Here is a 115,343-nt window from a genome sequence, read left to right on the forward strand (position 1 = left end):
GTATATGTAAAAAAAGCTGCTTCATTCGATAAAGCTGCAGCTGCTGTGCTAGCAGAGTATCAAGCGAAAGGCGGAAAATAAATGAATTTAGTATCGATTAGTTTCTTTTTAGCAATTGTTGGTTTAACGCTTGTTGTTACATATATTGCAGCAAAGCGCACATCCTCTGCGGCTGATTTTTATACGGCTGGCGGTGGTTTAAAGGGCTGGCAAAATGGATTTGCCATTGCAGGTGACTATTTATCTGCAGCAGCATTTCTTGGGGTGTCTGGCGCTATTGCTTTAACAGGCTTTGATGGTTTCTTCTTCTCTGTTGGTTATGTAGTAGCCAATTTAGTGCTGCTTTATGTGATTGCTGAGCCTATGCGTAATTTAGGTCGCTATACATTAGCTGATATGCTGACAGCACGCTTTAATGAAAAGCGCATTCGTGGTGTGGCAGCATCAGGCACAATTATTATTGTGATTCTTTATATGATTGCACAGCTAGTAGGTGCTGGTGCGCTTATTAAGCTACTATTTGACATTGAATATTGGATTGCGGTATTAATTGTCGGTGTGATGATGACAACCTATGTATTATTTGGTGGCATGACAGCTACGTCTTGGGTACAAATTATTAAAGCAAGTCTTCTATTATTTGGGACAGGCTTATTAGCAACATTAGTGTTAGTAAAATTTGATTTTTCACTCATGAAAATGTTCGATACGATTGCGGTCGATCATGGTGAGGAATTCCTTGTACCAGGCATTAAATATACAAGTACAATTGACTCTGTTTCGATGATGATGGCTTTAGTTTTAGGGACATCAGGTTTACCACATATTTTAATGCGTTTCTTTACAGTAAAAGATGCCAAAACAGCACGTGCTTCTATTTCTTGGACAACTTGGATTACAGCTATTTTCTTCTCATTAACAATTTTCTTAGGCTTCGGTGCATTAAACTTTGTAGGGCTTGATCAAATTCTTGCCGAAAGTAAAGCTGGCAATACGGCTGCCCCACTGCTTGCACATTACTTAGGTGGAGATGTATTGATGGCATTTATTGGTGCTGTAGCCTTTGCGACAATTTTAGCGGTTGTATCTGGCTTAGTATTAACAGGAGCTTCTGCTATTTCTCATGATATTTATGGGGAAATTATTAAAAATGGACAATTAACAGAAAAGCAGCAAGTAATCGCTGCTCGTACAGGCTCTATTTCGATTGCGATTGTGTCGATTATTTTAGCTTTATTTGCGCAAAGCTTAAATGTTTCATTCCTTGTATCCTTTGCATTTTGTATTGGTGCTTCAGCGAATTTGCCTGTCATTCTTTATACAATTTATTGGAAAAAGTTCAATTCAACAGGTGCTGTAACAGCAATGGTTACAGGTTTAGTATCATGTTTAGTTTTAGGGGCAATGGGACCAAATGTCTGGAGTCCTGTTGAAGGCGCAGCTATTTTTGTGGGTACTCCACTTGTGCCACTTGCTGTACCAGCTATTATTACGATTCCACTAGGCTTTATTGCAGGCTATCTAGGGACAATTTTGTCATCTAACAAAGCAACGGATGCAGAGGCAGAGCGTATTTATAAAGAAATTCGTGTAAAGGCAAATACAGGTGTGTCTGTGTCAGATGTTTCTCATTAATTTAACAGACTGAATTTCTATTCAAAATTTACAGAAAAAGATGCGAAAAAAACGATTTTTTGTCGATTTTTTCGCATTTTTTGTTATTGAATTTCTACTAAATTACTTATCGAACAATATTATTTTACTTCCAAAAAACAGAAAAAAACCAGTATTCACTAGGTAAATAGTGTTTATTTTCGCTTGAAAAAACATTATTATTTTGTAAATTTACCCTTCTGTTTTTCTTGAAAACCTAGATTTCCCTTCGCCTCATTTATTTATCTGAATATTCTAAAACCCTTTGAATGCTAGGTTTCTAAACGCTTTTTCTCTTTTAGGACTATTTTCTGAGAAATTTTTTTTGCATAATTTTTCTGAAATGTATTGCAATTTCGTGAACTGTTTCATAAAATGAAAATGTGAATTCACTAAACTAGCAAAAATAAGTCTTAAGGCAGAAAAAAAACACAAAATGGGGAATGTTAATGGCGAACAATCAAACAAAAAAAGAAGTCGTAATTGATTATGAGGCAATTGCAAAGCAAGAGTCATTCAAGGCACTTGTACGAAAGAAAAATTCTTTCCTGTGGTCTATGACTGTCATATTTTTAGCAGCTTACATGATGTTACCAATTTTGACATCATATACGGAAATTCTACACCAAAAGGCATTTGGGGAGATTACTTGGGTGTGGATTTACTCTGCAGGACTATTCCTTATGACATGGGGGTTATGTCATTTATATGTAGCGAAGGCAAATAGCTATGACAAAGAAGCAAAGGCGATTATTGCCGAATATGAAAACGGAGGTGGCCGCCGATGAGCTTTACAGCTATATTTTTCTTCGTAGCCATTGTTGGTTTAACATTAGTTGTTACATGGTGGGCATCTAAGCGCACATCTTCAGCAAGTGATTTCTACACTGCTGGTGGTGGTTTAACAGGCTGGCAAAATGGACTAGCTATTGCAGGTGACTATTTATCTGCAGCATCTTTCTTAGGGATAGCTGGTGCAGTCGCATTATTCGGATTTGATGGTTTCTTCTTCTCTATTGGTTATTTAGTAGCTTACTTAGTGGTATTATACATCGTAGCGGAGCCATTACGTAACCTTGGGAAATTTACATTAGCTGATATGATTACAGCGCGCTTTAATAATGCAAAAGTTCGCGGAACGGCGGCTTTAAGTACAATTACAATTGTTTTATTCTACATGATTGCACAGCTAGTTGGTGCAGGAGCACTTATTCAATTACTTTTAGGAATTGACTATTGGATCGCCGTATTAATCGTAGGTGTGATGATGACAACCTACGTACTATTCGGTGGTATGACAGCAACATCTTGGGTACAAATTATTAAAGCCTGTCTTTTAATGTTAGGTACTGTGATTATTTCCTTCTTAGTATTACTGAAATTTGATTTCAGTATTGCGACAATGTTTAGAGAAATGGCAACGGCTACGGATAACGGTGCAGCATACTTAAATCCTGGCTTACGCTATACAAACGGTATTGATACAATTTCGATGTTAATTGCCTTAGTAGTAGGTACTGCAGGTCTACCACATATCCTAATGCGCTTCTTTACAGTAAAAGATGCACAAACAGCTCGTTCATCTGTAATTTGGGCTACTTGGATTGTAGGTTTATTCTATATATTAACAATCTTCTTAGGCTTCGGTGCAGCAGCATTCGTTGGAAAAGAAGAGATTATTGCAGCTAACCCTGCTGGTAACATGGCTGCTCCACTTCTTGCAGACGCACTTGGTGGCGATATTCTATTCTCATTCGTTTGTGCGGTAGCATTTGCGACAATTCTAGCGGTAGTAGCAGGTCTTGTACTTTCGGGTGCATCTGCCCTATCTCATGATATTTATGGTCAAATTATTAAAAAGGGTAAAATTTCAGAGAAAGAGCAAGTGCTTGCAGCTCGTATCGGCTCAATCACAATCGCTGTTATTTCTATCCTATTAGCACTTGGTGCACAAACATTAAACGTTGCGTTCCTAGTATCGCTTGCATTCTGTATTGCGGGTTCTGCTAACCTTCCAGTAATTATTTACACAATTTATTGGAAACGCTTTAATACAGCGGGTGCTGTAACAGCGATGTTAACAGGGTTAATTTCAGCATTAGCGATCGTAGCTGTATCACCAAACGTATGGAATCCAGTTGAAGGTGCTGCTATTTTCGTTGGTGAACCGTTAATTATGTTAACGAACCCAGCCCTTATCTCTGTACCACTAGGCTTCCTTGGTGGCTTTATTGGCACATTGCTTTCTAAAGAAAGTGATGAAGCGAAATATCGTGAAGTGGATGTTAAAGCAAACACAGGTATTTCTGTACAGGACGTATCTCACTAATACATGTAAGCACCTCGTAAGTATCATACTTACGAGGTGTTACTTTTTTAGAAAGGAAGGCATAAATATGTCACAATCAAAGGCAAAGAAGAGGCGCAAGCATATAAAGCGCACAAGCGGCAAGGATGTTGAAAAGCATCGTCAATCTACCTCATTTAGCACACATGAACGAATCACCAAAACAAAGCGTGAGCAATTGGAACAGGGGCACACTAAATATAAAAAGCAGTATCAGCACGATTAAATCGTTACCGATACTGCTTTTCAGCGTTAAAGTTGATAGAAATTTTTTGTATTTTGCATCAGTATATATGCCGCTTCCTGTGCAGTTATCCCCTTGATCGCCGCAATCATCCGAATGGTTGAATGCATCATCCATGGCGCTGTACGCTTACCTGCAAAAGGCCCCTCAAACGGCCATGGACCATCTGTTTCCACCATCATCAATTCAATCGGATAAGCTTGAATTAATTGCTGAATCTCTTCCTCATATAAGCAATCAGGCGTGATGGAAATAGCGTAGCCATGCTGAATCAGCCGTTGCACCACTGCCTGATCCCCTTTAAACCAATGAAAATGCGCTCGCTGAACCTGATGCTTTTCAAGTAAATCACAGGCAATCATCGCATCCTCATACACTGCATGTAAAATAATTGGTTTACGAAGCTCCTTTGCCAAGACAATAAAACGCTCTAGCAAAGCGATATAGGGAGCATTGTCAATCGCCTGTTCCTGCCTTAAATAGTACGGTAAGCCTACCTCACCTACTGCGACCATATGATCCTGATAACGACGAATCCACTTAAACAATGCATCCTCATCCATCTGACTAAGTACAGGCTGCTCGGGATGAAAGCCAAATGCTGCCTTTACCTTGCTATACATTTTGGCTAATTGGTGTGTTCTTTGGCAGGAGGATAGCTCCATACTCACAGCAATCACAGCGTCTACCTCATCCAGCAAGGAAGGAATTTCTTCATCCTTATATTGCTCTAAATGAATATGCGCATCAATCAGCATAGATATCCTCCTTTTCTTCCTGTAAGTATGTAAATAGCTGCTGCTTCAATGCTGTAAATGCAGCAGAATGGCGAATCTCTCCTTGCCGTGGTCTAGCAAATGGCACAATAATTTCTTTTTTGATGGAGGCAGGGCGTTTCGTTAATATAAGAATACGATCCGCTAAAAAAAGCGCTTCCTCAATACTATGGGTGACAAATAAAATCGACTTACGATATTGCTCCCAAATAGATAAAAGCCATGCCTGCATTTCAAGTCGTGTAAATTCATCCAACGCTGAAAATGGCTCATCTAAGCATAAAATAGGCTTATCACTCACAATGGCACGGATAAAGGATACACGCTGCTGCATCCCCCCTGATAGTTCATGAGGATATGCATGGATAAAGGAAGCAAGTCCAACCTTTTCTAACCATGCCTTGGCACGCTCTCTATCGGGCTTACCTGTAAGCTCCTCCACAATCGTGACATTCTCTATAATCGTCCGCCATGGCAACAAAGAAGGCTGCTGCGGCATATAGCCAATCGTTCCCCGCTTGTGCTGAATAGCCTCACCATTTAATAAAATTGCCCCTTGATCAATGGACGATACACCACCAATTAATTGAAAAAGTGTGCTTTTGCCACTGCCTGAAGGCCCAATAATCGCCACAAACTCGCCATCCCTCACCTCAAAGGATATATCCTTAAGAACTTGAAGGGTATCAAAGGACTTAACGATGTTTTGAATGCTCAGCATTATAGCCTCTCCCCTTCACCATAAATTTTTCAAGTAAACGAATGCTACTAAATAACAATAAGCTTAGCAAAACAATCGCAAAAATCGCCACAAATACCCGATCTGTGCGGAAGGAGGACTGTGCTAAGGTCATATATACACCAATTCCCTTTTTAGCACCAAGCCACTCAGCAATCACAGCGCCCATCACACTGTAGGTAGCCGCAATTTTAACCCCTGAAAAAATAGCTGGATAGGCATAGGGCCATTCGAGCTTCCAAAAGGTTTGTGCCTTGGATGCACCAATCATTTGAAAATAATGCTTTAGTGCAGCGTCAGTTTGACGAAAGCCATCCATCGTTGCAATCACAATAGGGAAAAAGCAAACCAGACAAATAATAATTAACTTTGGTAATAAGCCAAAGCCAAACCAAATAATAAGCAGTGGTGCTAAGACAAGAATCGGAATATTTTGCGACATAATAAGAATTGGATAAAACAATTCCCGAATAAATGTAAAACGATGCAGAATAATAGCAACGATAAGACCGCAGCCAATCCCAATAACAAGCCCTAATAACGCTAATTGCACCGTTGCTAAAGCATGTGGTATAAAGGTTTGATAGGACTGGAAGCCTTCTCGCACAATGACACTTGGTGCAGGCAGTAGCCATTGAGGAACTTCAGCCACATACACGATTAGTTCCCATATGAATAAGAGGAAGGCGATAAAAAATATCGTCCTTCCCTTGTGTAACGCTTGTTTCATTACTGATATTTCTCCGTTAATGTATGCATCGTAATACCAGATGGCTGATATAAAATTTTCACCTGTGTAATTACATTAATAGCACCAAGTTCAATCATTTTATCATTCATTTTCTCAATAATTTGCAGCAATGTTGATAGCTCCCCCTCCATTGTTGTTTCAAGCGGGTGTACCTCATACTTCACACCTGATGCATCAATAACAGCAATAGCCGCATCAACATAAGGAATAATATCCTCATATTTTTCTGTTTTCGGAATAATTTGTACACTAATTAATGAATTTGCCATATTAGTTTTTCTCCTTTTTCGGTAAGAAATCATTTGTAAAGGCTTGCTCAGCGTTAAAATCGCCCTCTAACACCTGATTGCTTGCCATCCACTTTGCATAGTTTTCCCAAACAGCTAATTTTTGCTCACCCCATTGTACAGCATCATCCTGATACTTATCTGCTAACCATTCTTGACTTTTATGTACCAGCTCTTTATCTAAGTCAGGAGCCGCTTCTAGTAAAATATCAGCCGCCTCGCTAGGATGCTCGATCGCATATTCATAGCCTTTTGCTGCCGCAGCGACAAAAGCCTTCACCGTATCAGGATTGTTTTCAATCATCTTTTCATTTGTTGCCAAGACAGGTGTATAATAATCAAGCTGCTCACTATAATCCGTTAAATACAACATATTAATCTTTTCTCCACGAAGCTCTGCCTCAATGCCTGTCCATGCATAATAAATCCATGCAAAATCAATATCCTTTTGCATCATGGTGAAGAAATCTAAATCGCCTGCATTCACAATATCAAGCTTATTGATATCTGCATCTTCCGTTTGCATTAAGGATTGCAATACCGCTTGCTCAAGTGGCGCACCCCAGCCACCATATGTTTTCCCTTCAAAATCCTTTGGCGACGTAATCCCCTTAGAGGCAAGAGAAGCAAAACCAGATGTATTATGCTGAATAATCGCAGCGATGGAAACAAGTGGCACATCCTGTATACGTGCCTGTGTAATCCCTTCCTGATAGCTTACACCAAATTCCGCCTTCCCAGATGCCACAAGCTGATCAGCTCCTGCCTCACCAGGCATTATAATCTCGACATCTAAGCCCTGTTCCTCAAAATAACCAAGCTTTTCGGCTACATAAAGCCCTGTATGGTTCGTGTTTGGTGTCCAATCAAGCACAACAGAAACCTTTTTCGGTGCATCCTTTGCTTGCTTATCCTCCTTCTTCTCACCACAGCCTACGAGTGCAAGCAGTGCAGCAACTGTCAATACAATAAATGACCATTTCTTCATGCGAAATCCTCCTAGTTTAAAATATAAAAGCGTTCATACAATGAATGTTAGTACCAGAAGAACATTGGCAAAATGCACGTGAAGCCTATTTATAACACCATCTATAACCACACGCTGCACCAAAATAAAAAACGTCTAGGATTTCTCCCAGACGTATCACAATCAGCTTCCAAAAATTTTCTTTTTTGAATAGATGTTCCCTACGCTGGTACGAGCCAAATCAGGTTCAAAGGGTCAGTGCCTATCGGACACAATCTCAGCTAGCAACTACTAGCCCCCCTACATTCTTTCACTATGAACTTTTCGTTGATTATTATACCCATAGATACAACAAGATAACAAGCATATTTTTATTCGTTCTGCTATGAAAGGCTTAAGCTTTTCTTTTTAATTGAAAAATATCACGGTCATGCTGCGAAATTTTAATATCGAAGTAGTCTAAATCTTCCTTTGTTGCTAATGTTGCTAACTTTGTCATCATTTCCGAATGATATTCAGATAATTTCCCCGTTTGCTCATAGACAAGATGCTGTTTTGCCTCTATGCCATCTAAGCGCTCATTTGTTTTCTTCTGCTCCGCTTGTAGACCTTGAATATCTATCTTCATATCCTGCATATCTGTTTTAATATTTAGGATATCTGTTTTTGTATCCTGAATATCCAACTTCATGTCTTGCATATCGGCTTTGATATTTAGAATATCTGTTTTTGTTTCCTGAATATCCGACTTCATGTCTTGCATATCGGCTTTGATATTTAAAATATCCGTCTTTGTTTCCTGAATATCGGCTTTCATGCCTTGCATATCTACTTTGATATTTAGAATATCTGTTTTTGTTTCCTGAATATCGGCTTTGATATTTAAAATATCCGTCTTTGTTTCCTGAATATCAGCTTTCATGCCTTGCATATCTGCTTTAATATTCAAAATATCTGTTTTTGTATCTTGAATATCGGCTTTCATGCCTTGCATATCTGCTTTAATATTCAAAATATCTGTTTTTGTTTCCTGAATATCTACCTTCATATTTTGGATATCCACTTTCATATCCCCGATATTCGTTTCCATACCTGTTACTTTTTGCAGCATTAATTCAAGTAATTGGCGATCTGTCATCCATAAGCTCCTTTCTTAGTTATTTTAAAATTTCCTATATTTTCGATGTATTGCCATAATCCGACACTATTTTATATCTCCCTATGTTTCTATCATATTATAGGCTATTCGGTGAGTAAAGCGAGGAATAGATAATTTTCAAGATAGAAAAAACACCGCCCTGTATCGTGATACTAGGCGGTGAACCTGTAACTAGCTTTCTTCTACGTCTTCTTTTTTGTCAATCACGACATGCGAAATGGCGCCATCTGTTGCAATATCAACCTTAAAGGAGCCGTTGGAATGACGGTCTGCACGTGTTAAAGCCCGTACATCCAAGACCTCCTGTACACCTTTTTCCGTTTCAATAACCACCCGCTCCTGATCGGTAGCCTGCACAACGGCAACAATACGGTGTGGATTTGCTTTTAACTCGGTCAAGACCTTAAGCCCGCGTTTTGCTCGGCTTGCCATCTCAACTTCCGTCACATTCATTTTCTTAACAGCTCCGCGCTGTGTCACAATAACAACATACTGTGTTACATCAGGCTGTAACACAGTGACACCCACTAAGGATTCTCCCTCCTTTAATGTGATCCCTTTTACGCCACCTGTTTTAACACCTGTTACAGGTAATTCTTCCATTGGGAAACGAATAGCATAGGCAGTATCCGTTGTGAGCATCAGCTCTACCTCATCTGTGACAGGTGCGGCATAAATCATTATATCGCCAGCCTTCACATTCATTGTTTTAATGGGCTTTGAATAACGAGTTACAGCATAATCGGCTAATGGTGATCGCTTAATTTGACCATCCTTTGTTGCTGTAAGAATATATGTGTTTGGCCGCTCAAAAGTGGCAAAGCCATACGCAGCAATAATAGATTCATCCTCACCTGTTGGCACAATGCTAGATATATGCTGACCGAGTTCCTTCCAGCGAATATCAGGCAGCTCATGAACAGGCTGATAAATATAATTGCCTCGATTTGTAAAGAGTAATAGATGGTGCTGTGTATTTAACGTTGCCTCATACAATAAATAATCCGAATCCTTCATGGCACAATCTTGCCCATTGGAAGCGGCATGTGAGCGTGTGGATGTACGTTTAATATAGCCATCCTTTGTTACAGTGACCACCACTTCCTCACTTGGCACAAGCACATCTAACGTAATTTTAATTTCTTCAATTTCCTGCTCAATCTTCGAGCGGCGAGGTTCTGTAAAGCGTTTCTTAATATCTAGCAACTCTTGTTTAATAACGCGCACAAGCTTAGCCTCACTTTGCAGAATCCCCTCTAGCTTCGCAATTAACTTATTTAACTCATCCTGTTCCTGACGTAGCTCCGTAATATCCGTATTTGTTAAACGGTATAATTGCAAGCTAACAATTGCCTCTGCCTGCACCTCAGTAAAATCGAACTTCGCTTGTAAATTCTGCTTGGCATCCTTTTTATCATTAGAAGAACGAATCGTTGCAATGACTTCATCTAAAATAGATAGTGCTTTAATTAGCCCATCAACAATATGTGAACGATCCTTTGCTTTTTGTAAATCGTAAATAGAACGATTTGTGACAACTTCCTTTTGATGGGCGATATAAGCATCCAATAACAATGGTAGGGTCATCATCGTTGGACGACGATTATGAATGGCAATCATATTAAAATTGTAAGCAATTTGTAAATCGGTTGTTTTAAATAAATACTGTAAAATGCCTTGCCCTGGCACATCTTTTTTCAGCTCGATGACGATACGTAAGCCTGTACGGTCGGATTCATCGCGAATTTCGGCAATTCCTTCTAGGCGCTTATCGACGCGTTGCTCATCAATTTTTTTCACAAGATTTGCTTTATTGACATCGTATGGCAATTCCGTAATAACAATTTGCTCCTTGCCACCCTTAATCGGCTCCACAACAGCCTGTGCGCGTACAATAATTTTGCCACGACCTGTTTCATAAGCCTTTTTAATGCCTTCAACACCTTGAATAATGCCACCAGTTGGGAAATCAGGTCCCTGAATAACCGTCATTAATTCATCCACTGTAGCAGTTGGCTTGTCTAAGCGCATTAAAACAGCATCTAACACCTCATCTAGTGCATGTGGTGGAATATCTGTGGCATAGCCAGCAGAAATCCCTGTTGAGCCATTGACCAATAAATTTGGGAAGCGTGCAGGTAGCACCGTTGGCTCCATATCCTGATCATCAAAGTTCGGCACAAACTCTACCGTTTTCTTACCGATATCTCGCAGCATTTCCGCCGCAATCGTAGAAAGTCGTGCCTCTGTATAACGCATCGCAGCAGGCGGGTCCCCATCCACTGAGCCATTATTTCCATGCATTTCAATCAGCATATGACGCGCTTTCCAATCCTGACTCATACGTACCATCGCTTCATAGACAGAGCTATCGCCGTGTGGATGGTAATTCCCAATCACATTCCCGACGGTTTTAGCCGATTTACGGAATGGCTTATCATGTGTATTGCCCTCTGTATACATTGCATATAAAATACGGCGCTGTACAGGTTTAAGACCGTCACGTGCATCAGGCAACGCGCGGTCTTGAATAATATATTTACTATAGCGACCAAAACGGTCACCCATTACTTCTTCTAAAGGTAAATCTTGAAACTTTTCCGTACTATTCATGCTTGGCCCTCCTCCTGCTGGATGAATTCATTGTCTAAAATATTGACATCATCCTCCATGCCGAAATCGACATTGGCTTCAATCCATTTACGACGTGGCTCTACTTTATCGCCCATTAATGTTGTGACACGTCTTTCTGCTCGTGCACCATCCTCGATTGTGACACGAATTAATGTACGTGTTTCAGGGTTCATGGTTGTATCCCATAGCTGGTCTGCGTTCATCTCACCAAGCCCTTTGTAGCGCTGTAGTATGTAACCCTTACCCACTTTTTTAATGGCCTTTTGTAAATCGCTTTCTGTCCAAGCATATTCAACCACTTCTTTTTTCCCTGTTCCTTTGGACACTTTATACAATGGTGGTAGTGCAATAAAGACCTTGCCTGCCTCAATAAGTGGGCGCATATAACGATAGAAAAACGTTAATAGCAGCACTTGAATATGAGCCCCATCCGTATCAGCATCGGTCATAATCACAACTTTATTGTACGCTGAATCTTCAACGGAGAAATCTGACCCAACACCTGCGCCAATCGCATGAATAATCGTTGAAATTTCCTCGTTTTTCATAATATCTTGCAGCTTTGCCTTTTCGGTATTAATGACCTTCCCGCGCAATGGTAAAATCGCTTGGAATGTGCGATCACGACCTTGCTTCGCGGAGCCGCCCGCAGAATCGCCCTCGACCAAATACAGCTCGTTTCTAGCAGCGTTGCGTGATTGTGCAGGCGTTAATTTTCCTGATAAAATCGTGCTACCCTTTTTATTTTTCTTGCCATTTCGTGCATCCTCACGCGCTTTTCGAGCCGCCTCACGCACTTGCTGGGCACGAATCGCCTTTCGCACAAGAGATGCCGATAATTCTGCATTTTCCTCCAGCACATATAAAATTTGCTCAGATACAACACTATCTACGGCAGAACGAGCTTCACTTGTACCAAGTTTACCCTTTGTTTGTCCTTCAAATTGCAGTAAATGCTCTGGAATTCGCACAGATACAATGGCTGCTAGACCTTCCCGAATATCCGTTCCTTCTAGGTTTTTATCCTTTTCCTTCAGCAAGCCAATTTTTCTTGCATACTCATTAAATACACGTGTGAGTGCCGCTTTTGCACCTGTTTCATGTGTGCCACCATCACGCGTACGCACATTATTGACAAAGGATAAAATTGTTTCCGAGTAGCCATCGTTATATTGAAAGGCAAATTCTACTTCAATATCATCTTGGATACCTTCTACATATTTTACAGGATGTAGCACATCCTTTTCTTCATTCAAATACGCAACGAAAGCTTCAATGCCGTTCTCATAAAAGAACACATCCTTTTTGCCTTCCTCGCGCTCATCAATTAATTCAATTTTTAAGCCCTTTAATAAAAAGGCTGACTCGCGTAAACGCTCTGCTAATGTATCATAGTTAAATTTCGTCACAGAGAAAATTGTTTCATCTGGCAAAAAACGAACAAGTGTTCCTGTTTGCTTTGTTTGTCCGATGTCTTCAAGCGTTGTCACAGGATGTCCACCATTTTCAAAACGCTGACGATAGATTTTCCCGTCACGATGAATCGTTACCTCTAAAAACGTTGATAGCGCATTCACAACAGAAGAGCCTACACCATGCAAGCCGCCGCTTGTTTTATAGCCGCCTTGCCCAAATTTTCCGCCAGCATGTAACACAGTAAAAATAATTTCAGGCGTTGGCTTTCCCATTTTATGCATCCCTGTCGGCATCCCACGCCCAAAGTCACGCACACTTACACTTTGATCATTGTGAATCGTGACAATAATATGAGCCCCAAAGCCAGCCAGCGCTTCATCCACCGCATTATCTACAATTTCATACACAAGGTGGTGAAGTCCACGGCCATCCGTTGAACCGATATACATGCCAGGTCGTTTGCGTACCGCTTCTAATCCTTCTAATACTTGTATGGCGTCATCATTATAGACGCTCGGTGACTGTTTATTCGTCAAAAAATTCCCCTCCAAAAAACAAACGCATGTTCTATTACTATTCTCATCCTAATCAATCATAGCATTTCCTGTCAAGCACTAGCGACAAGTCGTTGTTATTTTACTTTGTATATAGTAAACATCTGCAACACTTGCTTAAAATTGGGATTTCAACAACACAGCTAGCTACTTATCGTCCGTATCATTTGACGAACCCTTTCATATTTAGTTGCAAACATTTGAACGGACAAACTAGCGTCAGACTACTATTCTATCAAAGGAATGATCGATTGACAAAATGACCATTATCCCTATATTTACCCAATTACTCTCTAGTAGTTGGATTATCTATTGAATTCAAGGCTTGCTACGAATTCTCCTTCCGAACATTGTAGATTCGCAAGAAAAAGTGTAAAATACTTGTGACAAACTATTCGTTATCAAGTGAAGGAAAGGAATCCACCTTATGATCAATGGACTTATTATTTTATGCGCTTATCTAATCGGCTCTATACCTTCTGGATTATGGATAGGCAAACTTTTTTATCATACAGATATTCGTGAGCATGGCAGTGGGAACCTAGGTGCAACCAATACCTTTCGCATCTTAGGGAAAAAGGCAGGCATTGTTGTAACAATCATGGATGTTTTAAAGGGGACAGCCGCTGTTTTATTAGTGGCATTGCCTTTTTTTGCAGATAGCTCCATCCATCCATTAATGCTTGGCTTGGTTGCGGTAATTGGTCATATGTTCCCTATCTTTGCCAATTTCCGTGGCGGCAAAGCAGTGGCAACATCAGCAGGGGTATTGCTTGGTTACTCATGGCCGCTCTTCGTTCTGCTCTTTATTACATTTATTGTGACATTAAAAATCACAAAAATCGTTAGCTTAACATCTATGATAGCCGCATTAGTAGCACTTATTTATGCAATCGTTTATTATTTTGTTACAGGCGATTATGCATTAGGTATCCTAGTAGCCTTTTTATTTACCTTTATTATTTACCGTCACCGTGCTAATATTGCCCGTATTAAAAATGGCACGGAGCCAAAGGTCAAATGGCTTTAGGAAAAGAGAGGAGCATATACGTATGAACATTGCATTAACAGATCAGGCATTACAATGGTTTAAACAGGAGATGGAAGTGGAGCCTGGCGATACGATTCGCTTTTATGCTCGCTATGGTGGCTCTAGCCCATTTCATGAAGGCTTTTCACTTGGGATGACACGTGAAGAACCGATTGCCATTGGTGTGCAAACCGTGGTTGATGATGTAACCTATTACATCGAAGAAAAAGATTTATGGTTCTTTAACGAGCATAGTTTATATGTAGATGTTGATACAAGTAACGATGAATTACAATACGACTATCGTACATAAAGCAGTATATCGCTAAGATATATTGCTTTTTTTAATGTCTACTATCGTTTATCTCCCGCTAAAATTGTCTATTCTATAAATAATGACTGTCCTAGTTGAGGAGGAACACGCATGACGATCTCTCACAATACCGATACCTCCCCATTATATACATCACTATCTAAAAATCTGCAAACAATTAAGCATGCACTCGGTCATAGTAATGACCTTATGATACGTGAAATAATCATTGATAGCGTAGATCACTACACCCTTGCTGTTATTTCGATTGATGGCTTAGCTGATAAAATGATGATTGCAGATGATACTATTGATAAATTAACAGCCCATATCGAAGAAGAACAGCAGATTGATATAGCCACAATTCAGCAATATATTGGGAATGCCTATTTAACAGTTGGTGATATTGCAAATATCGAGCATTTTACAACATTGTATCGAGCGATTTTCAATGGTGAAACTGTCATTCTTTTGGACGGCTTTGCAGCAGGCATTGCTACCAACACGAAAAATGTGAAAGATCGCGCTGTTACAGAGCCATCCACCGAATCTGTTATTCGCGGACCAAAAGAAGCCTTTACAGAAACATTACGGACCAATACAGCATTAATTCGCCGAAAAATTAAAAGCCCTAACCTTTGGATAAAATCTCGTGTTATTGGTGATGTGACACAAACCAATATAGCTATCATGTATATCAATGGCATTGCTAATGACAAAATTGTCGCTGAAGTATTAGCACGTTTAGACCGTATTCAGACAGATAGCATTTTAGAGAGCGGCTATATTGAGGATTATATACAAGATGAGAAAAAATCGATTTTTCCTACTGTCTACAACTCTGAGCGTCCCGACGTTATTGCAGCTGAACTGCTTGAAGGCAAAGTAGCGATATTGGTCGATGGTACACCCTTTGTATTAGTTGTACCTGCATTATTCACATCCTTTCTACAATCAGCAGAGGATTACTATCAGCACTGGTTTATTAGCACGCTCATTCGTATATTACGATTTTTTGGTATTAGCTTAGCCTTAGTTGCCCCTTCACTTTATGTAGCTATTACAACCTTTCACCAAGAAATGCTGCCAACACCCATGCTGATTAGTATCGCCTCCCAACGAGAGGGTGTGCCCTTTCCAGCCGTCGTGGAAGCATTAATTATGGAGGTTGCCTTTGAAATATTACGTGAGGCAGGACTTCGTATGCCAAGGACCATTGGACCTGCTGTATCCATTGTTGGTACGCTTGTTATTGGGCAGGCAGCGGTTGATGCAGGCGTTGTATCAGCAGTAATGGTGATTATTGTAGCCTTAACAGCCATTTGTAGCTTTTTATTTCCAGCATATGGCTTATCGAATACCATTCGTGTGCTACGCTTCCCTTTAATGATTGTGGCAGCCATGTTTGGCTTATTCGGTGTTATGTTTGGCATTATGCTGATCATTCTTCATTTATGTAGCATTCGTACATTTGGCGTGCCTTATTTAAGCCCATTTGCACCGTTTATCACAAAGGATCAAAAAGATGCATTTCTATTGTTCCCACGCAGTCGATTGCTGACACGACCTCGCTTGATTAATCAAAAAAACATCGTTAGAGGACGTTCCTATATCACTCGTAAAGGACGAAAGGAATAAGTAATGACAAAAATAAAAAAAATTGGCTTACTATGCATCCTGACCTTGCTATTAGGTGGATGCTGGAGTAAACATGAATTAAATGAATTAGCGATTGCTATAGCACTTGGTATTGATAAGGTCGGAGATGACTATGAAATCACCGTGCAAATTGTTGACCCTAGTGAAATTTCCGTGCGTCAAGTTTCTGCGCAACGCTCCCCTGTCGTTACATACCATACAAAGGAAAAAAGCATCTTTGAGGCATTGCGAAAAATGACAACACTTGCAGCAAGAAAGCCCTATTTTTCGCACCTGCAAGTCGTTGTGCTAGGAGAAGACCTTGCCAAAGAGGGCATTCAGGAACCGCTCGATTTTATTGCGCGCGATCATGAGTTTCGCAATGATTTCAATGTGATTATGTCTTATGAGGCGACAGCAAAGGAAGTATTAAATGTCCTGACCCCCATTGAAAAAGTACCTGCTAATAAAATTGTCAATTCTCTTCGAACCTCTGAACATGCCTGGGGCTCAATCATGACAATTACTATTGATGAATTAGTCAATACCCTGAATAACAAAGAGAAGGGCACTGTTTTGGCAGCTATTGAAATTCAAGGTGATAAGAAGCTAGGCATGGACCAAACAAATGTACAACGAATCCAAACACCCGTATTATTGCGTTATGCAGGCTTAGCCGTTTTAGAGGAGGGGCGATTTGTAGGCTTGCTGTCAGAGGAAGAAAGCCGAAGCATTGGCTTTTTAAAAGATAGCATTCATAGCACGGCTGAAATCATTGCCTGCCCTGAACAGGGATCATTATCAACAGAAATTATACAATCTGATACGAAGGTAAAGGGATCTTTTGAGCGGGGACAGCCTAAAATAGCTGTGCAAATTCATATTATTCAAAATGTGGCAGAGGTGAAATGTACCATCAATCTTACAGAAGATACAACCATTCAGACCATTAATCAAATAACCGCACAAGATATTCAACAACAAATTGAGCAAGCATTAGCAACTATTCAACAATACTATCAGGTCGATATTGTAGGATTTAGCAATGTTCTACACCGAGCTGATGCAAAGCAATGGAAAAAAATCAAATCCGATTGGGCTACTATTTTCCCAACATTGCAGGTTGATGTAAAGGTCGATGTGCAAACCCAAGGATCGGGCACTATCCAAAATTCAATAACCAACAAGTGAAAGGAGACAGGATAGATGATTTTGGCAAGCGTCGTTTTAATAATTTCTATCATAATTGCCTGCCAATGGATACCCAAGCTAAAGCAGCAGCAAGCACTAAACACCATGATCGTATTTTCCCTTCTTTTACTCATTGGCACTGTTTTAAATATGGGTATTTTCCTAAAAATCAAAATACCTAGCCCATTCGACGGTATTACTTTTATCCTTTCACCCCTTAAAGAATATATTGTTTCATTCACCAAATAAATAGTTGGAGGCATCATAAGATGGAAAAAGAAATCATTAGCACAAGACAATTTACCATTATTACCATACTCTACTCCATCGGGACAGCTATTTTAATTATACCTGGTAGCATTGCTAATGCTGCCAAGCAGGATGCATGGATTGCTGCGATTATTGGTGTCATAATCAGTTTACTAAATGTAAAATTATTTATGACATTAGCCAAGCAAACACCTACACTAACGTTTGTTGAGGCAAATAAGAAAATTTTAGGACGCTTTTTTGGCACAATGACAGCGCTATGCTTTGTCATCGTGACCATTCTTTCAGCAGGCGAATTATTATATTTTATTGGGATTTTTATGCAAACGGAAATCATGCCCGAAACACCTATGATGGCTTTTGCCCTGCTGTTTAGCATTATTATTATGTATGCAGCTTACTTAGGTATTGAAACATTTGTACGTTCGGCAGAAATTCTCTTTCCACTGTTTCTCTTTATTTTTATTTTTTTCGTGATTTGTATTACACCACAGATTACATTGGACAATATACAGCCCGTGCTGGAGGCGTCGAAGACATCCATGCTGTATAGTATTATGCGCTTTTTAAGTATCTTTTCCTTTCCATCAGTGCTGCTATTGATGCTCTATCCCCTGACAGTCAATGTCCAACATTCTGTGCAGAAGGGCTTTTATATTGGTACAATAATTGGTGGCATTGTATTAACAACAATGGTTACACTGTCCATACTTGTCTTAGGGCCAGATAGTACAACCGCTCGAACCTTCCCTAGCTATGCACTTGCCCAAAGAATATCCATTGGTTATTTTTTAGAACGTATTGAGGTATTGATGGCTGTTATGTGGATTATCTCCCTTTATATTCGCTCATTTATGTACTTCTATACAAGTGTTGTCGGGCTTGCGCAAGTGTTGAACATTAAGGATCATCGACCACTCATTTTGCCAATGGGCCTGATAGTCATTGGTCTATCGCAAATTCTTCATCCAAGTATTGTTCATTCCAATAACTACAATAATGAAATTTGGCCCATTTTATCATTTATTGTAATGATTTTACTACCTATTGTAATGCTTATTGTCGCTGTCATACGCAAGTCGAAGTTACAAAAAAAAGAAGAAGTCTAATTTCTGCGTGGAAATTAGACTTTTTAAATGGCTTAAATATGGAATTCAATTTCATCCACAAAGTCCCATTCGTACGGTGTTTCTTGGTAAACATAGTAGTTCAGCCAGTTTGAAAACAATAAATGCGTATGAGCACGCCATGTATTAATCGGTGCTTGTGCTGGGTCATCATTTGGGAAATAGTTGACAGGCACTGCCGTATCAAGCCCCTTCGCTATATCGCGATGATATTCATCCGCCAATGTTGTCGCATCGTACTCTAAATGACCTGTAATCATAATATTTTTATTATCCTTCGATTGGACGATAAAGACACCTGCCTCCTCCGAATAGGATAACAAGCGTAAATCAGGATGATTGCGTACCTCGTCAATGGATACAGAAGTATGGCGTGAATGCGGTGCTGTAAATAAATCGCTAAAGCCACGCACTAAATCAACCGTTAAATCAGTAATAACATGGGAATAAACCCCCGAGCATTTAGCAGGAAGCTCAAATTTCCCAATACCATAATGATGATAGAGTGCCGCCTGTGCCCCCCAACAAATATGAAGAACAGATGTAACATTCGTTTTGGACCAATCCATAATGTCCTTTATTTCTTGCCAATAGTTTACATCCTCAAATTCCATTTTCTCGACTGGCGCTCCTGTAATAATCATGCCATCATAACGGCGATGGCGAATTTGTGAGAACGTTGTGTAAAATAGCTGTAAATGTGATTTACTCACATTTTTCGATTTATGTGTAGCTGTATTTAAAAAGGTAATATTAACCTGTAGCGGCGTATTCCCTAGTAAACGTAATAATTGTAGCTCTGTTTTTTCCTTTTCAGGCATTAAATTTAAAATTAATATACTTAACGGACGAATTTGCTGTGTTCGTGCGCGGTCCTCTTCCATCACGAAGATTTTTTCCTCACGTAAATGTTCTCCAGCTGGTAAGTTTTTCGGAATATTAATTGGCATCTTGCATTCCCCTCTCTCTTTTCAGTAAAGCCTGCTTCAAATTAAAAAATCCCCCTCATTCCATACGAGATAGAATGAGAAGGATTTTTTCACGTCCACTCTTATCTCTCAAAGGAGTACCTTTGCTGGAATTAGCACCTTTCTAACAAATTGTTAGAGGTTGCTGAAGCGTCATCGGGCCAAATCCCTCAGCTTCTCTTGATAAGATTTATTTAACTATATCGAATTGTAGCATGAACTAGTAGGAATAGCAATAATTCATAGAATATTTTGTGATTCATTTGTATGTTCCCTATTTTATTGCCCCATACTAGGCTGTGTATATCACTTTTTCTAGATGAAATTTTATGGTAAGCATACCGTAATTATGTTATCATATAGCTTTAGGGATAGAGAGGAACGTGAAAAACTTGATTAAAATTGAATTTCCAAAACCAGATGTAGTCATTCGTCAGCGTGAGCAAGATGTAAAGCCTGGTGATGTGCCGATTACACCTTACCATGGATTTATTGACTTCCATAAAATCACACGCGAAAAAGGCGGCATTTTCTTATTTTATAATGAAAAAAATGAGCTATTATTTGTCGGGAAAGCTCGCAAAATTCGCCAACGTATTAAAAAGCACTTTGAAGACAATGTATCGCCAATGAAAAATCATCGTGATGAAATTTTTAAAATTGAAGTATATGAAATAGAAGACCCAATGGAACGTGAAATTTACGAAACATATGCCATCAATGTCTTCCGCTCCAAATACAATGTAGACAAAGTATTTTACTAAGAAAAGGTGAAATCTCTTGCAATAAGGGATTTCACTTTTTTTCTTGGCTTATATGCTAGAGCTTTAGTTGAGGAAAAAGGCTTGTCGCTCTTTAGTAATCCATTCCTCCAATGCTTGGTCATCGCGCTTGATTAAGCGATTGACCAGCACATCATGCCAAATATAATCCTCCAGCAAATAAATATGCACAGGGTCCGTTGTAATAAAGGCAATTTCCTGATTGGATGGTACATGCCCATAAATCATTTGCTGTCCATCCACTGACATAATAAACCAATGCGGTGTAGATGTTTTTTTTGTATAGCGTGTCATGCGATGCTGATCCAATGTAGCAATCGGGTTTTCCACATAGAAGGTAATGCCATGGATAGGCACACGCTGTGCTGCCTCTTGAATCGCTTCATCTAACGCCTCATACATATCCTCCCACATTGATAATAGCACCTTCTGCTTAGCATTTTGGAGCAGCGATTGACAATAGTTGATAATCGCCTCCTTGCCCTTTAACATAACGACTTTATGCTCCGCTTCCTGCTCTTTTGCTTCTAGCCTAGCTAACTTTGTACCAATGGATGTAAAATTAGCCTGCCAACGCTGCTGCATTTGCTGTAAAAAAACTGCGACAGGCAGTGCAGCATATATCGTTTGCTCGGCTGTTTCCTCCTTAAGCACAATCCCCTTGTCAACAAGGCTTGTTAAAATATCATAAATTCTAGCACGGGGTATTCCTGAATTTTTACTAACCTGATAGGCATTTACATGGCTATGCTGGACAAGGGCTGTATAAGCCTTTGCTTCATATTCGGTAAAGCCTAGCTCCTTTAATTGGACGATTAATTCCTCCATCAAATCCCTCCATTGCCTTTATTATAAACGAAAAAATGAAGGGTTTACAGCATTCATCAAATTAGTTACTATTCTAGTAGTAACTAATTTAGTGGGGTGTCAGCATGTTTTTCGATATAGATATACATATTCTTCTTTTATTAATTGCCTTTGGTTTTTTAGCAGCCTTTATTGATTCTGTTGTAGGTGGCGGTGGCTTAATTTCATTACCCGCTTTACTATTTGCTGGACTAAATCCAGCCGCTGCTGTTGCAACAAATAAGCTTGCAGGCTCGATGGGTTCACTTACCTCCACTATTTCCTTTTATCGTTCTGGGCAGCTTGAGATTCGCCCTGTTCTTAAATATTTTCCGCTCGCCTTTATTGGCTCATTGTTCGGCGCGTGGACCGTGCATTTAATCAACCCAGCACTCTTAAAGCCATTAATGCTTGTCATGCTGGCAGCGGTGGCAGTTTACACAATCTTTAAAAAGGATTGGGGCGCTGTGGCAGCCGTGAAAACTCTTTCGCGCACGCATTTACTGCTATTTATGGCTTTATTATTTAGCATTGGCTTTTATGATGGATTTCTTGGTCCTGGAACAGGCTCTTTTTTAATTTTTAGCTTTTTACTTGTAGGCTTTGATTTTTTAAAGGCTGCGGGCAATGCAAAGTTTTTAAATTTAGCAAGCAATGTAGCAGGTCTTTGTATGTTTGCCTACTTAGGGCAAATTCATTATGTCTATGGTCTTGTCATGGGGATTGCACAAATTGCGGGGGCTGTGGTTGGTTCACGCCTAGCGATTCAAAAAGGAAGCGGCTTTGTTCGTATACTATTTATTGTTGTTACAATAGCGCTACTTGCTAAAAATGCCTATGATTATCTAAAGTAAAAAAACGCCGCAGAAGCTTATTCTACGGCATTTTTTTATTCAATGATGAGCGCTGTATCTTTCACTTTATGATGTGTCAGCAAACTAACGCTGACAAAAATAAACAAGGATGCCATAATTGGAATCGTCACTGTATGCATGCCGAAAATAGAAGGGTAGTATCGATCAATAACAATATATAAGGTCATTCCTGCAATCATGGAGGCAATTGCTCCATATTTATTTGCCTTTTTCCAATACAGCCCTAGCACAACCGACCATATAAAGACTGCCTCTAGCCCACCAAAGGCAAATAAATTTAGCCAAATTAAAAAGTCTGGTGGATTCAGCGCAAAGAGAATAACCGCTAAGCCAATCACCGTTGTAACGATAAAGCTTACCCGTTTAATCTCTGTATCGTTCGCTGCTGGTTTTATATAATTTAAATAAATATCCTTCACAACTGTTGAGCTCACAAGCATTAATAGCGCATTGACTGTTGACATTGTAGCCGCCATTGGTGCAGCTAGTACAATGCCCGCTAAAAATGGCGGTAGCACCTTTAATGTTAGTAATGGCATCACCTTATCGCCAATTTCAATCCCCGGTAAGACAGGTCTTGCTAAAACACCAATTAAGTGCATCCCAAACATAATTGTCCCTATGGCAACCGTGCCAATGAGAATCGCAAGGTGCATACTTTTTGAATCCTTGTAGCTCATCGCACGTACAGCAATTTGCGGAAGCCCTACAACACCTACGCCAATTAAAATCCAAAATGTTGACACATAGAGCGGTGTTAAATCCCCCTCTGCCCCAAATGGTGATACAAAATTAGGGTTTTCAGCAACGAGTGAAGCCATAATATTGTCGATGCCACCCCCTGCCACAATGGTACCGATTAATAAAATAATTGTCCCAATCACCATAATCGTACCCTGAACAGTGTCTGTTAAGGCAACAGCTCGAAAGCCGCCAATAATGACATAAACTAAAACAGAAATCGCAAAAATAAAAAGTGCCGCTGTGTAGCTTAAGCCTGTTAATGACTCAATTAAACGTGCCCCACCTACCCATTGCGCCATCATTGCGGAAAATAAAAAGACAATAATACTAATAGCCGATACGATCACAATGGTATGGCTTTGATAGCGCTCTCGTAAAAAGTCGATTAATGTAATAGCTTGATAGCGGCGAGCAATAATCGCAAATTTCTTCCCTAGTATCATCAGCACAAAATAACCCGCAGGCAGCTGTGCCATTGCCAGCAATACCCAGCCAAGCCCTTTTGTATAAGCAACCCCAGGGCCTCCAATAAAGCTACTTGCACTGCCATAGGTCGCAATCATCGTCATCGCAAGGATAAAGCCGCCCATTTCACGGCCGCCAAGAAAATACTCCTGCAAAAAGGAATTGGAAGAGCGAATATGCTGATTAGCCCAAATACCAATACCAAAAATAATTATCAAAAATAATACCAATGGAAACACAACTTGCCAATGCATTAGCGATCCTCCTCCCCAAATGGAACCTCTTTAAAAAAGAGCTTCATCACAATCCAGATAAGCAGGATCATAAAGCCTGTCCCCGCAATACAGCTATAGAAAAACCATGCAGGAAATCCTAGGATATACGAATAATTTGCTGGATCACCTGCACCCAGCCCATACGCAAAGCCAAACCAAATGGCAAAATTAATGAGGACAAGTCCTATCCCAATAAGCGCCTCTTTATGCGCTATTCTAAAGCGTTGATCTTTCACACAACAATCCTCCTAACCTCCTCTATTTTACTGATATGTTTGCCTGATGGGAAGCATTGTGTTTTCAGAGCTCCTATTCGGACGGATTGAGTCCTATCCGTCGATTTAGCATGGCTATCCGTCAGTTTCATAGTTCTATCCATCACTTTTGCATTTCTATCCACGCCATAAAAAACCCTAATTATCAAATAAATGATAATCAGGGCTCGTTGAGAGTTATAGTAATTCCTTGCGTAGTTCAGCTGCTGATTTTGGTGATAGCAGACCGAATGGGATATCGAATACTGTTTTCGCGCCCTTATCACCTGCTTGGCTTAGGCGATGTGCTGCACGTGCATAGGCTACTAATACACTAGATGTGAAGTTTGGATTACTTTCAAGCTTTAATGAGAATTCAAGAATTTGTTTATCGTTAGCGCCACTCTCACCGCTGCGAATAACGAAGCCACCATGCGGCATACCTGTATGATTTGCTTTAAACTCTTCTTCAGAAATAAAGTTGACTGTTGTGTTATACTCATCAAAGTAGTTTGGCATTGTCACAATTTCTTGCTCAACTTTTGCTGCATCTGCGCCTTCTTCTAGCACAACCCAGCATTCACGGGCATGTTTTTCACGTGTTGATAGCTCAGGGTTTTCACCGTTACGTACACGCTCTACAGCTTCTTTTATTGGTAATGTGTATTGAACAGCATTTTTAACACCTTCGATACGACGAACTGCATCAGAGTGCCCTTGGCTTAAGCCATCTCCCCAGAACGTATATGTTGTACCAACTGGTAAGACAGATTCTCCTAGTAGGCGATTTAACGAGAATAAACCTGGGTCCCAACCCACTGAGATCACAGATACTTTCCCAGCTTGCTGTGCCGCTGCATCAACAGCCTCGAAAAATTCAGGAATTTTCGCATGTGTATCAAAGCTATCAATTGTATTAAACCATTGTGCAAAATGCGGACCTTGCTCTGGTAAATCTGTTGCAGAGCCACCACATAAAATCATAACATCAATGTCATTTTGGAATTTTTCTGCTTCATCTACTAAATATACACTAGCATTACTTGCTACGTTAACTGTTGAAGGATCACGGCGTGTAAACACCGCTACTAATTCCATATCTGGATTTTGTGAAATGGCATGCTCCACACCACGTCCTAAATTTCCATATCCTACAATACCTACTCGAATTGCACTCATTCAAATTCCTCCTAACGATTTCGTGACTATGTGAAAACCTTCACGTTAAATCTACATACAATAATACTTCGCGTTAGGAAAATTCACAATAGTTTGAGTACACTTTTTTTCAAGAATAGATATCCATTTTCTATGGTTTTCATCCCACAATTATATGAATGCGGTTACATAAAGGTTTTGTTAAAATCTTGTAAATAACGGCTATTTTCACAAGCCTTCTTGTACAATAAAGATAACGACAAAAGGGGGCATGTTGAATGAAAAGTAATGGTTATGTAACAAGCACAGCATTTGTACAAGGAGCACTACTTACATTCCATATGATACAAGCATATGGAGGCTGTTTACCCTTTAACGTTCTAAATCATGAGGCACACTTTTACCGTAGCAACAAGGAAGTTACACGCTGGCTCATTAAAAAAAGTGAATATAATAAAGACCCGAACTATCCTCAAAGTTCGGGTCTTTAACGCTACTGAATATCCTGCGCTAGCTGGGATAAACGCTTTTCGTCAATAATATAGTAACCCGCTTTTCGTTTTTCCAATATTCTTTCTTCGCAAAACTGCGCTAATACATATAATAAATGACGGTAGGAAACACCTAAATATTCACAGATTTCCGTATGCTTTTCTTTATAGATGCCTTGCTCGGCAGATAATTGAATAAAGGCAGCTAAACGATTTTCAAGTGGATAGGCTTGATTTTGTGTATATTTAGCCGTCATATTCGTTGCTTTTTCCCCTAAAAATAAACAAAGTCTACGTAAAAATAAAGCATCTGCAAGTAACTTTTCCTTACATGACTGACGAATAGAGTAACAAATGGTTGTTGCGACCGTTTGAATGCCCTTTGTGTACCTCGCCTCATTCAACAGCTCGATTTCCCCCATAAAAAGAGGTGCCTCTAAATAATCAATCAATGAAACCTTGCCATTTTTATGCGTCATATACAGCTTTGCCTTGCCCTCAACCATATAATACAATGTATCTGGAAAAGAGCCTTCCTGAAAAATCCATTCCCCTTTAGCAAATTGGCAAACCTCAAGGTATGGCTCAATATCAAATGAAAAAAAATCATCAATGGGATACTTTTTTAAATAATCACTACGTGCCTTCCCTGTTAAAATATGCATTTTTTTATGCGCTCCTTCAAAAAATATGAGATATCTCACATTATTGTAGCGATGAACGTGCTATGATTCAACATAGTTACTGGAGGTACGATAATTATATGAATCATCAACGATGGCTTTCTCAAAGTTTCTTTACCTTTTTTATGACATGGGGCATTTTCCTTCCCTATTGGACAGGCTGGCTTGTGGACGCTAAACAGTTAACAGTTTCTCAAGCAAGTGTTGTTATGGGCTGTGGCTTATTGGCACGTGCCATCTCGAATCTATTGCTCTTTCCTATGCTTGCAAAATATGTACATAATAAGCGTCTAATTACGATTTTAGCAATAGGCTCGCTACTAACGGCATTGCTTTATATCCCAAGCACTGGCTTTATCGCCTTATTAATCGTGACGATTTTATTTAGCACATTTTATCCAGCATTATTACCCGCTGTTGAAAGCAGTGCTGCAACGCTTGTCCAGCATAGCAATATTCACTATGGTAAGAGCCGCTCCTATGGCTCACTTGGCTTTGTTATCGCTGTATTAATTATTAGCATGCTAACAGGTGCTTTTGGTAAAAATGCGATTTTTTGGAGCATGATTATTGGGCTAGCTGGTATGCTGTTAATGCAGCAATTGGCAACACCAAAGGAATTACTCACTGTGCCGACAAAGGAGCAGCGTGCTAAATCACTATCCATGAAAACATTATGGCAAATAAAAGGCTTCCCGCTTGTGCTATTGATTGTTATTTTATTGCAGGGAGCACATGCCTCTTACTATAGCTACGGTTATATTTATTTAGAGGATTTACAGGTAGACCCCTTCTATATGGGCATGATTATTAATATCGCTGTTATTTGTGAAATTCTGTACTTTATGAAGGCTGATACAATATTGACAAAATGGCGCTCCTCATCTTTATTACTGCTGGCAGCGAGTGGCTCTTCCCTACGCTGGCTACTAATATTTATGTTTCCAAATGTTTGGGTTTTTATTGCTTCTCAAACATTGCACGCACTATCCTTTGCTCTTGCACACTTTGCCTTTATTCGCTATTTAACGCAAACCTTACCAAAGGAGCAAATTCCAAATGCACAGGGGCTTTACTCGGCATTAGCAATGGGCTTAAGCACAGCCATCTTAACATTTTTAGGCGGCTATTTATATGAATTTTCCCCAGGTCTATCCTTTGCTGCCATGCTGATTTGTACTGTGCCAGCGATCGCCATTTTGCTGATAACACGTCAGAAATACCAATATTAATTAACGGCAGGTGAGTGCTCCTCACCTGCTTTTTACATATGTATACAAAATAGCTAATCCCTCTCGCAATTCCTGATAGCTTGCATACGCATACGATAGTCGAATATGATGATGATCCTGAGGGTCATAAATATAGCCAGGATTGATTAAAACTTGTCGATGCAATAGCTTCATAAAAAATTCTTTATCGACAATCGGCTCATGAAATTTCAGCCAAATATAAAAGCCGCCCTTTGGTGTTTGCCAGCTTGCCATATTCTTAAATTTTTCCTGTAAAATCTGTTCAACGAAGTGGGCGCGTGCCTGTAATTGCTGACGTAAAGCAACGAGATGCTGCTCATATTTGCCTGATTGCAGCCAATGCAGCACAATTTCCTGTGAAATCGCACTAGAGCCATAGTCCGTCTGCATTTTAATATCGGCTAGTCGTTCGATAACAGTTGTTGGTCCAATTAGCCAGCCGATACGCAGCCCAGGGCTTAATGTTTTGGAAACACTGCCAATATATAAAACTTGTCCACTGCTATCCATTGCCTTAATGGGTTGTGCTGTCGCCTCGAACAGCAATTCATCATAAACAGCATCTTCTATAATAGGAATCCGCGCTGCCTGACATGCCTCATAAAGCGTCCTTTTTTCCTGTGCTGTCCAGACAGCGCCTGTTGGGTTATGTAAGGTTGGAATCGTATAAAACACAGCCTGCTTTTTTCGTTTGCGTTGCGATAATGTTTGGGCGAGCTGATGATCACGTTGCACACCCACCATTTGCATACCAACTGATTGAAAGGGATGAATCGAGTTTAAATAAGAGGTCGATTCCTGAAATACAATAGACCCTTGCTCTAACAAACCAACCGCAATTAACTGCAAAGCCTGAAGCGCGCCTGATACAATGCAGACGTTTTGAGGCTCGGCAGTAATACCTCTTTTTTGAACATGCTTACAAATAGCTGCACGAAGCTTGGCATTGCCCTGTGGTGATGAATAGCCGAGTGCTTTTGGCTGAAATAATAGCTCTTGCAGTGATGCTTCCATTTCCTTAATTGGCAGTAAGCTTGGTGCTAGCTCTCCTGTCCCTAAGCGAATCATATCATCACGCTGCTCATAGTCATTGATTAATTGAATCGTATGGTAATTGGGCTTATGGATGCTTGTTTCAATATAGGTTTGCCAATTAGGCTGTGTTTGTTGGATTAATGCATGCCAAGAATTATGTGTAACATAAATACCTGAGCCTACTTTTGCCTCAAGAATGCCCATTGCCTTTAATTCCTCCAAAGCCTGTTGAACCGTGCTGCGATTCACACCAAACTGTAGCGCTAGCTGTCGTTGCGTAGGTAGCTTTGTGCCTGCCACCCAATCGCCTCGTTCCACCTGTGCTGTTACCCATTGGATAATTTGCTGCTGCAATGTAGTATCACTTTGTCGATTTGGCTGCCAGCTCATATGCATCACCCTTCATCTCAAAAAATTGGATGGGTCAAAAGCCATCCAATTGGTCGTTTTCTTTTAGTTATACCATATCTACAATTAACAATGAAAGGAGGGATTGTTGTTGGAAGCATTTTTTCATGGAATGATTTTAGCATTTGGGCTTATTTTGCCATTAGGCGTACAAAATGTATTTGTTTTCTCTCAGGGTGCTACACAGCCCAATTTATTTCGCGCTCTGCCAGCAAGTATTACAGCTGCGATTTGCGATACAGTGCTTATTCTGCTTGCGGTATTCGGTCTGTCATTAATTGTCCTACAATTTGAATGGCTACGTATTTCCTTAATAGTTGTTGGTATTATGTTTTTACTTTATATAGGCTATACGATCTGGCGTGCAAATCCAGCCACAACAGATAACAATGAAGCATTGCCGATGAAAAAGCAAATTATCTTTGCGCTTTCGGTATCGTTATTGAATCCACACGCTATTTTAGATACAGTTGGTGTCATTGGGACAAGCGCATTAAAATATAACGGTGTAGAGCAGCTTATTTTCACTACTGCCTGTGTATTAATTTCTTGGCTATGGTTTTTTGGGCTTACGATTACAGGAGCATCCATTAAAAAATTGGATGGCTCTGGCAAGCTAATGCTTATTTTTAATAAATGCTCAGCCATTTTTATTTGGGCAACAGCACTCTATCTTGCGAGTGGTTTACGATAAAAAAGCTAGACATTCCATAATAGAATGTCTAGTCCACTATTATTTACCTTCTTCCACTATCCTTATCCCCAAGTTATCTTTAAAATCAATAAAAGCCTGAGAGCCATCGCCTGCAATTGTCTTGTTATGTTGCACCTCTACCCGATCACCAATGGATAATGTTTTAGGCGCATTGACCAAAGGAAACCATGTACCATTAGTATGCTTTTCCACAATTTCCTCTACGGACAATTTTGCGATATCACTTGGAAATGCACCTGATACGACTAAAAATTCATGCTCCTTTAACGCTACGACCATACCACTTCTTGTAAAAACCCATTGACCATCCTTCTCAGATATTTTATATTTCTCTCGCAAAGCGGTAATTTCCTGCTGATAATGCTGCTCCAAGTAGTTCATTGCCTCCTGTTCAACAAACCACCTACGAATCGGGTCACTTGTATTGGGATAATCAGCTTTCGTCACATCCCATAATAACTCGCCTGTAGCAATTTTATAGGCAATCGGCTTCAGATAGCTTTCGATAAATTCCTCCTGTGATAATTGCAGCATGGCTAAACGCTCACTCAGTGTCGGTGCACCCTCGTAAAATAGCGCCTTTAATTCTTCTAATTTCGTAGCTATCTGTTCCTGTGTGGGCACTAGCCCTTTTGATTGTGCATAGGCAAAGGAGGATTCGATAGAAAGGAAGCTATCAAAGCTAGTTTTATACAGACGATTTTTGCCATTCATTTCAGCATCGCTTTGTAACGATAGCTCTAATATTTTTTCATCCAGTATAGGTGCCAGCTGTGAAGCCTGCTGCTGGGCATCCCTGTATTGCATATAAATAAATAATCCAATACAAATGCTTATCACTGCTGTTAGTACACGATATTGCCAGCGTTTAGATGGTTTTTTGGCATGTCGTTGCTCCAAATGCTGTACAACATTTGCCATAACACGCTTCTTACTTGCAGATAAATCCCTGATTACCCTGACATCTACTTTACTCATGTATCAGCACCTCCCATTCAATATGCCGAAGCTTTGGCTTTAATAATTCTCGCCCACGACGTAGTCTTGTTTTTACTGTGCTCTCAGGAATTTGTAAGAGCGCTGCAATCTCCAAAACAGACAGTTCTTCAAAATAAAAATGAATAATTACTTCTCGCTGTTTCAATGGCAATGCAACAATGGCATTTTCAATCAATGTCTGTTCATCCTGCTGCACAAGCATATCTCTTCTTATCGTCGCTTGCTTTGAAAAAATTTTTTGCTGCACCTGTATTTTACGATAGGTCCAGCTACGTAAATAATCCTTGCTTTTATTAACAACTAGCTTCGATAAATAAGCTTTTAGCTCACCGCGCTCCTCATAGCTTTGTGCGTTGTTGTAAAACTTAATAAAAACCTCCTGCACAATATCCTCAGCGCTCTGTAAATCCCTGACATAATAAAAGGCTAAGCGAATTAATCTTTCTGTATGCCGCTCCATTATTTGCTCTAATTCATGTATTCGCAACCTTGCGCCCCCTTTCCACCCTATAAACGGTGCTCAGCAACTGGAGGTTTGTTTTTTTGTAAAGAAAAAAATAGGCTTACACCAATTTGGCATAAACCTACTTTTTCGTTATATCTTATTTGTTTGCTGTAACTTCTACTTTTTTGCTTTCTAATGCTGCTGTTGCTTCGCTTAAATCTAATTCTACAGCATTGTCAAGCACATCTTGTGGAATTGTAATTGTTGTAACAGCATTAAAATCATGGTACTTGATTGTTGATTGCTGTCTTGTTTTCATCGTATTGCCTTCTACTTGCATATTGATTGTCATGTCCATTGTGATTTCTTCTACATCAAATGTTTCTTTATTAATCACTAATGTATATGCAAGGTTATCGAAAGACATATTACCTAATTGTGCCTCTAGGTCAGCATCCATACCTAAGTCCATTGCACCAAGCTGCTGCTCCACAAGCTCCATAAATTTATCGCCAGCACCTTTTAATGTTAATTGATAATGGCTTGCTGTTTCCTCTAATGTAAACTCATCAGCAAATGCTTGTAGCATCTCTAATTGCTCCGTTGCATCTGGCTGCATGCCTGTTTGGCTCAGCGCATCCTCAAATAATTGACTTGGGAACTTCACCCAAGCTTGTTGATCTGCCTCATACATATACATGCCATCTTTAGCTGTCATATACATTTTAATTGGTAATTCAAACGCTTCACCACTTGTTGGGTCTGTGATTGCCATTGTACCTTCTGTAAAGAATTGCATTGGCTCTGTCACAATTTCCATGGACATATTGCCTTTAGAATCCATTGTCATTGTTTCCTGACCATCGCTTACTTCCACTGACTGCGATATTGTCATTGTTGCCTTCACGCTTTTTAGCTCTTGCTGCTTCGCTAATGTTTTGGCAAATACGTCTGCTAATACAGCTTCTTCAGTTGATGCCTCAGGTTGCTCCTCTTTTGGCTCCTCTGTTGTTGGCTCTTCTTCTGATTGTTCTTCTGTTGTTTCCTCCACTACAATCTCTTCTTCAGCTAAGCCTAATGCATTCACAATAAATGTTGCTAGTTGGCCGCGCGTTACATTTTTCTCTACACCAAATTCAGTTGCAGTAAGACCTTTTGCAATGCCTGCTTCATATAATGCTGTTACAGCATCTGCATATGGGCTATCTTGTGGTACATCTGCAAATGGACTTTCACCTTCTGCTGTTAAGCCTGTTGCCTGTGCAACCATCACTGCCATTTGACCGCGTGTAATTGTATCATTTGGACGGAATGTATCATCCTCATAACCTTGTACAACGCCAAGATTCACTAATGTAACGATAGCATCATAGTATGCGCTAGATGTAGCTACATCTTTAAAATTCGGGTTTTCTTCAGTTGCATCCGTTGTAAGCCCGAAAGCACCTGCAATCATTTTTGCCGCTTGACCACGTGTTACATCCTGTAATGGCTTAAATGTGCCATCTGGAAAACCGTTAATAATACCAGCTTCGTGTAATGCTGAAATACTACTAAAATGTGCATGGTCTTTGCTTACATCTGAAAATGAGTCAGCCGCTGAAGCAGGTACTACTGCTAAAGCTGTCACAGCCATTGCAGTTGTTGCTGCTGTGTAAAGCTTGTGTTTTTTCTTTGTCATAATTAATCGTCCCCCAATTATGTATATTTAAAAGGCTTACATTTCAATTTTATCTAAATCGCTGGGAAAATGCTATAAGTTTGGTAATTAATTTGAACTTAATATCCAAATAAGTTGATTTTTTGACAATTTGTCATAAAAAACAGCATGCTAGAAAAATCTAACATGCTGTTTGACAATTAATCTTATTCAGCTGCTTTTGCGCGTAGAACCATTTGTAGGATACCGCCATGACGGTAGTAGTCTACTTCTACTTCTGAATCGAAACGAGCTAAAGCTTGGAAAGTTTTCACTGTGCCGTCTTCAGATTTAGCAGTTACTGTTAATACTTCACGTGGTTTCACGTTATCTGTAATGTTAACAGAGATTTCTTCTTTACCAGTTAAGCCTAATGTATCAGCAGATTCACCTGGCATAAATTGTAATGGAAGAACACCCATCATTACTAGGTTAGAACGGTGGATACGCTCGTAAGATTGTGCGATAACAGTTTTCACGCCAAGTAGGAATGTACCTTTCGCAGCCCAGTCACGAGAAGAACCCATACCGTAGTCGTTACCAGCAAGTACCACTAAGCCAGTACCTTGCTCTTGGTATTTCATACATGCGTCATAGATGTACTCTACTTCGCCTGTTGGCCAGTAAGTAGTGAAGCCACCCTCTGTACCAGGAGCAATTTGGTTACGGATACGGATGTTTGCAAATGTACCACGCATCATTACTTCGTGGTTACCACGACGAGAACCATAAGAGTTGAAGTCACGGATTGCAACACCGTTTTCGATTAAATATTTACCTGCAGGTGTATCTTTACCGATTGCACCAGCTGGGGAAATATGGTCAGTTGTAATAGAGTCACCGAACTTCGCTAAAATGCGTAAGCCATCTAAGCCTTGAATTGCTTCTGGCTCTTTTGCAAGACCTTGGAAGAATGGTGGGTTTTGAATGTAAGTTGATTTGTCATCAAATGTATATAAAGATTCAGTTGATGTTTCAATTGCATTCCATTTTTCGTTCGCTGTGAATACTGTTTCGTATTCTTTTTGGAATAGCTCACGGTTAACAACAGTATTTAATACTGCGTTTACTTCGTCAGTTGATGGCCAAATATCAGCGAAGAATACATCGTTACCATCTTTATCTTTACCGAATGAATCTTTTTGTAGATCGATATCCACTGTACCAGCAAGTGCATAAGCAACAACAAGTGGTGGTGAAGCTAAATAGTTCGCTTTTACAAGTGGGTGTACACGACCTTCAAAGTTACGGTTACCAGAAAGTACAGATGTTACGAATAAGTCATTTGCTTTAATAGCATCTTCGATTTCAGGTAATAATGGACCTGAGTTACCGATACATGTTGTACAACCATAACCTACAGTGTTGAAACCAATTTGGTCAAGGTAAGATTGTAAACCTGAATCTTCAAGGTAACCAGTTACAACTTTAGAACCTGGTGCTAAAGAAGTTTTTACCCATTTAGGCACTGTTAGACCTTTTTCTACAGCTTTTTTCGCCACTAAGCCCGCAGCAATTAATACGTAAGGGTTAGATGTATTTGTACAAGAAGTGATCGCAGCGATTGCTACAGCACCTGTTGGGATTTCTACATCACCTTCAGCGAATTTCGCTACAGAAGTTTTTGCAAATTCATCTTCTGTTAAACCGAAACCTTGTGTACCTTGTGGTGCCACTACTGCTTCTTTGTAACGAGAACGCATTTGAGATAGTGGAATTAAGTCTTGTGGACGTTTTGGACCAGAAAGGTTTGGTTCGATTTCAGCTAAGTTTACTTCTAAAACATCTGTGTAAACTGGCTCTAATGTTGGATCAAAGAACATGTGGTTTGCTTTTAAGTAAGCTTCTACAACCGCGATATGCTCTTCATCACGACCAGTTAAACGCATGTAGTTTAATGATTCTTCGTCAATTGCGAAGTAACCACATGTAGCACCATATTCAGGAGCCATGTTTGAAATTGTTGCACGGTCAGCTAGTGGTAATTTAGATACGCCAGGTCCGAAGAACTCAACGAATTTACCAACTACGCCACGTTGACGTAATACTTGTGTTACTTTTAATGCTAAGTCAGTTGCAGTTGTTCCGTTTGGAAGATCGCCTACTAATTTAACACCGATAACTTCTGGGATTGGGAAGTATGAAGGCTGTCCAAGCATACCTGCTTCAGCTTCGATACCACCTACGCCCCATCCAAGAACGCCGATACCATTAATCATTGTTGTATGTGAGTCAGTACCTACTACTGAATCTGGGAATGTTTCAAATGTGCCATCAGCATTTTCGTTCACATGTACAACTGGAGCTAAATACTCTAAGTTTACTTGGTGAACAATACCTGTTGCTGGTGGTACAGCACGGAAGTTATTGTAAGCAGTTTGTGCCCATTTTAAGAAGTTATAACGCTCAGCATTACGTTCAAACTCAAGGTCCATGTTTGCTTGTAGTGCAGATGCATTACCATATTTGTCAACTTGTACTGAGTGGTCAATTACAAGGTCAACTGGAATAGCAGGGTTGATTTTGCTTGGGTCGCCGCCCATTTCCTTCATTGCAGAACGAAGAGATGCAAGGTCAACTACTACTGGTACACCAGTAAAGTCTTGTAATACAACGCGAGAAGGTTTGAATGGTACTTCAGCTTCTGGATCAGCACCATTACCCCATTTTGCTAGTTCATTTACGTGTTCTTCTTTGATTACATATGCATCATATTGACGTAACACAGATTCTAATAATACTTTAATTGAGTAAGGAAGGTTTGAAACTTTTGCAACGCCAGCTTTTTCAATCGCAGCTAAGTCATAGTAATTGTAAGTTTTACCATTCACTTCGAATGATGCACGGCTATTGTGTAAATTACCTTGTGCCATTTGCGGATCCCCCTAATATATCTTTTTGAAAAGGCTTTAAAAATATAGCATCTTTTCTCCAATACCCATCATAACGCATTTATATTCATAAGTAAATTACATTAATATTATCTTTTTTTATAAGTTTCCCTTATGACCAAGCATTCTATCCTGATGTTTTTAATGTTAAGATTGTTGATATAGCAAGGTTTTGTTTTCGTGGTGGTTTCTATACCTATGTATTGAAACGTATTTAAGGGTATCTAACTGTGGTACACTTTGCGGTACGAACTGCGGTACGTGGACTTTGTTAAAAAGTGTACCGCAGTTTGATAAATTAGACTAATTTAATGACCATATTAACAAAATATAGGAATTTTGGTATAGTTAATTATAGATCATACATAAAAAGGAGATTACTTATTATTCGCACTCGCTTTCACATGCGTAGAATCAATAAATAGATGGTCTGCATGGAGGAGTCCCTGATGCATAATTTCATTTAATATACGATAGAATATCTGTTCAAATAGATCGGTGTCTTGAAAGCGACGGGCATAATTTTTACCGAGGGTAGAGAAATGCGGGACTTCTGTATGGAAGCCAAATCCTAAAAACCAGCGATACGCCATATTCGTTTCAATTTCATTGATGGTTTGACGCATGGAGCGAATGCCAAAAACATATTGAATAAATGTCATTTTAAAGAGAACAACAGGATCAATACTAGGACGCCCATGAGGTGAATAGAGATGTTCTACTAAAGGATAGATAAATGAAAAATCAATAGCAGCCTCTAGTTTTCGCACTAAATGATCGTTGGGAACTAATTGATCAATCGTTAACATTTCTAATTGATCACGTTCATTGGTTTGATTCTTCGTCATCATGGTTGATCACCTCAAAAGTTTACTTTTCAACACCCCATGTAGATAGAGTACTTTATGTAGAAGTTGATTGGAACGAAGGGTGGCGACTCCTGCGGGAAAAGCGGGAAAGTCGAGATCCTGGACTGAGCGAAGCGAGGGAAGCAGCTCGACCCCGCCCGCGGAAAGCGTCCGCCCGTAGTGGAAATCAACGGCTTTACTTTATTTTATTGTAAAAGAAAAAAGACTGTAGGCAAACTCAAAATTCATCGAGTTTGTCTACAGTCTGAGCATCCTCTATATGAGAATGCTTACATGAGTTTATTGTCAATCTCTGATGTATCAACATCATCGCCAAACCAATCTGTTAGCTTTGTCTTTGCCTGCTGCTTGACATCTTCATCAATATACATCGCGACTTGTACAATCGCTGCCAAAAGTGCGCCAATATCATCAGCATAGCCTACACCTGCTGCCATATCAGGAATTAAGTCAAAGGGTAAAATAAAATAACCTAATGCGCCAATAATAATCGCTTTATCTTTCTTCGGCACTTCCTCTTTTTGTAGGACAAAATACAAAATTAATACGGCATAGACAACAGAGGAGCCTGCTTTTTTAGCATATTTCTTTATCTTGTGCCAAAGCCCGTCCTCAGAATAGTGCTTACTATGCTGTTGAAGTGCTTCTTCATTTATTGTAGCTAAATGATCTTCTGCGGATGCTTGTTGTTTATTCTTTTTCAATTTTTCTAACATGTATATCACCCCTCGTTACCCTTTATCTTATATTATTTTCAAGCTAGCTTCAAATATCATGGGGTTATACATCAATAGACAAAGTCAACAGTGCGACTTTGCCTATTATTCGTTCATCCAAGTGCATTGCTAGCAGGGTAAAGATAGCTTGGGCGGTTCCAGAAGCGCTGCTGAGCCATTGCATGAATAAAGCTTTTGGCGAAATCTGGACTACTATCATTGATAACCCCTACACTGTTATCAAATGTTAAATTTAACGGTTTTAGTACCGCTTCACCATTCTGCATTGTACCAATTGGTTTAAAGTGATTATAAATATTAACTGTGTATTTTTGAGCTTCATACGTAAAATAAGGCGTAATATTGCCGCTTCCTACAATTAAAACCCCATCATAGGTTAACGAAGAGCCTGTTAAAAAGCTATCATCTACTTCATATTGAACGCCCTCTGTTCCAGTTACTGTGCCTAATCGATCATGCACAATCACAATTTGCAGCTTTGCCTTAACCAATGTGTCTAATAATCTTTTCACGCTTGGGCCGTCAAACCCTTCCGCTAAGAACACCCCTACACGTAATGTATCAGGTACAAATGTAGTATTCATCAGACTTAACGCAGGTGAGGACTTTGTGACAGTGGATTCGGGTACATTCGGAACAGTTGTACCTAATTCCTTGGACACATTCCTTGCTAAATCATGGCTAATATGGGCGAGTACATTAACCATTTCCTGCCGCACAAATGGGCGACATTTGCCAAGCTCAAAGCAAAAAGCACCGATAATATGCTGCTTTTCCACATCGCTCATACTATTCCAAAACATTCTAGCTTGGGAGTAATGATCTTTAAAGGATGGGGCTGTTTTTCTTACCTTACGCCCTTCTACAGTCGATGGATAGGTTACAAAACCGCCCTGTGTACCCGGAACAGGAGAAGGTGTATTATTGGCAAGCCCATTACGATGATAGGAAACCTTTCCGCGATCAATAATTAGCCTTGATGCCCCATCGCGCTGGTTATTGGCAAATGGGCATACAGGTCTATTAATAGGGAGCTGTTGATGATTGGGGCCAAGACGTGCCTGTTGCGTATCTGTGTAGGAAAATAATCTGCCCTGAAGAAGAGGATCATTTGAAAAATCAATCCCTCTCACAATATTACCTGGATGGAATGCACACTTTGCTCCGTTTCTGCAAAGGCATTGTCCACATTACGATTAATGGTAATTTTGCCGATTTTCCGTAGCGGTACTTCTTCCTCTGGCCATAATTTTGTCGCATCTAATATATCAAAATCAAAGGCGAATTCATCTTCTTCCTTAATAATTTGAATCGCCAGCTCATACTCAGGGTAATTGCCATTTGCAATATTTGTCCATAAATCTCGACGATGATAATCTGCATCAGCACCAAGCTGTTGTGCTTCATCCCATATTAATGTATGCACACCTAACATTGGTTTGATATGGAACTTTACAAAGTGAGCAACCCCATCCTTATTGACTAAACGGAACGTATGCACACCAAAGCCTTCCATCGTTCTAAAGCTTTTAGGTATGGCTCGCCCAGTCATAATCCATAACGACATATGTGCCGTTTCTTTATTAGTCGCCATAAAATCCCAAAAAGTATCGTGGGCAGTTTGTCCTTGAGGATATTCATTATCAGGCTCAGGCTTCACAGAATGAATTAAATCGGGAAATTTAATAGCATCTTGGATAAAAAATACAGGCATATTAATAGCAACTAAATCAAAATTTCCTTCATCCGTATAAAACTTAATAGAAAAGCCCCTGACATCACGATTTGTTTCATTACAGCCTCTTGAGCCAACCACTTGTGAAAAACATACAAAAAGGGGTGTTTTTTTATTGGGGTCCTGCAAAAAATCAGCCATTGTGATATCCGATAAAGATTCATATAGCTGAAATTCTCCATGTGCACCATAGCCTCTTGCATGGACAACGCGCTCAGGAATACGCTCACGGTCAAAGTGCGCTAATTTCTCACGTGCAAGGAAGTCTTCAATCAACGTCGGACCGCGATCACCAGCGGTTAAACTATTTTCATCATCGGAAATCGGAATCCCTTCATTGGAGGTCATTTTTTTACCTTCCGTTTCATGAATAAATGGTTCTAATTGCTTACGCTTTTTATTGGAAGAATCAACGTTTTCATTCACGCTATTTCACACCTCATATCATTCATTATTCATTAAAAAGTATATACAAAGATATAAAATTATATTCTCGATACTTAGTAGTGCTCACCGTAGGAGCGCAAAATTTTAGCCAATACTAAAGGCTGTCTAGAAGAATGATTCCTCCAGACAGCCCCGTTTTTTATTCCAAAATTTTATAGAATAACACGCGATCTTGATTTTCCCCGCCATAGTTTGTATAGACGGACATCGTATCATCAATTATTTTATCACCTTTTTCCATTCTAAAGCCCATATTTGTATGAAAGGCAATGGATACCTTATTCGTTGGTGATGTTACACATTTCACAACATTGCGATTATATTGCTTCACGACATGGAAGAAAACATCATACAATCTTTTGGCAATATTCTGTTTTCGATAGTCAGGATGCACGCCTACAAAATGAATAAATGCTTCATTTGACTGTGACTGCGATAAAAACCCAACAAGAAAACCAATAATTTCGCCTTTATCTTCCATAATAAGACTAGTATTTGTGAAATGATCGAAAAATAATTTAGGCAGCTTACCTGACATATTTTGACCGCCCCACCACTCATTAATGAGTGGTGATAAAATTGCATAATCTGAACTTTGTAAACCACGAATATTCATCCTATCCCTCCTTCAATTGATTGGCTACGAAGGGTGAATTGTATCTACTTGCATGTCCCCCCATAAACACACTGCCAATAGCGTATTAACTTAGCTTATAAAATGTTTCTTGATAGCCGCTACATAACATCTCTTTACCCTTCAATTCACTTGCTTAATCATTCTTATTTTTATCGTATCAAGTTTCCTTTGTCATCACCAGTGACTTTAATGTAGCACTTAATGCCTCAATACGATTTGTCGTCGCTGTCATTATCTCTAGTAGCTGATTTTCCTCCTCGACGGAATGAAGAATTTCCTCTGTTGATGTTGCATTTTGCTCCGTCATTTGATTAAGCTTCTCAATTTGCAGTTGTATCGCTTCAAATTGTGAAATGGCACTGCTTAATTCATGCATTCCCCTTGTTAAATCAGTATTTGTTTGTGTAAAGGAATCTTTTAATCGATCAAAGAAATGACTAACCTCCTGCAAAAGACTCTCACCATGCTGTAATGCTTGTTCACCATTACCTGAACGCTGATAAACCTCTGTTGATTTTTCGAATAAATTTTTTGTTACATTGGTAATATTGACTGTAATGGCAGCACTTTCTTCCGCTAGCTTGCGTACCTCATCAGCTACAATCGCAAATCCTTTGCCATGCTCCCCTGCTCGCGCCGCCTCAATGGCTGCATTTAAGGCAAGTAAATTCGTTTGCTCTGCAATATGGGTAATACCCATTAATAAGCTATCAACCGTTTGCAAGCTGCTTTGAAGATTATTGACAGTTTCTGCTGTTGAGCCTATTGCCTGATTCATCACCTTCATCTGTGCCATCACATCCTGCATTTTTTCCCAGCCTGTCAATACCTCCTGCTGAAGATTGGTTGATTTCGCTACAGTATTCTGTGAAATGGTAAATGTTTCATTGATAAAGTGCACAGAATCTCTCATTGTGCTATGAATCATCTGTAGGCTGGAGGATTCCTGCTGAATACTAGCAGCAATATCATCCGTAGCAAGCAAGATTTGTTTACTAGAGCCTGAAATTCGCTGCATTGTTTGCTGGAATTGTGTTACATGCTCGTCCAATGCCTGACTACTTTTTTCAATCTCTTGAAAGGCATTTTGTAATTGATTAAAAGATGCCTGTACATTATTTTGCTGAATTTCTGCATGCTCAATCAGCTCATTGCCCCATTTTGCAAGCAAATAAAAGGCGATAACGACCCCATTCATAATAGCAATAAGCGTAATAAAGACAATGATATCGTCAAATGGCCCTAGCAATGATGAAGAGTTGACCATATATAAAATCACAAAGCTCACGTTTACTAAGATACCAAAAAATATGATTAGCTCTTTTTTGAAATATAGAGCAATAATGGCAACCGTACAGAGCAAAATATAATGCTTATTTAATGAAAAGCTATCAAGCAAGAACAGTGTAAAAACAATGCTAGAAGGAATTAAACCAAAAATAAAGCCTTTTACATAGGTTTTGATGGGTAAAAAATAATTACATACGGCTAGTGCAATCACAATCAGTCCAACAAATAAAAATAGTATTCCTTTTGATAGAATCATTGGTCCACAAATTAACATGGCTAAAATTGAAATAATAGCTAAGTTTACTCGATGAACCTTTTGTGTATCATAGCGAAGTTTTTTCTCCATTGCTATCCCCCTAAAAAATGAATGGACATTCAGTTTAATTTTCTATTATTATATAGTATAACAACTACTTTTTGTAGTTAAATATTGCATAAAAGAGCATTTACACTATGTTTTTGCAATAAAAGGAGGAAATAACATTGACGAATGTCCAACAACTTGCACCAAATTTTTATTGTATTGATACACACGATTTGAATCGCGAGCAGCGCACAAGCTCTTATTTATTAGTGGATGAAAAAATTACCTTAATCGAAACATCTGCAAGCCCATCTGTTCCTTATATTCTGGCAGGGCTAAAGGAATTAAATATTGCTGTAGAGGATATTCATTATGTCATTGTGACACATATTCATTTAGATCATGCTGGGGGTGCGGGTTTATTTTTGCAAAGCTGTCCAAATGCTAAACTTGTGGTCCATCCACGAGGAGCTGCCCATATGATTGATCCTAGTCGTTTGATTGCGAGTGCTAAAGGGGTTTATGGGGCTGAGTTTGATCGTTTATTTGACCCGATTGTGCCAATTGCTGCTGAGCGCATTATTGAGGTTCAGCATAAACAGCAATTACAGTTAGGGCAGCATCATTTAACGTTTTACCATACAGAAGGTCATGCTAAGCATCATGTATCCATACTTTATTCGGCAACAAACGGCTTATTTGTAGGCGATACAACGGGTGTTCGTTATCCAGAGATGGATGGAGAGGCGATTGATTTAATTATTCCTTCAACTTCTCCAAATCAGTATGATCCAGCTACAATGGAGCAATCCATTCAGTTATATGAAACATTACAGGCAAGTGAATTATATTTTGGACACTATGGTGCGTATCAAAATCCAGCAGAAGCCTATCGTCAAGTGCGTTATTGGACACCGCTCTTTTTAGAGGCAGGCAGAAAAGCACAAGCCATCTCAACAAATTTTCATGAACAAGCAAGCTTTTTAGATGCGCGCTTAAAGGAGCTTTTATTTCGTTATTTACAGGAAAATGGCATTGCTGACAATCATCCTGTCTATGAAACCATTCCCTTTGATACTATTGTATCAGCAATGGGGATACTCGATTATTTAGCAAAAGTAAAAGCATCGGTGTAAGACCGATGCTTTTGTGCTTATGAGGAACTGCTTCGATCATCCTCTAGTGGAACAGGTGGCCGTTCGCCCAACGGTATCTTCCAATACCACCATTTGAAAATACGTGCAATCACAAAGCAGGCGATGGCGATTGCAGAAAAGATACCAACAAATGTCCAATGTTGACCACCTAACAGCATAATCGGCCCTGCTGACCAAGCAAATAGCTCCAAGGGGGTATTCAAAGGCCCTACAACAGCTGTATCTGTTAATGTTTTCGACTTATTGTTCGGGTCTACTACTCGTAGCAATGTTAAGCCAATCGCAAATACACCTGTTGAATAGCCGTATACAAAGATCGAACGCTCAAACCAGCTTTCATAGTTCATTGCTGGTCCGACAATCACTAACATTACTACCACAATAACAACACCTGATAGCATTAATAAACCAAGTGGTAGCGCATATTCAAGAATAATTGGTAGTTTAATAGAAGCAACCCCAAAGAATACAAGGAAGTCCGTTGCAGCACTTCCTAAACGATCCACCACTTTACTATCTACATATTTGTAAACGCCCTTTTCACCTTTGCCAAGCAATAAATACATCACTAAAGCGAGTAAAAAGGCAATTGTAAACGTTGGAAATTCAAGTCCCCATGTATTGGCAATATAATTATTTAATAAATAGCCAAACCCTGATGGCACAAGCAATAATGCTATATGGAAAGCAATCGGGTCTAAGGCAATCGGTGAAACGGTTTCCTGCCCAAGCGATGTTCGGTTTTGAGGTTGTACTAATCCTGTTTTTAAGTCATTCGAAATCTCAGAGAAATCTTTCACATAATGTGTGTAGCCTTTTCGTGTTGCCCATTTAATAAAAATAAGTCCGCCAAATATTCCTGCTAAAATACCGCCTGTTGCAGCAGTCATCCCTAAATCTGTCGCTGTTTCCCAGCCCATATTTTCAAAGGTTGTCCCAACTGCCGCCGCTGTCCCATGTCCACCATAGAAGCCAGCAGCTAATAGTAAACCAAAGCCATAATTAATACTTGGGTCTAGCTTTGAAATAACGATAATCGAAAAGATAATGGGGATGGATAATTGCATAGCAATAATCAATACCTTATAAGTGGCATAGGCTCCCATTCGATTAATATCTCGCTTCATATTATTCGGTGAGAAGGAGAAGCCATTAATCCCAACGGCTGCAAATACGAAAATGGTAATAACGCCTGCATATGAGCCGATATCTTCAGAAAACGGCAGAATATTTAAAAAGCTTGGTCCTAATGCCAAGCCTAAAAATCCTGCTAATAAGCTGGCAGGAATAAAGCTTCGTTGAATAAATTTAATTTTGGCACGCAGCAGCATCCCAATTAAGATAAGAATGCTGGCACAAGCAAAATCCGTTAATATCGTATATACTGTCATGTATGTGACTCCTTTAGATTAAAGCTGTAAAAAGTTCGTGGATCTTGTCGATGTAGCAGGCGGTGCTGGGTCAAGCTTTTCATTGGCAATATCCAAAATTTCCTCTGGTCGAATCCACGGTCTATTTTGAATAGCACTTGTTTCTTCATGTGTTAAATAGCCTTGATAAGCTGTTAAACTTCTTCGTAAAAAGCCGTCTTTGATACAAGCTTCTTTTACACCTAAATTTAAAATTGATTGAATATGTGGTAGCACAGATGCGGCATAAGCAACAGAAGTTGAGTTAGCAATCGCACCAGGAATATTACTTACACAATAATGCACAACCCCATTTTCAATATATGTAGGATTTTCATGTGTTGTTTCACGGAAGGATTCAATCGCACCATCCGTATCATTACTAATATCAACAATCACTGAGCCCTTTTCCATTAAGTGCAACATATCACGATCAATTAAATAGTCCTTACGCTCTTTTGGCCATTTAACACAATTAATGACCATATCAATTTCTGGTAATAACTTTTCAATATTTTGCTTTGTCGATAATTGTGTGTTCACTTTTTCATTATACGTTTTGCCAATATCTCGTAAGACACCATAGTTAACATCCATTACCGTACACCATGCACCGAGCGATTGTAGCACCTGCAATGCAGAGCGACCTACTAAACCACCTCCAAGAATAAGCACCTTCATCCCTGGCGCACCTGCTAGTCCGCTTACGAACTTTCCTTTTCCGCCGTTAATTGTCAGCATCGCTTGTAGCCCCATTAAAGCTCCTTGCTTCCCAGCAGCTTCACAGTTTACAGAGCCGTAGCGATGTGAGTCCTCAGCTGTAAAGGCAATACATTTGCTATCAAGAATTGCTTGCACTTGCTCCTTATGTGCGGCTGGATGAATACAAGTATAAACAATTTGATTTTCTCGCAGTAAAGGATACTCATTTTCTTCAATTTCTTTTACTTTCACTAAAAAATCGCATTTTTCATACATTTCCTCAATCGAATCAATGATTTGAGCTCCTGCTTCTTCATATTGCTCATTGCTAAATCCTGCAAGCAGCCCTGCATCTCTTTGCACAAGAACCGTATGATGATCTGCCTTAATTGTCGCAACCTCCAAAGGCGTTATAATCACACGATATTCTCCTACTTTGCTATCTTTTAATACACCAAATACCATTTTGTCCTCTCCTCAATCACTAAAACGTTTTAGATTCGGGCTTTACTTCGATACCCAAAGTAAAGTATATAGCAATAGGTCTGAGAATTCAAAAAATTTTAATAAAAAGGGCAGAAAAGTTAATCAATAATCAACAAAATAACATTGCTTTCCTATCGTTTAGAACAAAGCTATCACTGTATTATCCAAAAAAATTACTCCCCCTACTTTATAGAATGACGATAAAAATTCATCTTTGATTCTTTCCATCTTTCGGAGCATGTACATATAGACAACCATTTGAAACCCTTGATATACAAAGTTTTATAAAAATCTAAAGACAATTAAACACATCTATAATCACACCTAAAGCGTCATTTGAACGGTATGTTACCGACAGATGGCGTTTTTAAGTTTTCTTTGACCAAACAAAATAAATAGGCGCATGATGGCTTTGGGAGAACATGAATTTAAAGCACAAATAATAGAATGGGTGACTGACTATTCCATTTTGTCTGATATAGAGATAGCGAACTTTCCATCCATTTTTCCTTTTTAATAACTGCCCCACTATTTTTATTTGGAGAACAGCTTTGTATGGTTTGAGCTAATATAATCAACGTTTTTCAAATGAATTTTTATTTTTAACCCAATTTTAACTTTTGCTCTGTAGACTTTATCCATGTAGGAATAAAAACAAGAGAAAGGAGGAATAGAAGGGGCAACGAAAAACAAAGCAATCGCTCGCCCTTCTAGCTATTGTCATCTTATAGAAGTGAAAAGTCCATGAATAAACGAATTGGCTCTTTAATTGTGACAATCGTCATGATGTTGACAATGTCTACTGCTTGTTGCAAGCACTTTGTCATAGTTATATCTTCTGGGCTTGGTGTACAATTAGCACTCATATAGTTATGTGCTACGATGACAGATGCCGCATTTTGCATTATTGCTGTTTTAAAGACTTCTCTTGGTGATACAAGGTTCATATCGAGTGTACCTATGTGACAGCGATGCAAAGATAACAGTTCATTTTGAGTAGACAGACAAGCCACTAAAAATATTTCTCTATCCTCATCACCCATAAACTTGATAGCAATACTCGCAAAATCTTCTGGACTTCTTACCGTATGCTGGTTTAACTGCTCAGCAAGGTATTTCTTTGGTAACCTGCGTCTTTCTGCCCTTAATCGAATGATTTCATAGATAGGTTGGAATCATTGTTTTTCTGTCATTTTCTTTCCCTCCTCGAATTTTTTCGATTGCTTGAAGCCGCAATCTCGAAGTCGGAAGGCTGAATTTTTTCCAGTTTCTTGGTAGACCACAGAAATTCGGCATCCACTACATGGCAAGAAATTGTGCAACAATAACTCAAAAATTTTTGTGGCGCTAGCTTGTTGACAAAAGATTTTGATGGTTCTTGCCATGTAGTAGGTGAAACTTAGAAAAGGACGTGTTAGGCAGAATCTGGCACGCTCTTTTCTTAGTTGAACTGCCGAATTTACAGTGGCGAAAGAAATCGAAAAAATTCTCCATATAAAAAGGAATGCGTGGTGCATTTCCTTTATTAATAATAGAGGAAATACACTAAAAAAATTATTGTACTCTAATAAGAGCCTTATAATCTGATGCAACTGTTATGTTGATTTTATATCCATCCTTTTCATATGTTATACCATGACCATCTATTTCGACTTGTTTCCAGCCATTTTTTTTAATTACCATACGATAAGAAATAGGGATGGATGTCCCTGATGAGGATTTCCAACTATAGTTTTTCGCTGTTGAACTCTCTTCTTCTAAAATTACTGAATTAGGGATAGGAAATTCTTGCAACTCTTCCAAATTCTTGTAATTTCTATCCATATTCAAATAGTAAATAAAACCTAAGGAAACAAAAACAACCAATATCAAAATTATAAATCTATTTTTTTCAAATTCATCCCTACTGTTCTTGGCATTTCTGTATCTCTCATACTTTTTTAAAAGAATCCTAAAAATAGATAAAAACGGAATGGTAATCAACTGAAATATCAATTAATAGCCACTCCATTTTATAAAGTATTTATAGAACTTTTATTTGAACTAATAACTACAGATAAAGCTCTACCAGACCAATCATCATAAAAGCCTTCTACTAATCTCTAATTAGGGCTACTATAAGACATATCTGCATACCATCCATTATCAACAGACGAAAAATTCATCTTCTGATTGAGTAATTCCATCCCTAGTAATTCTCCTACTTGTTGTAAATATTGCTTCATTATTCACAAAATGTTTCTATTTCACCCCAACATTGAGGCATTTAACTCATTATTAGAGGACCTGTAATGCCTGCTAAAATAACTAATAACGATATGGAGGCTATAATTACAGGTTTTATTGAAGTTTTTTCATCTTTTACTACAGAGTTAATCGCATAAATTAGTGAAAAGATGAAGACAAACGGCCAAATAAACCAAGTCCAATAATAAAGAACTGAAATATTCTGAATTGATGAAATTAACATATTATTCTCCCCCTAAAGATTTAATTGTGTTAAGCATACTATACAGAAAAGGGGTAATTAAATAACATGAACTAGAATTAATGAACTTTCCTTCATCAACAAAACCTTCATATCGGTTCTCATTTACAAACCAATGAGTACCTAAAGAAGATGGGTTGGCAGCGCATACAGAACGAGTTCTTGTCCAAGCATCATTTGCTCCTTTATTCCTTGTTTGATTCGAAAGTAAAATAAAACTTAATGTTGAATGATTACTCATTGTTACTATACATCTTAATAAAGCACGATATTATTGCTATTTGTAATCATAATATTTTCTTTCTTCACATTTAGCTCAACTGAATCTTGTTTGAAAACATTTTTTAAATCCTCTACTATGTTTTGGATAATTTGTTTTTCAAATATTGCGTCTGTGTTTAGTACAATCGAACATGTTATATCTTGAGAAGCCTTACCATCTATCTTGGAAATAGAACCTAATGTAACAACGACATTTATATCTTCCTTGTCTAATTTTGTTTGTTGGGCTATTAACGATTTTAGCTTGTTTTCTTTTTCTCTAATCATTTCCACATCTGCCTCGTCCAAAGTAGACCCAGACATTCTCTTGCTTTCTCCATTTGGTAGTAGCTCAAACATTTCCGATGTTACCTTAGGTTTAGCCGTTTCTTGTTTCACAATAAATCCAAATAAAAGACAAGATAAAACTATGGGAACAACCAGCAGTAGTCTTTTCTTAAATTTACTTTTCACCATTATTTACCTTGGATTTAATTCCTAAGTTAGGAAATGCAGTTTGATGAATTTCATTATAATTCATCTTCCAATAAAATTTCATAATCTAAGTATATTTAGATTCAATTTGTTCTTTTACTTTAAAATTCTAAAAATATCATTATAGTTTTTGGCATTTTAGAAAAAAATCCGTTGAAGGTTATGAAAGGGGAAATCACCGACACCTTTGCGATAGTGAAGGGAGGTGAGCGCATGGAATCTATTCGCACTGAGTGGCAAGTGCGTTGTGCGTTTAACAGCTTCTGTAAGCGCGTATTAAAGAATGAAACTGTTGATGCTTATCACCAAAAGCGAAAACAACAAGCACAAGAAACGACCTTTTCTGACCTTACACCTCAAGAAGCAAATCAACTTTATACGCTCGATAACTATGATGAAGATAAGGACACTCAAACTTTTCAAGTAGCTGGTAAGAAAATTACATCCAAGTTACTTGATGCTGCCTTGCTTACTCTACCTGAAAATAAGCGTATCGTTGTGCTACTATACTACTTTTTTAATTTGTCAGATGTCGAAATTGGACAAGTGCTCCAAATTCCACGTAGTACAGCTCGTTCAAGCTGTTAAAACAATTTTTGGAGGTGCATACCCATGAACATGATGGTTCATAGCTACACAGAAAACAATGAACATGGTTTATTGCCTTACGTAATCATTGTCGCTTCAATTAAAGGAGAGCCAGAAGCCAAGAAAACGGTTAGATAGCATTATGGTAGCTTTTATCTATGCGAAAACTTCGAGATGAACGAGAGAACACTTATTGGGATATTGATAAGGACATGCGTAACCGTTTGCACTCAAGACTAATGCAATCTATTTTAGATTTCAAGATTTAAGTGGAAATAATTAGCATCCCCCTTTCGATTGAGTTACTTATAAATTTGGAAGCCCCCCTATCACTTAATCGCGAATTCGATATTCTTACTGTAGCATAGAAAATTTCCAGAGCCTGCAAATTTTCAGTAAGAGGTCAAACTCCAGCGCTAACATGTAAATTTGAAGCTATAACATTCACCGATATATGTACAGCCAGCCCGAAAATGATATAATTATGGATAGATTGTCAATAACCTCCGCTACTTAGCGAACACTTGACTAGCATTCCCGTCTTATATGATTCGTAGGGCGCAAAAAACTTTTCACATAGATGCTTCAATTGTTTAAAACCATGTAAATTTTAAAATTAGAAGGAGAGCAGATGATTCCTTTCCTCCCTACGCATACACTTAGCGGAAAGGGTTTTCTCACTGTAGACAGATGAAAAAATTAATAGCTACCTTTATGTTGCTGGGAGTGATTTCTATCTCAAGTCATGTACAAGCACAACAAAGCTCGACAAAAGCAACATGGCTTTGGAACACAGCCACTATAACGGACGAACAAACCTTACAATTTCTTCTTGAAAAAGAAGTGACGACAGTTTATTTACAAATTGATCCGTCATTACCAAGTGAACAATACGTGGAGTTTATTAGCAAAATGCAGGCTGCACATATTGAGGTACAGGCATTGGATGGTATGCCTGAGTGGGACACTACATATTTTGATGCTTTCTGGGAATGGCTAAGCCAATATCAGCAGGCATATCCAGAGTCAGCATTTACGGCTGTGCATTTAGATGTAGAGCCCTATTTATCAGCATTTTGGCAAGAGAATGAACCAATGGCCATTTACCAGTATCAGGAGCTGTTGCACTATGCTAAAGAGCAGGCAAATAGTATGGGGCTACGATTAGAGGCAGATATTCCATTTTGGTATGATGAGGTATTTTATAAAAACACCTTTGGCCAAGGCAATTTAGCGGAATGGGTTATCAAACATATAGATGGCGTATCCATTATGGCTTATCGTAATACCGCTTATGCTTTAAAACGTGTGACAGCAAATGAAATGGCTTATGCGGAGAAGTACGAAACACCTGTTGTCATGGGTGTTGAAACAATGCCATTTCCTGAAGAGCCTGCCATATCGTTTTCTGCTAAAGGAGAAAAACGAATGAATAGGCTATTGCAGCAAATGGCTGACCATTATGCTCATAATCATTATTTTGATGGTGTAGCCGTGCATCATGTACAAAGCTGGATGACATTAAAAAGATAAAAAATATCCCCTATAAGCTGGACACTTTGAACAGGTCTATCTTATAGGGGATTTTTGTCATATCTTTAGTAGTCTTTAAAAAGCTTTTGTAAAATATAATAGGATTGTTTTAGACGCTCCTGATAAATGGGTGTTTGCCATGTTTCCCAAGTATATGCAGCCAGCGGTGGTAGCACACCCTGATTAGCTGCTGGTATGGATTGCACAACATGATTCTCTTTATCAACAAATAGAGCGCCCATATAAATATGATCAACTTTAACGGATGCCGACTCACCTTCTTGATAAAGATCACCCATAAACTCACGCTGACTAGGGTCCTTAGCCTGAATTAATAGCCATGGAATGCGCAGTTCAATCACATGATCGTCAGTCCATGTGTAATCCACTAATGAATTATAATCCTCTGCCTCTGGATTCGCATTTCCTTGAAGTAATTTTCCTGTTTCATAGTAGCTAAAATCAGTCGTAATCTTTTGCTCAGGTAAAAACAGCTGCTTATTTAATACATAGTAAATAGGGGCAAACTTCCCACTATTTTTAGTGATACTCGCCATTCGAGGAGCCACTAGCTTTAAACGATGACCATAAAAATAATCATAGAAATCATAATATTCATCAATGACAACCCTAGAATCACCATTTTTATTCAGCTCAACGATAAAGTCGATACCATTTGAAAATTTCATATTTTTAATGGCTGTGGCGGAGGTATTGCCTTGGTCTGGCACAACATCCAGTAGAATACGTGGAGAACTATACGCTAATGCCTCACTTTTTAATTTGATATACAAATAGCGCTCATCATAATCTACTGCAAAATCTGTTGACTCATTTGGTGACGTATTATAGAGCTGCTCCCCCTCCCATTCTGCCGTATTGCCATCTACTTTTACCTTCAATCGATCAAAGCTTAGCACACCAAATTGCTGCTCATTTGTTTGGGCATTAGACCAAAACGGTCGACGGTTTGGCTCATCATAATCCATTGTGTTCCACGTTCGTTTAAACCACTCGTCTTGCCATGTAAAAACAAGCCCTCCCAATAAGCCTTCATGCATAATATCCTCAAATAAATGCTGCAGTGTTTCGCCCTGTGCTTGCTCAGACATATACCCTTGATTCCAGCCATAGACATTATCATGCGTTTTACCACGGGATGCAGGGATGCCAAATTCTGCAATCAGCACAGGCATATCATGCACCTCATGCAGCTCCTTTAAATAACCTGCATAGCTATTTTTATTACCACGGAAATCCACATAATTTAAGTAATCCTGATCGTAATTGAAGAAGTCAGGGTAATACGGATAGACATGGTAGGAGGCAAATTGCCCTGGCATCTTCATTTCTCCCTTTGTATAAATCACATTTGGATTTACACCTACTAAATCCTCTTCTGCTGATGGCTCTGATGGATGGTCAAGTATGTCAGTAGTAACCCAGTTTGTAAAGCTCATTGGACGTAACCAATTATATTTTTCCTTTTCATAAACAGTAATAACATCCATTTGCTCTGCTAGCCAGTGTTCAAATGGTGTAGCGTCTTTTGTTTCAAAGAATGTGCCATTGTATTGACCAATAGCAGCATGCTTTTCATTTGTACCGACAACCATATGTGGATACCATTCAATCCCAAGCACCCAGCCAATCACATATTTGGATACATCCACATCATATAAGCCTGATGCATGCCCCGCTTGAGGTGCAACATATGTATTGCCATGAATTACATCTACTATGCGCTTCATTTCTGTTTGGAATTCTTCTAGGGTTTCTTTATTATAAGCATCTAATGTACTTGCTAAGTTCTCTTCATTAATCCACACACCATGTAAAACATAGAGTGGGTTCGTTGCATTTTCTTCATTATATTTAGCAAGCGCTCTATAAAAGCCTGGTGGATGCAATGTATAGACGCGAATCGTGTTAGCATTCATCTGTGCAATTTGCTGGAACCAACGATAATACTCTTCCTCTGTAATAGCTGCTTCTCCAGGGAATGCCCCCGGTTTACCCATTCCGATATTCACACCTTTAAATACGAATGACTCCCATTGTCCGTCCTGTAATACTTCAAAGGTTTCTCCTTGAATACGTGCATGATAATTTAATGTTGCATGATTGACCGTTTCTTGTACCTCTTTTTGCTCAAATGTATCAAAGATTTTAGACATCACTGGTATATAGAGCGACCAGTAAAAGGAATTGTCTGCAAACTTCTCCGCATATTTATAAATTGTAGGTAGCCCTTTTATTTTATACAGCGTAGGAACACGAGCTACATCATTGAAATCTCCTGCAAAATAATAGCTAGATGTATAACGCTTATCCTGAGCAACAATTGCTGCAAATTGTGCTGGAATATCGTTTTCCTCTAGCAGCTTTGACCCTTTTTTCGTTAAATCCCATTGATAATTGGCAAGTGCATCCTCCGCATATTTAGGTGTAATAATATCAAACCAGTAATTATATTGGGCACTTGCAGACGACTGAAAGAATTCTTTCCCTTTTTCAGTAAATTGCACTTGAATACCTGCTGATTGTACATGCTTCTCTAGCTCTAACACCACAAGCTGCTCTGTTATTTCATTAACTAGTAAAAAGCCCCCACCTTTATATGGCCAATTATCACCATAGTCATCAATAATCCATTGAGGGATTTCTAAATTTTTATGATAATCAAGCTCATCAAAATAACGTCCAATCCAGCCTGACCAAGTAATGCCTAAATAATCCTGCAATTCATTGCGAACAGCCTCTGATGTTGGCGAGGCAAACGTATTATACTCAGCAATAAGCATACTTTTTTTCTTATCGGCTAAGCGTCTTGTAATTGCCTGCCATTCTTCCATCTCAAGCCCGCCAACAATTTTTTCAGAGCGCTTGCCTAAACGTTTGTCTTGTTCAACATCATCTTGGTAAACACCATACGTATCTGCCAAATAGATGACATCGCTCTGCTGGTAATCTGTTGGCATTTCCTTCACTGTCACATGCTTGGTGTCGTCATTGGGCGTTGTTCCGTAATAATCATGTGCCACATCATAGGTATGACCGTTCAATGTATATTTATAATAATTTAAAAACCAATTCACACCTAAATGCTCTCGGTACGATTCATTCGGAACTGTTTTATCGATAATAGCAACATTGAGCTGTTGTTCATCCTCCAAGTACCACCATGCAACAGGGATAATCATAAGGATGAGCATAACGACTATCCCTATATAGATTCGCTTCATATACTTTACTCCTTTTCAGCAATACCAGCACGTTTCATATTTCCCCAGCTTCTTTTTCCTAGTAAAAAGCGCACTAATCCTTCACAACGCCACAATAATGTCAGTGGACGATACCAAAAAATCTCTGTTACTGCTAACAGCACCATGCGTAATAGCTCTCTCTTCCTTGGATATGTATTCATACCCCAAGCTTCAAATAATACCGCCGCTATGGAAAAAATAACACCATAAATAACAAACAATAATAGCAAGATAAAGGCTATTTCATAGTAAATTTTCCCTAAGAAAAATGCGATAACAATATAAATATAGCCGCCTAGCTCAACGATTGGACCTAAGCACTCGATCAGCCAAAAATAAGGAAATGAAATCAAGCCAATCATGCCGTATTTAGGATTGAAGGTCATCGCTTTATGCTTCCATAGACTTTCGATAAGCCCTTGATGCCATCGTCTTCGTTGATTGCGGAGTACATGTAAGGTTTGAGGTGCTTCTGTCCAGCACACTGGGTCAGGTACATACTCAATACGTTTATTTTCCTTTTTCTTTTTAATTTGTCGGTGGATATTTACGACAAGCTCCATATCCTCTCCAATAATATTGGTGGAATAGCCGCCCGCTTCAATAGCCCACTTTTTAGAAAAAACGCTAAATGCACCTGAAATAATAAGAACTAAATTGAATTTGCTAAAAGCCATTCTTCCTATTAAAAAGGCCCGTAAATATTCGATTATTTGCATAATAACTAAAGGATTATCAGGTAACTGCACCTGATCGATCGCACCAAACTGCATCTTCGCACCATTGGCAATACGAATATTGCCACCTGCTGCAATGACCTCACCATCAGATAAAATAATAGGCTTCATAACCCGAAGCAAGGATTTGTCATCCAATACGGAATCACCATCAACTGAGCAAAAATAAGGATACTGAGATACATTAATCCCTACATTTAATGCATCTGCCTTACCGCCATTTTCTTTATCAACTAAAATACAATTTTGATAGATTTCCGATTCATAAATTTGCTTCACTTCTTTTGTAGGAATATTCATGCGAACAACTTTATTGATTGGCTTCATACGAAAATGCTCAATGACTGTTTGCAAGGTTTTGTCTGTAGAGCCATCATTAATAATAATGATTTCAGTTTGGGGATAGCGCAAATTCAATAACGAATAAACGGTATCCACTACCCCTACCTCCTCATTAAAGGCAGGCACAAGCAATGATACAGGTTTTGAATAGAAGGCATCCATATGTGCGTCATCATACTCAGACAAATCTAAACGATAACGCTTTCGTAAATCAAACATGGCAGTGGCAAGCATAATACTATATGAAATAATAACAACTAGCATATAAAATACAATCGTGCCCCCAAAAAACCACATACAATATTCTAGAATTTTCATACACTGCCCTCTTTTCTAGCGATAATTTCCTGTGCTATTTCAATGGCATATTGGTCATTTGAGGTTTCAATAAATTGCTGTAGCTTCGTCAATCCCTGCCGATCTTCGCTAATCGTCTTGGCAGCTTGTGAACGAACCCACCAATTCTCATCCTGAAGAAGCTGCTCTAAATAACGATAGGTATACGTAAGCGGCACATGTTTAAAAATTTTCGCTACCATCAACCTTGCTTCCCACATATCTGAGGTCACAAACGGTAGATAGGTATCGATTTCATCAATAATACCTATTTCATAAAGACCTTTTAATGCACGAATCTTGATTTCTGCCACATCATGGTTTAGCAGCATCTTTAATTGATCAATATACTGCATATTTCTTTTAACAGCCGAAGTATCAATTACCGCAAATTGAATGGCAGCAGACCAGCTATTAAAATCATCAAAAAAACGAATAAATACATCCTCCTCCAATAGAACGAAAAGCCTTCTATATTCACTTTCTGAATAATTGATATGAGAAGCTTGTAATTTTTCCATAAACAAATCTACATGGAAATACGAGTATATTTTTAATAACTGAAAATGCTCTTCCGCTGAAATATTCCTTTTCTCCAGTTCTTGACATGCTGGCAGCAATTCATCCATCTGTAGATCTGCAATATGATAAAGAGCATTCATTCTAATGCTCCAGCGTTTATTCGATAAGTCCTTCTCATAAAACTTTTTTAAATATTGATTGGCAAATTGCTGAATAGCCTGCTGTACGTTTGCATTCGTTATATTTTTTAAATAGGATGAAAAAATCATTTCAACCCCTTCTACCTGAGCCCTATTACGAGGAACAAGCACAATACTAAATAGCTCTTGATTGAACAGGTAGTCATACCAAAGCTGAGAATAATTTTGTAAATAACGATCACATACTTTTTCAAAACGACTTTCACGCTGTCGTTGGACAAATAAATAAAGCATCAAGCTTAAAAGGATAATGACTAAAAAAGCAATGCCAAACAAAAGAAAAGAAATAGATAGCTGAATCATAACCAAAACCTCGCAAAAGTCCTTTTAATTTTCGCCTCTAGCAGACGTAAATTAAATGGTTTAACAATGTATTCATCAACGCCACCTTCATAAGCATTCAGCATAGCAATCTCCGAATTACGCTCTGACATCATATAAATAATAAATTTCTTGTCATTTGGCATATTTCGTAGAATATGCAGAATTTCTAAGCCATTCTTACGAGGTAAAATATCATTCATCATGATTAAATGCATATGGCCTGTTTTATAGCTTTCCGATTCTAAGAAACTATAGCCATCCTCATAGACCTCCACCTCTAACGTAAAAAAAGGAATGTCTATTTGATCAAGTGTTGATTTTAATACTTGCCTAAAGATTTTATTTTGCTCAATAACGCTGACCTTTACCTGCTCAGTAGGCTGTATACAATAGTCCTCAATTTGGGCTATCGACCAATTTAATGCTCCATTTTCTGCTAGCTTTTCTTTATTTTTAGTAAGTAATTCCTCAAAAGTAACATGATTATTGCGTATTTCTGTAATCGATACGTTTAAGGCAATATGCTGATACTGTTTTTCAGCTTGTAAGATCGTAAAAATTCGTTTTAAAAATGCTCTCGCTTCTATATTGCTGCTTTGTAAAAAGAAAATTCCCCAATGCTTACCGTCCGCTAATTGAAAGAGTAAATCAGTCTTACGAACTTTAGATTGTAAGAATACGGTTATTTGCTGATTTATAGAATTGTCAGTTGAACTCGTTTGCGAAGAATCAGCTATTTTAAAAAAAATTGCTGTGATCGTCAGTCGAGATCGAATCACACTTTCCCTCCATATTTCAAAATAGCTTCTTACTTCATATTCCTTCATGATGTCTGACACAGCACTTATTTCACTCATTCAATTCACTCCATACTATAAAAAAATCAGGCATGTTTATTCACTAGCATCGATCAGCTTCAATAAATTTTTTAGCTCGTGTTCCCTACCTTGCGATAAAATTCAATTCCCTGTAAAAGAATTACTTTATTCACTCATTCTGCTGAATGAAAAATAAAGCTACATCATCAGCCTATTATACTAATTAAACCTGAACATTTTCTAAACAATTTATAAAACAGGTCTAAAGTAACAAATTATTTTATGAAAATAAACGAATAGTACAACATTTTAGAAAAAATACACCTTTATTATAGTAATATATGCGAGCGACAAAAGTATTAAAAAATAGAGCTGTTACCAATAATCTACGAAAAGACTATTGGCACAGCTCTCATATTTTCGAAGGTAGGCAGCTACCTCCATCAATTACGTCGGGACTTTTATTTTGGTTCAGTGGGCGTTTGGACACCCTGTGAACAGAGGTAAAAAAGCATTTATCCTCTTCCTACAAAAGAGGAGGTCTTCTGCTATTATCATTTTTCGTAGTAATTAACTGGCTGAGGCCTTCCTAATAAATAACCTTGAAAAATATCGCAGCCTTGTGCTGTCAAGTATTGCAATTGTTGTTCATCCTCAATTCCTTCTGCAATAATACTAAAGCCTAACTCATGTGCTAAATGAATCATACTATTAACAATTGCCTTTCTTTTAACAGAAGTCATACAGGTAGCAATAAATGTTTGATCAATTTTCATACCATGAATAGGTAAATCCTTTAAATATTTGAAATTAGAAAAACCTGTACCATAATCATCAATCTCTACTTCCATACCACTATCATATAATTTTTGAATAATAGGAATGACATTTTCCACTGAAAATGCTGAAATTCCTTCAGTGATTTCAATTTTAATACAACTAGATTGAATATTATATTTTTCACATAATTGCAATAAGCGTGAAACAAGCTGTTCATCAAAAAATTGTCTGATGGATAAATTAAAGGCAATTTTAATTTGTTTTGACATAACATTTTGTAATCTTAGGAAATCTTGCAGCATTTGCTCAAACAACAAATAACTAAGTGGAATAATTAAACCTGTTCGTTCTGCTAATGGGATAAATTTGGCTGGGGAAATAAAACCATGTGTTTCATCATACCAGCGAGCAAGTGATTCAAAGCCTATGATTTCATGATGTGCATTCCATTGGGGTTGATAGTGCATAGTAAATGCTTTTGTTTGTATCGCTCTAAATAATTTATTTTTCAATGCCAAATTTTCATCTATATCCTCCAACATGGTATGCTTGAAAAAAGCATATGTGTTTTTACCTTTTTTCTTTGCATAATCAATCGCTGTACTAATGTAATACACTAAATCTTGATAGCTTGTCGTATCTTCTGGATAGCGCACTCCTCCAATACAAAACGTCATATAATGCTCACTATCTAAATAATGAATAGGTGTATCGCACAGCTTTCTAAGTGTATGAATAAATGACTTTATCTGCTCCTTTGACATTGGGCATAGCAGGATAAATTCGTCACCATATGCTCGTGTTAAGAGTACATGATGGTGTTGACTAATAGCCTTTAAGCGCTCACTAATTTTTTTCAATATTTGATTGGCATGTTCCATCCCTATACTTTCATTCAAGCTTTTAAAATCATCAATATTAATTTTCAATAAATAAAATGGCTCATTGGCTGCTATTTTTTTCGTTACGATGCTTTCTAAATAAATACTGTTCGGTAAACCTGTAATCGAATCATGTACAAGCTGCTCTTCCAGCTTAAATGCTAACATTTTTTTCTCTGTAATATCAGAGCGAATCGCTATGTATTGCTCCACTTCGCCTAATTCGTTTTTGGAGGGCACAATTGTTGTATCCACCCAATAAACTGTTCCATCCTTTGCCTGATTACAAATTTCCCCTCGCCAGGTCGTCCCTTGTGAAATGACCTCCCACATATTTTTAAAGAAGGAAGCGTCATGGTAACCAGAATTAATAATGCGATGTGTTTTACCGAGTAGTTCGTCCTTTGAATATTTTGATATATCACAAAAATTTTGGTTTGCATATAAAATACATCCCTTTGTATCTGTAACCGCTAAGATGGTCGTTGCATCCAATGCTTCATATACATTTACTATTTTTTTAAGCTCCTGCATCAGTTCCATTTTTTCACTCAATTCTATTTTTTATAAATGTAAACAACAGAAATCACTAACAAAATATCTAAAATTCAACATAGTTATCTTTACCAGTAGATTATTCTACCAAAAAATCCGAAATATTAAATCCTAAAAAATACATATACCCCATTACATTATAATAGTCCTTTCATATGTGTTTTTTTGAATATTATTACAATTTCAAACAAAATATTTTTCATCATAGGCACTTAGTTAAATAAATATCTGACTATTTTTTAGTAGCTATGATTTCACGTAGTTTTTTGCGACATTTTTTACAATTATAAACAAAACTTTCGCAAGCAATGTGCAATAAGATAGGAGATTATTAGATAAGGACAAAGGTGAGGAGTTGGGACTAAATATAGCATTATGTCATTATTCATACAGCATTCATATGATCCATAGCAGCTAGAGCCTCTAGAACGTAGGCTTTTCGATATAAGTGGATTTTAGCTGAAAACGTTTATTTTTAATTTAGGATAAATGCCTATTTACTTAGGACTGAACATCATATATTGGTAATGTACCCTACTCGCTTTCCATCTTTGCTCATACTTCAGCAAGAAACACATCCCCATTTTATTTGGTCACTTATTAAACAATAGGTGACCTTTTTCGCTCGGTGACAAATTAGCCGATTTTAGGAGGATAGCATGTTGAACAATCAAGAGGAAACTAAGTCCGTCAGCCAAGCCGCGAAGCTTGCTGTTATCGCAGGTGCTATTACAACACTTGGCGATGCACTAGCCACCGTTGCAGCAGGTCTTGCCTTAGAAGATGAATTAAAGGAAAATGAGCGTAGTCAGCAAAATATTGACAAGCTCCAAAAACAAATTGATGAATTACACTATGAGGTCAAGCAGCTAAAGAGAATGCTCCGTTAACATTATTTCTCAGGCAATGAAGTGAATAGCCCATAAAAAAACTAGGCTCTCCCCTTTTATGGAGAACCTAGTTTTTTGTTACTATGCGTGTTCATTTCTAGCATACCATAACATCCTCAACAATTTCTGAACAAACTATCTAAAAATACCATGCTCATACAAATATTCATAGGAAAGGTCTACAAATAAATATTCATGCTCGTTAATGGCGATGGAGAATGTTCTTGTAATTTCGCCTGTTTCAATATCACGATATAATTCAGAGATTTCGCCGCTTTGATCGTTACGCATTTTAATAATGGTTTGCAAGAAATAAGGTCGCCAGCTCCAATTTTTATTAATAGCTTGTGGCTGGAGTTCCCACTTGCCGTTGATGCGCATGATATTAGGTGTTAGCTGGAAGCCGTCCTCATTGCAAATATAAAGACGGAAGGAATAGCTATCCAATAGTTCAGCGAGATGCTCTAATTGTGAAAGATTATCGCTTGTAGGCTTCACACGATGAACAATTACCTCCAGCTCCTCTCGTAATTGCTTCAATTGAAAGTATTGTGCCTCCAGCATTTTCTTTTCAGAGGTAATAAATTGCTGGCACTCTTTTTTAAAGCGTTCCTTTAACATCTCTTTATCAACAAAGGATGTAGCTGGATTCGCTAGATAAGGCCCTTGGTAGAAGCGTCCTCCATTTTTCCAAGCAAACTGTAGCTGATATACTGTTTCAATATCCTCAAATAATAAATTTGCCCCAATTTTATAAGCAAGGCTGCCGATTGCCGAGATCATATCCGCTTGAGCCGACCAAGAATCATAATTGAAATCGCGTGTATTCACCTTTAAAATATGCGGAGCCAATAAAGCAATGTGCTCTAAATGACTTTCTGCGCCCACTTCTTGAATAGCAATTTTCACACCAAAAGTTGTAAAATAACGTAGTGCATGGTGTAGCTGATGAATATCTCCTAAAAAACGATGCTCGGATACAACTAACACAACACGGTGTAAATCTTCTTCCTTTATATATTGCTGAATAATATTAAAATGACTTTCGCCAAAATCTTGCATTAATAGGTTTGGATTGCTTGGAATATATATCGCAATATCTGATGCAATGTCATCAATATTGGCTAATGCAGCATGTAAAATTTTATGCTCCATATCTATTCGATATTCTTCTGGAATATCTTCATTATTTAAAAAATCCTTTAGGTTAATTTGTTGCCCTTCAATTTGCAAATGCCCGGAAATTTCGTAGGCAATCACCGTATGCGCATCTGCGCTAAATATCGGCTGATAGTACCCATGTATTTGATCTAAATTTGTTAACACTTCAATTGCGTCCATATCATCGAAACCTCCATTATGAATAACATTCTTCTTAGTTATTCAAAAATACATATCGTAAAAAGCTCTTTGACTGTATCATAAGTCGTTTAGCATAAAATCGCAACTTCACCGACTGTCATTTATGGAAAATTTGTTTAAACTCTTTATCGCACCTTGTTACTTTATGTTTGAATAAGAAGGTCTATGCATATTTTCTTTATCACTATAATTTATGCACCATATCTGCTCTATAGCCATGATAAAAAGCAGCATCCCAGAAAGAGTTTGGAATACTGCTTTTTATTATTCAGCTATAAAGAAGAACCAAATACATCCGATAACGAGCAATGATAACAGCACCGCAATTGTGACACGAAGCGGTGAAATTGGTGCATCTCCACCTACACGACCTGTTTGCCCGTTAACCATAAAACGATAAATTTTTTCCTTATAACGAAATGATGATAGCCAAATCGGTAACATTAAATATTTATATGTAATATCATCATGATTGGTGGAAAAGCGTAAATTTGATACTACATCTGCATTGTGCTTCCAACGAATTTTAGCAGTGATTTGGGCATGAAGATGATCATGAATTTCACGCTTCGCTTGGTTCCAGCCATCCTGCAAGCCAACGCTGTAGCGCTCTGCTAAAAATCCAGCAACATATTCTGGCTTATAGGCTTTGTTATTTAATAGATTAAATGGTTCAATTTTTCGCATCATATTACGATCATAACGAGTTGTCGCACTGACTAAATGATCATCAATAAATTCCTGATAAAAGCCGCTTGTTGAATACCAATCTGTTTCTGTATGGGTTTTTCCATCTTTATCGGTTACTGTACGATGTCGCCCATATCTTGCGGAATATCTAGAGCTTGTTTTTGAATCAAAGGTCCAATATGGAAGGTATACACCTTTAAATGCCTCTGGTTTAGCACTGATTTTAGCAGCTTTTGGTGTAAACCACTTCCCTTTAATCCATCGGTGAAAATGTTCTCCTGCCTGCTTATCCGTAATTTCAAAGGCACAGACACCGTTTGGCGCTAGCGTGTTTTCAGCACTTGCTTCCATCACTTGATGAGAGCCACAATAAGGACAGCTATCAGCTACCTGCAATGCATCATAGATTGTTTCGGCTGCACAGGCTTTACAAATAACCGTTTTTTTCGCTGATCCCCAATTGAAGTTTCCACGCTCCTCTGCCCTCGCAAAGTCCATTTCCCGGGCAACTTTCTCCTCCTCCTGCTCTGGCATAGCAATTTCAGACTCAAAGCCACAGTATGGACAGGTTAGCTTGCCTGTTGCAGGATTAAACTCAATCGATGCACTACATGACGGACATTCCGCGTCAAAATCAAGCTTAGCTTGCGTGACATTTTCAACTTCTTGCGTTGACATGTGCCATCCTCCCCTTATTTCACATCATTTTCATCAAAAACATCGCCGCATTCAGGACAGAATTTTGGTGGATTTGTTGGGTCCTCTGGTGCCCAGCCACATTTATCACATGCATATAGTAAAGCTCCTGCTGGTTTTTTTGTACCACATTCACTACAGAACTTGCCTTTGTTCATCGCTCCACAAGTACACATCCAACCCTCTTCAGCTGGCTTTGGTGTGCCACAGTTTGAACAAAATTTGCCGCTGTTTTCGTGACCACAGGCACATTTCCATGTATTTGTTGCTTTTGCTGTTTGCTCTTGCATAGCAGCCTGTGCCTGCTTATTTTGCTCACTCATTTGATAAAGCTGTCCAGTATTTACACCACCTGCTTGTGCAGCCATATTCATGCCCATAAAGCCAGTCATCGCACCGCCCTCATTATTAGCGGCTGCAATCATTGCCTCTGCCTGTGCGCCTGTTAAATGAGCGGCAGCCATTCCCGGATCACGCATCACCGCATTGCGCTGTAGTTGCTTAATCATCGCCTCATCTTCTTCAGAAGCCTTTAATGTACTAATGCCAAATGATACAACAGCTAAGCCACGTGTTGCCAACCATTTTTCTGATAATACCTTATTAAGCGCATCTGCTAACGCAACCGTATGAGCTGGAATTTCACTATAACGAACACCGCTTGCTGAAATATGCGCGAAAGCTGGCTGTAACGCTGTCATTAACTCTGATTTTAGTTGGCTATCAATGGCATCTCGTGTAAATTCACGCTCCACGTTGCCACAAACATTTGTATAAAATAGTAGTGGATCAATCATTTTATAAGAATACTCACCATGACAACGAATCGCAATATCAATATCTAAGCCAATATTGCGGTCAATTACACGGAAAGGAATCGGCGCTGGTGTGCCATATTTATTGCCTACAATTTCTTTTTTATTAAAATAATACACACGTTGATCTTTTGGGGCTTCTCCTCCAAATGTAAAGCGCTTGCCGATCTGCTTAAAGGTTTCCTTAATGCTATCAGACAAATCTGAGCCATACATCACGGATGGCTCTGTTGATGTATCATAAACATACTCACCAGCCTCTGAGGAAAATTCCACAACCTTCCCCTGCTCCACAATCATCATACATTGTCCTTCATTAATCGCAATAATGGAGCCATTGCTAATAATATTATCATTGCCTTTATTTGATCCGCGCTTCGATGTACGTTTAATGCCCTTCGTTACAAGAACATCTGCTGATAATGCCTCACAATAAAAATATTCACGCCACTGATCCTCTAAAACACCTGCTAAAGCACCTATGCCTGCTTTTAATAAACCCATATTCATTTCCCACCTTTATATTGATGTTACAGTTTATTTTATCATCTCTGTTTAGTATGTAATACGCAATACCCGCTATTTTGTTTCATTTTCCACTAAAAAACGAGAAGTTCTAGTAAAAGAACAATCTCGTTTCACCACATATTGTCGATTTTAAGCAAATGGAGCAATCACTACAAGCACCCACGCTATAATAAATAATAGACCACCAATTGGCGTAATGGCTCCAAGCTTTTTAACGCCTGTTACTGCTAGCACATAAAGGCTACCAGAGAAGAAAATAATGCCGACAAGCATACAATAGACTGCCCAAGTTAATAGACTGCTGCTTCCTAAAAGCGTATCACTTGATACGATTCCAACTGCAATTATCCCCAACGCATGGTACATCTGATATTGCACAGCCGTTTCCCAAATCGCAGCATAATGAGGGGACGCAAATTTACCTTTTAAGGCATGTGCCCCGAAAGCACCTAATACAACACCAAGACCAGCCAAAACAGCACCCAACGCTAAAAATAGTTCCATTTGCAAATCTCCTATTTCGCCTCAATGGCGATTTCTTTATATTTAGCATCCCAAGCAGGATCGATTTTACTTAAAGATACAGGACGCAACGTATCCTTATGCGCCAAAATATGTACAGACTGAGCAGTAGCCGCCACTGTACCATCTTCATGTAAAATTTCATAGCCATACGTTGTACGTAAACGGTCATGCTTTTGTACCCATGTACGTACTGTTGCCACCTGTCCATAATGCATGGCAGCCTTATAAGAAATTGTTAAATCCATCACTGGCGATACATAGCCATCTCTTTCTAATGCCGCATACTCAAAGCCTGCATCACTAACAAGCTGTGTACGACCAATTTCCATCCAGACGATATAATTTGCATGATACACGACACCCATCTGGTCTGTCTCAGCATAACGAATTTCAATTTGTTTTTCACTTACAAACATATTCTTCACCTCGTCCTACATTATAGCGCAAAACTGTTGATTGGGTGGGGTTTTTGTTTGAGAGGAAAGCATTTGGAAAATATCGGTTTATGTTCTGCTATTCTAGTTAGATCCTTCAAAAACTATTTCATCAAAGCAAGAGCTAAAACGTGATTATATTTATAAGGCATATATACAGCATGTCCTCTGGATTAATAATAATATTAGCGGAAAAAGTAAATAGATATAATGATCAACAGTAAATCAACTAGAACTAGCACACTTTTTGTTTTAAGTAGCACCTTAGGAAAATGAATGGCTTACTTATATTTTGTCTACACTATTAAATAATGAATGACTTATAAAAGTAGGGACAGCATGACTAGAAAAAACGTATTACTATATGTATGTATGTTAATAACAGCACCGTTGATTGCAGGATGTTGGGATATTATGGAACCACAAAGAATGTACTATATTAATGCTATTGGGATCGATTATGAGGATAATCAATACAAGGTCTATCTACAAATTATTAATTTTGCTGATGTAGCGAAATCCGAACAGCCAAGCACAGGCGCGATGCCCTCTGAAATTGGCTCTGCTGAAGGAAGAACCATTGAGGAAGCGATTTATAAATTATACCGTTCCGTGGATCAAGAAATTTTTTGGGGGCATCTGCGATTTCTTCTATTGTCTGAACGAGTTATGGAGCATGAACATAGCCTTTCTGTTATTGATACATTTATTCGTGTTCGTGAAACAAGGTATCAAATTTGGGTCTATTGTACAAAAGACCCAATTAAAGATGTTCTGCTTGTTACACCAATTTTACAAAGCTCTCTAACCTCTTCAAAATTAAGTAACCCTATTGGTACAACCGAACAAGAATCCTTTATAGAGCCTAAAAGCTTGCGAAATTTAGTGATTGGTTTAAATGAACCAAGCCATGAGGTTAGTATTCCTTATGTATCTTTGACGAGCAGCTGGGAAAATGTAGATGAACCAGTACAGGAAACAACATTTGCAGGTGTTGGAATTTTGTCAAAAGATGGCTTTAAAGGTTTTATTCAAAATACAGCAGCTAGAGGAAATCAATGGATGTTTGATAAAACAAGCCGTGGTGAAATTACCTTTAAGCTCCATGAACAGCAGCGTGATTATCTGACTGTTGACTTAGATAAATTAAAGGTAAAGGTCAAACCCATTGTTCGAAGTAATGAATCTGTAACATTTAATATTGATCTCCATGTACAAGCTACGTTGAATGGCTTTAAAGAAAGCGTCAATTCCGATGAAATCAGAGCCCATATTCAAGAAACTGTAAAAAAGGAAATCATCGAAACCTATGAAGAAGGCTTAAAATTAGATGTGGATATTTATCGTTTCTCTGAGTACCTTTATCGTGCGAACCTTAAAACTTGGAAGACACTAGAAAAGGATGGGAAAATTCCATTAACCAAGGATTCCATCGGAAAAATAACGATCCATGTTACGAAAATAAATCCTGGCAGAAAAACCTATGAAGAAACAATTGAAAAATAAGCAGACAAAACAAAAAACCAGATGCTCCTCGTTCATAAGCATCTGGCTTTATTGTGAAAGTGAATCTTACTAACTAACTTAGTTTTGATTCGCTTTAATACTACGATAAGTTGAGTGGCTTAACAAGTTAAAATATTTTCCAAAGCTACCTATCAGCCTTTAAAGTAGGCTTTAGTTGTTTGACAATAAATAATAATTTGAAAGAATCTTTTACCTATAATAAGCCCGCAAAAAGATAGTAAAGCATAATTGAACAATTTCTGCCCCACCGCTCTTGATCAGCTAAAGGCTAGCATGCTACAAGACCTTGCAAAGAAACGTAAAACAGAAATTGATTATATTAATAGTACCATTTCGCAGCTTAGCGCAAAAATAACCGCTATCAAATAAATAGCCTCAACCACAAAAAGACCAGTAGCTCCAAAAATGAGCTCTGGTCTTTTTGCGAAAAGTGAATCTTACTAAGCTTTGCTTTAGCTTTTGTATTCTACTACTGAGTTAGACGGCTGATGTTTCAATAAGTTACACCTTTTTTTAAAAATTTTTTATTCTTTTTTCCTGCCCCTTTTCCCCTATCCTCCCAATAGGATATATTCCCATTTACTAGTTAAATAGCTATAGCCTAACATATAGGAGCAATGCATGATTGCGAACTAATGTTCCTTTTCTTACAATAAATAGATAGAAAGAATAATGTTAATGGTGTGACTTTTTCGATTTACGGGAAATGTTTTATAGCATAACGATTTATTGTTCAAAGGAAGTGGTTATATTGCGAATTTATGCGAAGGTGAAATCAATTGGCAAGCGCAAGCCTGTATTAGCATTACAGCCCTTTGATATAGATCCTGTGAAAACATTGCGTGAACTGATTACGCAAATTGTCCAACAAAATGTTCAAGCATTTAATGAAGAACAGCCATTTACACGCTATTTATTGGAGGAAGATATTGAAACCGCTTATCAGCAGGGCAAGGTTGGCTTTCAGCATCGCTATAATGATGCTGAGCAATCCGAGTCAGCAGCGATTGCTGAAGCGTTATTAGCATTTGAGGATGGCATTTATAAAGTGCTGCATGGCGAGCTAGAGCTGACATCATTGGATGAGCCCCTCCCTATCAATGAAGAAGATATTTTTACATTTATTAAATTAACGATGCTGTCAGGACGTTTATGGTAAGTCTATGAAAGGACAGCTATGACAGACACTAGAGCAAAAAATGAGCAATACTATCAAAATGTTTACGACAAAGGAGGAGCGCCCAATGAAAGAGCAATTGCTGCAACTTTTACAGACAATGGAGCAAAAGGCACAAAAAGAGGGCTATAAGTACAAAGATTTAGAAGCATTTGAAGCGATGCTAAAAGAGCATAAACTTACTACAGTGGAGCAATTATTTGATGCAGGGCTTTTCGAAGCTTTAACAGTGCTTTATGATAAAAATTTTGCTGAGGAGCTAAAAATTTATTGTACGAAGCAGACAACACATTCCTTCCAAAGAGGCATATACCGCCGCTCCGCGCATGGTCAAGCGCTTGACCAGCATGCAGCTGCTATATTAGCCATTATCGCAGCTGGTGCATTCAATAAAAATATAAATGTCATAGATGTCATACGTCATTATCCTGCAAACAATTCAAGAGGATTTATCAATTTTTATGTGGATGAAAAAGATAACCCTATTGCCTCCTATAGCTTTGTGGAGGCAAAATTTGCCCATTTATTAGCAGTGAATGATGCAGAAGCGGTGCAATATGTACACGAAGCAATTTTTGGTGAAAATAATGTAGCCACTTTAACCCATCAGCTTATTCGCAGCATCATTCGTAGCGATAATATAAAAATAGTGGAATGGCTTGGACAGCTATTAATTGCTGCACAACGTCAGGAAGGCACACGTCAAGCGATTTTAGAAAATGCAGATAGAGGTACGCCTCAGGTGCTAATTTATTTTATAAAAATCATTAAAGAACATGATTTATTGCGCTTCTCCTCTGTACAGCGTGCCGTGGAAACATGGATTGGGCTGCAATATACAGTAGACGATAAAAAAATTGTCCAAAAGCTGCTTGATAGTGCTTATGATGTCCTCGCAAACGGTGCTGCTATTAAGCCGCTCATAGAATCAGAGGATGCTATTCATAACTATGCGGCTCTTTGGGCAATTGCTACGCTCAATGTGGAAAATATTATACCTGCATTAAACCAGCTATTACAAGGTAAAAAGCATCAAATATTATCAGCACTCTACTTTGCCCATGCAACGAATTTAGAGTTATATTTACGCTTTCAAATTTTAGATGTAATTATGGAGCACGATGATTTCGATATTTTAACGATTGCAATGCAAGATGTTTTCCCTATTTATATGCATTCAAAATATCCGTTTTATAGAAGACAGATACATGCTGATTATTTTAAGCATTACCCAAAAGCGATGATGCCACGCCTTGAGCAAATCGCTGAGCTGATGAACAAGCAAGACTATACATTGCAAGGCAAGCCATTTCCATGGGTGCATTACACGCTAACAAAAGAATATATAATCAATGGTACAATGCTGCTAGCTGTTGCATGGCACGACCATGACTATATCATGAAATTATATAACAATCGTCAAGCATTAACACCAGCCCAGCGTGAAAACTTGCTTGGCTTTGTCGTAGAAAAATTAAAAATGCCTATTGCTGATGCATTTTTAATTGAGTGCTTACAAGAACGTGGCACTCGTGATTTAGCTTTAGAGCTGTTGAAAAAGAGAGCAGAGCCGTTGGATGATGCGCAACTGGAAGCCGTTGAGCAGCTCTTTTATTTAAAATCAGGCGCAACAAAGCAGGCTCTTGTCACAATACTTGTTGCACAGCCACCAACAAAAATCATTGAAAGTGCTCAACGTTTAGTGCAAACTACCAAACAGGATTTACGCTTAGGCGGCTTAGAGTTATTAGTAGAGCTCAAAAAAGCCAAGCATTTAAGCATGCAAGAAATTTCTACAATTGCCAGCAGCATTGCGAAGCCTACTGTCAAAGAACAGGAATTAATTCAGGCTTTAGTGGAAGATACAAGCAAAAAAACACTTGCTGGTGGCTATGGTATTTTTAATCCTGATTACACAAAGGATACCATTCCCCCGTTGAAGGTCATTGTTGCACAGGCTGCACAAACACTGACATCCTTTGATAGCAATAAGCTAAAGGCAAAATTACAACGTTTATCAGACCTATTGGAAGAACATGCAGCCTATGAATATCAGGCTCGTGCATGGGATGACCGTCCTTATGATGCCATTCTTGGCAGTCATTTTAGACCACTATATGGTACGAAGGGTGAGCATATCAAAGATTATCCTTTAGCAGAGGTTTGGCTACAGTGGAAGGAAGATGTGCAATTGACTGACCTTGACTGCCTAACCATTATCCTGTTTACAAAGCGCGGTTACTCTGGCAAGGAGCCTTGGGATAAAGGGTTAACGGACGAGGCGAAGGAAACACTTTCAAAATGGATAAATTTTGAAAATATTAATGATTTGAATTATTGGATTAATGCATTGGCACATGGTAGCAAGGTTTGCGATATTATTGATGCACTTTACACTACCGAATACGACCATACAGCGTCTTTCAACTATGTCTATAGTGCGCTTGTTGAGCTATTTCAAGAGCTAGCAGCTACAAAATGGTTTGAGCGCATTAATATTGCATCTGACTGGACAGCCTATCATTATGAATCCTACACACTATATCAAAAATGGATGCGAATTTGTGAGCGCTACCTTGACACAGATCAGCAATTTACACAGCTATTTTCACTTTATGCAGCTATTACGACATTGCATGAGCAACAAAATCGAGCACGTGGCGAGGGCCCTACTTTCTTACCTATTGTATATGCAACAGATCACATGATTGCATGTGCACATCATTTAGGGCTTGTTCCCATTGATGCTTGTTATTTAAAAGTGTTTAATCCACATACAGAACGTTATCATTTTGCAGATTTATTTCATACCAAGCAGCGCGACCAGCTCATTGCTAGCTATCCATTTTTAGCAGAAGTATATGAAAAATCCATAAATCGCATAATTGATATTGAATTAAGCCGTGGTGATATGCGGACAGAAGTTAGTCATTTTGCCAATCATGCTGTGAATCCGATTAGTGGTGTCAATTATTTTGCACGTATTTTGCATACATTAAAGGGCTTAACATTGGTACGCGGTTATTCATGGGCTGGCGATTATACAAAGCGTGAAGTATTTTCAAGTATGCTAGAGCATTGTCAGCCAGCCCCTGAGGATACGGTAGATGATTTAGCAGCAGCCTTAAAGCCATATGCACTAACAGAGGAAGAGCTATTAAATGCTATCATGTATACACCTGCTTATATTACGCTTGTTAGTGAATATTTAGGCTGGCAAGGGCTTGAAAGTGCGGCATGGTATTTCCGTGCACATACAACAAATACATTAAGCGATGAAAGCATGAGTCAGATTCAGCTCTATACAAATATTACTGCAAATGAATTCCGCGATGGCGCTTTTGCGAAGGAGTGGCTACTGGAATGCTATCATGCACTTGGTAAAAAGCGCTTTGACAAGCTGTATCAAAGTGCCAAATATGCTTCTGAGGGTGCAACACATCGCCGTGCCCAAATGTTTGCAGATGCTGCGCTTGGTCATTTAAAGCTTAAACCTTTAATGGAGGAGGTTGCTGATAAGCGCAATAAAGATAAGCTACGCTGTATTGGGCTTATCCCGCTGAACAAACGCAACCCATTAAAGGATGCATACGAACGCTATCAATTTATTCAAGCATTTTTACAGGAAAGTAAGCAATTTGGCGCACAGCGTCGAGAAAGTGAAGGTCTAGCCTGCCGTATTGCGATTGATAATTTAGCACGCAATCTTGGTGATGATGTGACACGCTTTGTTTGGCGCATGGAAATTTTTGAGCTTGATGCAATTCAGCAATATTTTAAGCCAATTGAAGTGGATGATATTACTGTGCATTTACAGGCGGATGAGAAAGGCATTGTAGACTTTGTTGTAGCAAAGGCAGAGAAACGCTTAAAATCCATTCCAGCTCGTTTAAAAAAGAATGCCATTGTACAGGAAATCACAGCTATACGTAAGCAATTGCGTGACCAGCAAAGCAGATCGCGTAAAGCATTTGAGGAGGCAATGGAAAAAGGAACAATCTTTACCTTTGGAGAAGTGAAAAGCTTGCTTGCCCACCCTGTTTTAGCACCAATGCTGGAGAAGCTATACGTAATTAGCGATACAACAATTGGCTTAATGAAAAATATAGAGCTTGCAGATGATGCAGAGATACGCATTGCCCACCCGTATGATTTATATGCATCCAAGAGATGGGCGGACATTCAGCATGAAATATTTACTGAACAAATCGTGCAGCCCTTTAAGCAAGTATTCCGTGAATTATATGTTGTCAATCCTGATGAGCAAGATAAAAATGTTTCATCACGTTATGCAGGGCATCAAATTCAACCGCAAAAAACGCTGGCTTTATTAAAGACACGCGGCTGGTTAGCAAGCTATGATGAGGGCTTACGAAAAATTTATTATGACCAAGATATTGTTGTGACAATGTATGCGATGGCAGATTGGTTTTCACCCGCTGATATTGAAGCACCAACGATTGAATATGTTGCCTTTTATCATCGCCGTACAGGTAAGCCGATCCCTCTACAGGATGTACCGCCACTTATTTTCTCTGAAGCTATGCGGGATGTAGATTTAGTTGTAAGTGTGGCACATGTTGGTGGTGTAGACCCAGAGGCAAGCTTCTCTACCATTGAAACACGTGCAGCCATTGTGCGTGAGCTGACACAAATGTTAAAGCTATCACAGGTAACAGTGGAAAAGCAGTATGTTTTAATCGAAGGTTCCCTTGCTCGTTACAATATTCATTTAGGAAGTGGCACTGTGCATAAAGTGGGTGGTGCTACGATGCCAATTTTAGCGATTCAATCACAGCATCGCGGACGTATTTTCTTACCATTTGCTGATGAGGACCCACGCACAGCAGAAATTATGTCCAAAATTGTGATGCTTAGTGAGGACAGCAAAATTAAAGACCCTTCTATTTTGCAGCTGATTGCACAATAACAGAAATAATTTAATTTTCTTACTATTCCCCAGGCAATTAACTATTGCAGCATATCAATATTGTATACAATAATAGTGTAAAGCTAATTAGCCTTACACCTCCTAGATTTGTTACTAGGGTCGCTGTTTCTAACGGCGACCTCTTTATGTCGGCGCTACCTGCTTAAGCTTAAAAGTGGTGTCAATAATGAATTTTTAAAACGGCTAAAGTATATTGTTCAATCCAGTCAATCTTAATTGATTTTCGTTCAAGCATAATCCCTTCCTCCTCAGAAATTGGATAATAGCTTGTTGTTTGCCAGTCTTTTGGGAATCGTATATCCATGATAATTCACCCACTAGGAGCAAGATGACGATACATACAAGTTAAAGCAACAGAATCGGTACTAGCTCTCTTTCCTCACACTGTTTGCGACAAGACATCAGCATATCTGGAACATGGTAGATTCCCTCTATATCAAAGCCTTTTTCCAGCAAAGGAATATTGAACCGACCCCTGCCTCTAAAATCTTCCCTTTAACCCCCCGTAATCGCTCTAAATAATATTCGATATCCCCAACAATCAAGTATCCTGGTGGCTTTGTTATATTAAAGCCCCGTGCATATCGGTCCATAATTACTATATATAGCGTTCCTCCTTTTGTGAATTTCATTAAATTATATACAATATTCCAATTGATTTCATATACATTCCAATATAATGTTCAAGTTAGCACAAATTATCAAAAAAGCCTGCCATTGAAACGGTACTATGTAGTTAAGAAAGGATGATGGTATGGATTATTTTGCAAGAATTCAAAATGCCATAGAATATATTGAAGCACATTTGGAGGAGCGATTACTGATAACGGATATTGCTGCACAAACTTATTTTTCCGCCTTTCATTTTCAGCGGCTTTTTCAGGCAATTACCGGCTTTTCTGTGCAGCAGTATATTCGCAACCGAAGGCTATCAGAAGCGGCAACCCTACTAGTCACAACCTCCAACAATATTTTGGATATTTCCTTGAACTTCCAATATAGCTCTCAAGAGGCATTTACGCGGGCATTTGTTCAATATTTCAAGCTAACACCTGCAAAATACCGAAAACAAGCAAACTCCATACCGCTTCAAGCCAAAATAAACTTTTTGGACTATAAAATGGAGGGAGAGCTTCCAATGCAGAAGCCAACAATTGTACAGTTACCGAAAAAACGAATTACAGGCTATGAATACAAAACAACCTTGCAAGATGAGCAGTATTATCAAGAAATTCCAGGCTTTTATTTAGACTTTGGACAAAGGCAATATTATGCACAGCTTTCGCATAAAGCTGCGCCTAATATGGCGTATGGCATTTCTACAAATTTTCAGGACAACGGGCAATTTTCTTTTGTTGTAGGCGAGGAGGTTCATACATTTGAGGAATATTTAGCATCAGGCTTTATCAATCTTGAAATTCCCGCTGGTCAATATGCTGTATTTACATTGAACGGCACTGCAGAGGGCATTCAAAATACAAGACGCTATATTTACGGCGTGTGGCTACCTAATTCTAATTATGAGCGTGATACAGGCCCTGATTTTGAAATAACCGATGTCATGCAGTCCATTTATCCACATGCCATGAAAATGAACATTTATATCCCTATTAAGGAGGAGCATTTATGAACATAGAAAAAGTATTTCAGCAATTCCCTACCCTAAGCTCAGCAAACCTTGAACTAAAAAAAATCGAAGATGCTCATATTGAGGAACTATTTGCTATTTATGATAATGACAACGTTTTTGAATTTTGTGGCATTATCCCAAAGCATAATCGCCAAACCGTACAAAAAATGATTGGACATTTTGAACGAGACTACCAGAAAAAAAGCAGAATCAAATGGGGCATTTTTGAAAAATCCCAACAAGAAAAATTAGTTGGGATTATTGAAGCAATGGACTTTCAGCAAAAGATCAATATGGTGACAATTGGTTACTATTTAGCGGAGGATGCTTGGGGAAAAGGCATTGCAACTGAGGCAGTAGCAACCATTGTCAAGTTTTTATTGGAGGAAGTCCAGATTAATCGCATTCAGGCGGAGGTGATGCCGTTAAATGAAGCATCTAAAAAGGTTCTTGTAAAAAATGGCTTTTTAAAAGAGGGACTATTGCGCCAAGCAGCTATTTGGTCAGGCAAAGGTGTTATTGACTTAGAAATATATGGTTTATTAGTGGAAGATTATCAATAGACAAGCTTATAAGAGATAGATAACTGATTTATTTTTCATTATTAGTTATCTATCTCTCAATTATTTACTATATCTGTTCAAAAAAATCTGAACATTCGCTGGATTTTATGGTATTATTCTTGAATGGAGGTGGAAATGACTTGAATTTATTAATTAAAATTAGTCAGTTTGCTAGCAAAACCTTTGCTATATGGGTATTGGTGTTTGCAGCATTTGCATTTTTCCTTCCCGAACAATTTACATGGATTGCACCATATATTTCAATTTTACTGGGCATCATTATGTTTGGGATGGGAATGACAATTTCAGCGGAGGATTTTAAAGAGGTTGGAAAACATCCGTTGAAAGTCTTGATTGGTGTGTTATCTCAGTTTATGGTCATGCCATTTCTTGCCTTTGCTTTAGCAAAAGGCTTGCGACTAGAACCAGAAATTGCAATTGGTGTTATTTTAGTTGGCTGCTGTCCGGGCGGCACTGCATCAAATGTTATGACATTTTTAGCAAAAGGAAATATTGCGCTGTCGGTGGCAATCACATCTGTATCTACCCTACTTGCACCCATTGTAACACCAGCGCTTATTTATTTGCTTGCAAGTGAGTGGATGGAAGTGTCTGCGAAAGATATGTTTATATCCGTTATCCAAATTGTCCTTATTCCCATTATTTTAGGATTCATTGTGCAAATATTCTTAAAAGAACAGGTAAAGAAAAGTGCAGATTTAATGCCACTTGTTTCCGTTTTTGCGATTGTACTAATTGTTGCAGCAGTTGTTTCAACAAGTAAAGATCGAATTATGGAATCTGGGCTATTAATTTTTGGTGTTGTTATTTTACATAATGGTCTTGGTTATTTACTAGGCTTTTTAATTGGTAAAATGTTTAAGCTAACCTATCAGGATCAAAAAGCAATGGCAATCGAAGTTGGGATGCAAAATTCAGGGCTTGGTGCTGCTTTGGCTTCGGCACATTTCAGTCCATTGGCAGCTGTACCAAGTGCGATTTTCAGCTTCTGGCATAATATTTCAGGCGCATTACTTGCCACATATTGGGCACGCAAGGCGGACCGTATGTAAGTAAAAATCATTCGACTAGACCCACTTAATGGAGTCTAGTCTTTTTTTACGCTACAGATGAATGGACATATTACCGATTGCTAGCTTGCACTTTTACATAGACTAGAAGTGATAACAAGTAGCTAGTAAAGGAGCGTTTAAGCCATGCAAGAAAATCGATATTTAACTCGTCTAAATTGGGATTTTAATAATTATCATAAATTTTCCAAATGTCATTGTGCATCAAAAAGTTATTGCTTAGGCTACAATGAGATCGAAGAAGCGAAAATCAAATATTACAATCATCCTGAGCATGAAAAAAAGCATTATGATAGCTCTGTTAGTCATTATTTAAAATGCTTGGCAGCTGGCACTTTAGTCGATGTCTATCTCTCGAATGGTCAAAGCTTTTTAATGGTTTATTTTGTTCATCTTGACCCACAAAACAATTGTGCATGCTTTCTACAAATTAATGAAAAAACAGTACCCATCACAGTTAATTGTGCCAAAATCGATGCCGTACGCAAAGTAAATATTATCTAATCCTTCCCGCCGATTACTTATTAGCAGAGGTAATCGGCTATTTTTCCTAAAAAAAGAACGTGTATTCCCTCTCTTTTATTTATTTGGACGTGCTTTATTTTGTTTTTTGTATAGTTTTAGAGCGAGCAATACTATAAAATTATATTATATAATGTCGGATAATCTGATTTTGTATTTTTTCTTTTATTGAAAATATCGCAAAATATCTTCCAATAATTGTCGGATCGCAACTGGTAAATGGCGATTTTTTAAGTACACTAAATAAACATCTCGACTTAAATTGGTTTCCTTCATTTCTTTTTTCACAATGGTCTTAGCAGTTGGGCCTTCTAAGTAATTTTCAGGCAAGATGGTCACCCCTAAATTTTCCCGTACAAGAGAAACAGCTGTTTCAAATCGTTCAATTTCAAATTGCATATTGATGGTTTCTCCAGCCTGTGCAAATGCCTGTAAAATATCCTCTCTCGTTTGAAAGCCTTCTGTGCTAATAATAAAAGGTTCCGCACTAATATCCGAAATCGTTATCTCCTCTTTTGTTGCTAATGGATGCGTTAATGGTAAAACCGCCACCAATCGTTCGCGGTATAGCAATTTCACTTCCAGCTCTGGATCATCCATTAACTGATTCGTAATAATAACATGTGTTTGATAGCTTTTTAATGATTTTTTCACACGCTTGCTGCCTAAAATATCAACTAAATGAATCATCATTTCTGGATATTCCTTTTTATAGTGAGCAATCACCTTAGGCAGCCAATGCTTAATGGATTCCATCACACCAATCGTAAGTTCCCCCGCACCATGTACAATCACTTCATCCATTTCAATTTTTAACACTTCCATATTTTCGATAATGACCTTTGCACGCTCAAATAATAGTGCTCCTGCCTCCGTTAACTGCAAATTTCTCGTATTTCGCTCCAATAAGGGCGAGCCAATCTCCTGCTCAAGCTTTTTAATCGCATTGCTTAAGGATGGCTGAGAAATATGCAATTTTTCTGCCGCTTTTGAGAAATTCAACTGCTCTGAAACAGCCATAAAATAGTGTAATTGTTTAATATCCATAACGACCTCCCCCTCTATTTATAGCTAAAAGCTATAGAATAATATTAATTATATATTAGTAATTATAATTATACGAATATATAATGAAAAGCATCAATGTTAATCATATTGCAATGAGGTGGAGAAAATTATGTACATCATGACAGACGCAAAACATTGGCAAGGTCGTATCGATTCCACAACGAATACAAGCAGCTTTCGCTTCCATCAAAAGGTGAAAAGAGTAGCTATTAATGATATTGCTACTGCGACGACGAAAAGTGCTGCACTTGTTGGCTTTCTTTGCGATGAGGGTGTTCGTCGCAATCAAGGGCGCACAGGGTCAGCGAATGGGCCAAATGCATTGCGTGAGGCATTAGCAAGCTTGCCGTGGACATTTGATGGTCAGCAGCAAATCCTTGATGTTGGCAATATACTTTGTCTTAATCACGCGCTAGAGGAGGCACAACGCGAGCTTGGTGAAGTTGTGAGCACAGCACTACAAAAAGATTTAGCATGCGTAGTGTTAGGTGGTGGCCATGAAACATTATATGGCCATTATTTAGGCGTTCGCGCTGCATTACCAAAAGAGGCTAAAATCGGCATCATTAATATCGATGCACATTTTGATTTACGTCCCTATGATGAACAGCCTTCATCGGGTACTATGTTCCGCCAAATTTTAGAGCAGGACTCATATGCGGATTATTTTGTTGTGGGCATTCAGCGCTACGGCAATACAAAAGCCTTGTTCCAAAAAGCAGATGAATTACAGGTCACATATATTTTAGAAGATGAAATAACTGACCAGCAACGATTACTAGATGATATGCAGCACTATATGGATCAGCATGATTATGTGCTTTTAACCTTATGCATGGATGTGCTAAATGCGGCATTTGCACCAGGTGTTAGCGCCCCTTCTCCATTCGGGCTTGACCCAGCAACTGTACGTGCCATTATCCAAAAAGTAACAGCACATCCCCATACACATTCTTTTGATATTAGCGAGGTCAATCCATCACTAGATGAAAATGGGCGAACGGTTAAATTAGGGGCTTATTTTGCCTATGAGGCGCTAAACAACTTACTTGGGGGGCAAGGCACATGATTGAAATCAATCAAATTACAACGGTGTTTCTAGCCGTTGCACTTTTTGTATTAGGCGGTTTTCTTGTTAATAAAATTGGGCTTTTAAAACGCTTTTGCATTCCAGCACCAGTTGTCGGAGGTCTACTATTTGCGGCACTCGCTACACTTTTAAAAACAACAGGTGCTGTAGAAATATCGCTTGATACTTCCCTACAAAGCCTATTTATGATTACATTTTTTACAACAATTGGCTTAGGGGCAAGCTTTAAACTTGTGAAACTAGGCGGAAAATTACTGATTATTTACTGGCTAGCATGTGGGTTCCTAGCTTTAATGCAAAACGTTATCGGTGTATCGCTTGCATCGCTTATGGGCATTCATCCTTTAATCGGAATGATGGCGGGTGCTGTTTCCATGGAGGGTGGTCATGGCGCGGCAGCTGCATTTGGACAAACCTTAGAGGATTTAGGGATTTCCTCAGCGATGACAATTGGCGCAGCGGCAGCAACTTGTGGCTTAGTTGCAGGGGGCTTAATTGGTGGTCCAATTGTCAAATATCTCGTTGGCAAATATAATTTAACACCCGATGAGCAAGAAGCAGAGGAAGTTGAATTTGACAATAAGCATGAACAAATTACAACGGATTCATTCTTTCTACAAGTATTATTGATTACATTTTCTATGGCTGTTGGCACGTATATTGGCGCATTGTTTTCAGAAGCAACAGGCTTTGTACTGCCAGGCTATGTAGGTGCTATGTTTGTCGCCGTATTTGTGCGCAATATTATGGATAAAGTCAAACCTGAAGCCATTAATATGAAAAGTATTTCATTAATTGGGGATGTGACATTAGGCATCTTCCTATCAATGGCACTAATGAGTATTAAATTATGGGAAATTGCTGATTTAGCATTGCCATTATTTATTATCGTCTTTGTACAGGTACTCTTTATTGTTGTTTTTTGTATTTTTGTATTATTTAAGCTGCTTGGTAAAAATTACGATGCAGCCGTTATGGTAGCAGGCTTTGCTGGGCATGGCTTAGGGGCAACACCAAATGCAATGGCTAATATGTCCGCCGTTGTCCAACGATTTGGCCCTTCTAAAAAGGCTTTTCTTGTCGTACCTATTGTAGGCGCATTTTTAATTGATGTTTTCGGTATTCCGATTATTATTACAACGATTAATCTATTTAAATAATAAATAAGCCGTGCAACTGTCTTTTGAAGATGGTTGCACGGCTTTGCTTATTGTAAAATCTCACTAACTGTGACAAATTCATAGCCTTGTTTTTGTAAATAAAGCAGCACATTTTCAAGACCATTCGCCGTTGTTTGATGGATATCATGCATTAAAATAATGCTGCCATCTTGTACATTTGCTCTCACATACGTTAATATTTTATCTGGGTTATGATGTTTCCAGTCCAATGTATCAATCGACCATAAAATCGAAGGAATGGTCATAATGGAACGAACTTGCTCATTTGTTGCACCGTATGGTGGGCGGAAAACCGTTGGATATTGCCCAATCGCTGCATAAATCGCATTACTTGTTTGTGCAACTTGCTGTTTAACAGCTACCATTGGAAGACTTACTAAATTTTGGTGGTTCCATGTATGATTACCAATTTCATGACCATCCTGATAGACTTGCTGCACAACTGCTTGATGGCTAGCAACATTTTGACCAATCATAAAAAATGTTGCCTTGGCATTATATTTCTTTAAGATAGCTAAAATTTGTGGCGTTACCTTCGCACTTGGACCGTCATCAAATGTTAATGCAACACGCTTTGACTCACCTTTTGCTACAGGCTTTCCTTTATTATAAACTTGACGATTAAGTATATCTGTTAATTCAGCCGCTTTTATATAACCTTGTTGTTCCCCTGCCTCAACATACGTCCAGCCTGCAAGTGTTGTATACGATTGAACAATTGTTTTGTTGGCAAGTGTGCCGAGTATTTCCCCACTTGGGCTAGCTGTTAAACGTAGAACAGCACCATCTTTAGCATTTATCTGTTGTTTAATGGCAGTAGGCTTTTTGAGCGTATTTGTCGCAATATACCCTACATCCTCACCATACTGAACAAAAGACCAGCCACCGGGTGCTGTGCCATAAACAAAAAGGATACGCCCCTCATAGAGATGCCCTATCTTTTGTGCATGCTGACTTGGTGCTGTAAATAAAGTTGTGCCACCTTTTGCTGCCAGTAAATACCCCTTAGGCTTCACCTTAGCCAATACATCAGATTTTACATAGCCCTCCTGCCCTAGCGTTTGAATATATGCCCAGCCTTTGCTTGCTTTCGTCACCGTTACAAAGCTGTTTTTTGCTAGCTCAGCAAGCTCTGTGCTACTGGCAGAAGGCTCCTCCAAGATTACCGTATCCTGTATAACCTTGTGAATGACCACTGATCCTTCAGCGCCTGCTGATTGCTGCCCTGTCATAAAGCCGATTATCGCTATTAAAAATAACATATAAGGTAAAAGTTTCTTCATTGTTCCTCACCACCTTATACACCTTCTACCCTTTTCTCTAGCAGGCTACGCATAGAGATATAGTTTTCTTTATAATTTCTCTGCAACGGTTAAAGCATCTTCAATATGCATAGGTGCCCGTGTGTGCCCTGATGCATTTGTAGTAATTAATAAAAACTGCTGTCCCTCTTTTTCAATCAATGATGCTAAACATAACCCTGCTTCAGGTGTATAGCCTGTTTTTCCTCCAATGATAGTATCCTCCACACCAGCCATCTTTGTATATAAGGAGCTTGCGATAACGAGCTTATTTGGGACATAGGTTGTATAACTTTTTGAAGTAAATATTTGATAAAATATGGGATTTTCCAAAGCATAGCGTAAAAGCTTACTAATATCTCGTACACTTGATTGATGTGCTTCATGATGAAGTCCACTAGCATTAACAAAATGCGTATCTGTCATACCTAGTTCATGTGCCTTCTGATTCATCCATACTACAAATTCTTCCTCACTACCTGCAAGAGCCTCCGCAAGTGTCCCAGTTGCATCCGCACCTGAGGCAAGCAATGTACCATATAATAAATCTTCAATTGTGACAAAGTCACCTGCATGAAAGCCTGCCATTGAGGCATTTTGGGCTGTAAATGTTGAAATCGTTTGCGCATCTACAATCGTTTGTGCTTGTAAATCCTCCGCCTTTTCAATGGCAACAATGGCCGTCATTATTTTGGTTAAAGAAGCAGGGTAGATTATTGCATCCGCATTCTTTTCATACAGCACCTTGTCTTGCCCATTCAGTAATAAAGCATTTTGACTATGTAATGATGGAATTTCAAAATAATTTAGCTCCTGTGTTTTGTTTGTATGATAAAACATAAATATTCCTACACAAAGACAGCAAAATAAGATAAATTTTTTCACAAAAACGCCTCCTACATATTATAATAAGAGGCAATTCTGAATATTCCTGTACGAATTTTATGAAGAAATTCTTAAGATAGCTAGCTTAAAAGGTGCTATCAAATAAATTTTCGGCTATGCCCTGTAGAATATCCTGCTCCTCAAAGGTCATTAGCTGTTCCTTTGTAAGCTTTGGCTGCTGAATCAGTCTATTGGATTGAATTGTCACTAGCTTTTCAAACAAGTTACGAATATAGCGACCATTAGAGAAATTTGGTATATCTTCAATAGGTATTTGATGGAGCTGTGCCTTCATATGCTGTGCAAAGGCATCACCAAACTGGTAATCATTCCCCTGACAAAGCATGGCAAAAATATCATACAGCTCATCCGTACTAAAATTATCAAACTGGACAAAATGATTAAAGCGTGATTTAAAGCCAGGGTTAGATTGTAAAAATTCCTCTATTAGCTCCGTATAGCCTGCCACAATAACGACTAAATCATCTCGTAAATCCTCCATTGCCTTTAATAAACTATCAATCGCTTCCTTGCCAAATGCATCCTGTTTATCATTGACCAATGAATAGGCTTCATCAATAAACAGCACGCCACCCTTCGCTTTATTAACCACTTCCTGCACCTTTAGCGCTGTTTGTCCAACGTACCCTGCGACTAGCCCTGCACGATCCGTTTCCACAAAATGTCCACTAGATAAAACACCAAGATGCTTATAAATTTGCCCAATAATACGTGCTACCGTTGTTTTACCTGTGCCTGGATTACCAGAGAATACAAGGTGATACGTAATCGGAAAGCTTGTTAAGCCGTGATCGACACGCATGCTTTGGATTTTAATGAAATTAATTAAATTATGTAATTCCTTCTTCGCATTTGGCAGCCCAACAAGACGATCAAGCTGCTGCTGAAGCTTCTCAATCTCTCGTTCAACCTCAGGCGTAATACGCAAGCGTTCATCGTTAATAAATTCACCACTGTAAATGATTTTACCGTCCTCGTTAAAATAATCGCCTCGACCATGCTTTTGTCCATCGACAAGCTCGCCAATATAAGAAGCCTGTCCATTTGGATAATAAAGCGTTCCTTGACCTGTCATAGCATCTTCTTTAAATTGGCCCTCTGCTTCTAAAATGCCATCTCTAGCATAAATTTTTCCTTTACCATGCTTCATATCCTCAAAGAAATGACCTTCGTATTGTAAAGTTGTCATACCACGTGCTAGCTCTTCGGCTGTTGGCGATTCTGCAGGATAATATAGTTTACCAGCACCCTGCATGTGATGCCAAATAAACTCACCTTCATATTGTAAAAAGCCGTTTGGATAATATTGCTTACCCTTCCCTTTTTTCATGCCATGAACAAAATCACCCTCATACTGTGGCTGATTCAAATGAGGATATTGCGCGCGCAATGCTTGATAAGGCGCAATCACATCCTCTTCATAATATAAAATGCCATAGCCGTCCATTAAGTCATTACGAAAATGCCCCTCGTAGTAGACCATTCCATCTTTATATAAAATACCATTGCCTTGTTTTTTATTTTGGATAAATTCACCTTGATAGATAATTTGCCCTTTTAAATACATAATGCCATTGCCTTGCTTCATATGGTTGACAAATTCGCCCTCAAATAGCACTGCGCCTTCTTGGTCAAATAATGTACCCTTACCATCATAAATATCATGGCCAAAATCATTTTTCTTAACGCCACCTCTGTACATAATTTTGCCATCTGGATAAAATAGTTCTTTTTCTTCGTGATTATGTGTCATTTAATTGCCTTCCTTTATCATTTCAGTATATGCTCAATTATAGCGTGGAAAGAATACATATGTAAGAATTTTTAGAATTTAAGGAGATTGGCATGAAAAAAAGATATAAATTACTGCTAGGCATTATACTCCCATTGATTATTCTCTACAGCTCAACAATCTTATTAACACGAGATACCGATTTTACAAAGGAAGTAACAGAGCGTCTTGAAGTAGAGATAGAGGAAATCAAGGAAATAGAAATTATTCGTGCCTCTGATGAAAAAACGATTATAGTTAGTGATGCAGCACAAATCCATCAATTGATGGAAACATTACAGGATCAGCCATTAAAGAAGGTATATTTTGCGAAATCTGATTTTCAGGAGGCTTATTGGCTAACATTAACAATGAATGATACTCGTGAAATCGGCTTGCGCTTCGATGATACAAAGCATTTATTTGTCTATCTATATGAGGAGAACTATTTAAAAGATTATAAGCTGCCAAATAACTTTGATTTAACCTTTATCGAGCAGCTTTTTCATTAGCGAATAAAAAACGCGAGAAATCCATTATAAATATGGGCTTCCCGCGTTTTTTAGTTTTATCGCACAATTTCCATAAATAGTTTGTCAATCATAAGCCCATTGCCAAGCTCGTTTTCTTTCAGGGTAAACATCCCTATTTATTCCAACTCATATTTTCTATGTAGAGAATGACCAAATCAAAGATTTTAATGATGCTTTACTATCTTATATCTCAATCCACATTCTCTATGTAGAGAATGACGTCATTTTCGAAAAGTATTTAATAAAAATACTTGTTTATTAACAATTTAGAGTATAAGGATAGGCATTTAGAAACAACCGCTTACTAGATAGCAACTTTTTTCGACTTATATTTGGTGCGAATCCTACTGGATAATTATGTTCGCTTACCATTCGCACCAACTATATTGTAGCAAAGATTTCTTCTATACAGTGCAGAATATATTGCTGTCACGTCAACTTATTTTTTCTATATAGAGAAAGACACGTTTAACTAGCTCCATAGGTACTGTTTTAGCTATTTCAATCCACTTTCTCCATATAGAGAAAGACGGAAAATCTCTGTTAGCTTTGACCATTCTTGTTATTTCAATCCACTTTCTCCATATAGAGAAAGACAACAATGGATTGATTATTTGATAGATTGGTTACTCATTTCAATCCACTTTCTCCATATAGAGAAAGACTTGGCTGCTAAATTGTTCATACCATCTTTATACGATTTCAATCCACTTTCTCCATATAGAGAAAGACTTCGAAATAAGCAGCCTCAATTTGCTCCCATGTATTTCAATCCACTTTCTCCATATAGAGAAAGACAAGATGCTTTCCGTGAGTCTATTTTGAGCGTAATATTTCAATCCACTTTCTCCATATAGAGAAAGACACGATCAATCAACGCTAGTAGTCGAATTCCCAAATTTCAATCCACTTTCTCCATATAGAGAAAGACTCATTTTCCGTCCACACTGATGCAGAGGATGTGATTTCAATCCACTTTCTCCATATAGAGAAAGACATACAAAACACTAGTCAAAAGCTAGATGTTTTAAAAATTTCAATCCACTTTCTCCATATAGAGAAAGACCACAATGCTACTCGTTATCAACTTACTCATTTACTTATTTCAATCCACTTTCTCCATATAGAGAAAGACATGTTTTGTTAGATTTTTTGCGGTATTCTGTAATATTTCAATCCACTTTCTCCATATAGAGAAAGACAAACAGGTGCTCGCTGGTTATAGGTCTGTTTTTTTATTTCAATCCACTTTCTCCATATAGAGAAAGACATGGCGGTTGATACCTATACCTGCTTCTGTTGCTTATTTCAATCCACTTTCTCCATATAGAGAAAGACAAGGATATGAGTTTAAAAAATCATTTGAAATGAGCATTTCAATCCACTTTCTCCATATAGAGAAAGACCCAAGACCCCTACATATCTTCATCACGTTATCTATAATTTCAATCCACTTTCTCCATATAGAGAAAGACACCTTTAATCACCCTGACAATTGGACCATCATTTATTTCAATCCACTTTCTCCATATAGAGAAAGACATATAAAAGGCTGATTTCCTACGGTGGTTTGCTATTTCAATCCACTTTCTCCATATAGAGAAAGACAAAGTAAGGGAGTGATTCAGTATGTGGGTAAGAATTTCAATCCACTTTCTCCATATAGAGAAAGACGGCGGTGAGCCGGTGCTTGCTCGTTTCTTACGACAAATTTCAATCCACTTTCTCCATATAGAGAAAGACTGTGAAAATTGCTGTAAAAGTGATGTTTATCGTTGATTTTTATTGAAAAATAAATTTATATAGTAATATTAACCTGAAACAACTTCCATTTCAATGGCAAATCCCTTCAATAGTTGGTGCGAATCTCCCTAGGAAATCATGTTTGCTTGCTATTCGCACCTGTGATTGAATAAGGGTGATTGCCTCTATAATCGTTGGTTTTTGCCATTGCTTACAATTACTTTAATTTAACAGCTGTGCCGTAGACAAGCACCTCTGATGTACCATCCATTACAGAAGAAGTTGCATAGCGTACGCCTACAATCGCATTTGCCCCTAGTTGCTTGGCTTCTTCCTCCATTGCTTCTGTGGCAATTTCACGTGAACGTACAAGCATTTCGGCATATTCCTTCATTTCACCTCCAACAATATTACGAAGACCTGCTATCATATCACGCCCAATATTTCTGGATTGCACAGAATTGCCCTTGACTAAACCAAGTGTTTCGATAATTTCTCGTCCTGCTACACTATCTGATGTTGCTAGTAACATACTTATTCCTCCCTATTGCTATAGTGTTGTACAGCCTCCACCGCTTCTTCAATCGAGGCTGTAATAATGCCTGTACGTTTAATTAAACCTACTACAAATAAATTACGGTAGACAAACTGATTTTCCAGTCCATCTCGTACAAGTGCCTCTATTTTTTGCATATTATCGCGCCCTTGCTGACGAACATCTGTTAGTAAGCCAACAATGGGACGATTTAGCATTGCAAATGCACCGATTTCGGCGGCCACTCCCGAATCAATTTCCACACCGTCTAATACAGCAATTAATAAATCACTGCCTTGTAGCATTGCTAAATCCGCCTCTGCAATGGCTTGGCTATCCGCATAGGCAGATTTATCGTTGATCGCATCGTTCTCCTGCGGGACGTATAGCTCAATATCTGGTACAGCCTTGCGAATAGCTGCTGCTAGCTGCTCATTTACAAAACGATCTCCTAAAGAAAATAATCCATTTGCTAAGTATGCCTTCATCAGTAAACTCCCTATTCCACTAATTTTTCAAAAATAATTTTATGTCTGCCCTTGTCATCTATAAAGGTTGATACAATATCAAAGCCATGCTTAAGATTGACAATTAGCATTGCTTTGTATGTATTTCTGCCGTATGTACGCACCTTCTGAAAGCCTAATGCCTTCATATGCTTATGCTGTGCGATCATTAATTGACTGGCTATTCCCTGTCCTCTTTTGGTATCTCGAACACCGCCTAGCCAGCTATAAAACACGCCATCAGGATGTGGGTAGCCTAACTTAAAGCCAATAAGCTCGTTATTCTCCACTGCCAGCATGCACAGCAAGCCTTCTTTACTTGCTAGCTTTTCCAGTGGGAGATGAGCGCCATCAAAAACATCAGCATAGATTTCCTGTAGCTGGTGAAGCCACGTATAAGGAACACCTTCTATTGCCATTATTTGCAAATGCATCACCTCTATCTATTAGTATAACAGAAAAGATGAGAAAACAAATGTTAGGTCTATTGCATTAGCAGCATATCCTCTTCTTGCCTCTAGTGACAATAATAAATCTTCCCTATACTTATCTACATAGGAGGTAGATTAAGTATGGCACTATTTACTAGCTGGTTACACAATGAACTGCGTCCTTATTTTGGACTTCAGTTGCTGGATAAGCATTGGGATATACTGCAAATTCGTGAGGATTACTTTATTTGTCTTGAGGGGGATGTAATTAAAAAAAGGATTTTTGCCGATGAGCAGCACTATCAAGAAGCAGATGTCACCATTGTTACCCGTAATCGTGAGGTGATTGTTCCACAAAGCTCACGTGGTAAAGAGAAGAAATTCAATTACACCCATATTTCCGCTCCGAAAGCAACAGGCATTATTTTCTCGGCTAGTGTAGGTAATAACACTAATCAAGCTAGCTCTATTAGTGTACGCAATCCGAAAACCTATTACCAGCTTCCACTAACAGGTTTTGAGCATCTTACAACAAAGGCTGATATTATTCAGTGGCTTCAGCAATTTCCAGCACAATTGCCTGCTGATTATGCTACTAAATTAGCAAAGCTCATAAACATGAAAAGTTTACGTTATAAAGCGATGCCAGGAGATATTTTCCGCGTTGAAGTGGACCTGTTTACGGACGGTTATGTGCTAGTAATTGGGGATCTACGTCAAATGCAAAAGGATCAGTTATTTGCAGCAGATAGTATTTGGCATGATGTGATGACAATGCCGCTGTTTGTCCGCCCTTATTTATGTACAACGACAGAGCGTTCACCCCGTTTTGAAGAGATTGTGACAGCGCCATTAGCCAATCAAACATATATTGTAATGGACGATCATTTTATGCGAGGGTGTTATGAAAAAGTTGGTCATAAACCATTAACAGAGGCTGATATTTTATTTCCTTTAGGGTATAGTATAACGATTGACCAGCACAAGGAACCTCAATACCGTCTATCGTGGGGAACAGGAAGCATTCATAAGCCAGCATCTGCAACTGCTTTAAAAACAGCCACTCGTTTTGCTAATCATGGTGTCTATACAAGTGTCGCTAATGATTGGTTGAAGCCGCAGGAGGAGCATGATTATCCCGCGTCATTCGATAATCCCTATTATTATCAAGAGCGGCTGCAAGCGTTCGCTGAATTTGGCTTGCCGCAAAATATCACATATGATGACTTTAACCGTCAAACGGGTGGCCTAACGCGTAAGGAGTATCTTGCCTATATTCATAACACGTATCCAAAAATGTAGCTAGCTGCCAAATCATTCATTTTACCTTATAATGAAGAGAGTTCATTAATTGAGGTGCGTATTTTTATGTATATTGGTATTATTCCGCTCATTATTTTTATTGTTTTTCTTTATTCCTATTTGAAAGACCCACGAAGAATGATCAATGGCTTGTTATTTAATCTTTTTATCTGTTCATTTCTATTATTTTGTGTAGTGGCATCCATTGAATCTGACCATTACTTTGTAAGGCTAATCGTGATTATTCCACTAATCGCCCTATTGGTGATGATTCCGTTTGCCATCGTGGCATTAATGTTTGGTTTATTTTTAAATGCGAGGGTATTAATGCAACGAGAGGGCAGACGTCTTGCTAATTCCTTAACATTGCTTGTGGCGATTGGGATTTTATTATTTATGCTGTTGCCAATTATTAGCCCAGCAAGTTTATTCTCAAGGCATCTCCAACCGATTTTCGGTGGGATATCACTTATTACGTTTTATTTCTTTATTCATCTATCTAATTTTTTATCCGCCTATTTTTTATATCAATTCAATCGACCAAAATATCATCAAGATTTTATTATTGTGCTTGGCAGTGGTTTAATTAACGATAAGGTTCCACCACTATTAGCAAGTAGAATCCAAAAGGCGATTGACTTTTATCATAAGCAAGCAGCTATTACTTCACCGCCAACCATTATTTTTTCAGGCGGGCAAGGGCCAGATGAAAACCTACCAGAGGCTGAGGCAATGCAACAATATGCACTTGACAAAGGAATTCCGATTGAGCACACACTACAAGAGAATCGTTCTGTCAACACCTATCAAAATATGCTCTTTTCCAAACAATTGATGGACGAGCAATCGCAGGGTAAGCCCTATCGCAGTATTTTTACAACAAATAATTTCCATCTTTTCCGTGCGGGCATCTATGCAAGGCTAGCTGGGTTAGACAGTCAGGGCATTGGCGCAAAAACAGCCTTTTATTATTGGCCCAATGCTATGATTCGTGAATATGTGGCGATTGTCGTGATGGAGCGCAAACGGCATATGAAAGTGGTCGGAGCCATTTTAGCGATTTCCATCCTATTCGCGATCATTAGCTATTTGTTTACGTAGCGCTTTATAGGGGTTCGTGATATAGGTTATAGTCGTGTCACGAACCCCTTTTTCGTTGTATATTGCTTAAGTTGTTGTTCGTATACTGTCTGATAATAATATTTGTATGGATAACGCTCTTGTTGCAGCACCTTATACAGAACAGACAAACCCTCCTCATAGCGAACAGCAAATTCACAATTATCATAAAGCTGCCGTGTTAGCTGTCTGATGCGATAAAGATCTAGCTTTGTATTCACCCTCCAACCAAACTGAATGGTATCCTGTTGATCTAATGGATGACGATATGTATCAAGAACAATGCATGTATCTGGCTGGTGCTGATTGATAAATACCAACACATCCCCTGTATGAATGGATTGTTGAAAAAAGCGATGAACAATTTCTTCAATTGGTACATGAATAGCAAGTATATCCATAAGCGCCTGAAAAGTTGACTGAGGTGTATAGTCATCACTCCCATCATCTGGGTAGTCAATCAGCTCTGTAACGGAAGCCATTATCCAAAAGTCATACGTCAATATTTATCACTCCATTTAAACGATTAATTTCTTGTTCAACTCTATCCATAGGTACTTGCTATGAAGTTTCCTGCTTACAGAATTTTCACTCATCTTTTTCTTTATCAGAATAGACGCTTCTCTTATAAATAGGGACCAAAATAGAACTCCATTTGCTCTTGTGAGTAGCCATCCTGCCCTCTCCATGTAGCCATTGACATAAAATCCGTGCCTCGTCCACGTTCCTTGCGATAAGGGTTCTTGGAAACAAGCAAGCCTGCATATCCCCAAATTTCCATAATAACATCTCGTTCATATTGATTGGCCTTAAAAATATCCTTCCAGCGCTTCTCAAGCTGTCTTGCTGCATCTGTATCTTGACAGGACTCTATCGCCTCAATCATCTGTTTTAAAATGGCGATATCTTCCTCACATACAGTAAACGCTGTTTGCTCCTTTGCTAAACATTCAAGATCAAGCAGGCAATATAGCAGCCAATTTAAACGAATGCCACCCCATTTAATGCGTTCAAAATTTAACACATTTAAATCTTCATCGTTATATGCTTCATAGGCTATAATTTGCTGTTCATTACAGTAGCCACAGCCACTATGGGATACTAGTTGTACAGGTCGCTCATGATAGGTATGGCTAGGTAATTGATATGTAAGCGCCCAGCTTGATAGCGCACTGCGTAAATGCACCTTGCGCGTTGATAAGCTATGCAAAAAGGCTGTAACAGCAAGCTCTTTTGTTAATACTTCACGGTGAAGCTGTTGCAGTCTTGCTATACATTCATCATGTGTAATCGTTAACGGATTAAACATTAGCCCTTTGCTTTTGGCATATTGAAAATCTTCTTCTGCACATGTAAATTTCCCTACCTTCCACCTGCCTGATTGCCAAAATGTTTGCATTAAAATTTTCTTTGCCTTTTGATCCATGGCTCATTCCTCCTCACGTCTTATCCAACGCTAATTTAGCACTTACAATTTTCGCCATCTCTTGCCAAGGCTGCTGCCATTCTGAAGTGGCTACTTCTTCCTCTGGTTGCGCTAGCCAATAATCGCCCTCCATTAGCTCAAACATATCTAGCAATGTGATTGGCGCACATACAGGATTGTGTAACGCTGCTAGCATTGGCTCCGGTCCATCATCCCAATTATAGCCATTAACGACCGCATGTAAAATGACAGCGGATGAAACAGCATGAATGCGCTGGCACATTTTATCAATAGATTCCTCATATAAAATCGTATCTACTTGCCTTTGCTCCTCCGCTGTTAATGTTAGTCGGATTGAACCAGGCGTAGCAAGCAATAAATCGGCTATTTCTCTATGCATTCTTGCTGCATACCAGGCGGTTGCCTGAATCCCCTCTGGCGTATCTAATATCGCACCCTTGGCAAGCAATAATTGAATAACATCCTTTTGCTTAAACTTTACAGCCTTTTTTAATGCTGTATCCCCAAGCTTATCTTGTGCCTCCAAGTCGATATTTTGTGCCAAAAGAAGCTGTATCCCTTCAAGCGGCATTCGATTAGTAATAAAAAGCATTAATGGCGTTCTGCCACGTGCATCCCGTTCATGAACATCCAGCTTCTGCACAGCCTCCTGTACCTCTTCCATATTCTTTGATTTACTAACTGTTCGCCAATCCATCAAACGTCCCTCCCTGCTTTATGTATCCATCCATTGTAGCAACTGCTCCAGCTCTTCCTTTATCGGTGAAGTTTCTCGTTTAAGACGCTGGGCTACCTTATTTGCACGGCCAAAAATACGATACAATACAAATGCACGCTCATAGTCCTCTTTCTTTGCTAGCTCATCCACAAGCGCCCTTATACAGTCCTGTTCGCGTAGATCAAGCCCCTTTAATGGCTTCGCTGATTCATTGGCAGCCAATAAAATAGCGATACATACAGGCATAAGCTCCGCTGTTAAACCATGCGCTTCTAGAAAAGCCTCTGCATAAGCATTTTGGACGGACTGATGCTCTGTATCAACAAGTGCCATATAGCTTTGGACAAGCGGGAAATAAGCATCACTATAAAGCCCTAAGCCAAATACTGCATAAGTGCCAGGCATCGCTGATTTTTCGCTTGGCTCAACATCCTGATACCATGCATATGCCTCCATTGCGGTCTGTGCATAGTCTGCTAGCAGCGGAAAAAGGGATGGGTATGTGCAGCAGTTGGCAAAAAATTGGTGGAGCTTTGATTTTGCCAGCCCCTTCACTGGTAAATAATGCTTGACTTTGCTTTTTAGCAATAGCTTATAGCCCTTTGGAAAGCCTGCCTGTAAAAGCTCCATTATATAATGAAGCGCTTCTTGATAAGCTTTTTCCTCCTCCACAATGATATGGATCGTTATTGTTTGTAAAATATCATTGGCTTGTCCTCGGAACACATTACTTTGTCGTCTGCTTTCATAGCGACCGCTTCCTGCTTGTAAATACATCGCTGCCCTTTGCGAACCAAGCTGCTTAGCTAGCTCCAAATATTTTTGGCAAGTTATTGGGTCTTGTTGCCCTATTTTTAATGCGCTATAGAGAAAGAAATCTAGCTTTTCCTGCGCTATTTGCTGTGGCGTAGTTGCTGTTGTCAGCATCCACTCTTTTGTATACGCTTCTGTTTGCTCAAAATAGTGTGTTAAAAAATGCACCTCTGCCCACTGCTCCAATGCTCTTGTATAGTAGTAGTTCCATCGCTCTAAACGCTGTTGATTGGCATGATGCTTGTCTTGTAAACGACTAATGAGCGGCTCAATTTCTTCAGCTCTTTGCTGGAAAAAATGCGGATTTACAAGATGCTGTGCAAAGAAAAATTCATCATTATCACTTGGACGTGCTGGCAGCTCAGCCATTACCTTTGTGTCAATAAAGGTTGCTAATTCCTGCTTGGTTAACGCGAGCTTCTGCTGATTCAATAGCTTTTTTTGATAGTGAAGCATTTCCCTGTTATGCTCAAATTCAAGCACTACCTGACAATAATAATCAAAAAAACGAGTCCCATACTGGAATGATTGAAAAACTTGCTCCATTTTTACACATAAAGCATTAAAAAGCTCCTCTATATATACTGCTTCTGTAAATTCCTCTATATAAGCGCCTGCTTCGATCCTATAGGCACTATCACTCCAATCCAATGGCTCATAAACATCTAGCAGAATTGTTCCATAGGAGCCTTGCCCTTTATGCCAAGTTACTTTTAAATAGTTAAAGATACCTGCTTGCAAGCGGCTTTGATCGTTCAGTGCGTTTATTCGTTTACTTTCTTGCTTATAAATAGTTGCTAGCTTCGCCCAAACATCCGCAAGAAAATGCTCTATACACGGTTGCAATATGCGTTCCTCCCTTTTAGCTAGAAAAAAGCTCCCGCTAAAATGATTTCCAGCGGGAGAGCAGCCTTACCCGATTGTTTTCACAACCGTTCCTTCTTGATCTTTAATGTAGGTTTTCAAAATTTGAAAGCTAACACCTGCTAAGGAAGATAACTCAAATTGACCTTCTTGTGGTACAAGCTTTTGACAAAGCTCCTCCACTGCTGCTTTATTTAAAGAAATAATCACTTCCTGCTCATTGACATGATAGCCTGCTTGCTCATTCGCTTGAAACGTAATGGTCACTTGTTGACCAACTAAGCGAAGGCTTCTTCCTTTTAAAATTCGTCCACGTAATAATTGGCGAATCACACCTGCCTGCTTAGCTCCAAGCTGAACGATATAAGATGGCTTCGTAAACCAGCCCGTTTTTCCCTCTTGCCATGCTAGCTGGTCGACAAAGAGAAAGCCTGTGCTAGAGCCATCTTCTTCTACCCCTCGTTCAACAGCTTCGACAACCACTGGATTTTGTAGAAGAGAGGGTCTTGCTAAATCTGTTACATAGCCCGGTAGCTGCTCTATACCAGCTTGCAGTAAACCAAATGTATGCCACGTTTGAATCGCTTCCAGCTCATCCTCGGTAATGCCAACCATTTGCACAAATGCCACCTTACCGTTTGGTGTATCCATTTCAGCCAGCTCTGGATCGTTTGTAAATGCTAATGCTGTTAACAATGTATCTGCACCAAGACAAATCGGCCCATTTGCATCTAAATAATCGCCTGCTACAAACACATTGCCACTATTAAAAACATATCTTGCCATATTTTGTAGTAAATTTAATGCCCAAGCAGGAGGCTCTTCCTCATCGTCGCTACGCACTAACCGAAATGTTAGTTCAAAGCCAAAACCACTGTATTCTTGATTGTTTGATTCTTTGTCATATAATTCAGAAAACCCATAAGTGACGAAGTGCCAATGTGGAATAGGTGTTTCACTTTTATAGGCACTAATACCATCTAGCGGGTCTTGTCCGCCAAGTGCATAAGAAATTAATGTGCCGTAATGCTTTGGCTCTTGCTCACCATATAACGTTGTGAATGCTTGGTCAATTGCATCCCAACCAGCCGTTGTTACTTCTTCACTCATTTTTGCATCCTCCTAGCGGGTATCATTCCATTTAAACGATCTTTCTATTAATATGATACCAATTTTACAGTAGGGCTTTAACAGGCATATGACTCATTTTCAGCATAGCTTCTAATAGGTTTATTTTCATTCCATTAAAGGTAATTGTTACTATCGAAAAATTCAGGCAATCTGTTGAGAGATTGCCTGAATTTAACCATAGAGCATAGCTGGTGCACGCACACCCTGTAAATAATCAGCAAGCTTGCCAGCAAAGACCTGTTCTAAATAAGGTAATTGTGCTAGGCAGTGAGGCGTCATTAATGCTGGATTTTGATATACTTTTAGTCCTCCCACTTTCAATAGCGTCGCTACAAACTGGGAGCAAAAGTAAGCACGCTCTCTTCTCACTTCCTTTTGCATTACCACACCAAACAAGCCAATAAAATTATATTTATAACGATCCCGATTCCAATACATATAACGTACAATTTTCATCATTTCTAAATATTGATAATGGGAGATGGTGCAGCGATAAATCACACAATCTGCTGATTCAAAAAGTCCTTTTTCTGCATCCTCTTGTAAAAACCCTCCACTTAATGGATTGTTTAATTGCCTTCGACCAAAGCTATACATTTCAAACAGCCTCTCATCAAAGGCGATTGACGCATGGTTCATTTCTTTTCCTGTATACATACCGATTGCCTTTGATAATAATGTCCCTGTTTTTGTTAATACTATGTAGATCGTATGTGTCATGTCTTCACCTACTCTGATAATCTCTGTTATTACCAATACGTTTTAAATCTTCAAATGGTTTCGTTAATTCCCTTATTTTATAAATATATAGGACGAATCTTAACAATTTCTTTAGTAGAACCTGAAGATTTTCTTAAGATTTTTCATGATCTATGGTATGAACGCAAGACTTTTGCCATTTTTACTATCTATATTATATGTATGTCATCGTATGCTTATGTAAGATCATTCAATACGGATAGGTATATAGTAACATAAACTACAATAGAAAAAAGTGATGCTTTATTGTTATGAGCAGCTTTTCCTCTCTCTTAAAAAGATTTTTCAGTAAATCTTAATAAATATTCTCATAAATTATTAAGAATTTTAGCTTATTATGAATAGAGAGTATTTTAAGGAGAGAAAAATATGAAAAAACGAAATTTAATAATGCTTATTACTAGTATGTACACAGCGCTTATCCTATTTTTTATGTTCTTTGGCTTTAACCGTTTAGCGCATAGAGAGGATTACATGGACGCTGGCTATGAATTTATGCTTGTTCCATCAAGCGTTCCGTTAAAATTCCCTAGCCTTACATTTTCATGGCTGTACGATTTTGGCAATATTGCAGCCTTTATTCCTTTTGGTATCCTATTTCCGTTATGGAAGCACTGCCATTATAAAAAATTTATTGGGTTGTTCATTGTGGTGATCCTTGGGTTGGAAACGATGCAATCACTCGTCTATCTCGGGACTTTTGATGTAGATGATGTGATTTCTAATACGATTGGTGCAACGATTGGCTATATTGTATACAAGGTTGGCTTCACTGCAAAGTTGACTTTCAAAAAGCTCATTACCTCATGCTTATCTGCTCTTCTATTGATTGGATGTGTCATGATTATATCTGAAGTTTTAGAGAAACGTGTTAGTTCTATCCAGCCTCTGCATACTATTACAGAAACAGCAGGCGCTAAACCATTAACGAGCGACATCCCCAATTTTACTATAGCTGGCCGTAAAATAGAGCCTCACTATAATTTCTATAGTAATGAAGGAACTACAAGCAAAACCTACACCTATACGATTGAGGGCAAGGAGGATGTTATACTTTTTCTGCATCTTGGGTTTCCAGATGAAGAAGAGCTACAAGGGAAGGTGACCATCGTTACGGATGGAAAGGAAATATTCCAAGCAGATGAAGTATATTTAAAGGAAAACGAAACGCTTGAAATGCCATTAGAAATTCCATTATTTTATGAAGCGAACGAAATGACCATTACTATTACAGGTCATATAAAACTCTGGGATGTCGGCTTTACAGAAATGAAGCATTGGTGGGAATAAAATAAAGTGATCCTTCAATTAGTGGAGGTCTTACAGCCTTTAGCTTTCGCACAAAAAAACATCTATTAATACGAGATAAATAATAAGACCAGCTCAGCTAAATAAGCTTTGCTGGTCTTTCTATGTTAGCTTTATTGGATGTTCTCCTTAAAAATCCCCCTTGCTTTACTTTAACTAAAAATAAGTTCAATGCCCTCCTGTTATGCTGAACCTATTCTACTAATGGAAGGCTAGTGCAAAATAAGGCTGGTAAATGGGCTGGCAATAATACGGTGGTCTAACACCAATACTCGGCATTAACCAACTATCTTTTAAATAATGCATCATTAATTTATTTTCATGATTTTCTAGTAAACGAGTGACCTCTGGAAAAAATTCAATGTTCATCAAGCAATCCTCCTGCCTCTTTTTTCGAACATAAAAGCGTCAACATTCATAGTATATGATGAAAAGGAGGGATTGGTTATTAGCCATCCAAATGACTGGCAAGCTCAAGATCAGCAAGCACTACTCGAGCAAATTCAATTTTATCAAAAATGGTTTGAGGATCATAAACAAGAGGACCCATACCCCCAATACCCTGTCTATGGAAAGATTACGCAATATCAAGAAGTGCCGCTTACACAGCCTGAACAAAGACAATTGCGCCAACCAGGGCTTGAAAGTTTAATGGTGCCGAAGCCTATTATTGAAAACCCTCATTATAAAGGAAGTGGAAAATTAACAGGAAAGGTGGCACTTATTACTGGTGGTGATAGCGGGATGGGGGCTGCTGCTGCCATTGCCTTTGCAAAGGAAGGCGCTAATGTTGCCATTGCCTATTTAGATGAGCATGTAGATGCCGAGCGAACGAAAAACAGAATTGAAGAACTCGGACAAAAATGCTTACTCCTTCCAGGAGACCTTCGTGATAAAAAGCAATGTATAGACATTGTGTCTGAAACAATTCATACCTTTGGTCGCTTAGATATTTTATGCAACCATGTTGGAATTCAATTTCAACAAAATGAGCTTACAGATATAACAGATGAGCAATTTGATGAAACGTTTAAGTTGAATGTGTATGCTCATTTTTATACAACAAAAGCGGCTCTTCCTTATTTAAAAGCAGGAAGCTCTATTATTGGAACGGCTTCAGTTGTAGCTTATGCAGGGGAACCTTTATTAATTGATTATTCTGCGACAAAAGCAGCGATTGTTGGCTGGACGCGCTCCTTAGCAAAAAGTGTTGCAAAAAAACAAATTCGCGTCAATGCGATAGCACCTGGCCGTATTTGGACACCACTCATTCCTGCTAGCTTCTCCTCCGATGAAAATGCCTTACATGGCACAAATCTCTTTAATCGCATGGCTCAGCCCTTTGAAGTCGCCCCCACCTTTGTCTATTTAGCCTCCGATGATTCAAGACATGTGACAGGGCAAGTATTGCATGTAGATGGCGGAGAATCTACTAATTCATAAAGCACAAATTTCTTTTTAGCAGGATAACTATCCTCCCTCTTTTTTCCCATTTCACATATTCTAAAGAATAGACAGGAGGTGTGCACATGGGTTACGGTGGAAATATGAATACTTACAATAATTACTGTGGTGGAGGCTCTGATAGTGGGAATAGCTCTACTTTTTTATTAATCGTTGTCCTCTTTATCCTTCTTATAATTGTCGGTGCTAGTTATATTTGCTAACATGAATGCTCATAGGCTTTAGCTTCTTTTTATTTTCCACTAAAGAAGTGTAAAGCCTTTTTTCATGGAGAAGACAAAACGATTAACCTTAATTTTCGATCATTTACATTTAATCACATTTTATTTTTATGCCTTCTTTTACAGGAAACAAGCCCTATTGACGAACATACGTTCTTTATCTACAATAAGAAAAAAAGGAGGCTATTTTATGCAAAAGACAACAAGCATTGAATTAGTACATTTTTCTGAGGATTATGTAGAGTGTTTGCATGCCTTTGAGCTACCAGAGGAGCAGCATCAATTTACCGCACTACCAAAAGAACTTACAATTGAAAAGGTTGGACAATACCCCATTGTAATCGTGAGCGATACCGTGCCTGTTGGCTTTTTTGTACTACATGCGACAGAACGCGTCCAAGAATATTCCAGCAATCCCGATGCTATGCTGTTAACCGCATTATCGATGGATCACCGACATCAGGGCAAGGGCTATGCGAAACAAGCAATGCTGGCACTTGCTGATTTTGTCAAGCAGCAATTTCCAACATGTAATGAAGTCGTCTTAGTGGTCAATCAAAAAAATATCCCTGCGCAACATTTATATCGCAAAGTCGGCTTTGTTGATCATGGCGAACGTCGAATGGGGCGAATTGGCGAGCAAATTGTAATGCATTTATCTCTTTAATAAAGAAAGGCTAGCAAAACATAGCTAGCCTTTTTTGAGCGCGGGTATGTGCCCTGCTTTCGCGGGTATTTTGCCTTCAAAAGCAGCGGGTATTCGCTTTGCAATCCTTCTCTTATATAGAATGCATATTTTAATTTTTAAATGATTCTGCTATAATTTCGCAACAAATTTGTGCCATTTCTTCGTCACTTTCCTTCATACCAGAAGTTATCCACTCGGTTAAGATATTATATACAGCTCCACTCCAAAAATAAGTTTCGTATTTTTCTTTGCTACTAATAGAATCAGAAGATATATTATCTAGCATTATTTTGTTAATGCTTGAAAGTATGACACCTTCGAAGCCTGCTTTAAGCAGAACTGCGTAAATTTCGGCATGATTTCTTACTTGATTAAAGATAGAGTACCAGAACTCAAAATCATCTCCTGGACATGTGGTCAAATCCATTTTATCTGTAATCGCTTTAACTACTGCTTCTAAGTAATTATTTAAGATATCCTCCTTCGAAGAATAATTACGATAATAGGCAGTTCTTGATACACCAGATCGTTTTACTATATCTGTAATAGAGATGTCTTTGAATTCCTTCTCTTTCATTAAAATGAGTAGTGCAGTTTCAATACACTCCTTAGTAATTCTATTGGATTCTTCGTTAGATAATCGTAATATATCTTTCCGTTCAAGTTCAGTTTTATTTGACATTACATTTTCCCCTTTTTTGTATAGTCCGACACTACAAATGTAACATCAAAAAAGTAACATTTATTGAAAGATAAATCAATATGTTTAAGGAGAATTAGCTAAAAGACTTAATAAAGTAAAAAAATTGAATTTCTTCTGTGACTTTGACGTTACATTTCCTCTCCTTTTGCTCACTCCGACTCTAAAAGTATTGTTATATAAAATCGCTGATAATATACTTGTTTCGGCAGGATAAATGTAACGTCGCAAACGAGTCTGATTTGGAAAGGAATTTTTAGTATGAAGAAATTTAAAAATTGGAGAACACTCTCTTTTATTCTCTGGATTGCTTTAACAATCATTACTTTAACAACGATGCCTGATGTAGATCAATTAATTAAAGAGAAAGGTCAAATTGAGATACCAAATTCTGAACAGAGCGCCCAAGCGGATAAAATCCTTAAAAAAATGGATGAAGGCGAGAATACGTATCATATTATCAGTGTCTTCTACAGCGGTAATGACAAAGAATTGACGAAACAACAACAAGAAGAGATAAACGCTGTCATTAAGGAGCTAAAAAGACAAAAGGAACAACTCGGAATTAAAGAGTTATTAAGTCATCAAGATAGTAAAGAATTAGAAAATCAATTGTTCTCTAAAGATAAAACGACTATATTAACTCAAATTTCTGTCGATACTTCCCAAGGAAATATAACTGAAGTTGCCGAATCTTTAGAAGCCATTCTTAATAAGGCAGATAATGTTCAAGCTTATTTAACTGGTAGTGACTTAATAGCTACTGACTTTGTGAATTCGACGCAAGAGGGCGTGAAAAAAACCGAGGTTATTGCGATTGTATTCATTTTAATAGTGCTGGTTATTGTCTTCCGTTCGCCAATCGTACCAATCGTGTCACTCTTAACAGTAGGTATTTCTTATTTAGTTTCTTGGGGGTTTCTAACACATCTTGTTGATAAGTTTAATTTTCCGTTCTCAGACTTTACTCAAGTATTTATTATAGTAGTTTTGTTTGGTGTAGGCACAGATTATAACATTTTACTGTATACTCGTTTTAAAGAAGAATTAAGTTTACAAGACAATTCGTATGCTGCTGTAAAGGCTACTTTTAAATCCGCTGGTAAGACAGTTTTATATAGTGGCTTAGCGGTTTTAATAGGCTTTGCATCACTCATTCTAGCTGAATTTAAATTGTACCAAGCAACATCTGGAGTGGCGATAGCTGTAGCTTTCCTACTCCTAGTATTAGTTACATTGAATCCCTTCTTCATGGCTCTACTCGGGAAAAAGATGTTCTACCCTGTTAAAAGCTTTAAAGGTCATGGCGATAGCAAAGTTTGGGGATTCCTCTCCAAGTCATCAATAGCTAGACCAGTGATTTCCGTCATTCTGATCCTAGGTATTGCAATACCATTTATGCTTAGCTATTCAAATTCCCTTAATTTCAATGATCTTTGGGAAGTTGGAGATGAATACGGATCAAAAAAAGGTATTAATATAATTGAGGACCATTTTCCAGCGGGATTTTCTTCTCCAGCAAGTTTAGCAATTGAATCAGCTGAAAAATTAGATACAGCGAGTACATTACAAATTTTAGATGAACTAGCTGAAAAAATCTCTAAAATTGATGGTGTTTCCCAAGTTCTAGCTCCTACAAGACCAACTGGAGATAAAATTAAAGAGCTTTATATTAATGAACAAACAAAAATATTAAATGATGGAATTGACGATGCAGACAATGGCATTGGAGAAATTAACGAAGGCTTATCTTCTGCGAGTGATGAATTAAAAAATAACGATACAAGCGGACTAGATGATGTTCAAGCATTAATTGATGGAACTGATAAAGTGAAGGCTGGTGTAAGTTCTCTAAGAGTTGCACTGACTGAATTGTCATCGGGAATTAATGACGGAGCTGCTGGCGCTCAGCAAATTAAGAATGGTTTAGTAACATTACAAGCAAATATGGACACCCTTTCAGATAGTACCTCACAGCTCTATCATGGTTATCATCAGCTAGCAGAAGGGCTAAGTAGCTATGAAGAACACTTCAGTGGGTTTTCAGTGGCAATTGAAAGCACCAAGGGCGGATTCCAGCAAATCGAAGCCTTAATGGGAAATTTGATAGAAGAACAGCCTGAATTAATGAATAATACTAACGTTCAACAAACATTGGGTATTGCTACAGAAGCACAGCAACAATTAGAGCATCTTTCTGTTCAGTTGCAAGAACTGACAAAACAGCATGGGCTAGTCATGGCAGCATTTAGGCAAGCAAATGACTCACTACTTGAAATAAATAATGGATTTCATCAGATGAAGAGTGGTGTTGAAGAATTACATGTTGGTGCAGCAAGCCTAGAGCAAGGGTTAATTGAAGGTGCGAATGGATCAGGGCAAATTTCTACTAATACAGTTGAGCTAGAATCAGGCGTGACCCAGATTAATAATGGACAGAAACAGCTTTTATCAGGCCTGAATGAATTGCAGGACCAAATGGCTCAATTACAATCTGGACTATCTGACAGTACCGATGGGCTTCGTAAAGTCAATGATGGTTTAAGTGACGCTCAGGATTATTTATATAAATTAAGTAAATCTGATAGCTCTGAGAAATTCTATATACCTCAAGAAATCCTTGATGGAAATGAGTTTCAGGAGTCGCTGGATACGTATATGTCAAAAAACAGAAAAATAGCGACAATGAGTATCATATTAGATGTTAATCCTTATGCTCAGGAAGCGATGCCCATCATTGATGACATTAATAAGATTGTAGAAGTTACTTTAAGCGGTACTGACTTAAAGGATGCTCAAGCCGCAATCGGTGGAACTACAGCTATAAATGCTGATTTAAAGGATATTTCACAAGCAGACTTTATAAAAACAGCAACTATTATGTTAATTGGTATAGCCTTAGTGCTGTTAGTAATTACAAAATCAATCGTTCATACCATTTATATTGTAGGTAGCTTGGTTCTCGTTTATTTTGCTTCTATGGGAATAAGTGAATGGATTATTTCTACATTTCTTGATGTAAATATTTTGAGTTGGAATGTTCCGTTCTTCAGTTTTATTATGATTGTTGCACTAGGCGTTGATTACAGCATCTTTATTATGATGCGCTATATCGAATTGGAAGGGACCCCACAACAAAAAATCATGGAAGCTACGCGGCATATGGGAGGAGTTGTATTGTCAGCAGCTCTTATTTTAGGAGGTACATTTGCTGCATTGATTCCTTCAGGGGTACTGACACTTATAGAGGTAGCGACTGTCGTTATAATTGGTCTGGTGCTGCTCAGCTTTATAGCGATGCCTGTATTACTACCAGCTTTGATTTCTTTGACGCAAAAGTTAACAAAAAATAAGTAAGCTATATTTTCTAGCAGTGTCATTTAGGTAACCTATTTGACACTGCTGAAAAACTATTCGATTCGTTCATTGAGTTGTTTCTTTCCTTATGTTTTTTACATAATAGCTAGAAATAACAGCACAAGCAAATTGAATAATAATCCCTGATTTCACTTGTGCTATTATCAATTTTTTATTTTTCTGCAAGGTTCCTTCAGCTATAATATCTACTTAAAAAGTCCTTGTTCTAAAAAAATCAAGATATATTATATCTGTAAATTAGATACTCAGTTATCTGCTTAAATAGCTATTAATTAGCTCCTCTACCTGTGATTTTAGAACTGACTGGGCATAACGTAGAACTTCATCTTCACCTGCCGTTCTGATAACTACGTCACTAAAGTATTGATCAATTTTAACCCACTTAACAACAGCAATATTTTTCTTCGTCAGGAATCTTCTTTGTTTGTGGAAATCATTCCTTATATCCTTTAATAAATTTGCTACAATATTGATGTAAACCTCGGACATTTTTAACTTTTCAAGTGATGCATAGTCTTGCTGTAATGACCTGATTGCCATATCTAATTTTATAAACTCATGTAAAACAGTTCGATCTTCACTATTAATCATCAGCTTCAATCATCTTTGCATCCTGGATTCTATCAAATGCAAGACGCTTTATAGCTACATCAGTGTCTAATAGTAATTCCCTTTTGACTGCATCAGCTCCTTTAATTAGCCCTGTTTCGTCACACAACTTATTATCGCCCCACAGCGTTAATGTAATAAGCTTTTGCATTTTAAAAGCATGCTGTATGGTCTGTTCTATTTCATCTAACTCCCACTCGGCTAATTCTCGCCTTTCAACGTAAAATTGCTGTTGCTCCCATCCTCTAATGAGTTTAAGATGCTCAGGAAGCATCATCGCTGCCCATTTTATTGAACCACGGTCATGTATCATATAAATACTCCTCCAATTTTATAAATACTAATCTCTTACTTTTTTCACATTTTGTGTATCATTAGAGAACTTTAAATGAAGTTCCTTTCATCATCCCTCTATCTTTTATCTTCCAAATCCCTCCTGCTTAAGCTAAATGACCGCCCAATAATTGCTCACGTTTGAAAGCTGTCCCTGCATCTGTATAGGAAGCGGCTCGCAATAATGCCGTAGCACCAAACTTGCGTCGAATCGCATCCATTGTGTGCCCTAATAGCTGTCGCTGTTCCTTTCGTTCATCAAAAAGATCAAGCTGGATACTTTGCTCAGGCTCAAGGTTCGTTAAACGTACGGTCAATTGACGTGCTGGCTGATTAGCAAAATACGTATCAAGTAAGTCAATGCAAATCTTATACATCACCATCGTTTCGCTTGTTGGCACTGCGATTGTTTTGGAGCGTTGAAAGCCTTTTGTCATCGCACTATGACTATAGGACAAGCCTAATGAAATGGTTCGAGCGACATAGCCTGCCTCACGCGTTCGGCGCATTACATCCTCACACATCTCTAATAGCACTACGGATAATTCCTTTTTTGTATAGTAGTCACGCATAAGCATTTGACCTTTTCCGAAGCTTAACGCCCCACTTCGGGCAAGCGAATTATCCAGTGTGGAAAAATCAATACCATGCGCATGGTTATATAATTGATGCCCGATAATGCCGAATTTTTCCTCTAGCTTCTGGACATTCGCATGTGCCAATTCACCAACGGTTTGGATGCCTATTGCGTGTAACCTGGCTTCCATCTGTTTGCCGATTCCCCACATTGCAGATAATGGGGATACAGGCCAAAGCTTTGTTGGTATATCCTCATATGTCCATTTGGCAAAGCCTGATTTTTTTGCCTCAATATCTAAGGCAAGCTTTGCCATCAGCATATTAGGCCCCATGCCAATTGCGCTTGGAATACGAAATTGATCATAAATCGCTCGTTGAATATCCTTTGCTGTTTCTTCAGGAGGCCCCCAAAGCTTTGCTGTTCCCGTTAAGTCCACAAATTGCTCATCGACACTATAAATATGAATGCTTGTAGGCGGCACATACTTAGCAATAAGCTGTGTAATGGCCATCGACATATCAATGAAAAAACGCATCTTTGGCTCAAATAGCTTAATCGCAGGATGCTTTGGAATTTCATAGCGTCTGTTGCCTGTTTGAATATGAAAGGTTTCCTTCATCATTGGAGAGGCAGCGAGCACAATGCTGCCTGGCTGCGCCAAATTCCCAACAATGGCAATGGGCTCTTTCAGCACATCCAATCCTTCCAGCATAGCGATACAGCTTGCATAAAAGCATTTCATATCAATACAGATTATCTCTTTTTGCGGCATCATATGGCATCAGACTCTCGCTGTACAATCGGGCGTAGCGCCAGCACATTGTGGATAAGAAATGTACGCTTCGCTAATCGTGTAAAGCAAAATGCCGTGAAGGCATCTCCTGTGATCGTGAGTATTTTTACACGTCTTTTTGTCATCACACCTGACTTTGCTATATACATCATCTGAATGATTTGCCGACGCTGCATCGCTTTCATTAACTGCTCCCTCATCTCAATCACCCTCCTATTTATAGAACAAACGTTTGTATATCTATTATACGAACATACGGTCTGAAATAGAAGTGGTAATTTTTAGTTAGGCATTTATGAAGAGCCGCTCTTACTTAGGACATAGGCTCTATTTTTATGATTGTAATGATACTCAATTAAAAAACCTTTTCAAAAATCGAAAAGGTTTCTTTTGAACATATTATCACTGAGGATTATCTAAAAAAATAATTTATAGAGTATATAGCCGAAAAATAGGAGTAAAATTAATGCAATCGTTTCTTTCCAGCCCAAGCCTGTTAAATTTCCACCAGCTCCCCTATTGATTCCATCATTTAAAGAACCAGTAGGATTATTTTTTAACTCCTGCTGCCTTAAACGTTCCCTTTTTTCTTCTGGTGTTTCTTTTGAATCCATATCACACACCTCCAAAAAATATAATTATTTATAATATAACTTCTTTCTATATGAAATAGTGAAATGATCCTACTCCCAATATATCAATATGAATAAAAATTCATAAATTGTCCCATCCTAACCGTAAATGATGAAAAAATGAGGACGTGTTATATGATAAAAGGAAATTTAGCATCACTACCATTTCGGGAGATTTTCAAGCTTTGGTCACAGCTTAGCACCAATCAAGGCTATATTGCCGCAAGTCATGCTTTTTTGCAGCATACGCGCGATAAACAGTTAAAAGTTATGATTTTGGAATTTATTCAATGCTTAAAAGAGGACAATAAACAGTTAACATTGTTATTACAGAACAATGGCGTGCTTGCACCAGCAGCTTCACTCGCATACAGTCATATGAAGCTCACAGATATTCGAGGGAAAACAACAATTAAGGATAGTGATATTAGCGCTATTTTATCCATGAATATTGCCGCTTCTGTGATTGCTGTAAGCCAAGCATTGGAAACAGCGACTACAAAGAAGCACCTGACAAAATATCGGGAACTCCATATGCGCTATGCACTACTAGGCGCTAAGCTTATTGAGCTTAGTAAAAAGAAGGGCTGGCTATTAGCGCCAGCACAATAAAAGAAGCACCCACAATGGAAGCTTCTTTTTTTATATTATGAACGACGTCTAACAAATAGTAGCTTGTACCATTGATTCACAAGGAATGGGAATACGGATAGACTATAAATGAAGCCTAGTTGAGCCAGCGATAATGGGGCAACCTCAAAGACCGTTGCGAGCATTGGCATCAATAAAACAGCATGTAAGCTTAAAACGCCAATTAAAAAGGCAAGCCATGTATATTTATTAGAAAATACACCAATCGCAAAAATAGATTCTTTAGATCGAGAATTAAAGCCATGCACTAACCTTGATAAACATAACGTTGTAAATGCCATTGTGCTTGCCGTCAATGTATCCCCTGTCGATAAGCCAATTTGAAAAGCAATAATGGTGGAAATCGCAATTAAAATCCCTTCAAGTACCACCTGTGTTGTAAATGCTTTATTTAATAAAGGCGTATGAATATTTCGAGGCTTGTCCTTCATCGTTTTCTTATTATTTGGCTCTAAGCCGATTGCAATGGCTGGTAGACTGTCCGTTAATAAGTTGATGAATAATAGATGGACAGGTGCAAAAGGAACAGGCAAGCCTAAGATCGTTGCATATAGTACTACAAAAATAGCGCCCGCATTGCCTGACAATAAGAAAAGAATAGCATTTTTAATATTTGTATAGATGCTGCGACCATTGGCAATTGCCTTGACGATTGTAGAAAAATTATCGTCTGTTAAAATCATGGAAGAGGCATCCTTTGCGACCTCTGTGCCTGTTACACCCATTGCCACCCCAATATCTGCTTGTTTCAAGGCAGGTCCATCATTAACACCATCCCCCGTCATCGCCACAACATGTCCCTTATCCTGCCAAGCCTTCACAATACGAATTTTTTGTGCAGGTGTGACACGCGCATAAACTGTATAATCATGGATTTGCTCCTGTAGCTCCTTATCACTCAAAGCCTCTAATGCATGCCCTTCAATTGCCTCTGCAGGATTTCGTAAAATACCAATTTGCTGTGCGATGGCAGTTGCTGTAATTTTATGATCCCCTGTAATCATCACAGGCTTAATGCCTGCCTCCATACAGCGTTCTACTGCTGCCTTCGATTCTTTTCTTGGCGGGTCCATCATCGCGACTAAACCAAGAAAAATAAAATCTCGTTCAGCGCTACTATTAATCGTTTGCTGAGGCATTACTTCTTTATAGGCAAGCGCTAATACCCTTAAACCATTCCTTGAAAACTCATGATTCACTGCCTCAATTTTTTGACGATGCTGTGCTGTAAACGCAACAATACCTGCTGATGTTTTTATGCTTGTGATTTTAGGTAGCAGCACATCCACTGCACCTTTGGTAATCATGATGAATTGCTTGTCCATTTGGTTCACTGTGCTCATTAGCTTTCGTTCCGAATCAAATGGAATCTCAGCCTGCCGTGGGTATTGCGCTCGGATTTTCCCTTCATCTAAACCATACTGCTTTCCTAATTTTACAAGTGCAAGCTCTGTAGGGTCACCAATTTCTTTGTCATTACGCTCCACTGCATCACTACATAACAGTGCCTTTACCATCAGCTCTTTTTCTATTGGATTAGTTGAACTTAACCAGTCATATGGAATCTTTTTTTGATCCACAAACACTTCCTGCACAATCATTTTATTTTCCGTTAATGTCCCTGTTTTATCGGAGCAAATAACCGAAACACTCCCTAAGCTTTCCACTGCATACAGCTTACGGATAATTGCGTTTTCTTTTGCCATCTTCTGCGTGCCAAATGCTAGCACAATCGTGACAATGGAGCTTAATGCTTCTGGAATCGCTGCAACGGCTAGTGATACGGCAAACATAAACGACTCAACTAAGGCTCGTCCTCGAAAAAGGTCAATGGTAAAAATAGCTAAACAAATTAATGTAATACCTAATGCTAATTTTTCACCAAATTGATCAAGATTCATTTGCAAGGGCGTTTTCTTTTCCTTTGCTGTATCAAGTAAATGTGCAATTTTGCCAAGCTCTGTTTGCATCCCAATCGCCGTTACAAGAACAAGTCCACGCCCATTTGTTACAAAGCTCCCTGAGTACACCATATTTTTCTTATCTGCAATGGTAATATTACTTTTATAAATAGGCTCTGTACTTTTCGCAACAGCAATTGATTCACCTGTTAATGAGCTTTCATTAATATGCAAATTGTGACTTTCCAACAATCTGCCATCTGCGTTAATATAATCGCCAGCCTCTAGTACCAGTATATCGCCTACAACAATTTCTTCAGAGGGAAGCTCGATTAGCTGATTGTTACGCATCACTTTAGCAGCAGGTGAAGTCAAGGCTTTTAGATTATCTAAAGATTGCTCTGCCTTAACATGCTGCACCGTGCCTAAAATAGCATTTAAAATCACAACAATCATAATAACAATGGTACTTTCTACTTCCCCTAATAAAAATGAAACAAAGGCAGCAACAAGTAAAATAATAACTAGTAAGTCTTTAAATTGCCCGATAAAAACTGCCCATGTACTTGTTTTTTTCCCTTCCTCTAACACATTATAGCCATAGACCTGTTGCCTTTTTTGAACATCGTCATGCTGCAAGCCTTGCGTGGTGACATTCAATATTTTCATCACTTCAGCAGCCGATTGTTGATGATATTCAGTCATTTGATTCTCCTTCCATTTTGCAAAATATAAAGACCCAATCTATTTCCAAGCAATCGTATTTGATCTTCCATCTCTAGCCTCTTAAGGTAATGCACTATTCACTACAACAATCTATTCCTCGCTGAATCAGAGTATGCTAAGAATCGGTAGAGAAAATTGAGGCACTAAAAAAAGCATTGGGAATCACTATCCCAATGCCTAATAAGCCATGATTTTAGTATTACTATAATTTTAATTTATTTTTTGTATAGAGAATGACATGTTTATAGCTATGCAAATTTCCCAAATTACATAATTCCAATCTCCATTTTTGTATGCGGAGAATAACAGCTTGGCAAGGAGAGCAGAGCATAACAGCCAAATTTCAATCCACTTTCTCCATACAGAGAAAGACGAAATTAAAGGTCAAGTTAACGCAGCATTCCGCATTTCAATCCACTTTCTCCATACAGAGAAAGACTTTAGGTGCTGGTGTTGATATTGATCAAATGAGGATTTCAATCCACTTTCTCCATACAGAGAAAGACTGTGAAAATGGCTGTAAAAGTGATATTTATGATTGATTTTCATTAAAAAATAAAGCTATAAGGTAATATTAACCTAAATTAGCTTCCATTTCAATGGAAAATCACTTCAATAATCGGTGCGAATCTCCCTAGGAAATCATGTTTGCTTGATATTCGCACTTGCTATCTACCATGCGAAAATGCTGTTTATGTAGCACTCTGGCATTTTTAGTTCTCCCCCTTCAATTGAAGCCTCCTTTTCTTTATTATGACATATCTATCAGCCTTATTATCAAAAAAAGATTGCAAGAAAATTAGTAATTTTCTAACTTTCTTGCAACCCTTTTACATGGTGCTTTAGACTATGATGAATGATGCTGTGCTGATGGATAATTGATAGAGTCGTCCTGTGTCGTAGGCGCTCTTTTAATTGAAAAGATAACACAGCCTAATGCACAAAGCACGAGAAGAGCACCAAAGCTTGCTAAATGCATGGCAGATGTTGTTACTGCAAAGATAGCGCCGCCAATAGCTGAGCCTATGGAAATACCAATTTGTAGAGCGGCTGTATTTAGGCTCTGCTGAATATCCGAGGATTTTGGATCAGCTTGAATTAAATAGCTTTGTAATGGTGGCGTCAATGCCCAGCTCAATGCTCCCCATAAAACGGTGAATAGTAAAAAGAGTGGGAAAGCAATCGTTGTATACGGAATTGTAAACAGGACAAGGGCAAATGTAGATACAATTAGAATAAGTGCTTTATTTGTACCGATTTTATCACTTACCCAGCCACCAATAGCATTCCCGCTAACAGAGGCAATTCCGAAGATTAAATAACAAATACTAATCCATGAGGCTCCCATATCAAATGCTTCTACTAAAAATGGTGTTAAATAAGCATATAGCACATAATGACCAGCTAGCATAAATAATGTTGTTAATTGTGCTGTTAAAATTTTTAAATTTCCTAATGATTTTAGCTGGGTTTTTAATGGCACAATTTCCCCAATCGGCATTCTTTCAAGTAGTAGTGCAATTAAAATCATGGAAATCGTTGATAATAAACTAATGCCTAAGAAAATCGCTCGCCAGCCAAAAGCTTCTGTAATGAAAATACCCATTGGCACCCCAATTACAAGCGCAGAGCTAACCCCCATAAATACAAGACCTAGCGCTTTGGCACGATGTTTAGGCTCAACAATTCTTGTCGTAATCGTCAATGATAATACAATAACTAATGCGGTACTCATTGCTGTAAAAATACGTGCAATCATCACTGTTAAAAATGTTGTACTAAAGAAGGTCATGACATTGCCCAATGTAAAAATTAATAAAGAAATAAGGAATAAACGCTTTCTCTCTACCTTCGCAGTTAAAGATAGTAAAACAGGCGCAGAAATCGCATAGACAAGGGCAAATATGGTAATTAATTGTCCTGCTGTTGCTAATGATACATGTAAATCCTCTGCAATATTTGGCAGTATCCCCCCAACAATCAATTCAACTAATCCTACGGCAAAGGTTGTCACTGCAAGAATATAAACTCTCCAATTCATCGTAATCTCCCTTTCATAACACTTTCATTTTTGTAGGAGAATTTTTACAATTAAAAAAATCCTAACTACAAAGATGAAGCAAAGTTTTGTAGTCAGGATTTTATGGTTCCTGGTAGAGACCCTCAATCCATATTATTGAGGTTATACAGATCAACTATTTACTGTAGCTATAGTAGCATATGAAAATTGGTCTGACAACACCTTTTTCATAGAAGTTACTACAGAAAAAAATAGTTTATCAGAGAGAAAATTTAGAGTTTTCGATTATATTTCAATGAATTTGACCATACATAATAACATACACTAATGATTGAACGAGGTGATTGTGTGCGCATCATCGGATTTGTTTGCTATTTTTTATTGTTATTTTATGGTGTCGAGATCATTATAGAGGCACTCGCCGTTGAATAGTCATTATCATTCTTTTATAGCAAAGCGAATGGAGAAATTAGTCTTTCTCTATTCGCTTTTTTCATCGTTAGCTTATAGAAGGTAGTTCGGGTTCTATCGTTTCAGAAATCTAATAGCTTTAAAGAATCAATAAATACTAACGATATTAGTTAAGAAATAAAAAAATTCTGCATAGTAACACAGAATTTTTAATCAAGCTTTTTTATTTAGAGCCAACATGGAAATGGCTAAATGGATAGACGATTAATTTTGATTCGCCCAAAACAGCATCCTCTGAAATTAAACCATAGTGACGACTGTCGAAGCTTTTTAAGCGGTTATCGCCAAGCACAAAATACATGCCCTTTGGTACTTCTTGTTGATCGACTAATTGCTCTAGTGTAAAGTTTTCTGTAATGCGTAATTGACTAGGATCATCAGTTTGACGATTTACATAATCCTCTGTATATGCCTTGCCATTTACATACAAAACATCATCTTTCATTTCCACTTTATCGCCTGGAAGACCAATTACTCTTTTAATATATAATTCATCTTCTGTAGGTGATTGGAAAACAATTTGATCGAAGCGTTCAATTTTACTTGTTTTACTAACAATAATAATATCCTTATCATGATAGGTTGGATACATGGAAGCCCCCTGTACCTTAATAGGCGTAAATAAAAATTGTTTACAGCCTAACACAACAATTGCTGTAATCACAATAATTTTGATATAGGATAATAATTCCTTCTTAAAGCTGGTTGTTTTTTCCTCTTGCATGCTCATTCCCCAATACTGTTTTTTTATAGTATAACATTTTCTCTCCATTGTTGACGAAAGAATCCTATAAATAGTTGCAAACTCATAAAAAATAGACAAGGCTACAAAGTAACATTGTCTGCGTATCCATTATTTAACTATATCACAATTAGGAATGGTTAGTTGGTGCAGCAGAGTGACGCTGCTCATTTAATAAATTGGCTGTTAAAGCAATACCTACTGGCAATGCGACTGCTAATAAAATTGTGCCAATCATCATCACAATCACTCCCTTAACCATTTCTAAATTCACTATACACTAAATTTTCTGATATTTCAATAAAAAGAAAAAAGTCATTCAACTAGGCATGCATCCTACCTGAATGACTTTTTATATACTACTGTAATAATTTTAAACAGGCTAATTGTAAGCTTTTTAATGCTGATTGGACTAGGTTTTTTTTGGCTTTGCGTTTAGGTATATAGCTTTGCATGCAATGATTTAGCGCTGTATACCTAAGCACCTGGGTCCTCCCATTCATTGTTCTCCCCCTTTCATGGACATTGCTTACCTATTTGTTTAAATGATTTTTTAAGGCTAACTGTATCTGTTGTAGCTCTGTGTCATCAGGAATATAATACCAAATACCATGAATTCTTTCACCTTCTCCTGCTTCAAAGGATAATTGTTCAATATCAGCATTCATTTTTTTATATAGACTTTGTAGCTGAAGAAGGTCTTTAACAGAGAAGTTCATGCGTACATTATCACCTAATACATCAAGCATATCGCTTGCTTTTAAAAATGTAGATGGTGTTGAAGCTTTTTTCATAACAGCTTCAATGATTTGACGTTGACGAATTTGGCGACCAAAATCACCACGAGGGTCCTCATAGCGAATACGGGAAAAAATCAAAGCCTCATTGCCATCTAACGTAATTTCTCCCTTTGGATAATGATATTCGTTATAGGTTAAATCCATATCGTTATCAATCGTCACGCCACCAAGTGTATCAATAATTTGTAAAAAGCCCTCCATATTAATAAATACATAATAATCAATGGGTATATTTAAAAATTGCTCCACGGTATCCACAGCCATGGGAACACCGCCAAAAGCATAGGCATGATTAATTTTATCAACCGTATCATGACCAACAATCTCTGTGCGTGTATCGCGGGGAATACTTAGCATTTTCATCGTTTGTTTTTCAGGGTTCACCGTTACTACAATCATTGTGTCTGAACGACCACTGTCCTCTTTGCGTTCATCCACACCGAGCAGCAATACCGAAAACGGGTCTTTTTTAATCACTGTCTTTTCCTCTTGCTGTGCAGCATCCGTTGTTTGAAGAAGTGGTGTATTTATTTTATTCATCGTTTTTTGGATAGTAATGTAGGCACTACCTATTACGACCAAAAAAATAGTTAGTAAGCTAGCAATAATCCATAGCCATATTTTTTTCTTGCTCTTTTTTTCTTTCGAGCGTTTCATATTTTTTTCCATACATAAGTCCCTTTCTGCTTACAATTTTACCCCTCTTTTTGACGTATTACGTTGGAA

General features: G+C 38.4%; 104 protein-coding genes, 3 pseudogenes, 1 CRISPR repeat array and 3 riboswitches (1 of these 111 only partly in view). Of the genes and pseudogenes, 40 read left to right on the top strand and 67 right to left on the bottom strand.

The window, feature by feature from the left end; genetic code table 11:
- The 5 genes from ACIQVU_RS00290 to ACIQVU_RS00310 form a co-directional block, all read left to right on the top strand.
- Window positions 1-81, top strand: the final stretch of a protein-coding gene (locus tag ACIQVU_RS00290; RefSeq protein ID WP_340805936.1) for a DUF485 domain-containing protein. The gene continues 255 nt to the left of window position 1, outside the view; 81 of the gene's 336 nt are visible here — the last part of the coding sequence; the start codon falls outside the window, past its left edge; the stop codon is at window positions 79-81.
- Window positions 82-1,635 carry a solute symporter family protein gene (locus ACIQVU_RS00295; RefSeq protein WP_402893103.1) on the top strand — a complete coding sequence of 518 codons (1,554 nt, stop codon included), beginning with the start codon at window positions 82-84 and terminating at the stop codon, window positions 1,633-1,635.
- A gap of 467 nt (window positions 1,636-2,102) precedes the next feature.
- Window positions 2,103-2,441 (top strand): DUF485 domain-containing protein, encoded by a 339-nt coding sequence (locus ACIQVU_RS00300; protein ID WP_340805940.1) that lies wholly within the window; start codon window positions 2,103-2,105, stop codon window positions 2,439-2,441.
- Window positions 2,438-3,982, top strand: coding sequence for a solute symporter family protein (locus ACIQVU_RS00305; protein WP_402893106.1), 1,545 nt, complete (start codon window positions 2,438-2,440; stop codon window positions 3,980-3,982). The genes ACIQVU_RS00300 and ACIQVU_RS00305 overlap by 4 nt, the downstream gene beginning before the upstream one ends.
- 67 nt (window positions 3,983-4,049) lie before the next feature.
- Complete coding sequence (locus ACIQVU_RS00310) at window positions 4,050-4,226, top strand: hypothetical protein (protein ID WP_340805942.1); 177 nt, start codon at window positions 4,050-4,052, stop codon at window positions 4,224-4,226.
- A 26-nt stretch (window positions 4,227-4,252) separates the two neighbouring features.
- Here ACIQVU_RS00310 and ACIQVU_RS00315 read toward each other — a convergent pair whose 3' ends face one another.
- The 8 genes from ACIQVU_RS00315 to parE all read right to left on the bottom strand — a co-directional run bounded on the left by ACIQVU_RS00315 (window position 4,253) and on the right by parE (window position 13,509).
- Window positions 4,253-5,002, bottom strand: coding sequence for a TatD family hydrolase (locus tag ACIQVU_RS00315; protein ID WP_340805944.1), 750 nt, complete (start codon window positions 5,000-5,002; stop codon window positions 4,253-4,255).
- Entirely contained in the window at window positions 4,992-5,741 is a 750-nt protein-coding gene (locus ACIQVU_RS00320; protein WP_402893110.1) for an ABC transporter ATP-binding protein, read from the bottom strand. Before ACIQVU_RS00320 ends, ACIQVU_RS00315 begins: the two co-directional genes overlap by 11 nt.
- Window positions 5,716-6,489, bottom strand: a complete 774-nt coding sequence (locus ACIQVU_RS00325) for an ABC transporter permease (RefSeq protein ID WP_340805947.1) — start codon at window positions 6,487-6,489, stop codon at window positions 5,716-5,718. Before ACIQVU_RS00325 ends, ACIQVU_RS00320 begins: the two co-directional genes overlap by 26 nt.
- Window positions 6,489-6,779, bottom strand: coding sequence for a thiamine-binding protein (locus tag ACIQVU_RS00330; RefSeq protein ID WP_340805948.1), 291 nt, complete (start codon window positions 6,777-6,779; stop codon window positions 6,489-6,491). Before ACIQVU_RS00330 ends, ACIQVU_RS00325 begins: the two co-directional genes overlap by 1 nt.
- A 1-nt stretch (window position 6,780) precedes the next feature.
- Window positions 6,781-7,785 (bottom strand): ABC transporter substrate-binding protein, encoded by a 1,005-nt coding sequence (locus ACIQVU_RS00335; RefSeq protein WP_340805949.1) that lies wholly within the window; start codon window positions 7,783-7,785, stop codon window positions 6,781-6,783.
- Between the two features lie 180 nt (window positions 7,786-7,965).
- A riboswitch (TPP riboswitch) is annotated at window positions 7,966-8,076 on the bottom strand.
- An 82-nt stretch (window positions 8,077-8,158) separates the two neighbouring features.
- On the bottom strand, window positions 8,159-8,902 hold the full coding sequence (locus tag ACIQVU_RS00340) for a coiled-coil domain-containing protein (protein WP_402893115.1): 744 nt from the start codon (window positions 8,900-8,902) through the stop codon (window positions 8,159-8,161).
- A 192-nt stretch (window positions 8,903-9,094) separates the two neighbouring features.
- A complete protein-coding gene (gene parC, locus ACIQVU_RS00345; protein WP_402893118.1) occupies window positions 9,095-11,536 on the bottom strand; it encodes a DNA topoisomerase IV subunit A in 2,442 nt (813 codons plus the stop codon).
- The gene (parE, locus tag ACIQVU_RS00350) at window positions 11,533-13,509 is read right to left on the bottom strand and encodes a DNA topoisomerase IV subunit B (RefSeq protein WP_340805953.1); all 1,977 of its coding nucleotides are present in this window, start codon (window positions 13,507-13,509) and stop codon (window positions 11,533-11,535) included. The genes parC and parE overlap by 4 nt, the downstream gene beginning before the upstream one ends.
- Window positions 13,510-13,954: 445 nt before the next feature.
- Between parE and plsY the strand changes: the two genes are divergently transcribed.
- From plsY to ACIQVU_RS00380, 6 genes are all read left to right on the top strand, one after another.
- Window positions 13,955-14,557 carry a glycerol-3-phosphate 1-O-acyltransferase PlsY gene (plsY, locus tag ACIQVU_RS00355; RefSeq protein ID WP_340805955.1) on the top strand — a complete coding sequence of 201 codons (603 nt, stop codon included), beginning with the start codon at window positions 13,955-13,957 and terminating at the stop codon, window positions 14,555-14,557.
- Between the two features lie 22 nt (window positions 14,558-14,579).
- Window positions 14,580-14,870, top strand: coding sequence for a HesB/YadR/YfhF family protein (locus tag ACIQVU_RS00360; RefSeq protein ID WP_340805956.1), 291 nt, complete (start codon window positions 14,580-14,582; stop codon window positions 14,868-14,870).
- A 111-nt stretch (window positions 14,871-14,981) separates the two neighbouring features.
- Window positions 14,982-16,508: a spore germination protein gene (locus ACIQVU_RS00365; RefSeq protein WP_340805957.1), complete on the top strand. Its 1,527-nt coding sequence runs from the start codon at window positions 14,982-14,984 to the stop codon at window positions 16,506-16,508.
- 3 nt (window positions 16,509-16,511) lie between these two features.
- Window positions 16,512-17,699 (top strand): Ger(x)C family spore germination protein, encoded by a 1,188-nt coding sequence (locus ACIQVU_RS00370; RefSeq protein WP_402893123.1) that lies wholly within the window; start codon window positions 16,512-16,514, stop codon window positions 17,697-17,699.
- Between the two features lie 15 nt (window positions 17,700-17,714).
- Window positions 17,715-17,948, top strand: a complete 234-nt coding sequence (locus ACIQVU_RS00375; RefSeq protein WP_340805960.1) for a hypothetical protein — start codon at window positions 17,715-17,717, stop codon at window positions 17,946-17,948.
- A gap of 20 nt (window positions 17,949-17,968) precedes the next feature.
- A complete protein-coding gene (locus ACIQVU_RS00380) occupies window positions 17,969-19,078 on the top strand; it encodes a GerAB/ArcD/ProY family transporter (protein WP_402893126.1) in 1,110 nt (369 codons plus the stop codon).
- Window positions 19,079-19,110: 32 nt separating this feature from the next.
- Here the strand turns inward: ACIQVU_RS00380 and metA are convergent, their stop codons facing one another.
- Window positions 19,111-20,046 (bottom strand): homoserine O-acetyltransferase MetA, encoded by a 936-nt coding sequence (gene metA, locus ACIQVU_RS00385; RefSeq protein ID WP_340805963.1) that lies wholly within the window; start codon window positions 20,044-20,046, stop codon window positions 19,111-19,113.
- Window positions 20,047-20,144: 98 nt separating this feature from the next.
- Window positions 20,145-20,254, bottom strand: a riboswitch (SAM riboswitch).
- 202 nt (window positions 20,255-20,456) lie between these two features.
- Here metA and ACIQVU_RS00390 point away from each other — a divergent pair.
- Complete coding sequence (locus tag ACIQVU_RS00390; protein WP_340808574.1) at window positions 20,457-20,828, top strand: nucleotide excision repair endonuclease; 372 nt, start codon at window positions 20,457-20,459, stop codon at window positions 20,826-20,828.
- A 63-nt stretch (window positions 20,829-20,891) separates the two neighbouring features.
- Here ACIQVU_RS00390 and ACIQVU_RS00395 read toward each other — a convergent pair whose 3' ends face one another.
- Complete coding sequence (locus ACIQVU_RS00395; protein ID WP_340805964.1) at window positions 20,892-21,674, bottom strand: TrmB family transcriptional regulator; 783 nt, start codon at window positions 21,672-21,674, stop codon at window positions 20,892-20,894.
- Window positions 21,675-21,778: 104 nt separating this feature from the next.
- Between ACIQVU_RS00395 and ACIQVU_RS00400 the strand changes: the two genes are divergently transcribed.
- Entirely contained in the window at window positions 21,779-22,546 is a 768-nt protein-coding gene (locus tag ACIQVU_RS00400) for a TSUP family transporter (protein ID WP_340805965.1), read from the top strand.
- A 35-nt stretch (window positions 22,547-22,581) separates the two neighbouring features.
- Here the strand turns inward: ACIQVU_RS00400 and panF are convergent, their stop codons facing one another.
- The 3 genes from panF to ACIQVU_RS00415 all read right to left on the bottom strand — a co-directional run bounded on the left by panF (window position 22,582) and on the right by ACIQVU_RS00415 (window position 25,484).
- Entirely contained in the window at window positions 22,582-24,030 is a 1,449-nt protein-coding gene (panF, locus tag ACIQVU_RS00405) for a sodium/pantothenate symporter (protein ID WP_340805967.1), read from the bottom strand.
- Window positions 24,030-24,287, bottom strand: a complete 258-nt coding sequence (locus ACIQVU_RS00410) for a YhdT family protein (protein ID WP_340805968.1) — start codon at window positions 24,285-24,287, stop codon at window positions 24,030-24,032. The genes panF and ACIQVU_RS00410 overlap by 1 nt, the downstream gene beginning before the upstream one ends.
- Window positions 24,288-24,503: 216 nt before the next feature.
- On the bottom strand, window positions 24,504-25,484 hold the full coding sequence (locus ACIQVU_RS00415) for a diaminopimelate dehydrogenase (RefSeq protein WP_340805969.1): 981 nt from the start codon (window positions 25,482-25,484) through the stop codon (window positions 24,504-24,506).
- Window positions 25,485-25,741: 257 nt separating this feature from the next.
- On the opposite strand from ACIQVU_RS00415, the gene ACIQVU_RS00420 reads away from it, so the two are divergent.
- Window positions 25,742-25,954: a hypothetical protein gene (locus ACIQVU_RS00420; protein ID WP_340805970.1), complete on the top strand. Its 213-nt coding sequence runs from the start codon at window positions 25,742-25,744 to the stop codon at window positions 25,952-25,954.
- 2 nt (window positions 25,955-25,956) lie between these two features.
- On the opposite strand, the gene yeiL is transcribed toward ACIQVU_RS00420, so the two are convergent.
- Window positions 25,957-26,619 (bottom strand): transcriptional regulator YeiL, encoded by a 663-nt coding sequence (yeiL, locus tag ACIQVU_RS00425; RefSeq protein WP_340805972.1) that lies wholly within the window; start codon window positions 26,617-26,619, stop codon window positions 25,957-25,959.
- Window positions 26,620-26,717: 98 nt separating this feature from the next.
- On the opposite strand from yeiL, the gene ACIQVU_RS00430 reads away from it, so the two are divergent.
- Entirely contained in the window at window positions 26,718-27,869 is a 1,152-nt protein-coding gene (locus ACIQVU_RS00430; protein ID WP_340805973.1) for an MFS transporter, read from the top strand.
- Window positions 27,870-27,890: 21 nt separating this feature from the next.
- Here ACIQVU_RS00430 and ACIQVU_RS00435 read toward each other — a convergent pair whose 3' ends face one another.
- Window positions 27,891-29,315 carry an aminotransferase-like domain-containing protein gene (locus ACIQVU_RS00435; protein ID WP_340805975.1) on the bottom strand — a complete coding sequence of 475 codons (1,425 nt, stop codon included), beginning with the start codon at window positions 29,313-29,315 and terminating at the stop codon, window positions 27,891-27,893.
- Between the two features lie 109 nt (window positions 29,316-29,424).
- On the opposite strand from ACIQVU_RS00435, the gene ACIQVU_RS00440 reads away from it, so the two are divergent.
- On the top strand, window positions 29,425-30,027 hold the full coding sequence (locus ACIQVU_RS00440; protein WP_340805977.1) for a LysE/ArgO family amino acid transporter: 603 nt from the start codon (window positions 29,425-29,427) through the stop codon (window positions 30,025-30,027).
- Window positions 30,028-30,066: 39 nt separating this feature from the next.
- On the opposite strand, the gene ACIQVU_RS00445 is transcribed toward ACIQVU_RS00440, so the two are convergent.
- The 9 genes and pseudogenes from ACIQVU_RS00445 to ACIQVU_RS00485 form a co-directional block, all read right to left on the bottom strand.
- Window positions 30,067-31,026, bottom strand: a complete 960-nt coding sequence (locus tag ACIQVU_RS00445) for a DUF3221 domain-containing protein (protein ID WP_402893136.1) — start codon at window positions 31,024-31,026, stop codon at window positions 30,067-30,069.
- Window positions 31,019-31,534 (bottom strand): sigma-70 family RNA polymerase sigma factor, encoded by a 516-nt coding sequence (locus tag ACIQVU_RS00450; RefSeq protein WP_340805979.1) that lies wholly within the window; start codon window positions 31,532-31,534, stop codon window positions 31,019-31,021. The genes ACIQVU_RS00445 and ACIQVU_RS00450 overlap by 8 nt, the downstream gene beginning before the upstream one ends.
- Window positions 31,535-31,649: 115 nt before the next feature.
- Window positions 31,650-33,173 (bottom strand): DUF6612 family protein, encoded by a 1,524-nt coding sequence (locus tag ACIQVU_RS00455; protein ID WP_402893139.1) that lies wholly within the window; start codon window positions 33,171-33,173, stop codon window positions 31,650-31,652.
- Window positions 33,174-33,358: 185 nt separating this feature from the next.
- Window positions 33,359-36,064 (bottom strand): aconitate hydratase AcnA, encoded by a 2,706-nt coding sequence (gene acnA, locus ACIQVU_RS00460; RefSeq protein ID WP_340805982.1) that lies wholly within the window; start codon window positions 36,062-36,064, stop codon window positions 33,359-33,361.
- 398 nt (window positions 36,065-36,462) lie between these two features.
- Window positions 36,463-36,933 (bottom strand): annotated as a pseudogene (locus tag ACIQVU_RS00465) (transposase); the annotation flags it as partial.
- A 287-nt stretch (window positions 36,934-37,220) separates the two neighbouring features.
- The gene (locus tag ACIQVU_RS00470; RefSeq protein WP_340805984.1) at window positions 37,221-37,667 is read right to left on the bottom strand and encodes a YkvA family protein; all 447 of its coding nucleotides are present in this window, start codon (window positions 37,665-37,667) and stop codon (window positions 37,221-37,223) included.
- 113 nt (window positions 37,668-37,780) lie between these two features.
- Window positions 37,781-39,849 (bottom strand): annotated as a pseudogene (locus tag ACIQVU_RS00475) (catalase).
- A gap of 160 nt (window positions 39,850-40,009) precedes the next feature.
- Complete coding sequence (locus tag ACIQVU_RS00480) at window positions 40,010-40,486, bottom strand: GNAT family N-acetyltransferase (RefSeq protein WP_340805985.1); 477 nt, start codon at window positions 40,484-40,486, stop codon at window positions 40,010-40,012.
- Between the two features lie 178 nt (window positions 40,487-40,664).
- On the bottom strand, window positions 40,665-42,143 hold the full coding sequence (locus ACIQVU_RS00485) for a methyl-accepting chemotaxis protein (protein WP_340805987.1): 1,479 nt from the start codon (window positions 42,141-42,143) through the stop codon (window positions 40,665-40,667).
- Between the two features lie 137 nt (window positions 42,144-42,280).
- Between ACIQVU_RS00485 and ACIQVU_RS00490 the strand changes: the two genes are divergently transcribed.
- Window positions 42,281-43,237 carry an MBL fold metallo-hydrolase gene (locus ACIQVU_RS00490; protein WP_402893144.1) on the top strand — a complete coding sequence of 319 codons (957 nt, stop codon included), beginning with the start codon at window positions 42,281-42,283 and terminating at the stop codon, window positions 43,235-43,237.
- 17 nt (window positions 43,238-43,254) lie between these two features.
- Here ACIQVU_RS00490 and ACIQVU_RS00495 read toward each other — a convergent pair whose 3' ends face one another.
- The 7 genes from ACIQVU_RS00495 to ACIQVU_RS00525 form a co-directional block, all read right to left on the bottom strand.
- Window positions 43,255-44,649, bottom strand: a complete 1,395-nt coding sequence (locus ACIQVU_RS00495) for a sodium/glutamate symporter (RefSeq protein WP_340805993.1) — start codon at window positions 44,647-44,649, stop codon at window positions 43,255-43,257.
- Window positions 44,650-44,667: 18 nt separating this feature from the next.
- The gene (locus ACIQVU_RS00500; protein WP_340805995.1) at window positions 44,668-45,834 is read right to left on the bottom strand and encodes an alanine dehydrogenase; all 1,167 of its coding nucleotides are present in this window, start codon (window positions 45,832-45,834) and stop codon (window positions 44,668-44,670) included.
- A gap of 746 nt (window positions 45,835-46,580) precedes the next feature.
- Window positions 46,581-47,021 carry a JAB domain-containing protein gene (locus ACIQVU_RS00505; protein WP_402893667.1) on the bottom strand — a complete coding sequence of 147 codons (441 nt, stop codon included), beginning with the start codon at window positions 47,019-47,021 and terminating at the stop codon, window positions 46,581-46,583.
- 388 nt (window positions 47,022-47,409) lie between these two features.
- Window positions 47,410-47,850: a hypothetical protein gene (locus tag ACIQVU_RS00510; protein WP_402893149.1), complete on the bottom strand. Its 441-nt coding sequence runs from the start codon at window positions 47,848-47,850 to the stop codon at window positions 47,410-47,412.
- A gap of 271 nt (window positions 47,851-48,121) precedes the next feature.
- Window positions 48,122-48,325 carry a hypothetical protein gene (locus tag ACIQVU_RS00515; protein WP_402893152.1) on the bottom strand — a complete coding sequence of 68 codons (204 nt, stop codon included), beginning with the start codon at window positions 48,323-48,325 and terminating at the stop codon, window positions 48,122-48,124.
- A 1-nt stretch (window position 48,326) separates the two neighbouring features.
- The gene (locus ACIQVU_RS00520) at window positions 48,327-48,584 is read right to left on the bottom strand and encodes a hypothetical protein (RefSeq protein ID WP_402893155.1); all 258 of its coding nucleotides are present in this window, start codon (window positions 48,582-48,584) and stop codon (window positions 48,327-48,329) included.
- A gap of 14 nt (window positions 48,585-48,598) precedes the next feature.
- The gene (locus ACIQVU_RS00525; RefSeq protein ID WP_402893158.1) at window positions 48,599-49,081 is read right to left on the bottom strand and encodes a hypothetical protein; all 483 of its coding nucleotides are present in this window, start codon (window positions 49,079-49,081) and stop codon (window positions 48,599-48,601) included.
- Window positions 49,082-49,312: 231 nt separating this feature from the next.
- Here ACIQVU_RS00525 and ACIQVU_RS00530 point away from each other — a divergent pair, with 231 nt between their 5' ends.
- The 3 genes from ACIQVU_RS00530 to ACIQVU_RS00540 all read left to right on the top strand — a co-directional run bounded on the left by ACIQVU_RS00530 (window position 49,313) and on the right by ACIQVU_RS00540 (window position 51,220).
- Complete coding sequence (locus ACIQVU_RS00530; RefSeq protein ID WP_402893161.1) at window positions 49,313-49,687, top strand: RNA polymerase sigma factor; 375 nt, start codon at window positions 49,313-49,315, stop codon at window positions 49,685-49,687.
- Window positions 49,688-49,845: 158 nt separating this feature from the next.
- The gene (locus ACIQVU_RS20255) at window positions 49,846-49,956 is read left to right on the top strand and encodes a helix-turn-helix domain-containing protein (protein WP_483869643.1); all 111 of its coding nucleotides are present in this window, start codon (window positions 49,846-49,848) and stop codon (window positions 49,954-49,956) included.
- A 421-nt stretch (window positions 49,957-50,377) separates the two neighbouring features.
- Entirely contained in the window at window positions 50,378-51,220 is an 843-nt protein-coding gene (locus ACIQVU_RS00540; protein ID WP_402893163.1) for a hypothetical protein, read from the top strand.
- A gap of 65 nt (window positions 51,221-51,285) precedes the next feature.
- Here ACIQVU_RS00540 and ACIQVU_RS00545 read toward each other — a convergent pair whose 3' ends face one another.
- The 5 genes from ACIQVU_RS00545 to ACIQVU_RS00565 all read right to left on the bottom strand — a co-directional run bounded on the left by ACIQVU_RS00545 (window position 51,286) and on the right by ACIQVU_RS00565 (window position 59,969).
- Window positions 51,286-54,465 (bottom strand): hypothetical protein, encoded by a 3,180-nt coding sequence (locus ACIQVU_RS00545; RefSeq protein ID WP_402893170.1) that lies wholly within the window; start codon window positions 54,463-54,465, stop codon window positions 51,286-51,288.
- A gap of 5 nt (window positions 54,466-54,470) precedes the next feature.
- Complete coding sequence (locus ACIQVU_RS00550; RefSeq protein ID WP_402893176.1) at window positions 54,471-55,883, bottom strand: glycosyltransferase family 2 protein; 1,413 nt, start codon at window positions 55,881-55,883, stop codon at window positions 54,471-54,473.
- Entirely contained in the window at window positions 55,880-56,926 is a 1,047-nt protein-coding gene (locus ACIQVU_RS00555) for a HEAT repeat domain-containing protein (protein WP_402893179.1), read from the bottom strand. Before ACIQVU_RS00555 ends, ACIQVU_RS00550 begins: the two co-directional genes overlap by 4 nt.
- Entirely contained in the window at window positions 56,923-57,804 is an 882-nt protein-coding gene (locus ACIQVU_RS00560; protein WP_340805999.1) for a response regulator, read from the bottom strand. The genes ACIQVU_RS00555 and ACIQVU_RS00560 overlap by 4 nt, the downstream gene beginning before the upstream one ends.
- 515 nt (window positions 57,805-58,319) lie before the next feature.
- A complete protein-coding gene (locus ACIQVU_RS00565) occupies window positions 58,320-59,969 on the bottom strand; it encodes a putative bifunctional diguanylate cyclase/phosphodiesterase (RefSeq protein ID WP_402893182.1) in 1,650 nt (549 codons plus the stop codon).
- A 671-nt stretch (window positions 59,970-60,640) separates the two neighbouring features.
- Here ACIQVU_RS00565 and ACIQVU_RS00570 point away from each other — a divergent pair.
- A complete protein-coding gene (locus ACIQVU_RS00570; RefSeq protein WP_340806004.1) occupies window positions 60,641-60,871 on the top strand; it encodes a hypothetical protein in 231 nt (76 codons plus the stop codon).
- 135 nt (window positions 60,872-61,006) lie between these two features.
- On the opposite strand, the gene ACIQVU_RS00575 is transcribed toward ACIQVU_RS00570, so the two are convergent.
- From ACIQVU_RS00575 to ACIQVU_RS00595, 5 genes are all read right to left on the bottom strand, one after another.
- A complete protein-coding gene (locus ACIQVU_RS00575) occupies window positions 61,007-62,212 on the bottom strand; it encodes an EAL-associated domain-containing protein (RefSeq protein ID WP_340806005.1) in 1,206 nt (401 codons plus the stop codon).
- Window positions 62,213-62,497: 285 nt separating this feature from the next.
- Window positions 62,498-63,601 (bottom strand): TFIIB-type zinc ribbon-containing protein, encoded by a 1,104-nt coding sequence (locus tag ACIQVU_RS00580; protein WP_340806006.1) that lies wholly within the window; start codon window positions 63,599-63,601, stop codon window positions 62,498-62,500.
- Window positions 63,602-63,615: 14 nt separating this feature from the next.
- Entirely contained in the window at window positions 63,616-64,938 is a 1,323-nt protein-coding gene (locus tag ACIQVU_RS00585; protein ID WP_402893187.1) for an SPFH domain-containing protein, read from the bottom strand.
- 153 nt (window positions 64,939-65,091) lie between these two features.
- On the bottom strand, window positions 65,092-65,466 hold the full coding sequence (locus ACIQVU_RS00590; RefSeq protein ID WP_402893190.1) for a DUF423 domain-containing protein: 375 nt from the start codon (window positions 65,464-65,466) through the stop codon (window positions 65,092-65,094).
- An 11-nt stretch (window positions 65,467-65,477) separates the two neighbouring features.
- Window positions 65,478-65,903: an acyl-CoA thioesterase gene (locus ACIQVU_RS00595; protein ID WP_402893193.1), complete on the bottom strand. Its 426-nt coding sequence runs from the start codon at window positions 65,901-65,903 to the stop codon at window positions 65,478-65,480.
- Window positions 65,904-66,260: 357 nt separating this feature from the next.
- Between ACIQVU_RS00595 and ACIQVU_RS00600 the strand changes: the two genes are divergently transcribed.
- The 4 genes and pseudogenes from ACIQVU_RS00600 to ACIQVU_RS00615 all read left to right on the top strand — a co-directional run bounded on the left by ACIQVU_RS00600 (window position 66,261) and on the right by ACIQVU_RS00615 (window position 73,555).
- Window positions 66,261-67,427, top strand: a complete 1,167-nt coding sequence (locus ACIQVU_RS00600; protein WP_402893196.1) for a Ger(x)C family spore germination protein — start codon at window positions 66,261-66,263, stop codon at window positions 67,425-67,427.
- Window positions 67,428-67,709: 282 nt separating this feature from the next.
- Window positions 67,710-67,793 (top strand): annotated as a pseudogene (locus tag ACIQVU_RS00605) (ketopantoate reductase C-terminal domain-containing protein); the annotation flags it as partial.
- Window positions 67,794-68,199: 406 nt separating this feature from the next.
- Entirely contained in the window at window positions 68,200-68,607 is a 408-nt protein-coding gene (locus ACIQVU_RS00610) for a hypothetical protein (protein WP_402893198.1), read from the top strand.
- An 85-nt stretch (window positions 68,608-68,692) separates the two neighbouring features.
- A complete protein-coding gene (locus tag ACIQVU_RS00615; RefSeq protein WP_340806016.1) occupies window positions 68,693-73,555 on the top strand; it encodes a DUF4132 domain-containing protein in 4,863 nt (1,620 codons plus the stop codon).
- Window positions 73,556-73,736: 181 nt separating this feature from the next.
- On the opposite strand, the gene ACIQVU_RS00620 is transcribed toward ACIQVU_RS00615, so the two are convergent.
- Window positions 73,737-73,880, bottom strand: coding sequence for a hypothetical protein (locus ACIQVU_RS00620; RefSeq protein WP_340806017.1), 144 nt, complete (start codon window positions 73,878-73,880; stop codon window positions 73,737-73,739).
- A gap of 450 nt (window positions 73,881-74,330) precedes the next feature.
- On the opposite strand from ACIQVU_RS00620, the gene ACIQVU_RS00625 reads away from it, so the two are divergent.
- From ACIQVU_RS00625 to ACIQVU_RS00640, 4 genes are all read left to right on the top strand, one after another.
- A complete protein-coding gene (locus ACIQVU_RS00625) occupies window positions 74,331-75,206 on the top strand; it encodes an AraC family transcriptional regulator (RefSeq protein WP_340806019.1) in 876 nt (291 codons plus the stop codon).
- Window positions 75,203-75,769 carry a GNAT family N-acetyltransferase gene (locus ACIQVU_RS00630; protein WP_340806020.1) on the top strand — a complete coding sequence of 189 codons (567 nt, stop codon included), beginning with the start codon at window positions 75,203-75,205 and terminating at the stop codon, window positions 75,767-75,769. Before ACIQVU_RS00625 ends, ACIQVU_RS00630 begins: the two co-directional genes overlap by 4 nt.
- A gap of 140 nt (window positions 75,770-75,909) precedes the next feature.
- Window positions 75,910-76,842 carry a bile acid:sodium symporter family protein gene (locus ACIQVU_RS00635; RefSeq protein ID WP_340806022.1) on the top strand — a complete coding sequence of 311 codons (933 nt, stop codon included), beginning with the start codon at window positions 75,910-75,912 and terminating at the stop codon, window positions 76,840-76,842.
- A 144-nt stretch (window positions 76,843-76,986) separates the two neighbouring features.
- Complete coding sequence (locus ACIQVU_RS00640; protein ID WP_340806023.1) at window positions 76,987-77,364, top strand: hypothetical protein; 378 nt, start codon at window positions 76,987-76,989, stop codon at window positions 77,362-77,364.
- A gap of 183 nt (window positions 77,365-77,547) precedes the next feature.
- On the opposite strand, the gene ACIQVU_RS00645 is transcribed toward ACIQVU_RS00640, so the two are convergent.
- Window positions 77,548-78,429, bottom strand: a complete 882-nt coding sequence (locus ACIQVU_RS00645) for a LysR family transcriptional regulator (RefSeq protein WP_340806025.1) — start codon at window positions 78,427-78,429, stop codon at window positions 77,548-77,550.
- A gap of 130 nt (window positions 78,430-78,559) precedes the next feature.
- Here ACIQVU_RS00645 and hutG point away from each other — a divergent pair, with 130 nt between their 5' ends.
- Window positions 78,560-79,519: a formimidoylglutamase gene (hutG, locus tag ACIQVU_RS00650; protein WP_340806026.1), complete on the top strand. Its 960-nt coding sequence runs from the start codon at window positions 78,560-78,562 to the stop codon at window positions 79,517-79,519.
- On the top strand, window positions 79,516-80,700 hold the full coding sequence (gene gltS / locus ACIQVU_RS00655; RefSeq protein WP_340806027.1) for a sodium/glutamate symporter: 1,185 nt from the start codon (window positions 79,516-79,518) through the stop codon (window positions 80,698-80,700). Before hutG ends, gltS begins: the two co-directional genes overlap by 4 nt.
- Window positions 80,701-80,747: 47 nt before the next feature.
- On the opposite strand, the gene ACIQVU_RS00660 is transcribed toward gltS, so the two are convergent.
- The 3 genes from ACIQVU_RS00660 to ACIQVU_RS00670 all read right to left on the bottom strand — a co-directional run bounded on the left by ACIQVU_RS00660 (window position 80,748) and on the right by ACIQVU_RS00670 (window position 84,681).
- Entirely contained in the window at window positions 80,748-82,004 is a 1,257-nt protein-coding gene (locus ACIQVU_RS00660; RefSeq protein ID WP_402893205.1) for a polysaccharide deacetylase family protein, read from the bottom strand.
- A 69-nt stretch (window positions 82,005-82,073) separates the two neighbouring features.
- Window positions 82,074-82,907, bottom strand: a complete 834-nt coding sequence (locus ACIQVU_RS00665; RefSeq protein ID WP_340806030.1) for a D-alanyl-D-alanine carboxypeptidase family protein — start codon at window positions 82,905-82,907, stop codon at window positions 82,074-82,076.
- 85 nt (window positions 82,908-82,992) lie between these two features.
- Window positions 82,993-84,681 (bottom strand): AAA family ATPase, encoded by a 1,689-nt coding sequence (locus ACIQVU_RS00670; RefSeq protein WP_340806031.1) that lies wholly within the window; start codon window positions 84,679-84,681, stop codon window positions 82,993-82,995.
- A gap of 92 nt (window positions 84,682-84,773) precedes the next feature.
- Between ACIQVU_RS00670 and ACIQVU_RS00675 the strand changes: the two genes are divergently transcribed.
- A complete protein-coding gene (locus ACIQVU_RS00675) occupies window positions 84,774-85,211 on the top strand; it encodes a hypothetical protein (protein ID WP_340806033.1) in 438 nt (145 codons plus the stop codon).
- 519 nt (window positions 85,212-85,730) lie between these two features.
- Window positions 85,731-86,975: a CRISPR direct-repeat array (repeat unit 33 nt; unit sequence ATTTCAATCCACTTTCTCCATATAGAGAAAGAC).
- A gap of 217 nt (window positions 86,976-87,192) precedes the next feature.
- Here the strand turns inward: ACIQVU_RS00675 and ACIQVU_RS00680 are convergent.
- The 3 genes from ACIQVU_RS00680 to ACIQVU_RS00690 are packed head-to-tail and all read right to left on the bottom strand — an operon-like array spanning window position 87,193 to window position 88,435.
- Window positions 87,193-87,507, bottom strand: coding sequence for a YbjQ family protein (locus ACIQVU_RS00680; protein WP_340806035.1), 315 nt, complete (start codon window positions 87,505-87,507; stop codon window positions 87,193-87,195).
- A gap of 2 nt (window positions 87,508-87,509) precedes the next feature.
- Complete coding sequence (locus tag ACIQVU_RS00685; RefSeq protein WP_340806036.1) at window positions 87,510-87,998, bottom strand: nucleoside 2-deoxyribosyltransferase; 489 nt, start codon at window positions 87,996-87,998, stop codon at window positions 87,510-87,512.
- Between the two features lie 11 nt (window positions 87,999-88,009).
- On the bottom strand, window positions 88,010-88,435 hold the full coding sequence (locus ACIQVU_RS00690; RefSeq protein ID WP_402893670.1) for a GNAT family N-acetyltransferase: 426 nt from the start codon (window positions 88,433-88,435) through the stop codon (window positions 88,010-88,012).
- A 153-nt stretch (window positions 88,436-88,588) separates the two neighbouring features.
- On the opposite strand from ACIQVU_RS00690, the gene ACIQVU_RS00695 reads away from it, so the two are divergent.
- Window positions 88,589-89,749, top strand: a complete 1,161-nt coding sequence (locus tag ACIQVU_RS00695; protein ID WP_402893211.1) for an immunity 26/phosphotriesterase HocA family protein — start codon at window positions 88,589-88,591, stop codon at window positions 89,747-89,749.
- Window positions 89,750-89,815: 66 nt separating this feature from the next.
- Complete coding sequence (locus tag ACIQVU_RS00700; protein WP_402893214.1) at window positions 89,816-90,850, top strand: YdcF family protein; 1,035 nt, start codon at window positions 89,816-89,818, stop codon at window positions 90,848-90,850.
- Between the two features lie 26 nt (window positions 90,851-90,876).
- On the opposite strand, the gene ACIQVU_RS00705 is transcribed toward ACIQVU_RS00700, so the two are convergent.
- From ACIQVU_RS00705 to ACIQVU_RS00730, 6 genes are all read right to left on the bottom strand, one after another.
- A complete protein-coding gene (locus ACIQVU_RS00705; protein WP_402893217.1) occupies window positions 90,877-91,371 on the bottom strand; it encodes a hypothetical protein in 495 nt (164 codons plus the stop codon).
- Between the two features lie 122 nt (window positions 91,372-91,493).
- Window positions 91,494-92,294, bottom strand: coding sequence for a hypothetical protein (locus ACIQVU_RS00710; RefSeq protein WP_402893218.1), 801 nt, complete (start codon window positions 92,292-92,294; stop codon window positions 91,494-91,496).
- Between the two features lie 13 nt (window positions 92,295-92,307).
- On the bottom strand, window positions 92,308-93,012 hold the full coding sequence (locus ACIQVU_RS00715) for a DUF4274 domain-containing protein (RefSeq protein WP_340806044.1): 705 nt from the start codon (window positions 93,010-93,012) through the stop codon (window positions 92,308-92,310).
- Between the two features lie 18 nt (window positions 93,013-93,030).
- Window positions 93,031-94,692, bottom strand: coding sequence for a DUF6138 family protein (locus tag ACIQVU_RS00720; RefSeq protein ID WP_402893222.1), 1,662 nt, complete (start codon window positions 94,690-94,692; stop codon window positions 93,031-93,033).
- Window positions 94,693-94,758: 66 nt separating this feature from the next.
- Window positions 94,759-95,820, bottom strand: coding sequence for a suppressor of fused domain protein (locus ACIQVU_RS00725; RefSeq protein WP_402893225.1), 1,062 nt, complete (start codon window positions 95,818-95,820; stop codon window positions 94,759-94,761).
- Between the two features lie 192 nt (window positions 95,821-96,012).
- Window positions 96,013-96,561 (bottom strand): hypothetical protein, encoded by a 549-nt coding sequence (locus ACIQVU_RS00730; protein ID WP_340806047.1) that lies wholly within the window; start codon window positions 96,559-96,561, stop codon window positions 96,013-96,015.
- A gap of 408 nt (window positions 96,562-96,969) precedes the next feature.
- Between ACIQVU_RS00730 and ACIQVU_RS00735 the strand changes: the two genes are divergently transcribed.
- Window positions 96,970-97,890, top strand: coding sequence for a VanZ family protein (locus tag ACIQVU_RS00735; protein WP_340806048.1), 921 nt, complete (start codon window positions 96,970-96,972; stop codon window positions 97,888-97,890).
- 219 nt (window positions 97,891-98,109) lie between these two features.
- On the opposite strand, the gene ACIQVU_RS00740 is transcribed toward ACIQVU_RS00735, so the two are convergent.
- Complete coding sequence (locus tag ACIQVU_RS00740) at window positions 98,110-98,277, bottom strand: hypothetical protein (RefSeq protein WP_340806049.1); 168 nt, start codon at window positions 98,275-98,277, stop codon at window positions 98,110-98,112.
- A 132-nt stretch (window positions 98,278-98,409) separates the two neighbouring features.
- Here ACIQVU_RS00740 and ACIQVU_RS00745 point away from each other — a divergent pair, with 132 nt between their 5' ends.
- The 3 genes from ACIQVU_RS00745 to ACIQVU_RS00755 all read left to right on the top strand — a co-directional run bounded on the left by ACIQVU_RS00745 (window position 98,410) and on the right by ACIQVU_RS00755 (window position 100,260).
- Window positions 98,410-99,351 (top strand): SDR family oxidoreductase, encoded by a 942-nt coding sequence (locus ACIQVU_RS00745; protein WP_402893673.1) that lies wholly within the window; start codon window positions 98,410-98,412, stop codon window positions 99,349-99,351.
- Between the two features lie 86 nt (window positions 99,352-99,437).
- Window positions 99,438-99,575, top strand: coding sequence for a YjcZ family sporulation protein (locus tag ACIQVU_RS00750; RefSeq protein WP_340806051.1), 138 nt, complete (start codon window positions 99,438-99,440; stop codon window positions 99,573-99,575).
- Window positions 99,576-99,783: 208 nt separating this feature from the next.
- Complete coding sequence (locus ACIQVU_RS00755; RefSeq protein WP_340806053.1) at window positions 99,784-100,260, top strand: GNAT family N-acetyltransferase; 477 nt, start codon at window positions 99,784-99,786, stop codon at window positions 100,258-100,260.
- Between the two features lie 130 nt (window positions 100,261-100,390).
- Here ACIQVU_RS00755 and ACIQVU_RS00760 read toward each other — a convergent pair whose 3' ends face one another.
- Window positions 100,391-100,963, bottom strand: coding sequence for a TetR/AcrR family transcriptional regulator (locus ACIQVU_RS00760; protein ID WP_340806054.1), 573 nt, complete (start codon window positions 100,961-100,963; stop codon window positions 100,391-100,393).
- A 279-nt stretch (window positions 100,964-101,242) separates the two neighbouring features.
- Here ACIQVU_RS00760 and ACIQVU_RS00765 point away from each other — a divergent pair, with 279 nt between their 5' ends.
- Window positions 101,243-104,338, top strand: coding sequence for an MMPL family transporter (locus ACIQVU_RS00765; protein ID WP_402893231.1), 3,096 nt, complete (start codon window positions 101,243-101,245; stop codon window positions 104,336-104,338).
- A gap of 270 nt (window positions 104,339-104,608) precedes the next feature.
- On the opposite strand, the gene ACIQVU_RS00770 is transcribed toward ACIQVU_RS00765, so the two are convergent.
- The 5 genes from ACIQVU_RS00770 to ACIQVU_RS00790 form a co-directional block, all read right to left on the bottom strand.
- Window positions 104,609-104,950: a YhjD family protein gene (locus tag ACIQVU_RS00770; RefSeq protein ID WP_402893676.1), complete on the bottom strand. Its 342-nt coding sequence runs from the start codon at window positions 104,948-104,950 to the stop codon at window positions 104,609-104,611.
- The gene (locus ACIQVU_RS00775; RefSeq protein ID WP_340806058.1) at window positions 104,943-105,281 is read right to left on the bottom strand and encodes a YolD-like family protein; all 339 of its coding nucleotides are present in this window, start codon (window positions 105,279-105,281) and stop codon (window positions 104,943-104,945) included. Before ACIQVU_RS00775 ends, ACIQVU_RS00770 begins: the two co-directional genes overlap by 8 nt.
- 127 nt (window positions 105,282-105,408) lie before the next feature.
- Entirely contained in the window at window positions 105,409-106,656 is a 1,248-nt protein-coding gene (locus ACIQVU_RS00780; RefSeq protein ID WP_402893233.1) for a Y-family DNA polymerase, read from the bottom strand.
- Complete coding sequence (locus ACIQVU_RS00785) at window positions 106,653-106,874, bottom strand: transcriptional regulator (protein WP_340806061.1); 222 nt, start codon at window positions 106,872-106,874, stop codon at window positions 106,653-106,655. The genes ACIQVU_RS00780 and ACIQVU_RS00785 overlap by 4 nt, the downstream gene beginning before the upstream one ends.
- Before the next feature lie 216 nt (window positions 106,875-107,090).
- Complete coding sequence (locus ACIQVU_RS00790) at window positions 107,091-107,288, bottom strand: DUF6366 family protein (protein WP_340806063.1); 198 nt, start codon at window positions 107,286-107,288, stop codon at window positions 107,091-107,093.
- 153 nt (window positions 107,289-107,441) lie between these two features.
- Here ACIQVU_RS00790 and ACIQVU_RS00795 point away from each other — a divergent pair, with 153 nt between their 5' ends.
- The gene (locus ACIQVU_RS00795) at window positions 107,442-107,918 is read left to right on the top strand and encodes a DUF3231 family protein (RefSeq protein ID WP_340806064.1); all 477 of its coding nucleotides are present in this window, start codon (window positions 107,442-107,444) and stop codon (window positions 107,916-107,918) included.
- 35 nt (window positions 107,919-107,953) lie between these two features.
- On the opposite strand, the gene ACIQVU_RS00800 is transcribed toward ACIQVU_RS00795, so the two are convergent.
- The 5 genes from ACIQVU_RS00800 to ACIQVU_RS00820 all read right to left on the bottom strand — a co-directional run bounded on the left by ACIQVU_RS00800 (window position 107,954) and on the right by ACIQVU_RS00820 (window position 115,286).
- Entirely contained in the window at window positions 107,954-110,563 is a 2,610-nt protein-coding gene (locus tag ACIQVU_RS00800) for a cation-translocating P-type ATPase (RefSeq protein ID WP_402893238.1), read from the bottom strand.
- 868 nt (window positions 110,564-111,431) lie between these two features.
- The gene (locus ACIQVU_RS00805; protein ID WP_340806077.1) at window positions 111,432-112,625 is read right to left on the bottom strand and encodes an MFS transporter; all 1,194 of its coding nucleotides are present in this window, start codon (window positions 112,623-112,625) and stop codon (window positions 111,432-111,434) included.
- Between the two features lie 69 nt (window positions 112,626-112,694).
- Window positions 112,695-112,794: riboswitch (purine riboswitch) on the bottom strand.
- 444 nt (window positions 112,795-113,238) lie between these two features.
- Window positions 113,239-113,799, bottom strand: coding sequence for a signal peptidase I (gene lepB / locus ACIQVU_RS00810; RefSeq protein WP_340808577.1), 561 nt, complete (start codon window positions 113,797-113,799; stop codon window positions 113,239-113,241).
- Window positions 113,800-113,947: 148 nt separating this feature from the next.
- On the bottom strand, window positions 113,948-114,058 hold the full coding sequence (locus ACIQVU_RS00815) for a transcriptional regulator (protein ID WP_402893245.1): 111 nt from the start codon (window positions 114,056-114,058) through the stop codon (window positions 113,948-113,950).
- A 292-nt stretch (window positions 114,059-114,350) separates the two neighbouring features.
- The gene (locus ACIQVU_RS00820) at window positions 114,351-115,286 is read right to left on the bottom strand and encodes an LCP family glycopolymer transferase (RefSeq protein WP_340806080.1); all 936 of its coding nucleotides are present in this window, start codon (window positions 115,284-115,286) and stop codon (window positions 114,351-114,353) included.
- Window positions 115,287-115,343 lie beyond the last annotated feature (57 nt).

It is taken from the genome of Lysinibacillus sp. NPDC098008, assembly GCF_044760715.1.
Taxonomy (GTDB): Bacteria; Bacillota; Bacilli; order Bacillales_A; family Planococcaceae; genus Lysinibacillus.

What these genes read in the sequence shown, in the direction of transcription:
- ACIQVU_RS00645 (WP_340806025.1), bottom strand. Translation starts at nt 78,429, where the DNA reads ATGGATATTAAACAATTACACTATTTTATGGCTGTTTCAGAGCAGTTG.
- lepB (WP_340808577.1), bottom strand. Translation starts at nt 113,799, where the DNA reads ATGCAAGAGGAAAAAACAACCAGCTTTAAGAAGGAATTATTATCCTAT.
- ACIQVU_RS00365 (WP_340805957.1), top strand. Translation starts at nt 14,982, where the DNA reads ATGACGATCTCTCACAATACCGATACCTCCCCATTATATACATCACTA.
- ACIQVU_RS00785 (WP_340806061.1), bottom strand. Translation starts at nt 106,874, where the DNA reads ATGAGGGAGCAGTTAATGAAAGCGATGCAGCGTCGGCAAATCATTCAG.
- ACIQVU_RS00330 (WP_340805948.1), bottom strand. Translation starts at nt 6,779, where the DNA reads ATGGCAAATTCATTAATTAGTGTACAAATTATTCCGAAAACAGAAAAA.
- ACIQVU_RS00775 (WP_340806058.1), bottom strand. Translation starts at nt 105,281, where the DNA reads ATGATACATGACCGTGGTTCAATAAAATGGGCAGCGATGATGCTTCCT.
- ACIQVU_RS00445 (WP_402893136.1), bottom strand. Translation starts at nt 31,026, where the DNA reads ATGAGTAAAGTAGATGTCAGGGTAATCAGGGATTTATCTGCAAGTAAG.
- ACIQVU_RS00565 (WP_402893182.1), bottom strand. Translation starts at nt 59,969, where the DNA reads ATGGAACTGATGCAGGAGCTTAAAAAAATAGTAAATGTATATGAAGCA.
- ACIQVU_RS00760 (WP_340806054.1), bottom strand. Translation starts at nt 100,963, where the DNA reads ATGTCAAATAAAACTGAACTTGAACGGAAAGATATATTACGATTATCT.
- ACIQVU_RS00485 (WP_340805987.1), bottom strand. Translation starts at nt 42,143, where the DNA reads ATGGAGAAAAAACTTCGCTATGATACACAAAAGGTTCATCGAGTAAAC.
- hutG (WP_340806026.1), top strand. Translation starts at nt 78,560, where the DNA reads ATGTACATCATGACAGACGCAAAACATTGGCAAGGTCGTATCGATTCC.
- parC (WP_402893118.1), bottom strand. Translation starts at nt 11,536, where the DNA reads ATGAATAGTACGGAAAAGTTTCAAGATTTACCTTTAGAAGAAGTAATG.
- ACIQVU_RS00755 (WP_340806053.1), top strand. Translation starts at nt 99,784, where the DNA reads ATGCAAAAGACAACAAGCATTGAATTAGTACATTTTTCTGAGGATTAT.
- ACIQVU_RS00675 (WP_340806033.1), top strand. Translation starts at nt 84,774, where the DNA reads ATGAAAAAAAGATATAAATTACTGCTAGGCATTATACTCCCATTGATT.
- ACIQVU_RS00750 (WP_340806051.1), top strand. Translation starts at nt 99,438, where the DNA reads ATGGGTTACGGTGGAAATATGAATACTTACAATAATTACTGTGGTGGA.
- ACIQVU_RS00630 (WP_340806020.1), top strand. Translation starts at nt 75,203, where the DNA reads ATGAACATAGAAAAAGTATTTCAGCAATTCCCTACCCTAAGCTCAGCA.
- ACIQVU_RS00780 (WP_402893233.1), bottom strand. Translation starts at nt 106,656, where the DNA reads ATGATGCCGCAAAAAGAGATAATCTGTATTGATATGAAATGCTTTTAT.
- ACIQVU_RS00770 (WP_402893676.1), bottom strand. Translation starts at nt 104,950, where the DNA reads ATGATTAATAGTGAAGATCGAACTGTTTTACATGAGTTTATAAAATTA.
- ACIQVU_RS00625 (WP_340806019.1), top strand. Translation starts at nt 74,331, where the DNA reads ATGGATTATTTTGCAAGAATTCAAAATGCCATAGAATATATTGAAGCA.
- ACIQVU_RS00500 (WP_340805995.1), bottom strand. Translation starts at nt 45,834, where the DNA reads ATGGTATTTGGTGTATTAAAAGATAGCAAAGTAGGAGAATATCGTGTG.
- ACIQVU_RS00570 (WP_340806004.1), top strand. Translation starts at nt 60,641, where the DNA reads ATGTTGAACAATCAAGAGGAAACTAAGTCCGTCAGCCAAGCCGCGAAG.
- ACIQVU_RS00515 (WP_402893152.1), bottom strand. Translation starts at nt 48,325, where the DNA reads ATGTTAATTTCATCAATTCAGAATATTTCAGTTCTTTATTATTGGACT.
- ACIQVU_RS00680 (WP_340806035.1), bottom strand. Translation starts at nt 87,507, where the DNA reads ATGTTACTAGCAACATCAGATAGTGTAGCAGGACGAGAAATTATCGAA.
- ACIQVU_RS00415 (WP_340805969.1), bottom strand. Translation starts at nt 25,484, where the DNA reads ATGAGTGCAATTCGAGTAGGTATTGTAGGATATGGAAATTTAGGACGT.
- ACIQVU_RS00340 (WP_402893115.1), bottom strand. Translation starts at nt 8,902, where the DNA reads ATGACAGATCGCCAATTACTTGAATTAATGCTGCAAAAAGTAACAGGT.
- ACIQVU_RS00310 (WP_340805942.1), top strand. Translation starts at nt 4,050, where the DNA reads ATGTCACAATCAAAGGCAAAGAAGAGGCGCAAGCATATAAAGCGCACA.
- ACIQVU_RS00380 (WP_402893126.1), top strand. Translation starts at nt 17,969, where the DNA reads ATGGAAAAAGAAATCATTAGCACAAGACAATTTACCATTATTACCATA.
- ACIQVU_RS00525 (WP_402893158.1), bottom strand. Translation starts at nt 49,081, where the DNA reads ATGGTGAAAAGTAAATTTAAGAAAAGACTACTGCTGGTTGTTCCCATA.
- ACIQVU_RS00620 (WP_340806017.1), bottom strand. Translation starts at nt 73,880, where the DNA reads ATGGATATACGATTCCCAAAAGACTGGCAAACAACAAGCTATTATCCA.
- ACIQVU_RS00305 (WP_402893106.1), top strand. Translation starts at nt 2,438, where the DNA reads ATGAGCTTTACAGCTATATTTTTCTTCGTAGCCATTGTTGGTTTAACA.
- ACIQVU_RS00420 (WP_340805970.1), top strand. Translation starts at nt 25,742, where the DNA reads ATGAAAAGTAATGGTTATGTAACAAGCACAGCATTTGTACAAGGAGCA.
- ACIQVU_RS00640 (WP_340806023.1), top strand. Translation starts at nt 76,987, where the DNA reads ATGCAAGAAAATCGATATTTAACTCGTCTAAATTGGGATTTTAATAAT.
- gltS (WP_340806027.1), top strand. Translation starts at nt 79,516, where the DNA reads ATGATTGAAATCAATCAAATTACAACGGTGTTTCTAGCCGTTGCACTT.
- ACIQVU_RS00555 (WP_402893179.1), bottom strand. Translation starts at nt 56,926, where the DNA reads ATGATTCAGCTATCTATTTCTTTTCTTTTGTTTGGCATTGCTTTTTTA.
- ACIQVU_RS00715 (WP_340806044.1), bottom strand. Translation starts at nt 93,012, where the DNA reads ATGGATTGGCGAACAGTTAGTAAATCAAAGAATATGGAAGAGGTACAG.
- ACIQVU_RS00820 (WP_340806080.1), bottom strand. Translation starts at nt 115,286, where the DNA reads ATGGAAAAAAATATGAAACGCTCGAAAGAAAAAAAGAGCAAGAAAAAA.
- ACIQVU_RS00550 (WP_402893176.1), bottom strand. Translation starts at nt 55,883, where the DNA reads ATGAAAATTCTAGAATATTGTATGTGGTTTTTTGGGGGCACGATTGTA.
- ACIQVU_RS00765 (WP_402893231.1), top strand. Translation starts at nt 101,243, where the DNA reads ATGAAGAAATTTAAAAATTGGAGAACACTCTCTTTTATTCTCTGGATT.
- panF (WP_340805967.1), bottom strand. Translation starts at nt 24,030, where the DNA reads ATGCATTGGCAAGTTGTGTTTCCATTGGTATTATTTTTGATAATTATT.
- metA (WP_340805963.1), bottom strand. Translation starts at nt 20,046, where the DNA reads ATGCCAATTAATATTCCGAAAAACTTACCAGCTGGAGAACATTTACGT.
- ACIQVU_RS00520 (WP_402893155.1), bottom strand. Translation starts at nt 48,584, where the DNA reads ATGAGTAATCATTCAACATTAAGTTTTATTTTACTTTCGAATCAAACA.
- ACIQVU_RS00530 (WP_402893161.1), top strand. Translation starts at nt 49,313, where the DNA reads ATGGAATCTATTCGCACTGAGTGGCAAGTGCGTTGTGCGTTTAACAGC.
- ACIQVU_RS00710 (WP_402893218.1), bottom strand. Translation starts at nt 92,294, where the DNA reads ATGGATCAAAAGGCAAAGAAAATTTTAATGCAAACATTTTGGCAATCA.
- ACIQVU_RS00480 (WP_340805985.1), bottom strand. Translation starts at nt 40,486, where the DNA reads ATGAATATTCGTGGTTTACAAAGTTCAGATTATGCAATTTTATCACCA.
- ACIQVU_RS00545 (WP_402893170.1), bottom strand. Translation starts at nt 54,465, where the DNA reads ATGAAGCGAATCTATATAGGGATAGTCGTTATGCTCATCCTTATGATT.
- ACIQVU_RS00300 (WP_340805940.1), top strand. Translation starts at nt 2,103, where the DNA reads ATGGCGAACAATCAAACAAAAAAAGAAGTCGTAATTGATTATGAGGCA.
- ACIQVU_RS00320 (WP_402893110.1), bottom strand. Translation starts at nt 5,741, where the DNA reads ATGCTGAGCATTCAAAACATCGTTAAGTCCTTTGATACCCTTCAAGTT.
- ACIQVU_RS00600 (WP_402893196.1), top strand. Translation starts at nt 66,261, where the DNA reads ATGACTAGAAAAAACGTATTACTATATGTATGTATGTTAATAACAGCA.
- ACIQVU_RS00615 (WP_340806016.1), top strand. Translation starts at nt 68,693, where the DNA reads ATGAAAGAGCAATTGCTGCAACTTTTACAGACAATGGAGCAAAAGGCA.
- ACIQVU_RS00725 (WP_402893225.1), bottom strand. Translation starts at nt 95,820, where the DNA reads ATGAGTGAAGAAGTAACAACGGCTGGTTGGGATGCAATTGACCAAGCA.
- ACIQVU_RS00730 (WP_340806047.1), bottom strand. Translation starts at nt 96,561, where the DNA reads ATGACACATACGATCTACATAGTATTAACAAAAACAGGGACATTATTA.
- ACIQVU_RS00455 (WP_402893139.1), bottom strand. Translation starts at nt 33,173, where the DNA reads ATGACAAAGAAAAAACACAAGCTTTACACAGCAGCAACAACTGCAATG.
- ACIQVU_RS00690 (WP_402893670.1), bottom strand. Translation starts at nt 88,435, where the DNA reads ATGGCAATAGAAGGTGTTCCTTATACGTGGCTTCACCAGCTACAGGAA.
- ACIQVU_RS00735 (WP_340806048.1), top strand. Translation starts at nt 96,970, where the DNA reads ATGAAAAAACGAAATTTAATAATGCTTATTACTAGTATGTACACAGCG.
- ACIQVU_RS00685 (WP_340806036.1), bottom strand. Translation starts at nt 87,998, where the DNA reads ATGAAGGCATACTTAGCAAATGGATTATTTTCTTTAGGAGATCGTTTT.
- ACIQVU_RS00295 (WP_402893103.1), top strand. Translation starts at nt 82, where the DNA reads ATGAATTTAGTATCGATTAGTTTCTTTTTAGCAATTGTTGGTTTAACG.
- ACIQVU_RS00795 (WP_340806064.1), top strand. Translation starts at nt 107,442, where the DNA reads ATGATAAAAGGAAATTTAGCATCACTACCATTTCGGGAGATTTTCAAG.
- ACIQVU_RS00670 (WP_340806031.1), bottom strand. Translation starts at nt 84,681, where the DNA reads ATGACACATAATCACGAAGAAAAAGAACTATTTTATCCAGATGGCAAA.
- ACIQVU_RS00470 (WP_340805984.1), bottom strand. Translation starts at nt 37,667, where the DNA reads ATGTTAGAAAAATTGAAAAAGAATAAACAACAAGCATCCGCAGAAGAT.
- ACIQVU_RS00815 (WP_402893245.1), bottom strand. Translation starts at nt 114,058, where the DNA reads ATGATGATTGGCACAATTTTATTAGCAGTCGCATTGCCAGTAGGTATT.
- ACIQVU_RS00430 (WP_340805973.1), top strand. Translation starts at nt 26,718, where the DNA reads ATGAATCATCAACGATGGCTTTCTCAAAGTTTCTTTACCTTTTTTATG.
- ACIQVU_RS00740 (WP_340806049.1), bottom strand. Translation starts at nt 98,277, where the DNA reads ATGAACATTGAATTTTTTCCAGAGGTCACTCGTTTACTAGAAAATCAT.
- ACIQVU_RS00700 (WP_402893214.1), top strand. Translation starts at nt 89,816, where the DNA reads ATGTATATTGGTATTATTCCGCTCATTATTTTTATTGTTTTTCTTTAT.
- ACIQVU_RS20255 (WP_483869643.1), top strand. Translation starts at nt 49,846, where the DNA reads ATGCGAAAACTTCGAGATGAACGAGAGAACACTTATTGGGATATTGAT.
- ACIQVU_RS00580 (WP_340806006.1), bottom strand. Translation starts at nt 63,601, where the DNA reads ATGTCAACGCAAGAAGTTGAAAATGTCACGCAAGCTAAGCTTGATTTT.
- ACIQVU_RS00325 (WP_340805947.1), bottom strand. Translation starts at nt 6,489, where the DNA reads ATGAAACAAGCGTTACACAAGGGAAGGACGATATTTTTTATCGCCTTC.
- ACIQVU_RS00400 (WP_340805965.1), top strand. Translation starts at nt 21,779, where the DNA reads ATGTTTTTCGATATAGATATACATATTCTTCTTTTATTAATTGCCTTT.
- ACIQVU_RS00660 (WP_402893205.1), bottom strand. Translation starts at nt 82,004, where the DNA reads ATGAAGAAACTTTTACCTTATATGTTATTTTTAATAGCGATAATCGGC.
- ACIQVU_RS00360 (WP_340805956.1), top strand. Translation starts at nt 14,580, where the DNA reads ATGAACATTGCATTAACAGATCAGGCATTACAATGGTTTAAACAGGAG.
- ACIQVU_RS00575 (WP_340806005.1), bottom strand. Translation starts at nt 62,212, where the DNA reads ATGGACGCAATTGAAGTGTTAACAAATTTAGATCAAATACATGGGTAC.
- ACIQVU_RS00370 (WP_402893123.1), top strand. Translation starts at nt 16,512, where the DNA reads ATGACAAAAATAAAAAAAATTGGCTTACTATGCATCCTGACCTTGCTA.
- yeiL (WP_340805972.1), bottom strand. Translation starts at nt 26,619, where the DNA reads ATGCATATTTTAACAGGGAAGGCACGTAGTGATTATTTAAAAAAGTAT.
- ACIQVU_RS00540 (WP_402893163.1), top strand. Translation starts at nt 50,378, where the DNA reads ATGAAAAAATTAATAGCTACCTTTATGTTGCTGGGAGTGATTTCTATC.
- ACIQVU_RS00695 (WP_402893211.1), top strand. Translation starts at nt 88,589, where the DNA reads ATGGCACTATTTACTAGCTGGTTACACAATGAACTGCGTCCTTATTTT.
- ACIQVU_RS00560 (WP_340805999.1), bottom strand. Translation starts at nt 57,804, where the DNA reads ATGAGTGAAATAAGTGCTGTGTCAGACATCATGAAGGAATATGAAGTA.
- plsY (WP_340805955.1), top strand. Translation starts at nt 13,955, where the DNA reads ATGATCAATGGACTTATTATTTTATGCGCTTATCTAATCGGCTCTATA.
- ACIQVU_RS00590 (WP_402893190.1), bottom strand. Translation starts at nt 65,466, where the DNA reads ATGGAACTATTTTTAGCGTTGGGTGCTGTTTTGGCTGGTCTTGGTGTT.
- ACIQVU_RS00495 (WP_340805993.1), bottom strand. Translation starts at nt 44,649, where the DNA reads ATGACAGTATATACGATATTAACGGATTTTGCTTGTGCCAGCATTCTT.
- ACIQVU_RS00800 (WP_402893238.1), bottom strand. Translation starts at nt 110,563, where the DNA reads ATGACTGAATATCATCAACAATCGGCTGCTGAAGTGATGAAAATATTG.
- acnA (WP_340805982.1), bottom strand. Translation starts at nt 36,064, where the DNA reads ATGGCACAAGGTAATTTACACAATAGCCGTGCATCATTCGAAGTGAAT.
- ACIQVU_RS00435 (WP_340805975.1), bottom strand. Translation starts at nt 29,315, where the DNA reads ATGAGCTGGCAGCCAAATCGACAAAGTGATACTACATTGCAGCAGCAA.
- ACIQVU_RS00790 (WP_340806063.1), bottom strand. Translation starts at nt 107,288, where the DNA reads ATGGATTCAAAAGAAACACCAGAAGAAAAAAGGGAACGTTTAAGGCAG.
- ACIQVU_RS00595 (WP_402893193.1), bottom strand. Translation starts at nt 65,903, where the DNA reads ATGTTTGTAAGTGAAAAACAAATTGAAATTCGTTATGCTGAGACAGAC.
- ACIQVU_RS00395 (WP_340805964.1), bottom strand. Translation starts at nt 21,674, where the DNA reads ATGGAGGAATTAATCGTCCAATTAAAGGAGCTAGGCTTTACCGAATAT.
- ACIQVU_RS00585 (WP_402893187.1), bottom strand. Translation starts at nt 64,938, where the DNA reads ATGGGTTTATTAAAAGCAGGCATAGGTGCTTTAGCAGGTGTTTTAGAG.
- ACIQVU_RS00805 (WP_340806077.1), bottom strand. Translation starts at nt 112,625, where the DNA reads ATGAATTGGAGAGTTTATATTCTTGCAGTGACAACCTTTGCCGTAGGA.
- ACIQVU_RS00315 (WP_340805944.1), bottom strand. Translation starts at nt 5,002, where the DNA reads ATGCTGATTGATGCGCATATTCATTTAGAGCAATATAAGGATGAAGAA.
- ACIQVU_RS00335 (WP_340805949.1), bottom strand. Translation starts at nt 7,785, where the DNA reads ATGAAGAAATGGTCATTTATTGTATTGACAGTTGCTGCACTGCTTGCA.
- ACIQVU_RS00375 (WP_340805960.1), top strand. Translation starts at nt 17,715, where the DNA reads ATGATTTTGGCAAGCGTCGTTTTAATAATTTCTATCATAATTGCCTGC.